At 28.8% G+C, this 103,038-nt stretch carries 90 protein-coding genes, 1 other RNA gene and 2 pseudogenes (1 of these 93 running past the window's edge); 41 read left to right on the forward strand and 52 right to left on the reverse strand.

Going from position 1 to position 103,038, the window contains the following annotated elements:
• Together JEY78_RS08515 and rlmH are read right to left on the reverse strand one after the other, a co-directional pair.
• Positions 1–200, reverse strand: partial view of a non-canonical purine NTP diphosphatase gene (locus tag JEY78_RS08515; RefSeq protein ID WP_291849544.1) — the start only. It extends 388 nt beyond the left edge of the window; the window shows 200 of its 588 coding nt (coding positions 1–200); its start codon is at positions 198–200; the stop codon falls past the left edge of the window.
• Complete coding sequence (gene rlmH / locus JEY78_RS08520) at positions 193–666, reverse strand: 23S rRNA (pseudouridine(1915)-N(3))-methyltransferase RlmH (protein WP_291849547.1); 474 nt, start codon at positions 664–666, stop codon at positions 193–195. Before rlmH ends, JEY78_RS08515 begins: the two co-directional genes overlap by 8 nt.
• Positions 667–741: 75 nt before the next feature.
• Here rlmH and nadC point away from each other — a divergent pair, with 75 nt between their 5' ends.
• Genes nadC through folE form a run of 7 tightly spaced genes read left to right on the forward strand, consistent with a single transcriptional unit; the run spans position 742 to position 6,758 of the window.
• Positions 742–1,602 carry a carboxylating nicotinate-nucleotide diphosphorylase gene (nadC, locus tag JEY78_RS08525; protein ID WP_291849549.1) on the forward strand — a complete coding sequence of 287 codons (861 nt, stop codon included), beginning with the start codon at positions 742–744 and terminating at the stop codon, positions 1,600–1,602.
• Complete coding sequence (locus JEY78_RS08530; RefSeq protein ID WP_291849552.1) at positions 1,599–2,558, forward strand: YihY/virulence factor BrkB family protein; 960 nt, start codon at positions 1,599–1,601, stop codon at positions 2,556–2,558. Before nadC ends, JEY78_RS08530 begins: the two co-directional genes overlap by 4 nt.
• Positions 2,530–3,264, forward strand: a complete 735-nt coding sequence (gene kdsB / locus JEY78_RS08535) for a 3-deoxy-manno-octulosonate cytidylyltransferase (protein WP_291849554.1) — start codon at positions 2,530–2,532, stop codon at positions 3,262–3,264. Before JEY78_RS08530 ends, kdsB begins: the two co-directional genes overlap by 29 nt.
• Positions 3,264–3,836: a DUF4126 domain-containing protein gene (locus JEY78_RS08540; RefSeq protein WP_291849557.1), complete on the forward strand. Its 573-nt coding sequence runs from the start codon at positions 3,264–3,266 to the stop codon at positions 3,834–3,836. The genes kdsB and JEY78_RS08540 overlap by 1 nt, the downstream gene beginning before the upstream one ends.
• A 2-nt stretch (positions 3,837–3,838) precedes the next feature.
• Entirely contained in the window at positions 3,839–4,315 is a 477-nt protein-coding gene (locus JEY78_RS08545) for a hypothetical protein (protein WP_291849559.1), read from the forward strand.
• 43 nt (positions 4,316–4,358) lie between these two features.
• Positions 4,359–6,020, forward strand: a complete 1,662-nt coding sequence (gene hisS / locus JEY78_RS08550; protein WP_291849562.1) for a histidine--tRNA ligase — start codon at positions 4,359–4,361, stop codon at positions 6,018–6,020.
• A gap of 42 nt (positions 6,021–6,062) precedes the next feature.
• Positions 6,063–6,758 carry a GTP cyclohydrolase I FolE gene (gene folE, locus JEY78_RS08555; RefSeq protein ID WP_291849565.1) on the forward strand — a complete coding sequence of 232 codons (696 nt, stop codon included), beginning with the start codon at positions 6,063–6,065 and terminating at the stop codon, positions 6,756–6,758.
• A 68-nt stretch (positions 6,759–6,826) separates the two neighbouring features.
• On the opposite strand, the gene JEY78_RS08560 is transcribed toward folE, so the two are convergent.
• From JEY78_RS08560 to JEY78_RS08570, 3 genes are read right to left on the reverse strand one after another with little or no spacing between them, the layout of a single operon-like run.
• Entirely contained in the window at positions 6,827–7,201 is a 375-nt protein-coding gene (locus JEY78_RS08560; RefSeq protein ID WP_291849570.1) for a DUF2752 domain-containing protein, read from the reverse strand.
• Between the two features lie 46 nt (positions 7,202–7,247).
• Complete coding sequence (locus tag JEY78_RS08565; RefSeq protein ID WP_291849573.1) at positions 7,248–7,511, reverse strand: CD225/dispanin family protein; 264 nt, start codon at positions 7,509–7,511, stop codon at positions 7,248–7,250.
• Positions 7,512–7,562: 51 nt separating this feature from the next.
• Positions 7,563–8,195, reverse strand: a complete 633-nt coding sequence (locus tag JEY78_RS08570) for a hypothetical protein (RefSeq protein ID WP_291849576.1) — start codon at positions 8,193–8,195, stop codon at positions 7,563–7,565.
• Between the two features lie 101 nt (positions 8,196–8,296).
• On the opposite strand from JEY78_RS08570, the gene JEY78_RS08575 reads away from it, so the two are divergent.
• On the forward strand, positions 8,297–8,863 hold the full coding sequence (locus tag JEY78_RS08575; RefSeq protein ID WP_291849579.1) for a DNA mismatch repair protein MutS: 567 nt from the start codon (positions 8,297–8,299) through the stop codon (positions 8,861–8,863).
• Here JEY78_RS08575 and JEY78_RS08580 read toward each other — a convergent pair whose 3' ends face one another.
• Positions 8,864–9,364, reverse strand: a complete 501-nt coding sequence (locus tag JEY78_RS08580; protein WP_291849582.1) for a hypothetical protein — start codon at positions 9,362–9,364, stop codon at positions 8,864–8,866.
• A gap of 82 nt (positions 9,365–9,446) precedes the next feature.
• Between JEY78_RS08580 and JEY78_RS08585 the strand changes: the two genes are divergently transcribed.
• Both JEY78_RS08585 and JEY78_RS08590 read left to right on the forward strand, forming a co-directional pair.
• Positions 9,447–10,583: a cysteine desulfurase family protein gene (locus JEY78_RS08585; protein WP_291849585.1), complete on the forward strand. Its 1,137-nt coding sequence runs from the start codon at positions 9,447–9,449 to the stop codon at positions 10,581–10,583.
• Positions 10,583–11,551 (forward strand): type I phosphomannose isomerase catalytic subunit, encoded by a 969-nt coding sequence (locus tag JEY78_RS08590; RefSeq protein ID WP_291849588.1) that lies wholly within the window; start codon positions 10,583–10,585, stop codon positions 11,549–11,551. Before JEY78_RS08585 ends, JEY78_RS08590 begins: the two co-directional genes overlap by 1 nt.
• Here the strand turns inward: JEY78_RS08590 and murB are convergent.
• The gene (gene murB, locus JEY78_RS08595; protein WP_291849591.1) at positions 11,548–12,549 is read right to left on the reverse strand and encodes a UDP-N-acetylmuramate dehydrogenase; all 1,002 of its coding nucleotides are present in this window, start codon (positions 12,547–12,549) and stop codon (positions 11,548–11,550) included. The genes JEY78_RS08590 and murB overlap by 4 nt on opposite strands.
• Positions 12,550–13,743 carry a pyridoxal phosphate-dependent aminotransferase gene (locus JEY78_RS08600; protein ID WP_291849593.1) on the reverse strand — a complete coding sequence of 398 codons (1,194 nt, stop codon included), beginning with the start codon at positions 13,741–13,743 and terminating at the stop codon, positions 12,550–12,552.
• Between the two features lie 304 nt (positions 13,744–14,047).
• On the opposite strand from JEY78_RS08600, the gene JEY78_RS08605 reads away from it, so the two are divergent.
• A complete protein-coding gene (locus JEY78_RS08605; RefSeq protein ID WP_291849596.1) occupies positions 14,048–15,244 on the forward strand; it encodes a PDZ domain-containing protein in 1,197 nt (398 codons plus the stop codon).
• 105 nt (positions 15,245–15,349) lie between these two features.
• Here the strand turns inward: JEY78_RS08605 and JEY78_RS08610 are convergent, their stop codons facing one another.
• Positions 15,350–15,793, reverse strand: a complete 444-nt coding sequence (locus tag JEY78_RS08610; RefSeq protein WP_291849600.1) for a DUF1573 domain-containing protein — start codon at positions 15,791–15,793, stop codon at positions 15,350–15,352.
• 114 nt (positions 15,794–15,907) lie between these two features.
• On the opposite strand from JEY78_RS08610, the gene JEY78_RS08615 reads away from it, so the two are divergent.
• From JEY78_RS08615 to JEY78_RS08635, 5 genes and pseudogenes are all read left to right on the forward strand, one after another.
• Positions 15,908–18,535, forward strand: coding sequence for a valine--tRNA ligase (locus tag JEY78_RS08615; RefSeq protein WP_291849603.1), 2,628 nt, complete (start codon positions 15,908–15,910; stop codon positions 18,533–18,535).
• Between the two features lie 449 nt (positions 18,536–18,984).
• Positions 18,985–22,644 carry a chemotaxis protein CheB gene (locus tag JEY78_RS08620; protein WP_291849606.1) on the forward strand — a complete coding sequence of 1,220 codons (3,660 nt, stop codon included), beginning with the start codon at positions 18,985–18,987 and terminating at the stop codon, positions 22,642–22,644.
• The gene (locus tag JEY78_RS08625; RefSeq protein ID WP_291849609.1) at positions 22,628–23,029 is read left to right on the forward strand and encodes a response regulator; all 402 of its coding nucleotides are present in this window, start codon (positions 22,628–22,630) and stop codon (positions 23,027–23,029) included. Before JEY78_RS08620 ends, JEY78_RS08625 begins: the two co-directional genes overlap by 17 nt.
• Before the next feature lie 1,066 nt (positions 23,030–24,095).
• Complete coding sequence (locus JEY78_RS08630; protein WP_291849611.1) at positions 24,096–25,283, forward strand: PAS domain-containing sensor histidine kinase; 1,188 nt, start codon at positions 24,096–24,098, stop codon at positions 25,281–25,283.
• A 262-nt stretch (positions 25,284–25,545) separates the two neighbouring features.
• A pseudogene (locus tag JEY78_RS08635) lies at positions 25,546–26,541 on the forward strand (DUF4861 family protein).
• Positions 26,542–26,652: 111 nt separating this feature from the next.
• Here the strand turns inward: JEY78_RS08635 and JEY78_RS08640 are convergent.
• A complete protein-coding gene (locus tag JEY78_RS08640; RefSeq protein WP_291849613.1) occupies positions 26,653–27,045 on the reverse strand; it encodes a hypothetical protein in 393 nt (130 codons plus the stop codon).
• A gap of 332 nt (positions 27,046–27,377) precedes the next feature.
• On the opposite strand from JEY78_RS08640, the gene JEY78_RS08645 reads away from it, so the two are divergent.
• Together JEY78_RS08645 and JEY78_RS08650 are read left to right on the forward strand one after the other, a co-directional pair.
• Positions 27,378–28,019, forward strand: coding sequence for a hypothetical protein (locus JEY78_RS08645; protein WP_291849615.1), 642 nt, complete (start codon positions 27,378–27,380; stop codon positions 28,017–28,019).
• Between the two features lie 127 nt (positions 28,020–28,146).
• A complete protein-coding gene (locus tag JEY78_RS08650) occupies positions 28,147–28,503 on the forward strand; it encodes a VOC family protein (protein ID WP_291849617.1) in 357 nt (118 codons plus the stop codon).
• Positions 28,504–28,510: 7 nt separating this feature from the next.
• Here the strand turns inward: JEY78_RS08650 and JEY78_RS08655 are convergent, their stop codons facing one another.
• A complete protein-coding gene (locus tag JEY78_RS08655; protein ID WP_291849620.1) occupies positions 28,511–31,408 on the reverse strand; it encodes an FAD-binding and (Fe-S)-binding domain-containing protein in 2,898 nt (965 codons plus the stop codon).
• Positions 31,409–31,512: 104 nt separating this feature from the next.
• Here JEY78_RS08655 and JEY78_RS08660 point away from each other — a divergent pair, with 104 nt between their 5' ends.
• Complete coding sequence (locus JEY78_RS08660; RefSeq protein WP_291849623.1) at positions 31,513–34,035, forward strand: M14 family metallopeptidase; 2,523 nt, start codon at positions 31,513–31,515, stop codon at positions 34,033–34,035.
• Here the strand turns inward: JEY78_RS08660 and JEY78_RS08665 are convergent, their stop codons facing one another.
• From JEY78_RS08665 to JEY78_RS08675, 3 genes are read right to left on the reverse strand one after another with little or no spacing between them, the layout of a single operon-like run.
• Positions 34,036–34,377, reverse strand: coding sequence for a tRNA-binding protein (locus JEY78_RS08665; protein WP_291849626.1), 342 nt, complete (start codon positions 34,375–34,377; stop codon positions 34,036–34,038).
• A gap of 6 nt (positions 34,378–34,383) precedes the next feature.
• A complete protein-coding gene (locus JEY78_RS08670; RefSeq protein WP_291849629.1) occupies positions 34,384–38,604 on the reverse strand; it encodes an OmpA family protein in 4,221 nt (1,406 codons plus the stop codon).
• A gap of 8 nt (positions 38,605–38,612) precedes the next feature.
• The gene (locus JEY78_RS08675; protein ID WP_291849632.1) at positions 38,613–39,080 is read right to left on the reverse strand and encodes a DUF962 domain-containing protein; all 468 of its coding nucleotides are present in this window, start codon (positions 39,078–39,080) and stop codon (positions 38,613–38,615) included.
• 62 nt (positions 39,081–39,142) lie between these two features.
• Here JEY78_RS08675 and JEY78_RS08680 point away from each other — a divergent pair, with 62 nt between their 5' ends.
• Entirely contained in the window at positions 39,143–41,905 is a 2,763-nt protein-coding gene (locus tag JEY78_RS08680; RefSeq protein WP_291849634.1) for a TonB-dependent receptor, read from the forward strand.
• A 7-nt stretch (positions 41,906–41,912) separates the two neighbouring features.
• On the opposite strand, the gene JEY78_RS08685 is transcribed toward JEY78_RS08680, so the two are convergent.
• From JEY78_RS08685 to JEY78_RS08745, 13 genes are all read right to left on the reverse strand, one after another.
• On the reverse strand, positions 41,913–42,443 hold the full coding sequence (locus tag JEY78_RS08685) for a YfiT family bacillithiol transferase (protein ID WP_291849637.1): 531 nt from the start codon (positions 42,441–42,443) through the stop codon (positions 41,913–41,915).
• Between the two features lies 1 nt (position 42,444).
• Entirely contained in the window at positions 42,445–43,140 is a 696-nt protein-coding gene (locus JEY78_RS08690) for a hypothetical protein (RefSeq protein WP_291849639.1), read from the reverse strand.
• Between the two features lie 92 nt (positions 43,141–43,232).
• Positions 43,233–44,165, reverse strand: coding sequence for a peptidylprolyl isomerase (locus JEY78_RS08695; protein WP_291849643.1), 933 nt, complete (start codon positions 44,163–44,165; stop codon positions 43,233–43,235).
• 61 nt (positions 44,166–44,226) lie between these two features.
• Positions 44,227–47,379, reverse strand: coding sequence for a S41 family peptidase (locus tag JEY78_RS08700; RefSeq protein ID WP_291849645.1), 3,153 nt, complete (start codon positions 47,377–47,379; stop codon positions 44,227–44,229).
• 125 nt (positions 47,380–47,504) lie between these two features.
• Positions 47,505–47,651: a hypothetical protein gene (locus JEY78_RS08705; RefSeq protein ID WP_291849648.1), complete on the reverse strand. Its 147-nt coding sequence runs from the start codon at positions 47,649–47,651 to the stop codon at positions 47,505–47,507.
• Positions 47,652–47,697: 46 nt separating this feature from the next.
• Complete coding sequence (locus JEY78_RS08710; RefSeq protein ID WP_291849651.1) at positions 47,698–48,570, reverse strand: nucleoside phosphorylase; 873 nt, start codon at positions 48,568–48,570, stop codon at positions 47,698–47,700.
• A gap of 4 nt (positions 48,571–48,574) precedes the next feature.
• Positions 48,575–48,925 carry a translation initiation factor gene (locus tag JEY78_RS08715; protein ID WP_291849655.1) on the reverse strand — a complete coding sequence of 117 codons (351 nt, stop codon included), beginning with the start codon at positions 48,923–48,925 and terminating at the stop codon, positions 48,575–48,577.
• 28 nt (positions 48,926–48,953) lie between these two features.
• Positions 48,954–49,127: a hypothetical protein gene (locus JEY78_RS08720; RefSeq protein ID WP_291849657.1), complete on the reverse strand. Its 174-nt coding sequence runs from the start codon at positions 49,125–49,127 to the stop codon at positions 48,954–48,956.
• Entirely contained in the window at positions 49,124–50,071 is a 948-nt protein-coding gene (locus JEY78_RS08725; RefSeq protein WP_291849660.1) for a 2-oxoglutarate and iron-dependent oxygenase domain-containing protein, read from the reverse strand. Before JEY78_RS08725 ends, JEY78_RS08720 begins: the two co-directional genes overlap by 4 nt.
• Before the next feature lie 35 nt (positions 50,072–50,106).
• Positions 50,107–50,790 (reverse strand): DUF6048 family protein, encoded by a 684-nt coding sequence (locus JEY78_RS08730; RefSeq protein ID WP_291849663.1) that lies wholly within the window; start codon positions 50,788–50,790, stop codon positions 50,107–50,109.
• A complete protein-coding gene (locus tag JEY78_RS08735; protein ID WP_291849665.1) occupies positions 50,765–51,214 on the reverse strand; it encodes a DUF6452 family protein in 450 nt (149 codons plus the stop codon). The genes JEY78_RS08730 and JEY78_RS08735 overlap by 26 nt, the downstream gene beginning before the upstream one ends.
• A gap of 7 nt (positions 51,215–51,221) precedes the next feature.
• A complete protein-coding gene (gene rlmD, locus JEY78_RS08740; RefSeq protein ID WP_291849668.1) occupies positions 51,222–52,631 on the reverse strand; it encodes a 23S rRNA (uracil(1939)-C(5))-methyltransferase RlmD in 1,410 nt (469 codons plus the stop codon).
• 70 nt (positions 52,632–52,701) lie between these two features.
• A complete protein-coding gene (locus JEY78_RS08745; RefSeq protein WP_291849671.1) occupies positions 52,702–53,130 on the reverse strand; it encodes a c-type cytochrome in 429 nt (142 codons plus the stop codon).
• Between the two features lie 235 nt (positions 53,131–53,365).
• Here JEY78_RS08745 and rocD point away from each other — a divergent pair, with 235 nt between their 5' ends.
• Positions 53,366–54,607 (forward strand): ornithine--oxo-acid transaminase, encoded by a 1,242-nt coding sequence (rocD, locus tag JEY78_RS08750; protein WP_291849674.1) that lies wholly within the window; start codon positions 53,366–53,368, stop codon positions 54,605–54,607.
• A 49-nt stretch (positions 54,608–54,656) separates the two neighbouring features.
• Here rocD and JEY78_RS08755 read toward each other — a convergent pair whose 3' ends face one another.
• Both JEY78_RS08755 and JEY78_RS08760 read right to left on the reverse strand, forming a co-directional pair.
• Positions 54,657–56,504, reverse strand: a complete 1,848-nt coding sequence (locus JEY78_RS08755) for a DEAD/DEAH box helicase (protein ID WP_291849677.1) — start codon at positions 56,502–56,504, stop codon at positions 54,657–54,659.
• 91 nt (positions 56,505–56,595) lie between these two features.
• Complete coding sequence (locus tag JEY78_RS08760; protein ID WP_291849682.1) at positions 56,596–57,987, reverse strand: hypothetical protein; 1,392 nt, start codon at positions 57,985–57,987, stop codon at positions 56,596–56,598.
• 157 nt (positions 57,988–58,144) lie between these two features.
• Between JEY78_RS08760 and JEY78_RS08765 the strand changes: the two genes are divergently transcribed.
• The gene (locus JEY78_RS08765) at positions 58,145–59,770 is read left to right on the forward strand and encodes an ABC-F family ATP-binding cassette domain-containing protein (RefSeq protein ID WP_291849684.1); all 1,626 of its coding nucleotides are present in this window, start codon (positions 58,145–58,147) and stop codon (positions 59,768–59,770) included.
• Between the two features lie 28 nt (positions 59,771–59,798).
• Here JEY78_RS08765 and JEY78_RS08770 read toward each other — a convergent pair whose 3' ends face one another.
• From JEY78_RS08770 to JEY78_RS08800, 7 genes are all read right to left on the reverse strand, one after another.
• Positions 59,799–60,251, reverse strand: a complete 453-nt coding sequence (locus JEY78_RS08770; protein ID WP_291849688.1) for a sensor of ECF-type sigma factor — start codon at positions 60,249–60,251, stop codon at positions 59,799–59,801.
• Between the two features lie 10 nt (positions 60,252–60,261).
• On the reverse strand, positions 60,262–60,882 hold the full coding sequence (locus tag JEY78_RS08775) for a hypothetical protein (protein WP_291849691.1): 621 nt from the start codon (positions 60,880–60,882) through the stop codon (positions 60,262–60,264).
• Between the two features lie 33 nt (positions 60,883–60,915).
• Positions 60,916–61,458, reverse strand: a complete 543-nt coding sequence (locus tag JEY78_RS08780) for an RNA polymerase sigma factor (RefSeq protein ID WP_291849693.1) — start codon at positions 61,456–61,458, stop codon at positions 60,916–60,918.
• Positions 61,459–61,516: 58 nt separating this feature from the next.
• A complete protein-coding gene (locus tag JEY78_RS08785; protein WP_291849696.1) occupies positions 61,517–62,971 on the reverse strand; it encodes a TonB-dependent receptor in 1,455 nt (484 codons plus the stop codon).
• Between the two features lie 122 nt (positions 62,972–63,093).
• The gene (locus JEY78_RS08790) at positions 63,094–64,500 is read right to left on the reverse strand and encodes an NAD(P)(+) transhydrogenase (Re/Si-specific) subunit beta (RefSeq protein ID WP_291849698.1); all 1,407 of its coding nucleotides are present in this window, start codon (positions 64,498–64,500) and stop codon (positions 63,094–63,096) included.
• Positions 64,500–64,802 carry an NAD(P) transhydrogenase subunit alpha gene (locus JEY78_RS08795; protein ID WP_291849701.1) on the reverse strand — a complete coding sequence of 101 codons (303 nt, stop codon included), beginning with the start codon at positions 64,800–64,802 and terminating at the stop codon, positions 64,500–64,502. Before JEY78_RS08795 ends, JEY78_RS08790 begins: the two co-directional genes overlap by 1 nt.
• 12 nt (positions 64,803–64,814) lie before the next feature.
• Entirely contained in the window at positions 64,815–65,918 is a 1,104-nt protein-coding gene (locus JEY78_RS08800) for a Re/Si-specific NAD(P)(+) transhydrogenase subunit alpha (protein ID WP_291849704.1), read from the reverse strand.
• A gap of 378 nt (positions 65,919–66,296) precedes the next feature.
• On the opposite strand from JEY78_RS08800, the gene JEY78_RS08805 reads away from it, so the two are divergent.
• Positions 66,297–67,061, forward strand: coding sequence for an MBL fold metallo-hydrolase (locus tag JEY78_RS08805; protein WP_291849707.1), 765 nt, complete (start codon positions 66,297–66,299; stop codon positions 67,059–67,061).
• Here JEY78_RS08805 and JEY78_RS08810 read toward each other — a convergent pair.
• The 3 genes from JEY78_RS08810 to JEY78_RS08820 are packed head-to-tail and all read right to left on the reverse strand — an operon-like array spanning position 67,058 to position 70,587.
• Positions 67,058–67,684 (reverse strand): class I SAM-dependent methyltransferase, encoded by a 627-nt coding sequence (locus tag JEY78_RS08810; RefSeq protein WP_291849710.1) that lies wholly within the window; start codon positions 67,682–67,684, stop codon positions 67,058–67,060. The genes JEY78_RS08805 and JEY78_RS08810 overlap by 4 nt on opposite strands.
• Before the next feature lie 4 nt (positions 67,685–67,688).
• Positions 67,689–70,013, reverse strand: a complete 2,325-nt coding sequence (locus tag JEY78_RS08815) for a GH92 family glycosyl hydrolase (protein ID WP_291849713.1) — start codon at positions 70,011–70,013, stop codon at positions 67,689–67,691.
• A gap of 1 nt (position 70,014) precedes the next feature.
• Positions 70,015–70,587 carry a pentapeptide repeat-containing protein gene (locus tag JEY78_RS08820; RefSeq protein ID WP_291849716.1) on the reverse strand — a complete coding sequence of 191 codons (573 nt, stop codon included), beginning with the start codon at positions 70,585–70,587 and terminating at the stop codon, positions 70,015–70,017.
• A 112-nt stretch (positions 70,588–70,699) separates the two neighbouring features.
• Here JEY78_RS08820 and JEY78_RS08825 point away from each other — a divergent pair, with 112 nt between their 5' ends.
• Genes JEY78_RS08825 through JEY78_RS08845 form a run of 5 tightly spaced genes read left to right on the forward strand, consistent with a single transcriptional unit; the run spans position 70,700 to position 76,069 of the window.
• Complete coding sequence (locus JEY78_RS08825; protein WP_291849719.1) at positions 70,700–71,284, forward strand: TetR/AcrR family transcriptional regulator; 585 nt, start codon at positions 70,700–70,702, stop codon at positions 71,282–71,284.
• A complete protein-coding gene (locus JEY78_RS08830) occupies positions 71,285–72,667 on the forward strand; it encodes a TolC family protein (protein ID WP_291849721.1) in 1,383 nt (460 codons plus the stop codon).
• Between the two features lie 7 nt (positions 72,668–72,674).
• Positions 72,675–73,667, forward strand: coding sequence for an efflux RND transporter periplasmic adaptor subunit (locus JEY78_RS08835; protein WP_291849723.1), 993 nt, complete (start codon positions 72,675–72,677; stop codon positions 73,665–73,667).
• The gene (locus JEY78_RS08840) at positions 73,660–74,838 is read left to right on the forward strand and encodes an ABC transporter permease (RefSeq protein WP_291849726.1); all 1,179 of its coding nucleotides are present in this window, start codon (positions 73,660–73,662) and stop codon (positions 74,836–74,838) included. Before JEY78_RS08835 ends, JEY78_RS08840 begins: the two co-directional genes overlap by 8 nt.
• Position 74,839: 1 nt before the next feature.
• Complete coding sequence (locus JEY78_RS08845) at positions 74,840–76,069, forward strand: ABC transporter permease (RefSeq protein WP_291849729.1); 1,230 nt, start codon at positions 74,840–74,842, stop codon at positions 76,067–76,069.
• A gap of 39 nt (positions 76,070–76,108) precedes the next feature.
• Here the strand turns inward: JEY78_RS08845 and JEY78_RS08850 are convergent, their stop codons facing one another.
• The 8 genes from JEY78_RS08850 to JEY78_RS08885 form a co-directional block, all read right to left on the reverse strand.
• On the reverse strand, positions 76,109–76,723 hold the full coding sequence (locus JEY78_RS08850; protein WP_291849733.1) for a fumarylacetoacetate hydrolase family protein: 615 nt from the start codon (positions 76,721–76,723) through the stop codon (positions 76,109–76,111).
• 64 nt (positions 76,724–76,787) lie between these two features.
• Positions 76,788–78,050, reverse strand: coding sequence for a DEAD/DEAH box helicase (locus JEY78_RS08855; RefSeq protein WP_291849735.1), 1,263 nt, complete (start codon positions 78,048–78,050; stop codon positions 76,788–76,790).
• Between the two features lie 104 nt (positions 78,051–78,154).
• Positions 78,155–79,711 (reverse strand): NAD(P)/FAD-dependent oxidoreductase, encoded by a 1,557-nt coding sequence (locus JEY78_RS08860; protein WP_291849738.1) that lies wholly within the window; start codon positions 79,709–79,711, stop codon positions 78,155–78,157.
• 75 nt (positions 79,712–79,786) lie between these two features.
• Complete coding sequence (gene corA / locus JEY78_RS08865; RefSeq protein WP_291849741.1) at positions 79,787–80,845, reverse strand: magnesium/cobalt transporter CorA; 1,059 nt, start codon at positions 80,843–80,845, stop codon at positions 79,787–79,789.
• Between the two features lie 8 nt (positions 80,846–80,853).
• Positions 80,854–82,374, reverse strand: a complete 1,521-nt coding sequence (locus JEY78_RS08870; RefSeq protein ID WP_291849744.1) for a carbon-nitrogen hydrolase family protein — start codon at positions 82,372–82,374, stop codon at positions 80,854–80,856.
• Positions 82,375–82,509: 135 nt separating this feature from the next.
• Positions 82,510–83,913: an exonuclease domain-containing protein gene (locus JEY78_RS08875; RefSeq protein ID WP_291849747.1), complete on the reverse strand. Its 1,404-nt coding sequence runs from the start codon at positions 83,911–83,913 to the stop codon at positions 82,510–82,512.
• Positions 83,913–84,686 (reverse strand): LexA family transcriptional regulator, encoded by a 774-nt coding sequence (locus JEY78_RS08880; RefSeq protein ID WP_291849750.1) that lies wholly within the window; start codon positions 84,684–84,686, stop codon positions 83,913–83,915. The genes JEY78_RS08875 and JEY78_RS08880 overlap by 1 nt, the downstream gene beginning before the upstream one ends.
• Positions 84,687–85,033: 347 nt before the next feature.
• Positions 85,034–86,077, reverse strand: a complete 1,044-nt coding sequence (locus JEY78_RS08885) for a HAMP domain-containing sensor histidine kinase (RefSeq protein ID WP_291849753.1) — start codon at positions 86,075–86,077, stop codon at positions 85,034–85,036.
• Positions 86,078–86,598: 521 nt separating this feature from the next.
• Here JEY78_RS08885 and JEY78_RS08890 point away from each other — a divergent pair.
• Complete coding sequence (locus JEY78_RS08890) at positions 86,599–88,506, forward strand: S9 family peptidase (RefSeq protein WP_291849756.1); 1,908 nt, start codon at positions 86,599–86,601, stop codon at positions 88,504–88,506.
• On the opposite strand, the gene JEY78_RS08895 is transcribed toward JEY78_RS08890, so the two are convergent.
• Together JEY78_RS08895 and nth are read right to left on the reverse strand one after the other, a co-directional pair.
• Positions 88,501–88,656, reverse strand: coding sequence for a hypothetical protein (locus tag JEY78_RS08895; RefSeq protein WP_291849759.1), 156 nt, complete (start codon positions 88,654–88,656; stop codon positions 88,501–88,503). The two genes, JEY78_RS08890 and JEY78_RS08895, sit on opposite strands and share 6 nt — an antisense overlap.
• Before the next feature lie 63 nt (positions 88,657–88,719).
• Complete coding sequence (gene nth, locus JEY78_RS08900; protein WP_291849761.1) at positions 88,720–89,367, reverse strand: endonuclease III; 648 nt, start codon at positions 89,365–89,367, stop codon at positions 88,720–88,722.
• Between the two features lie 217 nt (positions 89,368–89,584).
• Here nth and JEY78_RS15785 point away from each other — a divergent pair.
• From JEY78_RS15785 to bcp, 6 genes and pseudogenes are all read left to right on the forward strand, one after another.
• Positions 89,585–89,806, forward strand: a pseudogene (locus tag JEY78_RS15785) (DUF4369 domain-containing protein); the annotation flags it as partial.
• Between the two features lie 189 nt (positions 89,807–89,995).
• Complete coding sequence (locus JEY78_RS08905) at positions 89,996–90,622, forward strand: TlpA disulfide reductase family protein (protein WP_291849764.1); 627 nt, start codon at positions 89,996–89,998, stop codon at positions 90,620–90,622.
• A 41-nt stretch (positions 90,623–90,663) separates the two neighbouring features.
• Positions 90,664–92,037 (forward strand): TlpA disulfide reductase family protein, encoded by a 1,374-nt coding sequence (locus tag JEY78_RS08910; protein WP_291849768.1) that lies wholly within the window; start codon positions 90,664–90,666, stop codon positions 92,035–92,037.
• Positions 92,038–92,184: 147 nt separating this feature from the next.
• A complete protein-coding gene (locus JEY78_RS08915; RefSeq protein ID WP_291849771.1) occupies positions 92,185–93,279 on the forward strand; it encodes a DUF5700 domain-containing putative Zn-dependent protease in 1,095 nt (364 codons plus the stop codon).
• A 67-nt stretch (positions 93,280–93,346) separates the two neighbouring features.
• Positions 93,347–93,532 (forward strand): hypothetical protein, encoded by a 186-nt coding sequence (locus tag JEY78_RS08920; RefSeq protein ID WP_291849774.1) that lies wholly within the window; start codon positions 93,347–93,349, stop codon positions 93,530–93,532.
• A gap of 154 nt (positions 93,533–93,686) precedes the next feature.
• Complete coding sequence (bcp, locus tag JEY78_RS08925) at positions 93,687–94,139, forward strand: thioredoxin-dependent thiol peroxidase (RefSeq protein ID WP_291849777.1); 453 nt, start codon at positions 93,687–93,689, stop codon at positions 94,137–94,139.
• On the opposite strand, the gene JEY78_RS08930 is transcribed toward bcp, so the two are convergent.
• Positions 94,140–96,590, reverse strand: a complete 2,451-nt coding sequence (locus tag JEY78_RS08930) for a TonB-dependent receptor (RefSeq protein WP_291849779.1) — start codon at positions 96,588–96,590, stop codon at positions 94,140–94,142. It abuts the gene before it with no gap.
• A gap of 3 nt (positions 96,591–96,593) precedes the next feature.
• Positions 96,594–98,306 carry a M23 family metallopeptidase gene (locus JEY78_RS08935; protein ID WP_291849782.1) on the reverse strand — a complete coding sequence of 571 codons (1,713 nt, stop codon included), beginning with the start codon at positions 98,304–98,306 and terminating at the stop codon, positions 96,594–96,596.
• A 164-nt stretch (positions 98,307–98,470) separates the two neighbouring features.
• Between JEY78_RS08935 and JEY78_RS08940 the strand changes: the two genes are divergently transcribed.
• The 4 genes from JEY78_RS08940 (at position 98,471) to rny (ending at position 100,851) form a co-directional block, all read left to right on the forward strand.
• Complete coding sequence (locus JEY78_RS08940) at positions 98,471–98,761, forward strand: hypothetical protein (RefSeq protein WP_291849785.1); 291 nt, start codon at positions 98,471–98,473, stop codon at positions 98,759–98,761.
• Between the two features lie 13 nt (positions 98,762–98,774).
• Complete coding sequence (locus JEY78_RS08945; RefSeq protein WP_291849788.1) at positions 98,775–99,071, forward strand: cell division protein ZapA; 297 nt, start codon at positions 98,775–98,777, stop codon at positions 99,069–99,071.
• A 53-nt stretch (positions 99,072–99,124) separates the two neighbouring features.
• Positions 99,125–99,232: non-coding RNA, 6S RNA (ssrS, locus tag JEY78_RS08950), on the forward strand.
• Between the two features lie 50 nt (positions 99,233–99,282).
• Positions 99,283–100,851, forward strand: coding sequence for a ribonuclease Y (rny, locus tag JEY78_RS08955; protein ID WP_291849791.1), 1,569 nt, complete (start codon positions 99,283–99,285; stop codon positions 100,849–100,851).
• Positions 100,852–100,930: 79 nt separating this feature from the next.
• On the opposite strand, the gene xerD is transcribed toward rny, so the two are convergent.
• A complete protein-coding gene (xerD, locus tag JEY78_RS08960) occupies positions 100,931–101,827 on the reverse strand; it encodes a site-specific tyrosine recombinase XerD (RefSeq protein ID WP_291849794.1) in 897 nt (298 codons plus the stop codon).
• Between the two features lie 100 nt (positions 101,828–101,927).
• Between xerD and JEY78_RS08965 the strand changes: the two genes are divergently transcribed.
• Both JEY78_RS08965 and aroQ read left to right on the forward strand, forming a co-directional pair.
• Positions 101,928–102,485 (forward strand): porin family protein, encoded by a 558-nt coding sequence (locus tag JEY78_RS08965; RefSeq protein WP_291849797.1) that lies wholly within the window; start codon positions 101,928–101,930, stop codon positions 102,483–102,485.
• A 58-nt stretch (positions 102,486–102,543) separates the two neighbouring features.
• On the forward strand, positions 102,544–102,957 hold the full coding sequence (gene aroQ / locus JEY78_RS08970; protein WP_291849799.1) for a type II 3-dehydroquinate dehydratase: 414 nt from the start codon (positions 102,544–102,546) through the stop codon (positions 102,955–102,957).
• Positions 102,958–103,038 lie beyond the last annotated feature (81 nt).

Genomic DNA, 103,038 nt, shown 5'->3' on the forward strand with positions numbered 1-103,038 from the left:
AAGCAATCATAACCAAATTTTTCAGTAATGTAATTTGCTTTTAAAATGGCATTTCCTTCTAATGTATTTGCGGTTTCAGGAATATCATCAAAACAATGAATAGCAGCCAAACTAATAATTTCAAAATTGGTTAACATTGCCTGTACTTCTTTTAATTTATTGGCATTGTTGGTTGCAAAAACTAGTTTTAATTTATTCATGATGGTAAGGTTCGTTTTTTAAAATGGTAAAAGCTCTGTAAATTTGTTCCACTATAAATAAGCGAATCATTTGATGAGAAAATGTCATTTTTGATAAAGAAATTTTTCCTTTTGCTGTTTTGTAAACGGAATCTGAAAATCCGTAAGGTCCGCCAATAACTATTACCAATTGTTTAATTCCGGCATTCATTTTCTTTTGAAGATAGCTAGAAAAATCAACAGATCTAAATGCAGTTCCTTTTTCATCTAGTAAAATTAACACATCTGTTGGTGCTAATTTTTTTAAAATTAATTCACCTTCTTTTTCTTTTTGCTCCTGTTCGCTTAAGTTTTTAACTTTCTTTAAATCAGGAATAATATCAATTTCAAACTGAATATAATGCTTTAATCTGTTTTGATACGTTTCAATTAAAGTCTGTAAATTTTTATCGTCGGTTTTACCGATTGCCAGTAATTTAATTTTCATACGGCAAATATAAAAAGAATTAAAGATGAAACTTTTGAAAATAAAAAAGTTATTTTTGTTTGAAAATTACGCATAATGATTACAAAAGAACAATTTGAAAAAGAACTCGATTTAATAATTGCAAATGCTATAAGAGAAGATATTGGTGATGGCGATCATAGCTCGTTAGCTTGTATACCAGTGAATGCAACTGGAAAAGCAAAGCTTTTGGTAAAAGAAGACGGAATTATTGCTGGAGTTGAAATGGCAAAACGTATTTTTAAGTATGTAGATAAAGATTTAAAAGTGGAAACTTTAATAAATGATGGAGCTAAAGTTTCCTATGGCGACATTGTTTTTTATGTAGAAGGAAGTTCGCAATCTATTTTAAAATCGGAACGTTTGGTGTTAAATGTAATGCAACGAATGAGTGCAATTGCAAAAAAAACCAAAGAGTTTGCAAAACTTTTAGAAGGAACAAAAACCAAAGTTTTAGATACCAGAAAAACAACACCAGGTATTAGAGCACTTGAAAAATGGGCAGTTGTAATTGGTGGTGGTGAAAATCATAGGTTTGCATTGTATGATATGATTATGTTAAAAGACAATCATATAGATTTTTGCGGTGGCGTTTCAAAAGCAATTTTAAAAACTCAACAATACTTAAAAGATCATAATTTAGACTTAAAAATTATTGTGGAAGCAAGAAGTATTGAAGAAATTAAAGAAATTTTAGCAGTTGGAGGAGTTCACCGTATTTTAATTGATAATTTTGATTATGATGGTACACGAGAAGCTGTAAAAATAATTGGAGATAAATGTCAAACAGAATCATCAGGAGGTATTAATTTAGAAACTGCCAGAAAATATGCCGAGTGCGGTGTAGATTATATTTCATCAGGAGCATTAACACATTCTGTATACAATATGGATTTAAGTTTAAAAGCTGTTGAATGACAAAACCCATAGAAGATAATCTAGATAAAATTCCGATAGTAAAATGGATTGTTAAACTTGGAAAAAGTATTATTATTCCAGGGTTATCGGGTATGTCTTTATATGATGTTATTGAAATGTATGTTATTGGAATTTTAAAAGGCGCATTAACATCTAGAGCAGGAGGAATTTCCTTTAGCTTTTTTATGGCGCTATTTCCATTTTTACTTTTTATTCTAACATTAATTCCATACGTTCCTATTGAAAACTTTCAAAGTGATTTTCTATTCACACTTCAAAAAATATTACCACCAAATACTGCCGAATCTGTTGATGTTGTTATTAATGATATTATAAATAATAGGTATGGAGATCTATTGTCCTTTGGTTTTATTGCTTCTATATTTTTAATGGCAAACGGTGTAAATGCCATTTTAGGAGGTTTTGAATATTCTTATCATGTAACAGAAATGCGGAATATCATTCGTCAATATTTTGTTTCAATGGGAATGGCAATTTTATTATCCCTTACCTTAATATTTACAGTAGCAGTTATAGTGTATTTTGAAATTGGTATTGAAAGTTTAAAAAGCAAAGGTTGGCTAGATGATGATTTATTTTGGATAGAAAAAGGACAGTTTTTATTTTTTGTATTGTTAATTTTTGTGTCCGTTTCCTTTTTATATAAATATGGAACCAAAGAAGTAAAACATCTTTCGTTTTTTAATGCAGGCTCAATTTTAACAACATTATTAACTTTACTAATGTTTAAACTTTTTGGAATTTATGTATTAAAATTTGCAACATACAATCAGCTTTACGGCTCCATTGGAACCTTGTTGGTTTTAATGCTTTTTGTGTGGTTGAATTCTATAATTTTGTTATTAGGGTTTGAGTTAAATGCAAGTATTAATAGTTTAAGACGATTTCATATTAAAGAAGAAATAGATGAAAATAATAGCAATGATTCCTGCTAGGTATGAAGCGAGCAGATTTCCAGGAAAATTAATGAAAGATTTGGCTGGTAAAACAGTTATTTTAAGAACTTATGAAGCTACAAAACAATCCAATTTATTTGATGAAGTTTTTGTGGTTACAGATAGTGATATTATTTTTAATGAAATTATTTCAAACGGTGGAAAAGCAATAAAGAGCAAAAAAGAACACGAATCGGGTAGCGATAGAATTGCAGAAGCTATTGAAAACATTGATGTTGATATAATTGTAAATGTGCAAGGTGATGAGCCTTTTACTAAAACAGCACCACTTTCAAAATTGTTGCAAGTTTTTAAAAACGATGTTGAAAAAGAAATTGATATTGCTTCATTAAAATTTAAAATGGACGATTTGGAAGAAATCAACAATCCAAACAATGTAAAGGTGGTAACTAATGAAAATGATTTTGCCATGTATTTTTCACGTTCGCCAATTCCATATCCTAGAGATGCATCAAAAGCAGTTTATTTTAAACATATTGGTATTTATGCCTTTAGAAAAGAAGCGCTTTTAAGATTTACAAAATTACCAATCAATCTATTAGAAGCTGCTGAAAAATTAGAAAACCTTCGTTTTTTAACTCATGGTTTTAAAGTAAAAATGGTAGAAACCAATCAAATAGCAATTGGTATTGATACTCCTGAGGATTTAGAAAAAGCCAATGCTATTTTTAAAAATGAAAAATAATGAGTCTATCTCCAGAAACCATCTTTAGTATTTTAATAGGAATGGGCCTTGCAGCATCTGTAGGATTCAGAATTTTTGTACCATTATTTGCGTTAAGTTTAGCTTCTTATTACAATATAATTCCTTTAAATGAAAGTTGGCAATGGGTTGGTAGTTCAAATGCTTTGTTGTTATTAGGAATTGCAACCATTGTAGAAATTTTGGCATATTTTATTCCTTGGTTCGATAATCTACTTGATACTATTGCAATTCCCTTAGCTGCAGTTGCAGGAACAGCTGTAATGGTAGCAACGGTAAGTGATTTGAGTCCAGTAATAACTTGGGCATTGGCAATTATTGCGGGAGGCGGAACTGCTACAGCTATAAAAGGATCAACTAGTACATCTCGTTTAGCATCAACAGCAACAACTGGCGGAATTGCAAATCCGGTAATCTCAACAATTGAAACAGGCTCTTCTATTGCAATGTCAGTATTTTCAATTTTTTTACCAATTGTAGCCATCATATTTGTAGTCATTATTTTTTGGCTCATTTTCAAAGTATTTAAACTATTTAAACCTTCAAAAAAATAACAATGAGTTATATCAACAGAGAACCAAAAGATTTTATTAAATCGTTGCAAATTATTCATTTTGCATTATTAGCAGGAGTGTTAGTTTTTGCAGCATACGTTGCTTTTGCTGCAAAAGACAGACTCTTTTTTTCGTATCAAGAAGAGAAAGCATTTTTATATTTAGCTATAATTATTGCTTTTGCAGGTAATTTAACAAGTAAATTTTTATATGCTAAATTATTAAAGCAAATTTCTAAAGATGCCGATTTATCGCAAAAAGCAATTAAATTTAGTACAGCACATATTTTTAGAATGGCAATGTTAGAATTTCCAGCTTTTATGTGTGTATTTTTTGTGTGGCAATCTAACAATAGTTTTTATTTTATATTGGTTGGTATCTTGGTTTTAATGATGTTAGCTATATATCCAACTAAAAATAAGTTTGAAAATGATGTGCCTTTAACAAGTAAAGAAAAATCAATGCTTGAAAAGCTTTAATTAGTTTTTTAATTTTTAGATATTTGCAACCTAATTTTTTTAAATGGCACAAAAACCAAGTATTCCAAAAGGAACAAGAGATTTTTCACCTACAGAAGTAGCAAAACGTACTTATATTTTTTCAACTATTAGAAATGTATTTGAAACTTTTGGATTTCAACCTATTGAAACTCCAAGTTTTGAGAATTCAGATACGTTAATGGGGAAATATGGAGATGAAGGTGATCGGTTGATTTTTAAGATATTAAATTCTGGAGATTATTTTAAAGATATTCAGAAACAAGTAATTGAGAATTTGGATTTTGCCAATATTTTTTATCAAATTTTTGATGCAATTCAATATATTGAAGATAAAAGTTCTGAATTTAATTACGAAGAATATATTAATGAATATATTGAAACGTATAATGAACTTACAACTGATGAGAAGAAAATGCTACTTAATTATTTTACACTTAATAAGAAGGAATTTATTGCTTTTTATGAAAATGAAGAAGTGTTAGATAATGAAGAGGAATTAGAAGATAAATCATACTTCAAAGAAAATTTTATAGAAGAATTAGTTAAACCGAATATTGATAAATTATTAAATTCGAATAAATTAACTGCGTCTATTTCAGAAAAAGCGTTGCGTTATGATTTAACAGTGCCTTTTGCACGTTATGTGGTGCAACACCAAAACGAAATTGAATTTCCTTTTAAACGGTATCAAATGCAACCAGTTTGGCGAGCAGATAGACCACAAAAAGGACGCTTTAGAGAATTTTATCAGTGTGATGCCGATGTAGTGGGAAGTAAAGGTTTATGGCAAGAAGTTGAATTTGTTCAATTATATGATGCTGTTTTTAGTAAGTTAAGGTTGTTTGGTACGACTATCAAATTAAATAATAGAAAAATATTAGCTGGTATTGCTGAAATTATTGGTGAAGCTGATAAATTAATTGATTTTACAGTTGCTTTAGATAAGTTAGATAAGATTGGTGCTGAGGGAGTTACAAAGGAAATGTTAGAAAAAGGTATTTCTGAAACAGCGATTGAAAAAGTACAACCATTATTTAGTTTTAATGGAACTAATCAAGAAAAATTAAACCAGTTACAAGTGTTGTTGGCAGATTCTGTAGAAGGAACAAATGGTGTAAACGATTTACGTTTTGTAATTGATAACATTGAAATATTAGGATTGCAAAGTGCAAATTTAGAGATTGATGTAACTTTGGCAAGAGGTTTAAACTATTATACTGGAGCAATTTACGAAGTTTCTGCGCCAAATGGGGTTCAAATGGGCTCAATAGGTGGAGGTGGAAGATATGATGATTTAACGGGTATTTTTGGATTAAAAGATATGAGTGGCGTTGGAATTTCTTTTGGTTTAGACAGAATTTATTTGGTGTTAGAAGAATTAAATTTATTTGATGCTGTAGAGCTTCCAAAACCAAAAGTATTGTTTGTAAATTTTGGAGATAAAGAAGCCGCTTTTTGTATGAAAGCATTGGTAAAATTAAGAGAACACAATATTAAATCTGAATTATACCCAGATAGTTCAAAAATGAAGAAACAAATGAATTATGCAAACAGAAGAGAAATTCCGTTTGTGGTAATGGTGGGTTCTTCTGAAATTGAGAAGAATATATATACCGTAAAAATTATGCAAACGGGTGAACAGCAAGAATGTAGTTTAGAAGAATTACTTAAAATCACCCAATAACTTTAAAACAAAGTTGTAAATTTGCACACTAATAACTAAAAAATGTTTGAAAGTAAAAACATAATGACAAATAAAATTGATGAAATAGGAGATGATCACGTTGGATCTTCTGCAAAAACACCTTTAAGAGTAGATGCTTTTGATATTTCTGACGAAGAAAAAAGAAATCGCATAGAAGCAAGTGTACGTGATATTTTAGATACGTTAGGAATGGATTTAGAAGACGATAGCATAAAAGGAACGCCAAGAAGAGTTGCTAAAGCTTTTGTAAATGAACTGTTCTCAGGGTTAAACCCAGCTAATAAGCCAAAATTATCAACATTTGATAATAATTATAAATATGGTGAAATGTTGGTAGAAAAAAACATTACGGTGTATTCTACTTGCGAGCATCATTTATTGCCAATTGTTGGAAGGGCTCACGTAGCTTACATTTCTAACGGAAATGTTATTGGTTTATCTAAAATGAATAGAATTGTAGATTATTTTGCAAAACGTCCACAAGTGCAAGAACGTTTAACTATGCAAGTTGTGCAAGCGTTGCAAGCTGCTTTAGGAACCGATGATGTTGCTTGTGTAATTGATGCAAAACATTTATGTGTGAATTCACGTGGTGTTCGTGATATTGAGAGCAGCACCGTAACTTCTGAGTTTGGCGGAAAATTTAAAGATAAAGAGGTTCGTAGAGAATTTTTAGATTATATAAAAATGGATACTAATTTTAATGAAATTAAGTAAAAATTAAATTTCAATAGATATAAAGCAGCTTTTAAGCTGCTTTTTTTATGTCTAAAAGTTCAGGCTTTTTAATGAGGAATTAATAAATTAAAAGGATACCTAGGAATATTTCGTACTATCCAAAATAGGAGTACTATAATTAATACTATAATAGGTGTTTTTGGATGATAAATGTAATTGTAAATATTTTTCTTGAAAAGTGAATTAATTACTGTTATAAATAAATGATAAGCGATTAAAAGAATTCCTAAAATATATAATACATTCTGTTTTGCAACTTCAATAAAATTAAAATTTAATAAATGATGTGTAGCTCGCTGACTACCACAACCCGGACAATACAAACCCGTAGTTATATATAATGGACATTTAGGTAAATAGTTTACCGTACTCGGATTTATAGTATAATAAACAAAAACAAATACCATGGTTAAAATTGCCATCGCATAATATTTGACCTTAATATTTTTGAAGGATTTAAAATTCACCCTATTGTAGTTTAGTAATACCTCCTAAAACAAAAATAAAAAGAAGAACAGATAAAATAGCTAAAACGAACCCCGAAATTATGGCAGCAATCATCCAATTTTTAGCGCTTTTAGAAGCTTTTTTAGCGCCATCGTAATTTCCTTCTGCAAATCTCGAATTTACTTGAGCAGCATAAACAATACTGACAATACCGAATGGTTGACAGCAAAAAATGGTGACTAAAATTGCTTCAATTAAATAGTTTTTAGGTCGATTTTGTTCCATATAAAAATCATTTTATTTTTATTGAAAAATAAAAAACTAAGATACAATTATTTAGAACGAATTATTTATAGTTTTAAAAATAAAGTGTATTTCACCAGCAATTTGTTGATTGGTTTCTAAGTATTTTTCTGATTGATATAGCGTGTTATCAAATGCTTTTGGATCAATAAAAGGGAGGTGAAAGCGCTCAATAGCATTAGAAATAATAGGACAGTTTTCATCGGCATTTGAGCATGTTGTAATAGCTATAAAGGGCTTTTTATTATGGTTGTCATCATATAATTTAGAAAAACCTATAATTGGATTTATACCATTTTTATAATTAATAGCATATACCGGATTTTGGTGTGAAAACTCACTAATTTGAAACGTAAACCCAACTTCTTGTAAAGTTTTAACAGTATTTCTGTAAAATGCCGTGATAGCCGTTCCTCCAGAAAAACTCTTAACTTCAGAAAATTTAAAATAATTAGCAGCATAACTGCTCCAAACTTGCGCTAACTGACTTCTTCTGCTATTATGTGTACAAATATAATTTAGGTTTACTTTTTTATTTAACTCCATTTCTTTTGCAATAAAAATGGCAATTGATTTTAATAGCTGTTTTCTATTTTCATCAATTTTTAAATTTATAAGTGCATTTTTAAAAAATTGTTCTGTATTAATAGATTCAGTTCGCAACATCTTTATATTTTTGTGTAAAAATAAGTTTAATAGGAATAACTTTTATTTCTTCAAAATTACTAAAAAGTTAAGAAATTTGTTATTCATTTAAAAATTAAAAAATGGAAAGACAATTTAAAATTGGAGATACAGTTGCTGTATTAGATGATGTAATTAAAGGGAAGGTATTGGCTATTTCCAACGGAAAAATTAGTATTGAAAGTGCAGATGGTTTTGCTTTTGAATTTTACCCAAATGAATTAGTAATTATTAAGGAGAATCAAGCAGATTTATCTAAATATTCTGATATTTTTAATGAAGGCTTAACCGAAAAATTAAATCATCAAGAAAAAAAGAAAAGCGCTCCCAAATTTAAAAGTAATACTAAACCCGAAGATTTACCTCCAATGGAAGTAGATTTACATATTCATCAACTCACCAAATCAACTGCCGGAATGGATAATTATGATATGCTAAATCTTCAAATTGATACTGCAAAACATAAAATTGAGTTTGCTATTAAAAACAGATTACCTAAAATTGTTTTTATTCACGGTGTTGGTGAAGGTGTTCTAAAAAGTGAATTGGAATTTTTATTTAAAAATTATAATCTTACTTCATACGCTGCTTCCTATAAAAAATATGGACTTGGAGCAACGGAAGTGTATATTTATCAGAATCCTAAATAGTTATACTTTAATGGTGATAGAACCGTAAGGGAAAGTTTCAAAATACACTCTATCTGTACCATCAAAAAACAATAATTCACTTATAGAAATTTCATGTTTGTAACCAGTAATTGTGGTGCCTGTTAAAACTTGCGTAGTTTTAATTATAACTTTTCCACTGGTAGCAATTAACTCTTTTGTTACTTTGGGCTGTGTAGGAGGAATGTTTTGACAAAAATAATCGGTGCCAAATTCACTATCTAATATTCTATAAGTAGCTTTAATAGAGGTTGTTGCTACTGAAGCACCAAGTGCTATAGTTTTTTCACCAACAGTAGTTCCTAAATGCGTTTTTACTAAAGATAGTGCTAACAATTCCGTTTTACCACTATTTGTTACATATAAAACATATTCTCCGCAACTTGTAACGGTATCAGTAAACTCAAAAGAAGGAACATCAAAATCACCATCACTACAAGAATTTAGTGAGAAAATTAATAAAAGTGTTAGTATTTTTTTCATGTTAAATATTTATGAAGCAAAAATAAATGTTTTCAACTATTAAGCACTAAATGAAACCATTTATTTTAGTTATTTTTGTAAGGTGAAACAAGTATATTTAGATAACGCAGCAACTACACCAATGTTGCCCGAAGTAATTACGGTGGTAACCGAAGCAATGCATACTGTTTATGGAAATCCATCATCTATTCATCAGATAGGAAGAACCTCAAAATCTTTAGTTGAAACAGCACGGAAAAACATTGCAAAACATTTTAATGTAACAGCTTCTGAAATAGTTTTTACTGCTGGAGGAAGTGAAGCCGATAACTTAATTTTAAGAAATGCAGTTATTAATTTAGGCGTTAAAACAATTATCACGTCAAAAGTTGAACACCATGCGGTGTTGCATACTATTGAAAATTTAGCAAAAGAATTTCCAATAAAAGTTTTTTGGGTACAAGTAGATGAAACAGGATCTATTGATTTTGAACACTTAGAAACTTTATTAAAACAAACCAATGAAAAAAAATTGGTGAGTTTAATGTATGTAAATAACGAAATTGGAAATATTTTAAATGTTAAAAAAGTTACTGATTTATGCAGTGAATATAAAGCATTATTTCATTCGGATGCAGTACAAGCAGTTGGGCATTTTAAATTTGATATTCAAAAAACACCGATAGATTTTTTTGTAGCGAGTGCACACAAGTTCCACGGACCTAAAGGAGTTGGATTTGCATATATAAAAAAAGGCGTTGGCATTTATCCAATTTTGCACGGAGGAGAGCAAGAAAGAGGCGCAAGAGCTGGTACAGAAAATGTGCATAGTATTTTAGGAATGGAAAAAGCATTGCAAATTGCCTACTCAAATTTAGAAAAGGAATCAGTAGAAATACAAACGTTAAAAAGTTATTTTATACAACAACTAAAAAATAATTTTGAAGGAATTAAATTTAATGGAACTTCTCAAAGTGAGCAAGATAGTAGTTACATTATTTTAAATGTTCAGTTTCCAAAAGAATATGCCATGTTACTTTTTAATTTAGATTTAAAAGGGATTGCAGTTTCAGGAGGTAGTGCTTGCCAAAGTGGAAGTAACAAGGGCTCACACGTATTAAATACAATTTTATCAGAAAAAGACGCAAAAAATACTTCAGTTCGGTTTTCGTTTAGCAAATTAAATACAATTGAAGAATTAGATTTTGTTATTAATAATTTAAAAACACTTATACAATAATGTTAAATTATCCATTAAAATTTGTCCCAATTTTAAAAGATAAAATTTGGGGAGGAAGTAAACTTGTAAAAAACTTACATAAAAAATCTGATTTAGAAGATATTGGGGAAAGCTGGGAAATTTCAGATGTTGAAGGCAATGTTTCCGTAGTACAAAATGGAAGTTTAAAAGGAACCTCTCTAAGAGATTTACAAGCATCCTATAAAGCTGAATTCATTGGAAAAAACAATTATGCTAATTTTGGAAACAATTTTCCATTACTCATAAAGTTTATTGATGCAAAACAAGATTTATCGGTACAAGTACATCCAAATGATGCATTATCAAAACAACGTCATAATTCATTTGGAAAAACAGAAATGTGGTACATTCTGCAAGCTGATGCAGGGGCTAGGTTAATTTTAGGATTTAATGAAACAATCAATGCTGCTAAATATGTAAAGCTATTAGAAGATAAAAATATTATGTCAGTTTTAAATGGTGTACCTGTAAAAAAAGGGGATGCATTTTTTATTGAAACTGGAACTGTACACGCAATTGGTGCTGGTATTGTTTTGGCAGAAATCCAACAAACAAGCGATATTACCTATAGAATTTACGATTTTGATAGAGTTGATGATCAAGGAAATGAACGTGAATTACATACAGAATTGGCTGTTGATGCCTTAAATTTTAGTGATAAAATAGATACGGATAGAAACTATTCAAAAAGCAAAAACGTTTTAAATACGGTAGCTACGTGTCAATATTTCAAAACTAATTTTATTCCTATAAAAGGAACTGTAACATTAGATTATACAAAAACAGATTCTTTTGTAATATTTATGTGTGTGGAAGGAAGTGCTGAGATTTCAATTTTCGGGAATACTGAAACTATCAGTTTTGGTGAAACGGTATTAATTCCTGCAACTGCTGAAAATGTACTAATTTCATCTGTTGGATGTGAATTGTTGGAAGTAACTGTTTAAATAACGTTTACTTCAATTTCTAATTCAATAGCAAAATTTTGTAAAACTGTTTGCTGAATACGCTGGGCAAGATTATAAATTTCTTGTCCAGTTGCATTTTTATAGTTTACTAAAACAAGTGCTTGTTTTTCGTGTACCCCCGCATCTCCAAATCGTTTTCCTTTAAATCCACTTTGTTCAATTAACCAACCAGCCGGAATCTTAATTTCGTTTTCAGAAACTATATAATGTGGTATTTCTGGATATTTATTTTGAAGTTTTTTAAATGCATCAACAGTTATTACGGGATTTTTAAAAAAACTCCCACTATTTCCAATCTCTTTAGGGTCAGGTAGTTTACTTTGTCTAATGGCTATAATAGCATCAGCTATTTCTTTTAATGTAGGAGCTACTTTATTTTTTAATTCTGTTTGAATAGCTCCATAAGAAATATTAATTTTATGTGAGTGCTTGGTAAGCTTAAAAGTCACTTTTGTAATAATATAGTTCCCTTTTAATTCATGTTTAAAAACAGAATTTCTATATCCAAAATTGCAGTCATCAGCATTAAAAACATGTGTTTTTCCAGTCGCAATTTCAAGAGCTTCTAATTGGTGAAAAGTATCTTTAATTTCCACACCATAAGCCCCAATATTTTGAATAGGAGAACTACCCACATTTCCAGGAATAAGCGATAAATTTTCTAAACCGCCGTAGTTTTTTGAAATGCACCAAAGCACAAAATTGTGCCAGTTTTCTCCAGCTTCGGCAGTAACCAACACATAATTTTCATTTAAATCACTAGAAGTAATTCCTTTTAAATTAAGTTGAACAACAAGCTTTTCAACGTTTTTAGTTAACAACATATTACTTCCGCCACTCAATAAAAAAATGTCTTTTTCAGTAGATATAAGTTGTTTTAGTTCACTTAAAGAATTTACGGTTACAAATTGCTTTGCAATAGCATCAATTCCAAAGGTATTATAAGGTTTTAAAGATATATTTTCTAAAATATTCAATTATAGAGAGTTATATTTAATTAAGGCTGCTTTTAATATGGCAACCGATTGAATAAGATCTGCTGTTTTTAATACATACGCAATTCTCACTTGATTTGTTCCAATTCCTGGTGTTGAATAAAATCCTGCTGCAGGAGCCACCATAACAGTTTGGTTATTTAGGTTGAAATCTTCTAAAAGCCATTGCGCAAATTTATCCGCATTATCCACAGGTAATTCTGCAACACAATAAAAGGCACCTCTTGGGTTTGCAACTTTTACTCCTTCAATTTTAGACAATTCTTCAATAAGAAGATCTCTTCTTTTTTTGTATTCAACACTAACTTCATCAAAATAAGATTGTGGTGTTTCTAAAGCAGCTTCACTGGCAATTTGAGCATAGGTTGGAGGGCTTAATCGAGCTTGCGCAAATTTTAATGCAGTACTAATAACTTCTTTATTTTTAGATACAATACAACCAATTCTTGCACCACACATGCTATATCTTTTTGAAACAGAATCAATTACAATAGCGTAATTGTCTAAGCCAAAATTATTAAGTACAGATTGGTGTTGCACATTATCATATACAAACTCTCTATATACTTCATCTGCAATTAAAAATAAGTCGTGTTTTTTAACAATCTCCGCTAATTTTTCAATTTCTTCTCTAGAATATAAATAACCTGTTGGATTGTTTGGATTACAAATTAAAATTGCCTTAGTTTTTGGTGTAATCAATTTTTCAAATTCACTAATTGGAGGCAATGCAAAATTATTTTCAATTTTTGAAATTACTGGTACAATGGTAACACTTGATGCTGTTGAAAAACCATTATAATTAGCATAAAATGGTTCTGGAATTATAATTTCATCTCCTGGATCAGTAATACTTCCAATAGCAAAAAGCAACGCTTCAGATCCACCTGTTGTAACTATTATATCTGTTGCTTGTACCTTAATATTATAAGTTTCGTAGTAGTTGGCAATTTTTTGTCTGTAAGTTTCAGAACCTTCAGAACGACTATATTCTAAAACTTTTAAAGTATTATTTTTTACGGCATTTAAAGCAACTTCAGGTGTTTTAATGTCTGGTTGCCCAATATTTAAGTGAAAAACTTCAATTCCTCTCTTTTTAGCATTTTCAGCATATGGCACCAATTTTCTAATTGGTGATTCGGGCATATTTTTTCCTTTAATTGATATTGTTGGCATTATTCAATTTTTATTAAAAATGATATAACAAAATTGCGAAATTTAATTTAAAAAGTGTAACTTTTTATCGATTTTTTAAAGGTTAAAATTTTCACAAAAGTTGTGCTAAGGTTGTATGTTTTTGTACATTAACTAGTAATTAAATTTAAATAAATTGATTAAGAAGCATTTACATTTTTTTATACTGATTTTTATTATTTGTAATGTTGCAGCTGTTTTTTCTCAGGGAAGCTACCAGTTTATAAATAGTACAAAAAAACAAACCGTTAAATTTAAACTATTAAGTAATTTAATTGTTTTTCCTATGGAGGTAAATGGGAAAGATTTAAATTTTATATTAGATTCTGGTGTTGGAAGAACTATTTTGTTTAATATTAATTATAACGACTCTATTCCGCTTTTTAATACCCAAAAAATAAAATTGCAAGGGCTTGGGAAGGACGATGCAGTGGAAGCTATTTTGTCGGATGAAAATGTGTTTAAACTTAAAAATATTGTAGGGAAAAATCAAAGTTTATTTGTAATTTTTGATGATAGTTTTGATTTATCTTCTAAAATGGGACTTACTATTCACGGGATTATAGGGTACGATATTTTAAAAGATTTTGTGGTAACGGTAAATTATAGTTCAAAAATTTTAACTTTTTCTGACCCTAACAATTACGCTCAAAAAAAATGCAAAAAATGTGAAGTGTTACCAATTGAGTTTAATAGTTTAAAACCATATATAAATGTTGGAGTTAAGCTAGAGGCTAATCCTTCAAAAATAATTCCTGTTAAATTATTGGTAGATTCCGGAGGGAGTGATGCTATGTGGTTATTTGAAAATAGTGCAATTGATATTGTAGCGCCATCCAACTATTTTGAAGATTTTTTAGGAGAAGGGTTAAGTGGAGCTGTGCATGGTAAAAGGTCTATTATTGAAGCATTGGTAATTGGTAAATTTGAATTTGAAAAACCAACTGTTTCATTTCCGGATTCATTATCTGTTTTTCATGCGCGTAAATTTGAAGATAGAAACGGAAGTTTAGGAGCTTCTGTTTTAAAAAGGTTTGAGGTAACTTTTAATTATCCAAAAAATGAAATTTACTTAAAAAAAGGAAGTGGATTTAAAGATAAGTTCACTTATAATATGAGCGGTATTGAGCTTGCATATAATGGAAAAATATTAGTAAAAGAACAAGAATATAGTTCCATTGGATTTAAAGATAATTTAAACTCACCAGATAGAAACACTGTAACATTAGATTATAGGTATAAATACGATTTTAAGCCATCCTATAAAATTCATAAAATAACCATGGGTTCACCGGCCTATAAAGCTGGATTATTAAAAGATGATATAATTGTGAAAATTAATGGAAAATATACCTACGGAATGCAGTTAGAAGAAATAGTTGGGTATTTTTACGAAAAAGAAAATAAGAAAATTACGGTAGTGATTGAACGGAACAATCAAGATTATACCTACAGTTTTAGATTAGAAAATGCTTTAAAATAAAAAAAGCTGTCTAAAAAGTAACCTTTTCGTCAACCTGAACTTGATTCAGAATGACGGATTTTAATGCTTTTTAGACAGCCTTTTGTTAATATTAAAAGTCTACTGTTATTTTGAAGAAACAGAAGATTTTTGTTTTACCACTTCAGATTCTGCTTTTAAAACTATTCCTTTAATTCTAAGCATTTTAGTTGCTTCAGTTGCGTTAGAATATACAGTTATTGTTTTTGAAAAACCACCTGCAGTATGTGTGTTGTATTTTACTTCAATTTCACCTGATGCACCTGGCATAATTGGCCCTTCTGGTTTTTTAGGTACCGTACAACCGCAGCTAGATTGAATTCTATCAATTACTAAAGGTGATTTACCAACGTTTTTAAATTTAAAAACACGTAGGCCATCAGCATTTAATTCAATAGTTCCATAATCAATTACATCCGCTTCAAATTCAAATGCAGGAGCATTTGGATCTACAGTTGCTGTTGTTTTTTCTTGAGCATTTATTGAAAGTGATACAAGTCCAATAAATAGTAATAATGCTATTTTTTTCATTTTTATAATCGTTTTAATAATGTAAAGTTAGTTCTTTTTTTAAGTTTTCAAAATATTTTGTGTTATCTCTTATAATTGTACATTTGCAAAATCTATTACAAATATCAGACCAAAATGAGTTTAGCTACAAAATATAGCCCACAAGACATAGAAAGCAAATGGTATAACTATTGGATGGAAAATAATTATTTTCATTCTACACCTAATGAAAAAGAACCGTATACTATTGTAATTCCACCGCCAAATGTAACCGGAGTGTTGCATATGGGGCATATGTTAAATAACACCATACAAGATGTATTAATTAGACGTGCGCGTTTAAAAGGTTTTAACGCATGTTGGGTACCTGGTACAGATCACGCTTCTATTGCAACAGAAGCCAAAGTGGTAGATAAGTTAAAACAACAAGGAATTAATAAAGCAGACTTAACACGTGAGGAGTTTTTAAAACATGCGTGGGAGTGGACTGATAAGCATGGTGGAATTATTTTAGAACAGTTAAAAAAGTTAGGAGCTTCTTGTGATTGGGAACGAACTAAGTTTACGATGGATGCAGATTTAAGCGAAGCTGTTACCAAAGTTTTTATTGATTTATATAACAAAGGGTTAATTTACCGTGGTTACAGAATGGTAAACTGGGATCCTTCGGCTAAAACGACCTTGTCTGATGAAGAAGTTATTTATGAAGAACGTCAAGGAAATTTATACTATTTAAATTATAAAATTGAGGGAACTGATGATGTGCTAACCATTGCAACTACACGTCCTGAAACAATTTTAGGAGATTCAGCCATTTGTATCAATCCAAATGATGATCGTTTTACACATTTAAAAGGTAAAAAAGCCATTGTACCTATTTGCAATAGAGTAATTCCTATTATTGAAGATGAATATGTGGATATTGAGTTTGGAACAGGTTGTTTAAAAGTAACACCAGCGCACGATCAGAACGATAAAGTATTAGGTGAAAAACACAATTTAGAAGTCATTGATATTTTTAATGATGATGCTACCTTAAATTCTTTCGGAATGCATTATGAAGGAAAAGATCGTTTTGTGGTTCGTAAAGAAATTACCAAAGAATTAGAAGAATTAGGTTGTTTAGTTAAAATTGAACAACATTTACATAAAGTGGGTACTTCTGAAAGAACAAAAGAAGTTATTGAACCTAAAATTTCAGCACAATGGTTTTTAAAAATGGATACTATTGTAGAGCCAGCTTTAAAAGCAGTGTTGGAAGATGAAGAAATTAAATTCTTTCCAAAGCATTATAATAGTACCTATCGTCATTGGTTAGAAAACATTCGGGATTGGAACATTTCTCGTCAATTGTGGTGGGGACACCAAATACCTGCTTATTTTTATGGTGATGGTGAAAATGATTTTGTGGTAGCAACTAGTATTGAAGAAGCGGTAACAATTGCATCTGAAAAATTAGGTAAACAATTAACAGCGGAAGATTTAACACAAGATCCAGATGCCTTAGATACGTGGTTTTCATCTTGGTTATGGCCAATATCGGTTTTTGATGGGATTCGTTTTCCTAATAATGAGGAAATTAATTATTACTATCCAACCAACGATTTAGTAACAGGACCAGATATTATTTTCTTTTGGGTAGCTCGTATGATTTTTGCTGGATACGAATTTAGAAATGAAAAACCATTTTCAAATGTGTATTTTACAGGAATTGTACGTGATAAACAACGTAGAAAAATGTCGAAATCATTAGGAAACTCACCAGATCCTATTGAATTAATGGAACAATACGGTGCCGATGGTGTGCGTGTTGGAATGTTATTGTGTTCAGCCGCAGGAAACGATTTGTTATTTGATGAAGAATTATGCGCACAGGGACGTAACTTTTCTAACAAAATATGGAACGCTTACCGATTGGTAAAAGGTTGGGAAGTTTCAGAAACTATTGAGCAACCAAGTTCATCTGCAGTGGCTATTGAATGGTATAAAGCAAAGTTTCAACAAGTATTGGCAGATTTAGATAGTTCATTTGAGCTATACCGTTTAAGTGAAGCCTTAATGAATATTTATAAATTAATTTGGGATGATTTTTCTTCGTGGTTTTTAGAAATGGTAAAACCAGAATACCAAAAACCAATAGATGCTAAAACATACAAAGCGGTCATTGCCTTTTTAGAAGATAATTTAAAAATATTACATCCGTTTATGCCTTTCTTATCTGAAGAAATTTGGCAAGACATTACCACCAGAACTCCAGAAAAAGCGTTAATTATTGCGGAATACCCTAAGCTTGAAGTATATAATAACACGTTAATTAATGAGTTTAATGTGGCGGCTGATGTTATTTCAGGAATTAGAACCATTAGAAAAGACAAAAATATTTCATTTAAAGATACTATAGAGTTTTCTATTTTGAATAACGATAAAGTAAGTGCTAATTTTGATGCGGTGATTCAGAAAATGGGGAATATTAGCGAAATTAGTTATGTTACTTCAACGGTAGAAGGTGCTTTAAGTTTTAGAATAAAATCTAATGAGTATTTTATTCCAATGGTGGGCGCAATTGATGTGGAAGCTGAAAAAGCAAAATTAGAAGAAGAATTAAAATACACGCAAGGCTTCTTAAAATCGGTTCAAGGAAAATTAAGTAATGAACGTTTTGTGAACAATGCTCCTGAAAAAGTATTGGCTATTGAACGTCAGAAAGAAGCGGATGCATTGGCTAAAATTGATACAATAGAAGCAAGTTTAAAAAGTTTGTAATATTATATAATGCAATACAAATAAAAAGGGAACTCAGTTAATGAATTCCCTTTTTGTTTAATCGTCAGTCATTCCTTGCAAAAGGGAATCTTTCTTTTTGAACCAAAACCCAACGTCATTCCCTTATAAAAGGAAATCTCTTTATTTGGAACGTGTGACCCCCAGTCAACATTTCGGCGCTACTCAGAGCAGGTTTTATAATACATTTTTTTCACTTCTTTTAAAATACTAATAATTAACGTTTTTTTATGAATAATGCAGTGAACCTTATGAAATACAATTTTATTTCGCTAATAGTTGTTAAAAAAATATGGACTGTTTTTTTTTGATATAAAAGTTACATAAGTATAAAAAAAAATGTATATTGTAACACCAAATAGATGAATTTAAGTATAATAATAATGTATACCTAGTATGTTCTTGTTATACGTGTTATAATAGCATTTTTCATGAAAAAAAAAAAAAAAAATAATTATAATGACATTTTTGTAGTTGGAATTGGCGCTTCAGCCGGAGGCTTAGATGCCTTACAAGAGTTTTTTAAACATATTCCTGTAAATACAGGAATGGCATTTTGTATTATTCAACACTTGTCCCCAAATTTTAAGAGTTTAATGAGTGATTTATTGGGCAAATATTCTAAAATGCCCATATCAACAGTTAAAGATGGTGAAGAAGTTAAAGCAAATCATATTTATTTAAACCCTAATAATGCCAGTTTAAAAATTTCAAAAAAAACATTTAAATATGTTCCAAAAAACAATGGAACGGTATTAAACTTACCAATTGATATGTTTTTTCATTCGTTAGCTAAAGAATATAAAGACAAAGCTATTGGTATTATATTATCAGGCACAGGTACCGATGGATCTCGCGGTATTAAAACACTTAAAGAGGTAAGCGGTACTATTATGGTTCAAAACCCTAAATCTGCACAGTTTGATGGGATGCCTAATACCGCTATCGGCACAGGATTGTCCGAATATATAGGTACACCTAGCGAACTCGCCAAAGAAATTGTAAAATTTCCTAGCAAGCCCTCATTTATGCATGAAGTTAGCGGTGGCTCTGTAACTGAAGTTGAAAATTTATTTAATGAAATACTCGATGTTTTGTATAAATTTTCAGGTCAAAATTTTAAAGATTACAAACATAATACGCTGGTTAGAAGGTTAGAAAAAAGAATGGGTAGTTTAAATATTCATGAAATATCAGAGTATTTAAATTTAATAAAAATTGAAGATGATGAAAAACGATTGCTTATCAACGATTTTTATATTGGTGTAACAAGTTTTTTTAGAGATACCGAGGCTTGGAATGTATTAAAAACAGAAACCTTACCTTTAATTTTTGATACGAAAAAGCATTTTGAAACAGTACGCATTTGGTCGGCAGGTTGCTGTACTGGCGAAGAAGCTTACTCGTTAGCAATTTTAATGGATGAATATATACGCGAAAATAAATTAGCGACCGATTATAAAATTTTTGCAACTGATGCCGATTTAAGAGCGTTAGAAATTGCGAGTAATGGTGAATATATTTTGAATATGGCGAATGAAATTCCATCAAAATATATAGAAAAATATTTTACAAGAATTGGAAACTACTACCAAATTAACAAAAAAATTAGAGAAAAAATTGTGTTTTCAAGGCATGATGTTATCAATGATCCACCATTTATAAAAATGGATTTAATTTCTTGTAGAAACTTATTGATTTATCTCTCAATTAAATCACAATATATTGTATTAGAGAAGTTTAAATTTTCACTGAACCCTCAAGGCTTTTTATTTTTAGGAAGTAGTGAAACTTTAGGTGAATTGCAAAAAGAGTTTACTGTAGTAAATCCAAAACATAAAATTTATAATATTGCTGGAAAAATAAAATCCATCAATTACTTTTCTTTTGATAATAATTCCTATAAAAATGTGATTACCAACAAAAGAACTGAAAAACAACTCCATATTTCCAATCTTATAACACCTATAAAAAGAGATAGTGAAAGTTTATTTACCAATCATTTACTAAATACTTTTGCCCCTAAGTGTATCTTTATTGATAGAGATTATAATATTTTATTCGTTAAAGGTGACTTAAAATCGTTATTAACAATTTCAGAAGGCGTAGCACAATATAACTTGTTAAAAATGTTAGATGATAAGTTGGCAGTAATGGTTAGAAATGGCTTAAAAAGAGTAAAACAAGAAAATAAAAATATAATATTTAAAAATGTAAAAACTACCAATAAAGCGGTTTCAAAAGTATTGAATTTAACCTTTTCAAAGATTAAAACTGAAAATGATTCAGAAATATATTTAATAGTATTTGATGAAAATGTTGATACAGCTGAAGTTTCTGAAGCTATTGTGTACAATCAATACAAACTTGATGAATTTTCCAAACAACGAATTGATGATTTAGAGTTTGAAATAAAAGCCAAAAATGCCGAACTACAGTATGTAATAGAAGAACTTGAAACCAGTAATGAAGAGTTACAAGCTGCCAACGAAGAATTAATGGAGAGTAATGAAGAACTTCAAGGTACCAATGAAGAATTACAATCGGTAAATGAAGAGTTGTATACCGTTAATTCTGAATTTCAATTTAAAAATAAAGAGTTAGCTGTTGCTAATGACGATATTTTAAACTTTTTTAAAAGCACACAAATAGGCACCTTGTTTTTAGATAACAATTTAAAAATTAGAAGGCTGACACCAACTATTAAAAAACATTTTGATATTGAAGAAACCGATGTTGGAAGATATGTTGGCAGTTTTTCTCATAGGCTTAAGTCTGCAAATGAAAAAGAATTTATTAGAGATTTAAAAAAAGTACTTAAAAAAGGGACTAAAATTGAGAAAAAAATTTATGATAATGAAGGTATATCGTATTTAAAGCGAATGATCCCATATATAGATAGAAATAATACCATTGATGGCGTAGTGATCACCTATGTTGATATTTCTAATTTAATTGAAGCAGAAAATAATTTACTAAAAGCAAATCGAGATCGTGAAAATTTATTAAATCAGTTAGAGTTGATTATGAATAATATTCCGGCGATGGTTTTTTATAAAGACAGTAAAAATAATTTTTTAAAGGTTAATAATTTTTTGGCTGCTGCACTAGATAAAACCAAAGAAGAACTTGAAGGTAAAAATTTAATTGAATTAATGGATCCAATTATTGCTAAAAAACTATATGAAGATGATTTGGAAGTAATTAAAACAGGACAATCAAAGCTAAATTTAGTTGAAAGCTATGATACCAAAAATGGAAAAACATGGTTTACTACCAATAAAATATTAATTAAAAACAAAAACGAAAATCATATTTTAGGTGTTTCTATTGATATTACAGAATTAGAGCACGCCAAAGAAGAGTTAATAAATGTAATTGAAAAACTAAAATCAAGCAATGAAGAATTGGCACAGTTTGCTTATGTAACTTCGCACGATTTACAAGAACCCCTCAATACAATTATTGGGTTTATTGAACTGTTAAAAAGTGAATATGATACTGTTTATACCGATGATGCCAAAAATTATATTAAAATAGTTTTGGATGCCACGGTTAGAATGAAAAACCTTATACGAGGTATTTTAGAATATTCGAGAATTGGAAAAAATAAAGTGATCACAACGTTTTCTGCCAAAGATATATTAAATGAAGTAATCGCTGATTTAAATAGCGTTATCACAGAAAAAAATGCAAAAATTGAAATAAAAGATGTACCCTTACACATTACCGGTTATAAAAATGACATAAGAATGTTGTTTCAAAATTTAATAAGTAATGGCATCAGATTTTCAAAAGATAACGAAAGTCCTATCATTACAATTAGTGGAACTGAAAACGCTAAATCTCAAAAGTTTAGTATAAAGGATAATGGTATTGGAATTGATAAAAAACACCTTAAACAGATTTTTGAAATTTTTAAAAGACTACATACCAATAAAAAATATAAAGGCACTGGTATTGGTCTTTCAAAATGTAAAAAGACGGCCGAATTGCATTGTGGAAAAATTGCAGTAAAGTCGGAAGTAGGAAAAGGCTCCGAATTTATAATAACACTCTCAAAACAAATAAAAAATGACACCCCTAAATAACATACTATTAATTGATGATGACAGTACAACTAATTTGCTAAATGAAATTCATATACAAAATTTAGGAATTACTAACAAAATAACCATTTTAGATAGTGCTGTAAAAGCATTGGATTTAATTTTTGAACAAAACGTACATTCAGACTTAATTTTTTTAGATTTAAATATGCCCGTTATGAATGGATGGCAGTTTCTAGAAGAATATTGTGCTAGATGTAAAGGACAAAAAAGTAAAATAATTATTTTAACGGCTTCTATTAATCCATCAGATAAAGAAAAAGCAGTGAATGATTCTTGTGTATTAGACTTTGTGAGCAAACCGTTAAATAAAGATAAAATTATGAACTTAATGGCAACGTATGAAAATTCACTATTAAATAGCTAAAAATTTTTAGTTATTAATTAAGCTGTTTTTTTATTACAGGATAAGTGCCTCCCGTAAAATACTAACAGGGTGTTTACTTATACGTTTTGTTCCATCCATAATTTGATGTCGACAACTTGTACCTGCGGCTGCAATAATGGTGGTGCTTGCTGTGTTTCTAATTTTAGGAAACAAGATAGCTTCACCTACGTGCATAGAAATAGCATAATGCTCTTTTTCATAACCAAAAGAACCTGCAATTCCGCAACAAGCAGTATTTAAAATAGTTGGTTTGTAATTTATTAGTATCCCTTTTTGCTTTTCTAATCTGTCAACCTAAATTTATTTCAGGTGCTCATTCAATAGTTATTAAGATTATGAAAAGATGCTGATACAAGTAAAGCATGACGAATTTTTGGCTTATTTTGACTTTTGAACCGTCAACCTGAATTTATTTCAGGTTCTCACCATATAATAATCAATCACACTGCGAATATGAAATATGTTTAGGTTGACGAATACTTTACCATTATAACATCTTTTTAACGTTGTTATTTATGATTACTTTACAATTAATAAGAATAGAATTTCGAAAATACAGAGAAAAAAATTAGAGGTCTGCAAGACTTTATACACAAAACTGCCGCATTTCTTTAGCATAGTTGCTTTACTTGTGAAAAATAGTTGTACAATTAATATCAAAAAAAATGTACAAATACTTTAAAAGTATTGTACAATTAATTTATAGAAGTAGTAGAAAATTTATAAAGTATCTTTTTTATCAGTAGCATTTCAACATATACTTTACACGTATAAAATTACTAATTTTTATATGTATAAGGCTAATTTTTAGGTTTATTTTATGAACATTTATTAAAACAATCTAGTATCTACCATAATTAGCAAATAAACATTCTCTTTAGGTCAAAAAAGATAACAAATTACGTAATAAGTTACTTATTAATATAAAATAGCACGTTTTTAAGTATTATTTTCATTAAATTTATAGAAATTAAAACTTCTATAAGCAAAACATATCACTAATTATACCAGCCTTTTATAGGTGACATGTGTAAAGAAATTGGAAATGAATGCTAAAGCAACATACCAAGAATTAAAAAATGAGATTAAAGATCTTAAAAAGCAACAAAAAATTAGCTTAGAGAATTATGCTGTTAAATGTGATGAAAAATACCACTCGCTTTTTAATAATATGGTTGAAGGTTTTGCACAATGTAAAATGCTTTATGAACATAATAAACCCATAGATTTTAGATATATTGAAGTAAATAATGCTTTTGAAAAATTAACCGGATTAAAAAATGTAAAAGGTAAATTAGTATCTGAAATATTGGTGAATCATAAAATTGAAAATCCCTTATTATTCAATGTATATGATAGGGTTGCTAAAACGGGGATATCTGAACGAATTGAGACCTATGTAGCATCTTTAGACACTTGGTTTGCTATTTCAGTTTATAGTTCCGAAAAAGGCGAATTTCTTGTAATATTTGATGATATTACAGACCACAAAAAGACTGAAATTGCCATAACCAAAAGCGAGTCGTGTTTAAAAGAACTCAATGCCACGAAAGATAAATTTTTCTCAATTATTGCTCACGATTTAAGAAGCCCGTTTAGCGGTATTCTTGGCTTATCGGAATTATTAAAGGATAAATTAAGAGAAAATGACATTTCAAAATCTGAAAAGTATGCAACCTTAATAAATTCATCTGCCAAAAGCACCCTTATTTTACTTGATAATTTATTAAACTGGGCAAGAACTCAAACCAAACAAATTAATTTTACTCCAGAAAAAATAGTGTTGTCATCAGCTATTCAGAAAGTGATAGAAACTTCAAAATCATCAGCAATATTAAAAAATATCTCTTTAAATTATACTCCGTCGGATGAGATTGAAGTGTTTGCAGATGTGCATATGTTGACAATTATATTACAAAATCTTATTTCAAATGCCATTAAATTCACCAAAATTGGAGGGCAAATAATTATTAAAGAAAAATTAGTGCAAAATGAGGTTAAGATTACTATTTCAGATAACGGAATTGGAATGAAGAAGAAGCAACTTAAAAAACTATTTAGATTAACTAAAAGTAATACTACTCTTGGAACTGAAAATGAAAAAGGCTCTGGACTAGGATTGGTTTTATGTAAAGAATTTGTAGAAAAAAATGACGGGATTATTTGGGCTAAAAGCAGTATTGGAAAAGGAAGCGACTTTAATTTTACATTACCGATAGTTCAAGAAAGTTAGCCATTAAATTAAAACATTAGTTACTAATTAGTACTATTAAACTCTATAAAAAAGTACATTAGTGGTTTAAATTAAAAATGCATATTTTTTTTATGAAATCAATCACATTAGTTGTTTTATTATTACTCTCTTTAAAAATTAACAGTGCTACATACTTACAAAACAACTTACAATCTACTATATTAATTGAGGTAGAAAACCCAATTTCGTTGATTAGAAATAATGAGACAATTATACTTTTCACAGCGTTTATTAAAAAAATATTCCGAATGAGCAAGTACATTTTATTCAAGTAAAAGATTTAAAAAACAATACATTTCTGCTAACGCAATCCATAGATTATAATGAAGATGGAGTTTCCGATGAATTTTTATTTCAGAGTAATTTCAACCCAAATGAAAAAAAGGAATTTGAACTAAGGATTGCTAAAAAAGATCCTTTAGGTAAATCTACGGTGTATGCCGCTTATATGCCTAATGAAGAAGGAATGCAAGATTTTACTTGGGAAAATAATTTTATTGGTTATCGTTTTTTTGGACAAGAGCGAGCTAAATTACAAGGCACTTGAATTGCGATGGATATTTGGTGCAAGCGTATTCCAGATCTTATTACTGAAAAATGGTATGTTCCCTCACAAAATTATCATATAGATACGGGTTATGGAGCTGATCATTATAGTTCAGGAAAAAGTCAGGGCTGTGGCGGTACAGGTATTTTAAAAAATGACTCTATTTATTTTTCACATCCCTTCTATGATTGGAAAATTATTGCCAACGGGCCAATTCGTACCGTTTTTGAATTAAAATTTACGGGATGGGCGTTTCATAAAAGTATTGTTGAAACTAAACGAATGACATTAGATGCTGGCTACTATTTTAATAAAATTGAAAGTAGCTATAATTCTGATATGGTATCTTTAGGCTATAAACATGCAGAAGGGTTTGTACAACGTGATGATTCAGAGACACAAATTGAAAAAGATTTGGGATGGATAGCAAGTTGGGAATCGTTAGCGGAAGGAAAAGGAAACTTGGGTGTTGGATTTATTGCGTTGCCAAGCGATATCCTAGAAATTAAAAATATAAATAATCATGTAGTTAGCATTATGCAACCAAAATCAGCAATTGGAATTTCTTATTATACAGGTGCAGCTTGGGATAAATTTGGTTCAGTAACTTCAAAGAAAGACTGGATTTCATTTGTAGAGCATAGAACTACATTTATTAAAAATCCCTGTAAAATAACCTTTAAGGAGTAATATTGAAAGTTTTAGGGGCAATTAGTATGCGCTTGAACATTTAATAACTGAATAGGATGTTACAAAACAAAAAAACCAGCGCAAAGTAGGTTGAAAAAATATGGAACTATCTTAGTCTGTACTATTTTTAGGTGGTGTAACGTCATGAAATGTTGGTAAATGTTCGGTAATGCTACCCGCACCCTTTTTGTTAATTTTAAAAGTAATATCTTTTTTTGTGGTGAATAAAAGAACTGTATAAAAAGACTTTTTTAGATGTGATTTCAAAAACACAAAAGTCTCATCTAAGGTAAATTCTTCTTCCGTATCCTCGGTCTCAATAGATTTGTAGCGTAATTTTACTAAAACCTTAAAGCCATCTTCAGCATAAATTGGTCTGACAAATATATTTTTCAAGTTAGGCTTACCAACGGTCTTAGCCATGGTTAATTTGGCAAAGGTGCCTTCTTGAACACTTTCTTTTACATGTTCCCAGAAAAGAACAAACACATCTTGATATGGCATAAACGAACGTTTGAGAATGAAATATGTTGAAGTTTCAAAAGTAACATGAATAATTCAATTAATAAATCTGAATGTATATGAATCATTCATTTATTCAAAAAATAAGAAAAAAAAAGCAGGAGAATTTAATCATCCTAAATTAAAAGAATTCCCAGCATATGAAAAATGCATCTGTTACGAAATAAATAAAAATAAGTAGCAGTATTACCTATAATTTAGTGAAGTTCTTCGCTGATTAAAAAGTTTTTGTATATTTAACCGGCAATATATCAGTAGTTTGTAGAATTTAAACTTCTGAATTGCACCAATTAAAATCTAAACCTTTTATCCATATGAAACATCTAATTAAATTTATGATGATGAAAAAAATAGTAGTTTTAATTGGAATTTTGATTTCAATTATATCTTGTGGAGATAGTAATTCAAATAAGCAGCAAGAAGATACATCTGAAAACCATGTGTTTTCTAGTAAGGAAACAGGATGGACTATTTCAATTCCTACTAATTGGAAAATAATTTCTACAGAACAAAATGAAGAAAACGTAAAAAAAGAATCTGAGGCATTACAGAAAATGGTAGAAGGAGAAATTGACAGTTCTAAATTAAAAAGCTTGATAAGTTTTCAAAAAGATCAGTTTAATAATTTTCAATCAACTTCAGAACCGTTTGAACCGAAGTATTCAGAAGAATGGGAAGTTAGCAGTGCAGCATCAAAAGAACTCGTTTATAATTCTTACGAAAATCAAGGAATTAAAGTAGATTCCACAGCAACAAGCATCATTAATATAGATGGACTCGATTTTCACACCTATGAGTTTATAGTATATGACTCAGATGGCGCTATCATTTTAAATCAAATAATGTACAGTAGATTTATAAATGGTTTAGACTTTGGCGTGAACATAAATTATAACAATGAATCAGACAAGAAAGAATTGGTAGACGCTTGGATGAATTCAAAATTTACAAAATAAATACCAATACTTAATTGGTTATAAGCTACAAAAGAAATGAAAATGTTCCTTTTTATACAGTTAGAAAAAAGTAAGTGTAGAAAGTTTTATAAATTAGACATACATTTCTATACATAATATATAAAATATGCTTAAAGATATTCATCCAAAATTACCAATGCGATCTAAATCAGTGACTAAAAATTTTTATGTAAACATGTTAGGTTTTAAAGTATTTGGTAGTGCAGATTTTAATGGGTATTTAATGGTACAAAAAGACCATATTCAAATTCACTTTTTTGAATTTAAAGAACTAAATATAAATGAAAATTATGGTCAAGTTTATATAAGATCCAATGCAATTGAAAAGCTTTACGAAGAATTATTAAAAGCAAAAGTAGTTATTCATCCCAATGGAGATTTGCAAATGAAACCTTGGGGACAAAAGGAATTTTCAATCCTTGATCCGGATCATAATTTAATAACCTTTGGCGAAAGTTTATAACTCAAAACTAAATCAACGCTTCCTTCAAAATACTCACAGGATGCTTACTTGTGCGTTTTGTACCATCTTTAATTTGATGTCTACAACTTGTGCCAGAAGCTGAAATTTCAACGTCTATTAATGTCTTTCGCACTTTTGGAAACAATGTATCTTCACCAACTTGCATAGAAATGTTATAATGTTCTTTTTCATAACCAAAAGAACCTGCCATTCCGCAACAACCAGTATTTAAAATAGTTGGTTTGTAATTTATGGGGATATTTAGCATAGTAAAAGTGGCTTCGCTAGTACTTAACGACTTTTGGTGGCAATGCCCATGAATTTTAATTTCTTTTGTTGTTTTCTTAAAACTAGACGATTTTATATGGCCTTGTTCAAACTCCTTCTTTACAAATTCATCAATAGTAAAGGCGTTTTTTGAGATGTTTTCAGCAGAAATTTTATCATCTGCTAATCGAAGATATTCATCTCTAAATCCTAATATAGCTGAAGGTTCAATGCCAATTAAAGGAGTTTTTTCGGAAATAATATCCTTAAAGATTGAAATGTTTTTGTCAATAACTTGTTTTGCTTCTGCTAAATATCCTTTTGAAATAAAACTTCTACCACTTTCTTCGTGTTCAATTAAAAGTACTTTATAACCTAATTTTGTAAATAATTCAATGGTGTCAATTCCAATAGTTACATCGTAAAAATTAGTGAATTCATCACAAAATAAATAGAGTTCGCCGTTTTTAAAATCTTGGTTGTGAAATCTCTTTTTATTGTTTTTGTACCAGCTTTTAAGTGTTGTTCTATATAACTTAGGAATAGATCGTTGTGTTGCAATTCCTAACACTTTTTTAGTAACATAATTATCTAAAAGGAAATTAGTAGCAAAAGGTAAAATACTTCCTAATTTATTGTATTTGTTATTGTTAGCAAATAAATATGTGCGTAAAGAAGGTTTGTTTTCTTTCTGATATTGGTATAAAAATTCGGCTTTTAAAGCTGCAACATCTACATTACTAGGGCATTCACTAGCGCAGGCTTTGCAACTTAAGCATAAGTCAAATACATCTTTTAGTTCCTCATAATCAAACTTGTTAATTTTGTCGGAATTGGTTAAAAATTCGCGTAATGCATTTGCACGTGCTCTTGTAGTATCTTTTTCGTTTTTAGTTGCTCTGTAACTCGGACACATAGTTCCACCTACCGAAACTGGTTTTCTACAATCACCAGAACCGTTGCATTTTTCTGCAGCTCTTAAAACTCCTTGGCTATCTGAAAAATCTTGAATAGTTTCAATGGTTGGTTCAAGTCTGTCAATTTCGTAACGTAAATTCTCATCCATAGGAAAAGAATTTACAATTTTCCCTTTGTTAAAAATACTGTTTGGATCAAAAGCTATTTTAATGCGTTTTAATAAATCATAATTTTTTTCACCAATCATTAGCGGAATAAATTCAGCTCTAACAATTCCATCGCCGTGTTCACCACTTAAAGAACCGTTGTATTTTTTTACTAATTGAGCAACTTCAGAAGTTATGGTTCTAAAAAGAGCCACATCTGTTTGTTTTTTTAAATTTAAAATCGGACGTAAATGAATTTCACCAGCACCCGCGTGTGCGTAATACACAGCATCTTGCCCAAATTTTTCCATCATGGCAGAAAATTCACGAATATAATTTGGTAAATCGGCTACTTCAACAGCGGTATCTTCTATACAAGCAACTGCTTTTCTGTCGCCAACAATATTACCTAATAAACCTAAACCGGCTTTTCTTAAATTCAATGCTTTTTGAATATCGTTTCCTATAAGTTTTGGAAAAGCATAACCAAAATTATTTTGTTGTAACTCTTCAATAAGCTTATTTGTAAATTGTTGCGCTTTATTAATAGTATCGGATTTAACCTCTAACATTAAAATAGCTTTAGGATCTCCTTCAACAAAAAACCTATTTTTTAATTGTTCACGATTGTTTTTTGTACAATCTAAAATGGTTTTATCCATTAATTCACACAAAAATAAATTGTGTTTCATAGCAATTACAACAGCTTCCATACTTTCTTGAATGGTTTTAAAATGCGCTGCAACTAAAACACTTTCGGTTGGTGGTAAATGATCTAATTGCAAGGTAATTTCAGTGGTAAAAGCCAACGTTCCTTCACTTCCGCATAAAAGTTTTGAAATATTTATGTTTTCTTCTGAAGATGAAAAAATTGATGATTTCAGCAATTCATCAACGGCATATCCCGTATTTCTTCTATGAATAGCAACTTTAGGAAATTCTTTTTTAATTTCTTGTTGAATTTCAGGATTGGAAAGTTCGTTGTAAATTGTATTGTAAATGGTGCTTTCTAACGTATTTCCTCTTTTTTTAAATTGAAATTCTTCCTCAGTTAAGCTTTCAAAAATTACTTCAGAGCCATCACTTAAAACGGTTTTTAAAGCAAGTACTTTATCGCGCGTTACACCATATTTTATGGAAGTTGTTCCAGATGAATTGTTACCAACCATTCCGCCAATCATGCAACGGTTTGTGGTTGAAGTATCTGGACTAAAAAATAAGCCAAAAGGTTTTAAAAATAAATTCAGCTCGTCTCTAATAATTCCTGGTTGTACAGTAATTGTTTTAAGATGCTCATCAAAAGCTACAATTTTTGTAAAATATTTAGAAACATCTACTACAATTCCATCGCCCACACATTGTCCTGCTAATGATGTTCCTGCAGTTCTTGGAATTAAAGAGATATTATTTTTAGTAGCAAAATTGATTAAGATTTGTATGTCTTCCGTGTTTTTGGGATACGCAACAGCTAGCGGAATTTTTCTGTAAACAGAGGCATCAGTAGCGTAAATATTTTTAAGTAAATCATCAAAAAATAATTCACCAGCTAAAGAATTGGATAAATTTTGAAGCATTTTTTAAGTTGAAATTAGCTTATTTAAATCAATGGAAAGATACTAAAATAATAGTTACTTAAAAGTCAACTTGAAATTTCTATATTTGTTAAAACATCTTTTTTATGAAGCACTATTTTTTAATGCTATTTGCCTTAATAGCAATACAATTACAAGCTCAAAACCAATTTGATTTATCGTATTATTTAACGCAAAACAGTTCGTATAATACAAATATTCCAACACCAGAAAGCGTTTTGGGACATAAAATAGGCGAGTGGCACGTAACTCATGACAAGTTGGTGGAATATATGAAAGTTATTGCAAGTGCATCTGATAGAATTAGTATTGAAGATAGAGGTAAAACTTTTGAAGGTCGCCCAATTGTATTATTAACAATTACATCTCCTGAAAATCATAAAAAAATAGATGCTTTAAAAGAGGCACATTTTAATTTAACGGAAGTGAATAAAAGCAATTCATTAGCTGTTGAAGAAATGCCTTTGGTGGTGTATCAGGGATTTTCCATTCACGGAAATGAGCCAAGTGGAGCCAATGCAAGTTTAGTATTGGCGTATTATTTAGCTGCTGTCCAAGGAAATGAAATTGAAACATTGTTAAAAAACACCATTATTTTACTAGATCCATCTTTAAATCCAGATGGTTTACAACGTTTTGCATATTGGGCAAATACAAATAAAAGTGATTTTTTAAATGTGGATAGCAATGATAGAGAGTTTCACGAAGTTTGGCCAGGTGGAAGAACAAATCATTATTGGTTTGATTTAAATAGAGATTGGTTGCCAGTGCAATTGCCAGAATCTAAAGCGCGTATTGAAACGTTTAGAAGTTGGATGCCAAATATTTTAACAGATCATCATGAAATGGGAAGTAATTCAACCTTCTTTTTTCAACCAGGAGTGCAATCTAGAGTACATCCGTTAACGCCTATTGAAAATCAACAATTAACGAAAGAAATTGGGAACTATCACGCGAAAGCTTTTGATAAAATAGGTTCGTTATACTATACCGAAGAAAATTATGATGATTTTTATTATGGAAAAGGTTCTACGTATCCAGATGTAAATGGTGCAGTTGGAATTTTATTTGAACAAGGAAGTTCTAGAGGGCACGCACAGCAAACAGAAAACGGTGTTTTAACCTTTCCGTTTACCATTAAAAATCAGTTTACTGCGGCACTTTCTACATTAGAAGCCGCAGAGAATATGAGAGTTAGCCTATTAAATTATCAGCGAAATTTCTTTAAAAATGTTTCAAAAGAAAATTCTAAAAAACCAATAAAAGCCATTGTTTTTGGTGATGAAAAGGATGTTGCCAAAACAGTACATTTAGCTGAAATTTTAAAAAGACATAAAATTGAAATTTATAAGCCAAAAGCCGATTTCACTTCTAATGGAGTCAATTTTAAAAAGGAATCGAGTTTTATGGTTCCAACAAATCAAAAAAACAGCAGATTACTACAAGCCATGTTTGAAAAGCGAACTACGTTTCAAGATAGTTTGTTTTATGATATTTCAGCGTGGACTTTTCCGTTAGCATTTAACGTAAATTATGCTGAATTGAAAAACACTTCTGAAATAGGTGATTTGGTAACCAATTTAAAGTTAAAAGAAGGAAAGGTTTCAAACAAAAGTACCTATGCTTATGTAATGGAATGGCAAGAATATTATGCCCCAAAAGCATTAAATTTATTGCTACAAAAAGGAATTAGAGCAAAAGTTGGAATGAAACCATTTTTAGTTGATGGTAAAAGTTATGATTATGGAACTATTTTAATTCCTGTTCAAAATCAACAATTAAATATAAATGATTTATTTAGTTTTTTAAACGAAGTTGCCGAAAATTGCCATTTAAATATTGATGGAGTTACAACAGGATTAACGGAAGGAATTGATTTAGGAAGCAATCATTTTGAACTTATTAACAAGCAAAAAGTTGCATTGTTAGTTGGTAATGGAATTTCATCATATGATGCTGGTGAAATTTGGCATTTGTTTGATCAACGCTACAGAATGAACATTACAAAATTAGATGTAGATTATTTAAATAGAGTGGATTTGGCTGAATATACCACTATAATTGTGTCTAATATTTCAGGAAAAATAAATGAAAACTTCAATAAAAAACTACAAGATTGGGTTCAAAAAGGTGGTGTTTTAATAGGTTTTGAAAATGCAGTTAAATTGTTTGCAGATAGTAAACTAATAAATCTAGAATTTATAACGCCAAAAGTAACTGCTAAAAATATTAGTTTTGAAGAAAAGAATGACTTTTTTGGCGGACAAGTAATTGGTGGTGCTATTTTTGAAACCATTTTAGATAGATCGCATCCTATTAATTTTGGTTACTCAAATACTACGTTGGCAATGTTTAGAACCAACAAAATTTTTATAAAACCAGATGAAAGTAGTTTTAACAATCCCATAAAATATAGTAACAATCCTTTATTAAGTGGCTATATATCAAAAACAAATTTAGATGCACTTAAAAATACTGTTCCATTTCAAGTAAAAAGAAATGGTAATGGTCGTGTAGTAGTTTTTACGGACAATACTAATTTTAGAGGTTTTTGGTTTGGAACAAATAAGCTATTAATGAATGCCGTATTTTTCGCAAAAACTATGTAATTAACTTACTTGTTCTCCATTTTTTATGGATGGATTTGAGGGATGTAACAATACAATTTCCTGGTTATTATTTTTTATGCCTAAAACTAAACATTCGCTAAAAAAATTGGCAATTTGTTTTTTAGGAAAGTTAACAATAGCAGTTATTTGTTTATGAAGTAATTGATTTTTAGTGTACAAATCTGTTATTTGTGCGCTGGATTTTTTAATACCCAAAGTACCAAAATCTATAGTTAATTGGTACGCTGGTTTTCTGGCATTTGGAAAATCATTTACTTCAATAATAGTTCCTACGCGTATGTCTAACTTTGCAAAATCCTCAAAAGTAATTTCTGTTTTCATTTTTATTTATTCAATAATAACAAATTCGGTTCTTCTATTTAATTGATGTTCAGCTTCTGTACATTTTACACCATTAGCACAATTATTAATAAGTTGAGTTTCGCCATAACCTTTTCCTGTAACTCTAGATGCATCAATACCTTTTGAAATAATATAACTCATAACTGAAGCTGCTCTTCCTTCGGATAGTTTTAAGTTATAATTATCTGGAGCTCTACTATCTGTATGTGATTTTACTTCAATTTTTACTTCGGGATTATTTATTAGGTAACTGATTACTTTGTTTAATTCAATAGCTGCATCAGGTCTAATATTATCTTTATCTAAATCAAAATAAATATTATTTGTGTTAATTAATTTTTGGCCACCTAAAGTTACATATTCAATAGATGGAGTTAAATAAATATCCTTTACTAATTGACTGTTATAAATATTAGTGGTTTGAAATTCAAATTGTTGAGTATCAAATTTTTCTAATTCAATTTTTAAATTATAATTAGTGTCACACGATAATTCTAAATTAAAAGTAGCGTCATTTAATAAGGAGTGCGTTTTTAAAATTTCATTATTTTTATAGACAATTAATTTTGATCCGAATAAAGGTTCTTTGGTTTCTTTATTAAAAATTGAAATTAATAAATTTTGATTACAAGGTTTAGGGGTTAAAAACAGCTGTTTAGTTGAACTAGCATCATAGGTTAAATCGGTAGTAAATTCAATTTCATCAGACTCAAAATTTTCTGCTTCACTAATAATTTTATAATTGGTATTGCAATCTGCATTAAAAATTAAGGTATTAGTATTTACTATATATTTCTCATCCAATAAATTGTTATTACTATAAATGGATATTTTTGTGTTTTTTAACTGTTGATTTGTTTGTTTATTAAAAACAATAACTTCAAATTTCTGTTTGCATTTTTTTGGAGATAACGTAATTGTTTTTTCAATTATAACGTCATTATCTGCGTTAGTTTCAAACACCATTTCACCGTTTTCAAAATTATTTGCCGATGCTATAATTTTATAAGAAGTATTGCAATTTAAACTAAAACTGAATGTATTTAAGTTAGTGACCTCTTTTTGTTCTATTAAAATATTATTTGAAAATAACGAAACTGTTGCATTTTTAATTTCAAAATTGGTTGATTCACTAACTAAGTTTCCATTTAAATTTTGATTGCATATTATTGGAGTTAAAAACAGTTGTTTAGTTGCTGTGGAATTAAAAGTTGCATCTGTATTAAATTCAATTTCATCAGACTCAAAATTTTCCGCTTCACCAATAATTTTATAATTAGTATTGCATGCTGCATTAAAAATGAAGGCGTTATTAGTTATAATATATTTCTCATCTAATAAATTGTTATTGCTATAAATGGAGATTTTTGTGTTTTTTAATTGTTCATTCGTTTCTTTATTGAAAGTAATAATTTCAATTTTTTGAGTACAGTTTTTTGGAGTTAAGATAATAGTTTTTTCAATTGTAACTTTATTATCCTTAGTAGTTTCAAAAGCTATTTCACCGTTTTCAAAATTATTTGCCGATACTATAATTTTATAAGAAGTGTTGCAATTTAAACTAAAACTGAATGTATTTACATTAGTGACCTCTTTTTGTTCTATTAAAATATTATTGGAAAATAACGAAACGGTTGCATTTTTAATTTCAAAATTAGATGATTCACTAATTAAGTTTCCATTTAAACTTTGGTTGCATTCAATTGGATTTAAAAATAATTTTTGAGTTGTACTATTGCCAAAAGTAGCATCTGTTTTAAATTCAATTTGTGTAGCTTCAAAATTTTCCGCTTCACCAATAATTTTATAATTAGTATTGCATGCCACATTAAAAATTAATGGGTTATTAGTTACAATGTATTTCTCATCTAATAAATTGTTATTGCTATAAATGGAAATTTTTGTGTTTTTTAATTGTTGATTCGTTTCTTTATTGAAAGCAATAATTTTAATTTTTTGAGGACATAATTTTGGTTTTAATGAAATTGATTTTTCAATTGTAACTTTATTATCCTTAGTAGTTTGAAATGCTATTTCACCATTTTCAAAATTATTTGCCGATGCAATAATTTTATAAGAAGTATTGCAATTTAAATTGAAACTATATGTATTTAAGTCAGTTACATTTTTTTGTTCTATTAAAACACCATTTGAAAATAATGAAACGCTTGCATTTTTAAGTTCAAAATTAGATGATTCACTAATTAAGTTTCCATTTATAAATTGGTTGCATACCATTGGATTTAAAAATAATTTTTTAGTTGTACTAGAGCCAAAAGAGTCGTCTGTATTAAATTCAATTTCTGTAGTTTCAAAGTTTTCTGACGCTCCAATTATTTTATAATTAGTATTACAATCAGCATTAAAAATTAAGGTATTATTATTTACAATGTATTTCTCATCTAATAAATTGTTATTGCTATAAATGGAAATTTTTGAATTTTTTAATTGTTGATTTGTTTCTTTATTGAAAGCAATTATTTCAATATTTTGATTGCATAATTTTGGTTTTAATGAAATTGATATGTTATTTACAGTGTTTAATGCTTCGCCAGTTTTAACTAAAATTTCAGTACTATTATAGTTGTTGGCTTCTGCTAGTAGAATGTATGACGTATTACAGTTTACATTAAAACTAAAATTATCTGTAATTTGCTTTTCAATTAATTTTCCATCTACTATTAAAGAAACATTAGAAATAATTGGTAAATTTTGAATGCTTTTAACAGTACCTGCAATTTTTTGAAAGCATGGTGTTTTCGTAAGTGTAATTTCTTTTTTTAATTGTTTATTATAAGTTCCATCTGTTGTGAATTCAATGTCAGATTGAATATAATTTTTTGCATTGGCTACAATTTTATAGGAAGTATTGCAATTGGCTTTAAAAGAAATTGGATGATTATCATTGATGGGTTGTGTAATTACAGAACCCTTATTGTCAACTATTAAAACATTACCACTTTCAATAATTTCCTTTTTACCTTCAAAATTTATCTGCACTTCAACAACCTGATTGCAATCTAAAGGCGTTAATTTAAAAGTTTCTACTATTTTTTTATTTAAAATATCATTTGTAATAATAAAGGTTTCAAAGGGGAGATAATTTTCTTTTTCAGCCACTAATTTATATGTAGTGTTGCATTTTAGTGGTGTTTTATAGGTTGAATTATTGCTGTCTGATAAGACGTCAATATTTTCTATATCAGTTGTTAAAGAAATAGTTAAATTTGAAATTTCTTTTTTGGTTTTTTCATCAATAAAATTAAAAACAATTTCTTGTGCACATATGATTTCTTTGGGTACAAAAGCATAAATATCAACATCTCCAATCCCATCTTTTCTGTTAGAAGTAAAATAACCTGTATTTGTTGTATTATTATATATAAAACCAAAATCGTCAAATTTACTATTAATTGGTTCAGGTAAATTTTGTGCTTTTTGGTACTCTCCATTTTTAAATTCACTCTTAAAAATATCTAAACCACCCATTCCTAAATTTCCAATAGTTGAAAAATATAAGTTAGAATTAGCGTCTATAGTTGGATATTGCTCACTGTAAGCAGAATTAATATTAGGGCCTAAATTTACTGGAGTTCCGTATGTTCCATCATTTAAAATATCTACATAATAAATATCGCTTTCACCATAACCACCTGGCATATCAGAAACAAAAAATAGTTTTTTTCCATTATTACTTAAAATTGGACTTCTTACAGAATATTTATCACTGTTAAAAGGAAGAAATACAATATTGCTTGTTTCAAAGTTTTCGTTAATTGTGGCTTTTACAATTCTTAATGTTTTCCATTTTTCTACATCTTCTTTACTTTCAATACTATAAAAATTATTCCAAGTAAAATACACCGTTTTTAAATCTTGACTAAAGGTAATATCCGCTTCAAAAAATTTATTTTTTATTTCATTAGAAAATTTACCAGTTTCTAAAATATCTCCATTTTCGGTAATTGTACCTATATAAAATTCTAAAAATGATTGACTATTATTTTTTCTTCTATCTTTCATGAAATTTTTATCATCATCCACTTTTTTTGATGATGCAAATACTATTGTATTATTATTTAAAAAGGTAGCACCCAATTCCGCAAATTTTGAATTGACAGAAGTGTTAATTACTTCATAATCTTTTTGTTGAGAGAAACTTAAATTGTAAATAATAAGAAATAATAATAATGTAATTTTATTCATAAAATAATTTAGTGGTTGCTATTTGTTAATTTTTCAAAAACCCAAGCTGGACCAATGAGTAAAAATTGTAAATCTTTAAAAAATGATGGTTTTTTTCCTTCTATTTTATGGCCATAAAATTGACCAATCCATGCAACTACAAAAATAATCAGAGAAGTGTAAAATAAAGGAAAAACATCAGATAAATAACGGTTTCCAATTAAACATATTGCAGAAAAAACAAACATTTTTAAAAATGTAGAAAATGATAAACGAAGATAAAATAATAACAAAATACTAAGAATAACAGCAGCCCAATTTTCTAAAATGGGATTATTTATGTTTAAAACAGTTTCAATTGTTGTTGATGGGATACTCATTAACATACCTACAATGCTAAAAAAGATAGCAGGAACACATATATAATGGATTAATTGATTTGTTTTATTTTGATGACTTACGGCATATTCATCAAACCAAGTTTGCAAATTTTTCATTTTAAAATTATGTTAACACTTATTAACTATTTTTTTAATAAAAATGAGTCAACTTTGTGAAAATGGCTGACTATTTTCTCAAAGATATTAAAAAAGTAGAAACTACTATGATTTTTAAATTTTCAAACTTCAATTATACAATTATTAAAACGCTCCTTTTATTAATTACAATTTTAAGTATTGGTATAAATTCTCAAGCTCAAAGTATTAAGGGTTTGGTTGTTGATGAGGATAATAATCCACTAGAATTTGCGTCTATTGCATTATTACAACAAAAAGATTCATTATTAATTAAGTATACAACAACTGGTGCAGATGGAAGGTTTGAGCTGTCTGATTTTAAAGAAAACACGTATCTATTTCAGGTGTTTTTAATGACCTACCAAGCCAACCAAAGAGTTTTGAAAGTTACAAATACTCCTATAAATTTAGGCACCATTAAATTAGATAAGGAAGTAAATAACTTGAATGAAGTAGTTGTAAATGCTATTGTGCCAATTAAAATTAAACAAGATACGGTTGCATTTAATGCCAAAGCTTTTAAAGTTAGGCAGGATGATAATGTGGAAGATTTAATTAAGAAACTGCTTGGTGTTCAAATAGGTACAGATGGATCGGTTACTGCTCAAGGACAAGAAATTACTAAAATTTTGGTAGATGGAAAGGAATTTTTTAATAACGACCCAACTATTGCATTAAAAAATTTAACTGCAGATGCTATTAAAAGTGTTCAAATTATAGATGAAGAAAGTGATGATGCCAGAACTACAGGAATTAAAGATGGTGAAAAAACAAAAATTATAAATCTGGTTTTAGAAGACGGTAAAAAAACAGGTTATTTTGGTAAAATGGGAGTAGGAATAGGTACTAATGACAGATATACAACTAACTTTGATATTAATAGATTTACAAAAAATTCTCAATTAGCATTATTTGGAAATTTAAATAACATTAATAATACAGGAGCGGCAGTTTTTAGTAGAGATGGGAGCAGAGGCGATAATAGTGGTTTTTTAACAACAGGAACTGCTGGAGCTAACTATAATTATGAGTTTAAGAAGGATTTAAATTTTAATTTAGATTATCATTTTGGACATTCAGACAGAGAACAGGAAGAGAATTCTAATAGAACCGAGTTTACAAGTGAAACTTCGTTTACTACTGAAAATGAGAATACAAGCGAAAATATTTCCGACAACCATAATGTAAATTTTAGTGTACGCGACAGATCTAAAAAGGATGCTTATTTAGAATTTAGAGGGAATTTTAAAAACGATACTCGGAGTTCATCAAACACTAGTTCAACAGTGTTTTTTGATGAAACTAAAATTGAAGACACTAATAGTAATAGATCTACGAGTAGTGATGATATAAGGAATAGCGGAAAATTAAATTTTTCATATCGAAAAAAAATCAATGAAAAAGGACGTAATATTAGACTTAGAAGTGGTATTTCTTTTTCAGATAATGATGATGTAAATTATCAAAATTCAACCACAAAATATAATGTTTCAGATATAACTTCTTATTCTGAATCTGATGAAACAACAGAAAGAAAAGAGCGCAATAAAGGATTAAATTATGATGTTTCTTTTAGATATATGGAGCCAATTATTGAACATCATTTAATAAGTTTTTCAACTAGTTATGAAAATAATACAAGTGATGAAAGTTTAGATCAAACAAAAACTATAAATACAATTGCTCAAAATCCATTTATCTATCAATTAGATTATGCAAATCAAATATTTGAAAATCAGTTAGGTTATGTGTATAGTAAAGATAAAATTCAGGTGTATTTGTCTGGGAGTTTTGAAACTATGAAACAAAAGTTAGACATTGATTCTAATTCAAATATCAATAAAAAATATGATCATTTTTTACCAAGTACAACCGTAAATTATGAGTATAAAAAAGGGAAAAATCTAAGATTTAGGTATAATAAATCAACTTCTTTACCAAGTTCAAGTCAGATTTCTCCAATTTTAAACGATTTTAATCCATTATCAATTTCAGTAGGAAATCCAAACTTAACACCAGAAGAATCAGATAATTTAAATCTACGTTTGTACTCTCATAACTTTAAAAGTACTGCTAGTTTTTTTAGTTATTTAAATTATAGTAAAACCACCAATGCTATTGTAACTAATAGAAGTGTAGATGAAAATTATGTTTCAAGCAGATCTTATGAAAATTATGGAGATAAATCTAATTTTAGAGGAATGGTTCATTTTGGGAACAAAATTAAAGGGCTGCCTATTAGATATACGTTTAGAGTAAGTTCAAGTATAAACGATTATACTACAATTATTGATGGTGCATATAATAAAACCAACACAAATAGTAATAGTTTTGGGTTGAGTTTAAGTAATGATGTTAAAAATAATATTGACATTACCATTGGTGCTAATTATGATTTTGATAAAACAACCTATTCTTTGCAAGACAGAAATAGAGATTATTTTAAACAAAACTATTATTCAAAATTTGATTGGGATATTACAAACAGTATAAATTTTAATACACAATTTGATTATTCTTTATATACCGACAATAATTTTGATTCACAAACAGTTCCAATTTGGAATGTAGCTGTAGAATATGCTTTTTTGAAAGGGAAACGAGGGAATTTAAAGTTTCAAGTATTGGATATTTTAGATAAAAATATTGAAATTGATAGGGTGAGTTCTGATAATTATTTTGAAGAAACTTTTAAGAAAAGTCTTGGTACTTATGCAATGCTAAGTTTTACATATAGCATGAAACCACCAACAGGTAAAGAAAGCAAAAGAGATTCAGGAGAAAGTAGAAGACATCGTCATTAAAAAATAATTACCACTTTTTGGAAATAATTAAATTGTTGATATGTGCAAAATGATGGTTGCAATGCCAAGCATATATGCCAATATTTTCAGATAATTTAATATGTTTATTACTTTCTGGATGAATAAATGTTTTAGTTAAATCTTCGGTAGTTAAACCTTTTAAGAAGTACACCCATTTAGCATGTAAAGCTTTTAAAAAGTTTATAGACAATGCTATTGGAGCGGTTTTACTATCAAACAATTCAGCCCACTTATCTTCATAATAAGCTTTTATTATTGGTTGGTCTTCTGTTAAAGCCCATTTAAAACGAATATAACTATTTAAGTGACTATCAGCACAATGATGAACAACTTGCCTGATTGTCCATCCATTTTCTCTATAAGTCGTATTTAATTGAACTTCAGATAAATGAACTGTTATATTTTCTAGTTGTGTAGGAAAATTTTCAATTGTTTTAATCCAGTTAACAATGTCTTTTTCTAAAATATTTTTAGGAATTACTGGTTGCTCAATTGGATATTTTAATTTTTCTAACATTTTATTCCTTCTTTTCTAAGCGTTTAATTTGTCTTATAGCATTGCTGTTTCCAGAATCTAAAGTTAAAGACTTTTTGTAATATTCAATAGCCTCAATAGTGTCACCTTTTTTAAATAAAGCATCTGCATAGCTGTCATATGTATTTGAACTGTTTGGATACAAAGCCATGTTTATTTTAAAAACAGCCAAAGCTTTTGAAAAGTTTTTATTTTTTAGTTCATTATACCCCAATCGGTTTAAATAAGCTTCTTCAATTATTGGATCTAAAGAATCATGTTGTTTAATTGATTGATAAGCTTCTAGGGCTTTATCAAATTCATTATTTAATAAATATTCAGTGGGCGTTTTTTCATCATCATTTAATTTTCTAAAATTATATTGAAATTGGTCTTTTTCATTTTTTGGAACTAACACAATATAGCTAATATTATTTTCTGGATTTTTTTTGAATTGAATTTTCTCATTCATTTCCTTCACATAAAAAGTGTTTTCATCAACTTTTAAAGGTTGAATTTCAGCAGCACCATGCCATTTTAAAAATAATTCAGTATTGTTAAAATAAACTTCTATTATTTCATCAGAATTATATAAATAACGCCCAGTATTGTTTTTAATAAATTCTGGACTGTTTGTTTTAGAATTACAACTCATAAATAATATTGTAATTATAAATGCGTAAAATGATGTTTTTTTCATAATAGAAGAAATGAATGAGAATGATAAAATTAAAAAATCGCCTAGACCTTTGCAAGGTTAGACGATTTTAAATATTTTTAGTACTAAAAGTTTTATTTAACTTTCATTAACTCAACATCAAAAATTAAAGTTGCGTCAGGAGGAATAACTCCACCAGCACCGCGACTTCCATAAGCTAAATTTGAAGGTATCACAAAACGAGCTTTATCACCAACATTTAACAATAAAATTCCTTCATCCCAACCTGCAATTACTTGACCCACACCAATCTGAAATTCAATTGGCTCTTTACGTTGATACGATGAATCAAAAACTTGACCATCTAATAACTGACCTTTATAATGAACAGAAACAGTGTTTCCTTTTGTAGCTTTTTTACCAGTACCTTCTTGTAATATTTTATAACGTAATCCACTAGGAGTTTCTTCATATCCAGCAGCAATTTCATCCATTTGTTTTTTCATTGCAGCTTTTGCTTCCGCTTCTCTTTTTGCTCTTGAACCTTCAAAAGTTCTAAAAGCTTCCACAGCATTAAACTTTTCAGCAGCTTCACCAACTCTAATTATTTCAATAGATTCTAAAATGTCATTTTGAGCAACGGCATCTACAACATCTTGTCCTTCAATAACATTTCCAAAAACAGTATGTTTATTATCTAACCAAGGTGTAGCAACATGGGTAATAAAAAATTGACTTCCATTAGATGCAGGTCCAGAGTTTGCCATAGATAAAATACCTGGAGTGTTGTGTTTTAGTTCTGGATGAAATTCATCATCAAAACTATAACCAGGCGAACCAGTTCCAGTTCCAAGTGGACAACCTCCTTGAATCATAAAATCAGCAATAACTCTATGAAATTTTAAACCATTATAATAAGGTTTACCTTGTGGTTTTGAATTATTTTCTAAATTTCCTTCAGCCAAAGCAACAAAGTTACCAACTGTTCCAGGAGTTTTTTCAAATTCTAAATTTACTACTATAGCACCTTTTGAGGTGTTAAATTTTGCGTATAATCCGTTATTCATTTTCTTATTTTTTTAAACGATGCAAAGATACAATCTTTCAATTTAAATAAAAGTAATTGAGCTATTTATTCAATTCTTTTAATATTATTTCAATAGCTTTATCCAATTGTGGTTGCTTGCCATCTAAACGATCTTTAAAATTTTCTTTAACATAAACATCAGGGGAAACACCTTCAGACTCTAAATTTTTACCATCTAAAGTATAACAACCCCATGATGGTAAGCGGTAATAGGAACCATCAACCAAACTTTTTCCTGAAGTAAAAATAATCCATCGGTAAGTTTCTGTTCCTACAATAGTTCCTAATTTTAATTCTTTAAAACCTGCAGCTGTCATTTCAGCATCTGACAAAGATTGTTCGTTAATTAGTAATACAATTGGTTTGTGGCCATAATTAAAATTGGCTTGTCCGGTTAATTTCCCTTCACGGTATTTCCAATTTAAATAGGTTTTCTGACTTAAAAATTTCAAAACTTCATCGTGTACATTTCCACCTCTATTATAACGTAAATCTAAAATTAAACCATTTTTATAAGCTTCGTCGCTCACCAAATCTTCTTTAAATTTTTGTAATTCTTCACCACTCATATTTTTCATATGCACATAGGCAATTTTATTATCAGAATTTAAATTTACGTAATGTTGGTTGGCATCTTGCCATTCGTCATAAATTAAATCACGAACACTATTGTTAGAAGCAGGATGTAATTTTACATCGTAATTAGAATCATTTCTTTTAAAAGTAAGTGTTATTTCATCAGAAAAATCGGGTGAAGCAAATAATTTTTCTCTGTTTTCAGAGGTGTTGATAGTTAATCCATTTACGGCAATTAATTTATCTCCATTTCTAATATTTATATCTGAATAATCCGTAGGACCTTGTTTTATAATGCGTTCTACAACAAAAGGATTGTTATTTTCGAAAACAATACCCGTAGCTAATGTTTTGGTGCCGTGATATACTTTTTCTTCATCTCCGTTTGAATTAAATCCGAAATGCGAGGTGTTAAGTTCACCCAACATATCGTTAAAAATCAATCGTAAATTTGCTCTACTGCTTACATATGGTAGGTAAGTTGCGTATTGATCACGTAATTTTTCCCAATTTTGACCATGGAAATTTTCGTTGTAAAAATTTTCTTCCATTCCAGCCCAAGCTTCATAATACATTTGACTAAATTCGTTAGAAAGTGTTTTATTGAATTTATAAGAGATTTCAATTTCTTTCAACTTATTTTCAGTAATATCAATGGTGTTAATAGTTCCACCAATTAGAATATAATTTCCTTTTTTGGCATTAACTAATTGATAATTGCTAATTGTCTTATCACTAATTCTTTCAGATTTATCTTTTTCAAAAGGTTCTAAAGTTGTTTTCCAAAGTTGTGATTTTCCTTCACTGTGATTTGAAATATACATCACAATTGTTTTGTCATCTTTTTGAAAAATTGCGGGACTCTGTTGTTCTCCAAAACTAGGACTAACCAAAGTTAAACGCTCCATTAAATCGGTTGTATTAATTTTTACAACTGGTTTGTCTTTTTTTAAGGCATTGGCTGAATCTTTATCTTTTTTGGCGTCTTTTTTAGCTTCCTCTTTAAATAAATCGGTGTATTTATCTATTTTAAACGGAGTATTGTATTTATCTAAAGCCATTTGAAATATTTTACCATTACTTGTTCCAAACGGATAACCAGGTTGGGTTCTGTCCGAAGCAAAGTAAATAAACTTCCCGTCAGGAGACCAAATAGGTGAGGACTCAGAAACTTTTGTGTTTGTTAAATTTGAGATACTTTTTGAAGCCATATTATAAACAAAAACATCATTTTCAAAATCTCGTTTTGCATTGTAAAGTATGAACTTGTCATCTGGTGAAAAAAGTGGGTCAGAGTTGTAAAACCCCCAAAGTTCATCGGTTACAATAATGTCACTTTTTAAAGTTTTTAAATCAATTAAACAAATATTATTTCTTCCACTTAAATAAACTCCTTGAGAACGATCACTATTAAAAGTAAGCTGACGGTTGTTCATGGTATTTTTTGTTAATTGTTTTGCTTTTGATTGGTCATCAGCATTTATTGTAAACCAATTGTAATAGCCTTTATCTGATTGTGAAAATATTAAAGTCTTATTATTAGCTAGCCATTTTACTTCTTGTACAGCTTCATTAATGTTGGTGTTAATTTCCTTCATAAACTTGCCTTTTATATCTGAAACAAATAATTTTCCTCTAGATACAAATGCCATTTTTGTTTCATCGGGTGAAATATCAAAATAGGTGATTTCACCTTTTACATTGTATGATTGTTCTTTATTTAAAGTGTTATTTGAATAAATTTGAATAGTAGGAACTGTAGTTTTTGCGGTTTTTACATCATATACAAAAATTTGATAATCTTTTCTAAAAACAATTTTTTCACCATTAGCACTAACTTTTGGCCACATAATAGAAGTTGAAAAGTTGGTTAATTGTTTTTTATTTCCATTTTCCAACATATATAAATTGTATTCGCCATTAGCTTCATCCGATTTAAAATAGAGTTTTCCATTTTTATCAAAAGTAACACCAAAATCTTTTCCTCTATAATTTGTATATTCTTTGTATTCTTTGGTTTTTAAATTATACGATTTTATATCAGGATTGAAATCGCCTTTATATCGTTTTCTATGTGCAAACATGCTACTTTCCCATGATTCATTAAAAAATATTTCATCGGTTTTAGGATTTTCAACAACGTTGTGAACGGTGTTAAAAAAATGGTCAAACAATCTTTTAGGTGTTTCTCCAGCAATAGTTACGCTATATGTAGCAATGTTATTGTACCTGCCTGATGTGAAATAAATGGTTTTGTTATCCCAGCTCCATGAACTTACCATATCGTCGCTTTCATGAAAACTAAGTTGTTTTATAGCTCCACCATCTAAAGGCATTATATAAACATCATTATTTCCAAATTGGTTGCTTGAAAACGCTAACCATTTTCCATCTGGTGAAACGCTTGGTGCTGTTTCATCACCTTGCATAGCAGTAAGTCGGTAGGCATTCCCACCTTCTGTATTTACTTTCCAAAGATCTCCTTCGTAACTAAATATAATGGCGTCGGCATTAGGTGTTAAGGTTGGATTTAGAGTGAAATATGTGTTGTTTTGAGCATTAACAATAAAACTAGCTAATATTATAAAGACGTTTAATACTTTTTTTAGAGTTCTCATGAAAAGATTGGATTTTTAATTAAAAAATAAAAGCCTAAATTTAATTTTTTATTTTCTTATTAATAACAAAAAATCCGCTAAAAAGCGGATTTATATTTTTACTTTGAAATAAGTTGTTATTTTACTTACGATATTAAAGTATTTTCATTGGCAGAGGGTTGTTCTATTTTATTTGCATCACTAGTTAAACCACACCCTTTTTTTGAAGCATTACAAGAAATTAATATTAGAGTAAATGTAAACGCTACTAATTGAATTGCTATTTTTTTCATTGTTTGTTTAATTTAAGTATATAACGAATGAATATACGAATTTATTTTATGAAACCAATTTAGTTAAAGTGTATAATATTAACTCTTCAACTGGTTTATATGGGTTTTCGCTAAAAGTACCATTTGCTCTGTTGGCTATAATTGCATTCATAGAACACGCATTATGACCTAATAGTTTAGATAATCCATAAATTGCTGATGTTTCCATTTCTAAATTTGTAATTCTTACACCATTAAATTCAAAATTATCAATTTTATTATTTAAATCTGGATCTTGCAGTGCTAAACGTAAAACCCGACCTTGTGGACCGTAAAAACCTCCAGCAGTTGCAGTTACGCCAATAAAAACTTTATCACTAGTTAACTTTTGCTCCAATTCTTCACTGTTTTTTACTACGTACGGACGTGCTTTTCTTGGACACCAATCGGTATGTTTAATAAATAAATCTTCAAAATCTTTTTCAAGAATATGTTCACAATCATAGGAAAGTAGCATCCCGTCAAAACCTAAACCGTACTTTGCTAATACAAAACTATCAACAGGAATATCTTTTTGTAAAGAACCTGAAGTTCCAATTCTAACAATATTTAATTGTACATGTTCTTTTTTTAGTGTTCTGGTTTCTAAATCAATATTTACCAAAGCATCTAATTCATTCATTACAATATCAATATTATCAGGACCAATTCCTGTTGAAATTACCGATATTTTTGTTCCTTTATAGGTTCCTGTAATGGTTCTGAATTCTCTTTTTTGAGTTTCAAACTCAACACTATCAAAATGTGCAGTTATTTTTGGTACTCTATTTTGATCGCCAACAAAAATAATGTTTGTAGCAATATTTTCTGGTTTTAAGTTTAAATGATAAACACTACCATCTGGGTTTAAAATTAGCTCTGAAGCTGCTATTTTGTTCATAAATTTATCCGCCAACGCGTTTTATATTATATCCTTCTTTTTTAAGGATTTCCATTATTTTATCTCTATAATTCCCTTGAATTATAATTTCATTATCTTTAATACTTCCACCAACACCACATTTTGTTTTTAGTAGTTTTCCTAAAGATTTTAAATCATCTTCTGTTCCAACAAAACCTGAGATTATAGTAACTGTTTTACCACCTCTTCCTTTGTTAGAAAAATGTGCTTCTAAAAATTGCTTTTTTGGTGCTAAAGTTTCTTCTGGTATTTCGCTTTCAAATTCAAAATTGTTATTTGTAGAAAAAACAAATCCTCCTAAATCGTCTAAGCTATTTAATTTCTTTTTACTCATTATTTAATCATCTAAGGTAATGGAAATATTACTTTTTTTGAAGTTTATTCCAAATAAATATTAGGGCAGCCAATAATTCAAATACTAAACCCGTAGCTAAAATAAGGCTTGCCTGAGGGTTTTTTGCAACTTTTAAAATGGTTCCTGCAATAATTAGAAAAACACCAAATGTAAAAAATGAAATTACTTTTTTTGAAATCATTTTAATAAGCCTAATTCTCTTAAACGTTCATTTAAAAATTCACCTGCTGTTATATCATCATACACTTTTGGATGTGTTTCTGTAATACATTCTGGTAAACAATTTAATTTCATTTCACTTATTGGATGAGTAAAAAATGGAATAGAGTAGCGAGGTTTGTCCCAATCTTCTCTCGGTGGATTTACAACACGGTGTATGGTTGAACGCAATTTATTATTTGTTAAACGCTCTAGCATATCGCCCACATTAATTACTAATTGCTCAGGAAGTGCAGTTACAGGAATCCATTCGCCCTTTTTATTTAGAACTTCTAAACCTGAAGCTGATGCGCCCATTAATAATGTTATTAAATTAATATCTCCGTGAGCAGCAGCTCTAACAGCACCTTTTGGCTCACCAATAATAGGAGGGTAGTGAATTGGGCGTAAAATACTATTTCCATTTATTACGTATTGGTCAAAATATTTTTCATTCAAACCAATATATAAAGCTAAAGCTCTTAAAACATAAATGGCTGTTTTTTCTAACATTTTATAGGCTTCTATTCCAGTTTTATTAAAATTTGGAATTTCATTTACCATTACGTTTTTTGGATATTCTGCTTTCAGTTTTTCATTTCCAACAACTTCTTGTCCAAAATGCCAAAACTCTTTTAAGTCTCCTTCTTTTTTCCCTTTTGCACTTTCTTTTCCAAAAGAAGTGTAGCCACGTTGTCCGCCAATACCATCAATTTCATAGGATTCTTTTACTTCATTTGGTAAATCAAAAAAAGCAGTTACTTCTTTATATAAATTACTAGACAGTTCGTCAGATAAAAAGTGGCCTTTTAATGCTACAAAGCCAATTTCTTCATAGGCTTCGCCAATTTCTTTTATGAATTTTTCTTTTCTTTTAGGATCTTCAGATAGAAAATCAGCTAAATTTACACTTGGTATATTTTTCATTATATATTTAATTAACAAATTAAAAATACAAAATTTTATTTAGTCTTTTTTACAATTGGAATTAAGTAACTAATGCTGTAATTAAAACCAATACCCATGTCATTTAAAAATACACGATTAAATCCTGGAATATAAAGGTTTTTAAAATTATCAGGTTCTTTAGTACTCACTATTTTTTTAATACTAATTTTAGTTCCTAAATACAAATTTTTGAAGGTTTCAACTTTCATACCTATTACAAATTCTAACCAATGAGCCGATAAATCTTTAAATTCTGTATTTGGTTCTAAAAATTCACCTTCAAAATAAGTGCCTTTAGCATTTGGAGTATAGCTATTTAAAGTTTGGCTAAAGAAGCTAAATCCATAGCGTCCACCAAAATAAATTTCGTTAGTCATTCCTACCCAATTTTGGTAGGCATTGTAATTAACACCAATTTTTATAAATGAACCTTTTGTAGTAAATTTCATATAATCTTCAGTAGAAATTACATCTTCAAAACCTAATTCAACTGCAGCATAATAATTTCTTAAAAAACGAACATCTCCAGTTAATTCAAACCCTTTTTTGTCTGAATCTAAAAACGAAACAGCTGGTTTCATAATATCTACACCAACTCTTAAACCATAGCTTTGAGTTATTTTAATAGTATCAGTTTTTTGTTGGGAAAATCCAGCAATTGATATAAATAGACTAATGATAAATATTAATATGCGCATTTGTTTCATTTTCAATTGTTGAATTGTTAATTATGTAATTAGTAATCCATTCGTTTGTAGTTTGTACCGTTAAATTTTCAAAAATTGTTTTGTAACCACAAGAACGCGATACAAATACATCTTTTCTTTCATAATTAAAAATTATTTCATCGGTTTTTGTTCCAGACTTAAATTTATAAGTTGTACTATTTTCTGCTAAATTTAGTGGAATTATAATAGAATCTAAAGAAACATTGGTATAAATATCCTCTTTTTCGTTAGCAGCAACAGTAAGTGAACTCACAGCTTTTATAGTTTCTGGATTATTAGTATCATAAAACCTAATAATTAAATTTGGTGTTGTGGCCTCAATACAAATATCATCTTTTTCGCAGTTACTGAAAACTAATAATAAAATGACTAAAACTATACTATATTTTTTCATACTTATATTATTTTAGTTCCAAAAGCACAACATTTTCAACATGGTGTGTTTGTGGAAACATATCAACAGCTTGAGTTTTAATAATTTTATATTGCTCTTTCATTAATGATAAATCCCGCGCTTGTGTAGCAGAATTGCAACTAACATATACAATTTTTTTTGGTGAAATTTCTAAAATTTTAGCAACAACATTTTTATGCATCCCATCGCGAGGTGGGTCAGTTATTATAACATCTGGTTGTCCGTGTTTTTTTATGAAGTTGTCGTTAAAAACATCTTTCATATCTCCGGCATAAAATTCAACGTTATTAATGCTATTAAATTGTGCATTTAATTTAGCGTCTTCAATGGCTTCTGGTACTGACTCAACACCAATCACTTTTTTTGCATTTTTAGCTACAAATTGAGCAATAGTTCCTGTTCCTGTATAAAAATCGTACACAACTTCATTTCCAGTTAAACCTGCAAAATTTCTAGTTATTTTATACAATTCATATGCTTGTTTAGAATTGGTCTGATAAAATGATTTTGGTCCAATTTTAAACTTTAACCCTTCCATTTCTTCAAATATATGATCTCTACCTTTAAAAAGTATAATGTTTTGATCGTATAAAGTATCATTTCCTTTTCCATTTATAACATATTGAAGTGATGTTATTTGAGGAAACTCCGTAGAAAGTGCATTTAGTAACGCTTCTCTTTTTTTAATGTTTTCTTTAAAAAATTGAATAACAACCATAATTTCTCCCGTGGAAGAAATTCTTAACATAATAGTTCTTAATAAACCAGATTGTTCTCTCGGATTGTAAAATTCCAAGTCATTTTTAATTCCAAAATCTTTTATGAAATTTCGGATATCATTAGATGGGTCTTCTTGTAAATGACATTTTTCAATATCTAAAATTTTATCCCACATTCCAGAAATATGAAATCCACAAGCGTTTCTGTTATCAATTTCATCGGTTGAATTTATTTCTTCTTGAGTTAACCAACGACTATTTGAAAAAGAAAATTCCATTTTATTTCTGTAAAAAAAGATATTTTCACAACCAAGAATTGGTGTTATTTCTGGCAATTCTAAATGACCAATTCTTATTAAATTATTTTTAACTTCATTTTCTTTATAAGCAAGCTGATGCTCATATTTCATATTTTGCCATTTACAACCACCACAATGGTCAAAATGTTCACAAACAGGCTCAGTCCTTTTTTCTGAATATTTATGAAATTTAATTGCTGTTCCTTCAAAATATGCTTTTCGCTTTTTACCAGTTTTAACATCAACAATGTCACCTGGAACAGTGTTCGTTAAAAATATAACTCTTCCATCAGGTGCTTTGGCAACTGTTTTACCTCTTGCCCCAGCATCAACAACTTCAATATTCTCAAAAATTGTTTGTGTTTTCTTTCTTGTCATTTTGCAAATGTAGCATTTTAACATAAAAAAAGCACCCTAAAAGGGTGCTTTTAAAAATGTTTGAGTATTCTTATTTTTTACTAGCCATATAAACTGCTAAAGCAGCTTTTTCTTCACTCGTTAAATCTTTAACAAAACCATCTAAATTTGCTTTCATAATAGCAACTTGACCTGGATCTGTATCAACAATTGCAGGTGTTTCACCATTTAAAAACGCAACAATATTTGCATTTTTTTCAGTATAAACTTTACTAATTTCTTTTATTGAAGGGCCAATAACTTTTGTATCTGCTTGGTGACAAGTAGCACATGTTTTTTCTGTAAAAAGTTTTTCACCTAAAGCTAAATATTCAGCAGGACCTTTAGCTGTTTCAGTTGCAACATTTGTTACTTCTTCAACAGGAGTCTCAACTTCTTTTTTTAATTCATCTTTCTTTTTTTCACCGCAACTAGCAAAAAATAATGCAGCTAATGCTAAAACTAAAACTGATTTTTTCATTTTTTTAAATTATAAATTATGGAACAAATTTAAATATTTAATTTTAACATAATGTGATTTTTATGACAAAAAATAATTTATTAAACTAATTACCCAATTAAAATTGAGTTTTTAAAATTGATTTTTATTTGAAATTATTTAATTGATAAATTATTTGTAATTTGGCGTATTAAATAGGATGATTTCTCTCCTATAATGAGGAATTGTTAATTTTCAATTTAAAATTTTTATTAAGATGGTTTCAGAACAAATATCATCACAACAAGCAATTAATTTAGAGGACAAATACGGAGCTCATAACTATCACCCACTACCAGTAGTATTAAATAGAGGAGAAGGTGTGTATGTTTGGGATGTTGAAGGAAAACGTTATTACGATTTTCTTTCAGCGTATTCAGCTGTTAATCAAGGACATTGTCACCCAAAAATTATTGATGCTTTGCAAAAACAAGCAACAACATTAACGTTAACATCACGAGCATTTTATAATGATGTGTTGGGGAAATATGAAAAATATGTAACTGAATATTTTGGTTTCGATAAAGTTTTACCAATGAATACTGGTGCTGAAGCTGTTGAAACTGCTATAAAATTATGTAGAAAATATGCGTATGAACAAAAGAATATTCCAGAAAATGAAGCGCAAATAATAGTTTGTAAAAATAATTTTCACGGGAGAACCACTACAATTATTTCATTTTCTAACGATGAAGATGCACGAAAAAACTTTGGGCCATATACAGCTGGATTTATTAAAATAGAATATGATAATTTAGATGCGCTTGAAAAAACTTTAAAATCATCAAAAAATATTGCGGGTTTTTTAGTTGAACCTATTCAAGGTGAAGCTGGAGTTTATGTGCCTTCAGAAGGTTATTTGGCGAAGGCAAAAGCGTTGTGTGAAAAATATGACGTATTATTTATTGCAGATGAAGTTCAAACAGGAATTGCACGAACAGGTAAATTATTAGCTGTAAATCACGAAAATGTGGTTCCTGATATTTTAATTTTAGGAAAAGCATTGAGTGGTGGTGTTTATCCAGTTTCTGCTGTTTTGGCAAATAATAGCATTATGAATGTTATTAAGCCTGGACAACACGGTTCAACATTTGGAGGAAATCCGTTAGCTAGTGCTGTAGCAATTGCGGCTTTAGAAGTTGTTAAAGAAGAAAAACTTGCTGAAAATGCTGAAAAATTGGGAAAATTATTTAGAAGTGAAATTCAACAATTAGTAGATTCTTGTGATTTAGTTAAATTAGTTAGAGGAAAAGGGTTGTTAAATGCCATTATAATTAATGATGATGAAGATAGTTCTACAGCTTGGGATATTTGTATAAAATTGAGAGATAATGGTTTGTTGGCAAAACCTACTCACGGAAATATTATTCGTTTTGCGCCGCCTTTGGTTATGAATGAAGAGCAGTTATTAGATTGTGTGAGAATTATTAAAAAGACAATATTAGAGTTTAACTCATAATAAAAAAAGCGGCTTTTAGCCGCTTTTTTTATTCTATATAAGTGTAAGATTAATCTCTTCCTCTTCTTTTAGTACTTTTATTTCCTCCAAAAGGACTTTTACTATCAGAGCGTTTTCTTCCAAAACCACTAAAATCGCTTCCACCAGAAGTTTTTCTGTCTTTACTTCTTGCTCTTCCGCCACCACTTCTTGATCGGCTGCTTCCTTCAGAACTTCCTTTATCATCTCTATCTCTTCTTCTTCCTCCGGAACCTCCAGAACCACCTCTTCCTGAGCGTTTCTTTTCAGTTATTTCTACATTTACATTTCTTCCTTCAAAATCAACATCGTTATTTTGAAAAGATGAAAGTGTTTCTTCTTGATAATTTTTATCTAATTCAAAAAATGAAAAAGTATCTAAAATTTCAATCTGACCAATTTCAATATTTTTTGCAATGCTTTGGTCGTTAATTAAACCAATTAATCTTGCAGGATTTAATTTGTCTTTACGTCCAATATTAATAAAGAAACGCGTCATATTTTCATCATCTCTTCTTTTTCCTCTTGTATCTGCTGAACGTTTCATTTGCTCACTATCATTTAAGTCAGGAGCATTTTCATAATACGTTAAGAATGAATTAAACTCTAAAGAAACAAATCTCTTTATTAATTCTTCACGATCCATTCCTTCTAATTTCTCATAGATAGATGGTAAGAAATCTGAAATTTCAGTTTCATTAATTTTAATATCGTGTACTTTATCAATTAATTTCAATAATTGATTTTGACAAATTTCTTTTCCGGTTGGAATAGGAGTGCTGATGAATTTTTTACCAATATTTCTTTCAATTGGACTTAATTTTCCTTTTTCACGAGCAGTTACGATAGCAATTGAAATACCTTCTTTTCCAGCTCTACCAGTTCTACCACTTCTGTGATTGTAGGATTCTATTTGGTCTGGTAATTTATGGTTGATAACGTGCGTTAAATCGTTTACATCTAAACCTCTGGCAGCAACATCCGTTGCCACTAAAATTTGTAAATGTTTTTTTCTGAATTTTTCCATAACACTATCACGTTGGGCTTGAGATAAATCTCCGTGAAGTGAATCTGCATTATATCCGTCTCTAATTAAGTTGTCAGCAACTTCTTGTGTTTCTCTTCTTGTTCTACAAAAAATAATACTGTAAATATCAGGATTAACGTCAGCAATTCTTTTTAGAGCATTGTATCGGTTTCTTTCTGAAACTACATAGTATTGATGTGAAACTTGATCAGAACTTTTATTTTTTTCTCCTGAAGTAATTTCAACAGGTTTTGTCATATAATGACGTGCAATATCTTCAACTTCTCTTGGGAATGTTGCAGAAAATAATAAAGTTTGTTTTGTGGCAGGAGTAGATTCTAATATAGCATCCAATTCATCTTTGAATCCCATATTTAGCATTTCATCAGCTTCATCTAAAACAACCCATTGTATTGAGTTTAAATCTAAAACTCTTCGTTTAATTAAGTCAACTGTTCTTCCAGGAGTCCCAACAACAATTTGTACTCCTTTTTTAAGTTTTCTTATTTGATCTTCTATACTTGATCCTCCGTAAACTGCTATTACATTAACGCCATCACAATATTTAGTAAATTCTTCAATATTTTTAGCAATTTGCACTGCTAATTCACGTGTTGGTGATAAAATTATTGCTTGTGTGTTTTTGCTGTTAGAATCAATTTGCTCAATAATTGGCAAACTAAATGCAGCTGTTTTTCCCGTTCCTGTTTGTGCAAAAGCTTTTAAATCTACTTTTGAAGATAGTACTTGTGGAATTGATTGTAATTGAATTGGTGTAGGATTTTCGTATCCTAAATCGGTTAAGGCCTTTAGCACATTTTGGCTAAGCCCTAATTCTTTAAATGTCGACATTCTGTTAAATTTGTGATTTACAGATGCCCATCTATAAACCGGTTAAAAATCGTGCAAAGGTACGGCTAATTTTAACACAACCAACAAAATATTAATTTAATTCTAATTTTGTTAATTCTGAATTTAATTTCTTGGAATCCAAATAAGTAAAACCGTTTTTTACAATTCCATCATCACCAACAATAATAACTCTTGGGTAGTAACTGGTTAAAAAAGAGTAGGCAGCACTTGTTTTTGGTAACTTATATTGCTGTTGAATATCTAATTTTTTTAAATGAGGTTCGGTTTTAATCTCTCTAAATGTGGTTTGCATATTAATACCAATAAATAAAATATCAGGATATTTATTTTTTAGATATTTTATTCTATTAACTAAATATTCTGTAGACATAAATTCCGTAGTCCAAAAGTAAATTACAGCATTTTTACCTTTAATTACAGTGTTAATATCTACTAATTCTTTAGTGCTAGATTGAATGTTAAAACTAATTAATGGTTTGCTATTTTCAACCGCTTTACTGTCATTTACTAAGTTTTTAACTTGTGTTTTGTACTCTTCATTTGTGCATTTTTCTAAAAATAGTTTTAACGTTGGTTCGTGAATAGTGCAAGAAGATTCACTTTTTAAAAAATCATTTACAACCACACGTTTTAACAAGGTGTTTTTAAATTCATCTAGTTGAATATTTTCATCAATAGCATTTAAAATGTTCATTGTTAAGTTATTTTTTGTGCTGTCTTTTTCAATTAAATCATAACTTAAATTGTACAAATAACTAACCACATAATTCTGATAAGGGTAAAACGAAATTAAATCGGCTTGATTGAAGTCAATATCTTTTCTATAGTTGTAGAAATCCTCATTTAATACAGGGAATTTATCTAAATTAAGTGCTTTTTTGTGAAAATAAGGATAAATCTCTTTTAATCTATATAAAGGAAAATGAATGGCTGATTTTGTTAGTTTTTTAAATCCACTCGAAACGTTATCTTCAGCTTTTGAAAACTCCTCATATATAGCTTCTCGTTCTGTCATTAATGAATCAATTTTAGCAGTAAAATCAGTTTCGTTTAAGCTAAAATATTGATACATAGCTTTTTCTTCTTTTTCATTCTGTAAAAATAAATTGATTAGAAACTCATTCTTACTACCACCATTTCCACTAAAAACTATAGATTCATCAAAATCCCAAGAATTTAAACGTAATAAAATACTGTCTTTTGGTTCAATATAAACATATTGAAATTCTATACCATGTTTAAATGTATAAAGTCCTTCATCTAAGTTTTTGTAATTAGAAATAAATCTGTTTTGCTTGTCTAATTGAAGTGTGTCAATAATTTTGTCGTCTTTTAAAAGAACTACAAAACTATCTTTTGGGTTCACAATTTCACCACCAAAATAGGTTGATTTATCCTTTGTACTAGTTGTATTACAACTAATTAAAAACAAAGTTACTATAGTGTGAATTATATATTTCATTGAGATTGAATTGAAACAAAAATACATACATATTATTTTTTTGCTTGTTAACGTGATGTTAAATAACATAATAGTTCGTAAAATTAACTTTTGATTAAATAATTTTTAGTGAATCTAATTTACTACTTTTGCAAAAATTTAAAAATTAATAAACAACATGCTTTCAGTATCAAATTTATCTGTTCAGTTCGGTAAACGAATTTTGTTTGACGATGTTAATACAAAGTTTACTATTGGTAATTGCTACGGTATAATTGGAGCCAATGGTTCAGGAAAATCAACATTTTTAAAAATTATTTCAAGAGAAATAGATCCAACTTCAGGACACGTAACTCTTGATCCAGGAAAACGTATGTCTGTATTGTCTCAAAATCACTACGCTTTTGATGAGTATCCAGTGTTAGACACTGTGATGATGGGAAATAAGAAGTTATACGACCTTAAAAATGAAATGGATACTATTTACGCAAAACCAGATTTTACTGAAGAAGATGGAATTAAAGCCGGAGAGTTGGGCGTTGATTTTGAAGAAATGGGAGGTTGGAATGCAGAGAGTAACGCTGCAAGTTTATTGTCTTCTTTAGGAATAAAAGAAGAAATGCATTATACGCCAATGGCTGAGATTGAAGGGAAAGATAAAGTGCGTATTTTATTAGCGCAAGCTTTATTTGGTAATCCGGATGTGTTAATAATGGATGAGCCTACCAACGATTTAGATTTTGAAACAATTGGCTGGTTAGAAAACTTTTTAGCAAATTATGAAAATACAGTAATAGTTGTTTCGCATGACCGTCACTTTTTAGATGCAGTTTGTACACATATTTCTGATATTGATTTTGGAAAAATAAATCATTTTTCTGGAAACTATACATTCTGGTATGAGTCAAGTCAGTTAGCGGCAAGACAACGTGCACAACAAAGTAAAAAAGCTGATGATAAAAAGAAAGAATTAGAAGAGTTTATTCGTCGTTTTTCGGCAAACGTTGCTAAATCTAAGCAAGCAACAAGTCGTAAAAAAATGATTGAAAAATTGAATATAGATGATATTAAACCATCTAGCAGAAGATATCCAGCAATTATTTTTGAAAGAGAAAGAGAAGCAGGTGACCAAATTTTAAATGTGGAGCACTTATCAAAATCTACGGATGAAGAAGTGTTGTTTAATGACATAAGTTTTAATTTAAATAAAGGCGATAAAGTAGCCTTAATTTCAAGAAATTCTAGAGCTGTTACTGCTTTTTACGAAATTTTAAACGGACATGACAAAGCTGATGCTGGAAAATTTCAATGGGGCGTAACAACAACTCAATCGTATTTACCTTTGGATAACGCTGAGTTTTTCACAGATTCAAATTTAAATTTAGTAGACTGGTTGCGTCAATATGCTAAAACTGAAGAAGAACGCGAAGAAGTTTTCTTAAGAGGATTTTTAGGAAAAATGATTTTTAGTGGGGAAGAGGCATTGAAAAAATGTAACGTGCTTTCTGGGGGAGAAAAAGTGAGATGCATGTTGTCTAGAATGATGATGATTAGAGCAAATGTTTTAATGTTAGACGAGCCAACAAATCATTTAGATTTAGAGTCTATTCAGGCATTTAATAACTCATTAAGCAATTTTAAAGGCACTGTTATTTTCACAACACATGACCACGAATTTGCGCATACAGTTGCAAATAGAATTATTGAAATTACACCAAAAGGAGTTATTGATAGATATTCTACTTTTGATGAGTATTTAGATGATCCAAAAATTAAAGAATTGAGAAATCAATTATATTCATAAAAAAAGGGAGCAATTTTGCTCCCTTTTTTTATTGTTTCATCATTCCTTTTCGTCTACCATATTCTTGTAGCATTCTTCTGTTAAAATCTTTTTCAGCTTTTTGAAGAAGTATTATTTTTTTTGAAGAAATTATTTTAGATAACTCTTTTTGCATTTTTATTTTTTGAGTTACTATTTCTTGTTCCATTTGCAACGAATTATTGAGGTATTTTTCAGCATCACTATCAGAAATAGCTGCTAAATTTCCATTTTTTAGTAATTTCTTGTCTAAATTACCTTCTAATTCAAATTTTAATTCATGAATTTTATCGGAATATAAATTATAAACCGGCCAAAATTTTTCTGCTTCTTTAGATGTTAAATTTAAAGCATTTGTAATGTAAGACGATTTTAAAAGATGAATCTTTTGTCTGAATTGTTGTGCAAATAATGAGTTTGTTGTAATAACAAATACTATAATTATTAATATTTTTTTAATCATTTTTATATTTTTAATTTTCAAGAAGTAAATTTTCTAGATTTTCTGATCCTAAGTAATTCAACAAATCTTCATTTGAAATACTATTGTTATCTAAACTGTTTTCAACGTCGAAATCTGGAAATGCAGAAGACAATGTTACCGTATTTACTTCAATTATTCCATTTTGAATGAGTTGTTCAATCTCTGATGTTTCTAATGAATCAAAAGTTATTTCTGAACCATTTTTAGAAGGATTTAAAATAAAAACTAGTGCTAATGATGCCGCAATAGCAAAAGAAGCAGCATATTTTAAAGTGTTTTTTCTAAGAGAAATAACTTTTTGTTTTTTTTCTAGTTTAGATAAAACACGATCTTCAATAGTTTCAAAATAATTTTCAGGCGTTAAATTGTTTTTATTTTGAAGCAATTCTGACTTTAATTTGGTAATAACCAAATCTTCTATACTATCAAAATAGTTATCAGGAGTTTTAAAATTATTGGTGTTTTTAATTTTAGCTACTTTATTTTTTGAAATTTCAGCAAAAACTCCATCTTCAAAAGAGTCAAAATAGTTTTCAGGTACATTAAAACCTGTATCTTTTTTGATACTGCTTAATTTTGGTGCTATTTTATGTAGTTTTTTTGTTTTCATTTCAATAATAAGACAAACTTTTTATAAAATGGTTTAATGAGTTTTTAAATATTCTTCAATTTTATTTACTGCGTGAAAATAAGATGCTTTTAATGCACCAACTGAAGTTTCTAGTATTTCAGATATTTCGGTATATTTCATTTCATCAAAATATTTCATATTAAATACTAATTGTTGCTTATGAGGAAGTGTTACAATGGCTTTTTGTAAAAGTAACTGTATTTCATCACCAGTAAAATCATTTTCAAATTGTAAGTTTTCCGCCATTTCATATTGTAAATCACTTAGGCTAACTTGTTGTTTTTTAGCTTTTTGATTTATAAATGTTATGGCTTCATTTGATGCGATTCTATACATCCAAGAGTACAATTTGCTGTCTTCATTAAATGAATGAATATTTTTAAAAACTTTTATAAACGTATTTTGCAATACGTCATCAGCGTCATCATGTGATAGCACAATTTTACGAATATGCCAATACAAACGTTTTTTGTATAAGCCCATAAGTGCTCTAAAAGCTTCTTCTTGTCTTTTAGGGTTTTTTAGATTTTCTACTAATGCTTTTTCTTCTGTCACCTACTACTAGTTTATAGTTAGACTATTAAAATTGGCGAAGGTTTAATGAAGTAAGAAATTATTTAAGTTTTGCAAATTTTCTTCTAGAATATCCGAAAAGTCGTTCTTCTATTATTATTTCAGCAATTCCTTTTGGAAGCATTTCTTCCCAACCATGTTCACCATTGGCTATCATTTCTAACACAGTTTTAGAAAATACATCTAAAATTTCTGGATTGTAATCTTTAATGTCAACAACACGTCCATTATATTTAAAGAATTTATATAATTCTTTCATACGTGGATGTACTTTTAAATTTTCACTTGTTCTAATTTCACCAGTTCTTTGATCTTTAAGAGGATATAAGTAAACTTTTAAATCTTTAAAGAATAATTTTCCGAATGCTTCTAATATTCCACCACTTAAATTTCTATAATATTTTTCATCAAAAATTTGAACAAAACTTGAAACGCCCATTGCTAATCCAATACGAGCTTTGGTATATTCAGAGAAGTATTCAACTAATTTATAATATTCCTGAAAATTGGTAATCATTACATTTTGGTGTAATGAACACAATAATTCTGCACGTTCTAGAAAATCTCTTTCATCAATTTCACCTTCTGTGCTTAAGTTTGTTAAAGTAATTTCAAATATGATTTTGGTGTTTTCTGCTTCAACTCTTGTTTCATTCAAAAATAGATTTTTAGCTAAAGTAAACATATCCATATTTACTTTAGTAACCGGTCTAAAACTACCTCTTAATGCTAAAATGTTTGCTTTATAAAGTTGATGAGCAGGTAATAAATTGTTACCATCTGGACCAAACATAACGGCATTTGTCATACCATTTTTAACTAATAACAAACTCATTAATCGGTTATCAACATAGGAAAATCTTTGACCAGAGAAATTAATCATGTCAATTTCAATCTGTACTTTATGTAAATTATCATAAAGAGATTTTAAAAGTTCTTTAGGTTTATCATTTATATAATAGGCGCCATAAATTAAGTTAACTCCAAGTATACCAAGTGTTTCTTGTTGAAGTTTTGCATCAGTTTCTTTAAAACGAACGTGTAAAATAATTTCGTTGTATTCTTCTAAAGGATCCAGCTGAAATTTGATTCCAACCCAACCGTGACCTTTAAATTTTTTAGCAAAATCAATAGTGGTTACTGTGTTTGCATAGGAAAAAAATATTTTTCCTGGGTGGTTTTTTCTGTGAAGTCGATCTTCTGTTAATTCAATTTCATGAGCTAACATTTTTTTTAACCTTTCTTCAGTTACATAACGTCCATCTTCTTCAATACCATAAATAGAATCGGAGAAGTCTTTATCATAAGCGCTCATTGCTTTTGCAATAGTACCAGATGCGCCACCAGCTCTAAAAAAATGTCGAACAGTTTCCTGGCCAGCACCTATTTCAGAAAAGGTTCCATAAATATATTTATTTAAATTTATTTTTAAAGCTTTGTCTTTACTTGAAGGAATTTCATTATAAATAACATCACCTTTTAACTTTAGTGGCATAAAAATTTTTTTAGTTTGCCACAAAATTAATAAAAATTGAGAGTTACTAGCTTAAATATTTTAAAAAATAAAAAAGGGCTAACATAATGTTAACCCTTTTAAACTATTGATTTTAATGTATATTACATATTTTTTAATTCTGCCACTAGTTTTGTTAAAGCTTCTTTGGCATCACCAAATAGCATAGAGGTTTTTTGGTTGTAGAATAATTCATTTTCTATACCCGCATAACCAGCATTCATACTACGTTTGTTTACTATAATATGTTTTGCATTTTCAACATCTAAAATAGGCATTCCATAAATTGGACTTGAAGGATCATTATGAGCTGCTGGATTTACCACATCATTTGCTCCAACAACTAAAACTACATCGGTATTTGAAAATTGAGGATTTATATCATCCATTTCTATTAATTTACCGTAATCTACATTACTTTCTGCTAATAAAACATTCATATGGCCAGGCATACGACCAGCTACAGGATGAATAGCATAAGATACGTCTACACCTTTTTTTGTTAATATTTCCTCAAGTTCATGAATAACATGTTGGGCTTGAGCAACTGCTAATCCATAACCAGGTACAATGACTACTTTGTTCGCATAATTCATCATAACTGCAGAATCACTGGCCGTAGTTTTCTTTATAGTTCCCCCAACTTTTCCGCCAGAAGCTGCTGCTACATCTGAACCCCCTCCAAAAGCACCAAAAATTACGTTGGTTAATGAACGATTCATAGCATTACACATTACAAAGGTTAATATTAGTCCTGCTGAACCCACTAAAATACCACCAACAATCATTACCATATTTCCATATAAAACACCAGTTATAGCAGCTGCTATACCTGTTAATGAGTTTAACAATGAAATTACTACTGGCATATCCGCACCTCCAATTGGAGCTACAAATAGGTATCCATAAATTAATGAGGCTATTAATAACACATATATTAATAATAAACTATCTGTATTTAGAACTACTATATATGCGGAAAAAGCAACTAGCGCTAAAAATAGTATGTTATTAATTAGGTTATATTTAGGCAATCTAACATCTTTCATTGAACCGTTTAATTTTGCCCAAGCAACCAAACTCCCTGTGAATGTGATACTTCCAATTACAATGGCTGAAAGAATTGTTGACGCAATAGCTGAAGAAGCTTTTTCTGTACTTTCAGCGCCAACATTATTACTAAACTCTATTAAACCTATTAGCAAGGCACTACCACCACCAAAACCGTTAAATAGAGAAACTAATTCTGGCATTTTGGTCATTGCAACTTTCATAGCAATAATCCAACCTAAAATTGTTCCAACTAATAATGCAATTGCAATTAAAATATAGTTAATAGTAGGGACATCTTCAAATCCGTGTAAGAATAAGGTTCCAATAATAGCCAAAATCATCCCAGATGCAGAAATTAAATTTCCTTTTTTCGCAGTTTCAGGATGTCCTAATAATTTTAAACCAATAACAAAAGTTACGGTAGCAATTAAATAAATAATACTTAGTGTTATACTCATTATTTTTTCTTTTTAAACATTTGTAACATTCTGTCGGTAACTGCAAAACCACCAACAACATTAATAATTCCCAGTACTACAGCAATAAATCCTAAAGTTAAAGCTAAAGTAGTTTTTGCTTCAAGCATCACTAAAATTGCTCCAACAATTACCACACCACTTAAAGCGTTTGCTCCAGACATTAGTGGTGTATGTAGCACAGATGGTACATTTTTAATTAATTCAACACCAATAAATATCGCAAAAATTAGGATATATATGAGTTCAAGATTATTGCTTAAAAATTCTAATAATTCATTCATATGTATTCAGTTTTAGTTTTGTCTAATAGTTCCGTTTTGTACAATTAATGTATCGTTTGTAATTTCTTCTTCTAGCTCCCATTTAAATTCATTATTTTCTGTTAAATGGTTAATAAAGTTCAACATGTTTTTTGCATATAATTCACTTGCATTTGTTGAAACGCTTTCTGGAGCAATTGTTGTTCCTATAATTTTTACACCATTTTCAATAACAGTTTCATTCATTTTACTTAATTCACAATTACCTCCTTGAGCCGCAGCTAAATCAATAATTACAGCTCCATTTTTCATTTGATGAACTTGATCTGCAGTTATTAATACTGGTGATTTTCTTCCAGGAACCATTGCAGTAGTAATTACCAAATCTGCTTGAAATAACGATTTATTTACAGCTTCTTTTTGTCTTTTTACGTAATCTTCAGATGCTGTTTTTGCATAACCACCTTCAGCTTTTTCTTCTCCTGTATTGTCTACAGAAATAAATTTTGCTCCTAAAGATTCAGTTTGCTCTTTTGTTTCTAATCGGATATCAGTAGCTTCAACAACAGCTCCTAATCTTTTTGCAGTTGCAATAGCTTGTAAACCAGCAACACCAACACCATAAATTAAAACTCTTGAAGGAGTAATAGTTCCGGCAGCAGTCATCATTAATGGAAAAATTTTTGTCATTTCATAAGCTCCTAAAATAACCGCCTTATAACCGGCTAAATTACTTTGCGAACTTAAAACATCCATATCTTGTGCTCTTGAAATACGAGGCATTGCATCCATTGAAAATGCAGTAGCACCTTTAGCGGCAATAGCTTTTAATAATTCAGGGCTTGATTTATGAAATAATTGACTCATTAAAATATGTGAATTGTCAATTAGTTTTAAATCTTCTGTATCAAAAGGATTTATTTTTATTAAAATTTGAGATTCTTTAAAAACCACAGCTCTTTTTTCAAGAGAAGCTCCAACTTTTACATAATCGGAATTTTTAAATGAAGATTTAATCCCAGCATCTTCTTCAACTATAACTTCAAACCCTTTTTCTATAAGTTGTTTAGCAATTGTAGGTGAAATAGACACTCGTCGTTCTCCTTTTTGAGTTTCTTTTAATATTCCTATTTTCATTTAATTAAGTTTTTATTAAAATATTTTATTTTAAACATTCACTTTGGTTCATTTGATAAAAAAATAAAACCAGCGTAAAAGCTAGTTTCAAACCCTTATTATATATTATAATTATAGAAAAAGTTAATTGAGATTACAGTAAAAAACTTCATTATAAGTGTATAATTTAAGGGAAGTAAATATATAAATTTATAACTTTATAAAAGTTGATAAAAATCACATTTAAGGCTATTGTTAAAAAACGTAAAGGAAATTGCTTTATATGTAATAATTATTACAAAGAATTAAATATTTCTTTAAAAAAATACATTTAAAATGAACTTTAAATTGTTTTAGTTAGTTTTTAAATATTCATGTATTTTTATAAAAAATAATAATTTGAAAATAACTTTTTTAGGTACAGGAACTTCTCAAGGTATTCCTGTAATTGGAAGTTCGCATCCAGTTTGTCTATCCCAAGATAAACGTGATAAAAGATTGAGGGTTTCTATTTTAATTGAATGGGATGAAAATGTGTATGTTATTGATTGTGGTCCGGATTTTAGATGCCAGATGTTACGTGCAAATGTTTCAAAAATAAACGGTGTTTTGTTTACTCATGAACATTCAGATCATACTGCTGGTTTAGATGATATACGTCCTTTTAGTTTTCAGCTAGGAAATGTGCCTATTTATGCTAAAAAAAGAGTGATGGAAAATCTAGCGTATAGGTTTGACTATATTTTTAATGATGAAAATAAATACCCAGGTGCACCAAGTGTTCAACAAAATATTATTGAGAATAAAGAATTTAAATTAAATAATTTAGCTTTTTTGCCAATTGAAGTAAATCACGGTTTATTGAAGATTTTTGGATACAGATTTAATAATATAGCTTACCTTACCGACGTTAAAACCATTAATATTGAAGAAAAAGAAAAGCTTAAAAATTTAGATATTTTAATTATTAATGCAATTAGATACAAGCCTCATCATTCTCACTTAAATCTTGAAGAAGCTTTAGCTTTAATTGAAGAATTACAACCAAAACAAACATATTTAACTCATATTAGTCATCATTTAGGTTTTCATGAAGAAGTTCAAAAAATACTACCTAAAAATGTGTTTTTAGCGTATGATGAATTAGTTTTAGAAATAGATTAGTCCGTAATTTTTTTTGCAATCATTAAAAATATTGGATACTTTTTACCAGTATCTTCCTTTTTAATTACATAAGGAATTGAATAATGAACTATTTCAAATCCTTGTTGATTTAAAATGTTTTCAAGGCTATTTTTATTAAAACCAAAATGGCCATCAAAATTTTGCTCTTTTGGATGAAACGAGCCATCTTCTTCATCTAAATCAGCAATACATAAATAGCCGTTAGTATTTAATAATGAATGAAATATAGTTGAAATTTGCTCAATATTATTAATATGATGAAGTGTCATTAAGGTAAAAATAGCATCGGTTTTTTCAATTTTTGAAGGGTTTTTTATTAAATCAATTAATAAAGGTTTAAAGTTTTTAATTTGTTGATTTTTAATTTTTTCTTTCAAAACATTAATCATTCCTTCAGAAGAATCTACCAAAGTAATTTGGTTGAAATGATCTTTTAAAGCAAAACTTAATAAGCCAGTTCCACAACCAAATTCCAACGCATTCATTTGTTTTGTTGGTTTTATAAAAGCAACAATTTCATTAGCAATTAATTTAGCTCTGTTGCGTTTTTCAACATCTTTATCCCAATCTTTCGCTTTTTCATTAAAATGTGTGGTGCTCATTGTTTTAATTTATTTTTGGATTTGGTGAAAGGTAAAAAGTAATTTCACCTCCATTTTTTATAGCATCATATTGTAAAAAATGGTTTTTAATAGTAAATCCATTTACTTCAACTTTTTCAACATACACATTATCAGTACTTTGATTTATAGTATTTATAGTGATAGTTTTACCATTTTCTAAATTTATGATTGCTTTGTTTACCATTGGGCTTCCAATTGCATAATCATTTGAGGCTGGTGTAACGGGATAAAATCCTAAAGCACTAAAAACGTACCAAGCACTCATTTGTCCGGCATCATCATTACCACATAAACCATCTTCACCATTGCTATACATTGTATTCATAATCATTCTAATACGTTCTTGTGTTTTATACGGATGATTTGTCCAGTTATACAAATAGGGAATATGATGTCCAGGTTCGTTTCCTTGAACATAGTTTCCAATAATTCCATCTCGGGTTATATCTTCGTTTTTTTCAATGTATTTGTCTTCAATTTCAGTATTAAAAATATAATCTAAATGTTCAGAAAATTTATCTTTTCCGCCCATTAACTCAATCATATTATCAATTTCATGAGGAACATATAAACCATAATTCAGCGCATTACCTTCAATAAAACCTTGCCCGTGCGTATCAATAGGATCAAATTCTTTTCTCCAAGTTCCATCACTTAATTTTGGGCGCATATAACCAATACCGTCATCATATACATTTTTATAATTTTTTGAACGATTTAAATAGGTATTATAAACAGGTGTATTTTCAGCCTTTTTTGCAATTTGAGCAATACACCAATCATCAAAAGCATATTCTAAAGTTTTTGAAACTGAGGAAGAGCTTTTATCTTCTGGAACAAAACCAAGTTTAACATATTCTCCAATTCCATCAAAATAAGTAACATTTGTAGTATTTACTGAAGCTTTTAGCGCTAAATTAATATCTACATCAGTTGTGCCTTTTATAATTGCATCTGCAATAACCGTGGTAGAATGGTAACCAACCATGCACCAGTTTTCATTGGCATAATGACTCCAAATAGGCAACATTTTGTGTACACTTTGGTTATGATGTGCTATCATAGATTTTACCATGTCATTATTTCTTGAAGGTTGAATAATGTTAAATAATGGATGCAAGGCTCTATAAGTATCCCAAAGTGAAAAAATAGTAAAATTTGTAAAACCTTCAGATTGATGTATGTTTTGATCTAAACCTCTGTACGCACCATCAACATCTTCATAAATAATTGGACTTAACATGGTATGATACAAAGCTGTGTAAAAAGTTTCTTTTTGTGCTTTTGTTTCAGTATCAATAACAATTTTATTTAATTCTTTATTCCATTTATTTTGTGTTTCTTGCTTTGTTATATTGAAATCCCAATGTGGAATTTCAGCTTCCAAATTTTTTAGAGCTCCTGCAGTACTTGTGTTAGAAAGTGCAAATTTTATTTTTATTTTTTCGTTTTCTTCCGTCTTAAAATTAAAATAGGCTCTTATATTTTTTCCAGCCATTTCAGGAAAATTTTCTTCCTCATTAAAACGTCTGTAAAAGCCATTGTATTGAACATTGTCATATTTTTTGTGACCATAACTTTTGAAAGGCTTTGAAAATTGCATTGCAAAAAAAACTTTTTTGGTGCGTGCCCAACCATTAGTTTGCCTGTAACCAGTAATTAATGAATCGTTTTCAACGCGTACAAATGTCCACACATTTTTATCTTCATAATTATAGATGTTTGAAATTAAATCCAAAATAATATGAGAATCTTCAGATTTTGGAAAGGTATATTGATGAAATCCAACTCTTTCAGAAGCTGTTAACTCAGCTTTTATATTGTAATCATCTAAAAGAACTTTGTAATAACCAGGTTCGGCATCTTCATTTTTATGAGAAAATTGGGAGTGATAACCACTTTTAGGAATTGATAGATCTCCAGGCTCTAAATTTAAATTTCCGGTTGTTGGCATCACTAAAAAGTCACCTAAATCTGAATGACCTGTTCCGCTAAAATGTGTATGACTAAATCCAAAAATGGTTGAATCGTTGTACTGATAACCAGCACAATATTTGTAAGTTTCAGCATTATATTTTCCATCAATAAACATAGGTTGTTGATTGGTTTCTGGACTTAATTGAACCATCCCAAATGGAGCCGTTGCACCGGGAAATGTATGGCCCATATTTTTTGTTCCAATAAATGGATTTACAAATTGAAGTAAATCAATAGGTTGGGAGGTTACTTTTGAAGTCATAAAATTTTCTTTTTTACTGGCACATGAAAAAGTTATTAATAAAATAAGTAGTATGGAGTAATTTTTCATTTTATTCAATGATTAGTTGATATTTTTCTAATAAACCTGCTAAGCCATCTTTAGAAAATTTAGCTTTTTTAATAGTATTTTTTTCTATATCAATAGAGTAGTGGTAAGAAGAGCTGAAATCTGCTTTTCCCAAAAGAGTATTATCAAACACAGCCAATTTTAAGTCACAATTGTCAAATAAAGCATTTGTTAAGTCAGTTTCAACAAAATCAGTTTCATTTAACTGGCAGTTTTTGAAATTTGTGTTTTTTAACTTCAGTTTATAGAATGAAGCCAAATTTAACTGACATTCAGTGAATTTTAATTCTAATAAAAACGGATCACATTCTCCAAAATTAAGACCAATCATTTTGCATTTTTCAAAATGAACATTTTTTAGAGCAGTATTTTTAATTTTAGATAAGCTAAAGTTACAATCTATAAAAACACACTCAATAAATTGATTATTAGATAAATCAATTCCTGTAAAATTACAATTAATAAATGTGCAATTGTCATAATCTCCTTTTACAATTGGAGTTATTGTATAGTTTATTCCTTTAAATTCTTCGCTATCAATATATGGTTGGTTCATAAGGTAAATTTAAACATTTTAATTTTTGACCTAACATTTTTAATAAAAATTTTAGGTAAATAATAAATGAATGAATATTTATTCATAAATTTGCAGAACCAAAAAATGTAAAATGGCACGTAAAATTGATGAAGATAAAATAGTTAGAATTAAAGAAGCAACTATGCAAACAATCGTGGAGAATGGGATTGAAGACACAACAATTGCAATGATAGCTAAAAATGCCGGAGTAAGTGGAGGATATTTGTATAGGACCTACAAAGGAAAACAAGATTTAATTAATGAATTATATTACGATAAAGTAACCTCACTATATAAAGAATTGGAGTTTTTATTGGCCCTTAATCAAACTAGTGTGAGGCCTTTAATTGAATCGTTTATTCAGAATAGGGTAATTTATTTTTTAAATGAGCCAATTGCTTCTAAGTTTTTTTATCAATTACTTCATAATGAGAATTTTTCAGCTACAGAAGATATTAAGTATAAAAGTGCAGAATTAATGGAGCGTATTAAAAATATTGGGGTTAAATCAGGCGAAATTTCTGCAAATACAACCGTTTACCAATTGCATTATCACATCTTAATTTATGCTGTAGACTTTATAAACTTTACCCGTAAAAATATTTTTGGACAACAAGAAGTTACTATAAACGACGTAAAAAGTTTAACAGAAAATATTTTAAAAATTTTAAAATAAATGAAAACGATTATAAATTTTAAATTAATGAAATTGAGTAGAATAAAATCAAAATTACTCTTATTTTTTGTGCTTTCAGCAACATTTGCAAATGCACAAGAACTAACATTAAAACAAGCACACGATTTAATGTTATCTGAAAATGGAGAAGTAAAAGCTTCCAATTTTGAAGTAAAAGCAATGGAAGAAGAACATAAAGCAACTAAAGGCTTGCGATTGCCAACAGTTGGTGTTTCTGGCACTTATTTACATTTAGATGAAGATATTGCTGTAGACTTAAATACGCAGCGTAATATGGTTGGAGGTTTATTAAGTATTCCAGATCCAGCAGCAGTTTTAGGAGATTGGAATTTAACCTTACAAGAAAAAAACTTAGGATTTGCAACTGCAGATATTTCAATGCCAATATTTGCAGGTGGAAAAATAAACGCTGCTAATAAAGCTTCAGAAATTAAATTAGAGCTAACAGAAACAAAACATCAAATTAAACAAGACGAGCTAACCATAAATTTAATTAATTACTTTTTTAAGTTGAAATTAGCTAAAGAAGCCGTTCAATTAAGGCAAGAAGTTTACGATGTAATTTTATTACATAATAATCAGGCAAATAAGTTTTTTGAAAATGGTTTAATTCCAGAAGTAGAAACCTTAAATGCAAAAGTTGCCTTGTCAAATGCTAATAGAGAATTACTTGCCGCTAAAAAAGACGTGGCTTTAGCAACTACAGCTGTTCAAAATTTAATTGGAATAAATGCTATTGAAGGTTTTTCAAGCAAATTTAATGAGCCAACATTTGTAAAACCATTGAAAGAATTTCAAGACGATATGTTAACTGAAAATCAACAATTAAAAACTATTGAAAAAAATCATGAATTGGCAGAAGTTGGTGTAAAGGTTGAAAACAGTGACTATTTTCCTAAAGTTGGTGTTATGGGAAAGTATGTGCTTTGGAAAGATAATTTGCCATTGGTTGATACAAAATGGTTTGTTGGAGTAGGAGTTGAGTGGGAATTGTTTAATGGTTTTCAAAGAGAGCATAAAATAAAAGCTTCAAAATATAAAATTCAGCAAGTTGAAGAATTTGATAAACAAGCCCGGCTAAATTTAACAACGTATACAGAAAAATTATACAATACTATGCAAAAGGAATTGGAACAATACGAAAGTTTAAATGCCGATGAAATATTTGCCAAAAAATTAAAATTTATGCGCACTCGTGCTTTTGAAGAAGGCACAGGAACTTCTTTAGAAGTAGTAGACGCAACATTGAAATTATCTGAAATACAATTACATAAAATAAAAGCCTTATACGAGTATAACGTTGCTTATGGTGAGCTAATGGTACTTACCGGTAAAACAGCATCTTTCTTAAATCAAAATTAAAATTAAAATGAGAAATCCAAAATTTATAAAATCATTAATTAGCATTGTTATTATTGCAATCTTAGTATTATCGGGTGTTTGGTTAATATCAAAACCAAAAGCACTTGTTTTACAAGGTAGAATTGAGGCTAAAGAAATTTACTTATCTGCTAAAATTCCAACACGTATTAATTCTTTTGAAGTTAAAGAAGGTGAAAGTGTTAAAAAAGGACAATTATTAGCAACACTTACAAGTCCTGAAATTATGGCTAAAGAACAACAAGCTTTGGCTTTAAGAGAAGCAGCAAATGCTCAAAAAAATAAAGCAACTAACGGTGCGCGTGTAGAAGAAATAAGAGCTGCAAAAAGTGTGTATGAAAAAGCAACCGCAGCTGCTAATGTTATGAAAAAGACCTTTGCACGTATGGAGAATTTATTTAAAGATGGTGTAATATCTGAACAACAGCGTGATGAAGTTTTTGCTAAAAAAGAAGTAGCTTTAAAAGATCAGGAAGCTGCTTTAAGTATGTATCAAATAGCCATGAAAGGAGTAAGAAATGAAGATATAGAAGCAGCAACAGCTTTAGTTAAACGAGCTGATGGCGCTTTATCTGAATTAGAAGGTTATAAAAATGAACGAAATATTGTTTCGCCAATAGATGCTGACGTTCTTAATTTTTTACCTGAAGAAGGTGAATTAATTGGAGCCGGTTATCCTGTTGTTCATTTGGTAGATTTGGCAAATAGTTATGCCATTTTAAATATTAAGGAAACAAGTTTGTCCAACTTTAAAAAAGAACGAATTTTTGAAGCAACTATTCCAGCTTTGAATAATAAAAAAGTGAAATTTAAAATTTATTACGTTGCTGCTTTAGGTGATTATGCAACTTGGAACGCCACAAAAGCCACTGGAGATTTTGATGTTAGAACTTTTGAAATTAAAGCAGCTCCAGTTTCTAATGAAGTTGATTTAAGGCCAGGAATGAGTATTTTAATTGATTATTCTCAATTTAATGAGTAAAATGAAACCATCTTTACGAATTGCAAAACGGGAAATAGCATTGTTATTCAATAGCAAGTCTACTTTTGTTTTTGCAATTGTACTACCATTTGTTTCTATATTATTTTTTAATACGCTTTTAAGTGAAGGCGTGGCTCGTAATTTACCTATTGCTGTTGTAGATTTAGACCATTCTGCAATTTCAAGAAATGTAGTAGCTCAGTTAGATGCAGCTCCAGAAATTGAAGTTGGTTTTTTCCCTTTAAGTCAACAAAAAGGAGAGGAATTAGTGCGATTAGGAAAAGTGTATGGTGTAATTACCATTCCACAAAATTTTGAATCTGATTTAAAAAGTGGTAAACAAGTACATATTATAAATCAATACAATAGTAATTTATTGTTGCCAGGAGGTTTAGAATATAAAGCTTTTAGGAAAGTTATTGGAACTATTTCAGCAGGAGTTACTATTGAAAAACAGCGAAAACAAGGAGTTTCAATGCAACAAGCCATGGTTAATTATCAGCCAATAATTGCTAATAACCATGTGTTATCAAATCCGTATACAAATTATTCGTATTATTTAAATACCGGATTTTTAGCAATGTTTTTCCAAATATTTGTAATGTTAACAACCATTTATTGTTTTGGAGCCGATTTAAAATATAGTAAAGGAAGTAAATTGTTAAATATTACTGGTGGAAATCTTTCAGCAATAATTATAGGAAAAGTATTGCCTTATACAGTTTGGTTTTTACTAGTTGGAATAATCATGCTTTTTAGTATGTATGTTTGGCAAGATTTTCCTTTTTTCGGAAATAAATTAGCTGTTTTAGTTGGATTATTGTTGTTAATTATTGCAAATCAGTCGTATGCATTGTTTTTTATTGCTGTAAGTAATAGTTTTAGAGAAGCACTTACAATTGGATCAGGTTTTGCGGCTGTTAGTTTGTCATTTTCAGGAATCACATTCCCTATTTTTGGAATGCCTAAAATATTACAATGGTTAAGTCAAATTTTTCCATTCACACATTTTTTTGAGTTATTATTAGATCAATCTCAACGAGGTTTTCCAGTATTTTATTCGTTAAAAGCAATCATTATTTTAGTGGTTTTAAGTATTGTTCCTATTTCATTGGTTTGGTTTAAATTAAAAAGATTATTTACAAAAGGAGTGTTTAATCATAGTATTTAAAATGAAGAATTTATTTAAATTATATTATAAAGCAAAAATCTCTTTTTGGAATACATTTTCAACGGAATGGAAATCTATTAAATCGGATAAAGCTGTTATAAGCACATTTCTTTCAGTGGCCATTATTATTTTAGTTGTCTATACGTATATATATTCAAATCAAGTAGTTAAAGAGGTTCCTGTTGCAGTTGTAAATCAGGATGCTACAAAAATGAGTAGAGATTATATTGCAATGTTAGATGCTACTGAAGGGACAAAAGCAATTTCAACTTATACAGATTTGCAAGAAGCGAAAAGAGCGTATTATTCAAAAAAAATACAAGGAATTGTTATCATTCCAATGAATTTCGAAAAAAATATTAGAAGCGGAAAACAGGTTGCTATTACTACTTTTTCAGATGCTTCTAATATGGTTTTTTATAAAAGAGTTTTAGGTGATGTAACTACTATTAATGGCTATTTTAGTGCAGGTATTTTTATTAAAAAAGAAATGGCGAAAGGTGTTTCGGTAGCTAAAGCTCAACAAAACTATACATCAATACAAGCAATTTCAACTAGTTTATTCAATACTACAGCTGGTTATGCAACATATATGATACCGATGCTAACCGCTTTAATTGTTCAATTAGTATTGCTAATGGGAATTGGTATTTTAAGTGGGTCTAGAAGAGAAACAGTCACTACGCATACAAATTTTCCGAGGTTATTACATAAAGGAGGAACAATTCCAGTTTTGTTGGCTAAAGCGTGTTTATACACCGCAATTTTTATGGTAATTATTCCTATTCAAGTTGGAATAGTATATACGGTGTTTGCAATTCCAGTGAGATCTTCTTTATTTTTAATTTACGTATTTATAATTCCTTATATATTTTCAGTAGTATTTTTAGGAATCACCATTAGTTCATTATTTAAAAGAAGAGAAGATTCTATAGTTTTTTTAGTATTGCTTTCAATTCCTTCCTTAATGTTAAGTGGTTTATCGTTTCCTGTGGAAGGATTTTCAGTATTTTACCAATTAATTTCAAAGATAATTCCTTCTTCACCAGGAATTAATGGATTTGTAAGGTTAACACAAATGGAAGCTTCATTTTCAGAAGTAATCATTGAATGGACTCATTTGTGGTTGTTAACAGTTGTCTACTTTATTTCCGCAGCTATTTCATTGAAAATTAGAGCTTCTAGAGAATTTAATCACTTAAATTTAATTACAAAAAAAGAGATCGTTTAATTTTTAAACGATCTTTTTTAATTTTTTTTGAATATGAATTTAAACCATTTTAAAGTCTAAAAGTAACTCACCTTCAATAGATGCTTGTAATTGATCTCCTTTCAATATTTTACCAGTTCCGTGAGCAGGAGTTCCTGTAAAAATTAAATCTCCAGGTTCCAACGTCATAAATTTAGAAACGTATGCAATTATTTCACTAAAATTATAAATCATTAAACTTGTATTTCCTTGTTGCATTTCTTTTCCATTAATTTTTAATCCAAAATTAATGTTTGTTACATCTTTAAAATTTGAAATATTTTTAAATGATGAAATTGGTGCAGCACCATCAAAACCTTTCCCTAAATCCCAAGGTCCTTTTCCTTCTCTAGATGCATCAAAAATGTCTTTAGCAGTGTAATCTATTCCAATACCAATTTCTGAAATGTAGTTTAGAGCCTCATTTTCACTGATGTTTTTTCCTTTTTCACCAATTTTAAGCACTAATTCAGCTTCGTAAATTAAATTGCTTGTAAAGTCAGGATATTCAACATCTTTATTATCTGTGACAAGGCTAGATTCTGGCTTTGAAAAAATAATTTGTTGCCCATTTTTATTTGAAGAGATTTCGGTTACATCATTCACGTAATTCTTCCCAATTGCAAGTATTTTCATTCTAAAAATTTTATTTTAAGTATTGAATTTAAAGGCGTAAAATTAATTAAAATTGAACTATAAATTACTTTTGTTGATTGTTTTTTGGATTTCTTTTGAAATTATCATTTTTCCTTCTTGTAGATTTTTTTCTAGCATTTTTTGAAGGTTTATGTGCCGTATGTACTGGTTTTTCAGTTGGATTAGTTACACCATCTTCTTTAAATGGGTGATCCACAATTTCTACTGTTTGGCCAATTAATTTTTGAATATCTCTTAAAAATGGACGTTCTTCAGTTGCGCAAAAAGATAAAGCAATACCACTCGCTTTTGCTCTACCAGTTCTTCCAATTCTATGCACATAGGTCTCAGGAATATTAGGTAAATCGTAGTTTACAACCAATGCTAAATCATCAACATCAATTCCTCTTGCAGCAATATCAGTAGCTACAAGCACAAATGTATCACTATTTTTAAAGTTCCCTAAAGCTCTTTGTCTTGCTCCTTGCGATTTATTTCCGTGAATTGCTTCTGCTTTTATAGAAGATTTTGCTAAAAATTTAACAATTTTATCAGCTCCGTGCTTTGTTCTTGAAAACACCAACGTAGATTGAGGTTCGTTGCTTTCTAATAAATGCAATAACAACTTTGATTTATTCGCTTTTTCAACAAAAAATACTGCTTGTTCAACTTTTTCAGCAGTTGCTTGTTCCGGTTTAATGGTGATTTTTTGAGGATTCCCAACAATGGCTCTTGATAATTCTATAATTTCAGGTGGCATTGTTGCTGAGAAAAAAAGTGATTGTCTTTGAATAGGTAATCTATTTACAATTTTTTTAATATCGTGAATAAAACCCATATCTAACATATGATCGGCTTCATCCAACACAAAATATTCTATATCTTTTAATGAAATAAAACCCTGACTCATTAAATCTATTAAACGGCCTGGAGTTGCCACCAAAATATCAATACCGTTTTTTAATTGTTGAGTTTGAGCAAGTTGCTTAACGCCTCCAAAAATCACAGTATTTTTTAATCCTGTAAATTTTCCGTATTCAGTAAAACTATCACCTATTTGAATGGCTAATTCTCGCGTAGGAGTAATTATTAGGGCTTTTATTTTTCTGTATTTATTATGTTGCTGCTTATTTAAAAATAGTTGTTGTAAAATAGGTAATGCAAATGCTGCCGTTTTTCCTGTTCCAGTTTGGGCACAACCTAATAAATCTTGTTTATTTAATAATATTGGAATTGCTTGTTCTTGAATTGGTGATGGATGTGTATATCCTTTTAATTTTAAAGCCTTTTGAATTGGCTCTATTAATTCTAAATCTTGAAATGTCATGTAATAATTTTAATTGGCGGCAAAGGTATGCTAAATGTTTGAATATGTGTGTTTAATCCTAAATTATTAATAATCAGGGTATTTGGTGTTGTTTTAGGAGTGTATTATAAGTTCTTGGTGGCAGCTTCTGCACAACGTTCACCATCCATAGCTGCAGAAATAATTCCACCGGCATATCCGCCACCTTCACCGCAAGGATATAATCCTTCAATTTCTGGATGTTCTAATTGTTCTGTTCTCGGAATTTTAACAGGAGAAGATGTTCGTGATTCAACACCTATTATATTGGCTTCATTGGTATAAAAGCCATGCATTTTTTGTCCAAATGTTTTAAAACCAGTTCTTAATCTGCTGCCAATTAATTTTGGTAATAATGTATGAAGTGGTGCTGAATTTAAACCTGGTTGATAAGAGGTAGCGTTTAAATCTTTTGAAATTCTACCTTCCACAAAATCTGTTAATCGTTGTCCTGGAGCAGTTTGTGTTTTTCCACCAGCTTCAAAAGCCATTTTTTCCAAATCTTTTTGAAATTCTAACCCTTTTAAAACACCAAATTTTTCATAGTCTGCAATATCTTTATCAACATTAATTTCCACAACCATTCCTGAGTTTGCAAATAGGTTATTTCTTTTTGAAGGCGACATTCCGTTTACAACCACTTCGCCATTTGCTGTTGCCGCAGGAACAATAAAGCCACCAGGACACATACAAAATGAATATACACCGCGATCATTTACCTGTTGCACTAAACTATAAGATGCTGCTGGTAATAATTCATCTCTTTTTCCTTTACAGTGATATTGAATGGAGTCAATAATTTCTTGTGGATGTTCCACGCGAACGCCCATTGCAAAAGATTTAGCAACTAATGAAATTTCTTTTTTATGTAATAAATAATAAATATCTCGCGCAGAATGACCGGTTGCCAAAATAACTGCATTTACACTAAATTCTTTATCATTGAAAAGTTTTAGCCCAACTAACTTGTTTTGTTTAATTATAAAGTCAGTAACTCTGCTTTCAAAATGAATTTCTCCACCATATTTTAAAATAGTTTCACGAATATTTTTAACAACTTTTGGTAATTTATTTGTACCAATATGAGGATGCGCATCTACTAAAATTTGATCTGTTGCTCCATGATACACAAGGTTTTCAAATATTTTACGAACATCGCCACGTTTTAAACTACGTGTATATAATTTTCCATCAGAATAGGTTCCTGCGCCACCTTCGCCAAAGCAATAATTGGAATCTTCATCTACAATATGAAATTGGTTAATTGCACGTAAATCTCTTCTTCTATCTTGTACATTTTTACCTCGTTCTAAAACAATTGGCTTAAAACCTAACTCAATACAACGCAATGCAGCGTACATTCCTGCAGGACCAAAACCAATAATATGAACTTCCTTGGATTTGGAAACATCTTTATAATCAAAAACATAATCAGGAGTTTCAGAAGGTTTTTCTTGAATATAAACAGCTACTTTATAATTGAAAAATATCAATGATTTTCTGGCATCAATAGATTTTCTAAGTACTTTAATTGCTGTTATTTCATTTTTAGAAATACCCAATTGCTGAGCACTTTTTAGAACTAGAATACCTTCTAATTTTTCTTCTTTAATAGAAACTCTAAGCTGAATGTTTTGAATCATAGATGCAAAATTACTTATTTTTTTATGAAAATTGTAAGAAGTTGATAAGGTTAAAAAATAAAATAGTTATGGTTTTTAAAACCATTTTTTCTTTTTGAAGTAAAAAAGCATTAAAATAAAAATGACGATCATAACTCCCCATACTGCAAAATATCCCCAATGTAAGTTAAGTTCTGGAATATTTACGAAATTCATTCCGTAAACGCCAGCTATAAATGTAAGTGGAATAAATATAGATGAAATTACAGTTAATGTTTTCATAACCATATTCATACGGTGTCCTTGTACGGAGAAGAATAGGTTAATACTACTTTCTAATCGAGATAAAATGGAGTCAGAAATATCTAGTAAGGTTAAGCTTAAATCCTTTAACTCAAAATAGTATTTAATATGTTTTTTTTGAATTAAGTGAAATTGTTCTCTTTCTACTTTAGTTACAATTTCTTTAATTGGAATGATTGTTTTTTTGATAAAATTTATTTGTCTTTTATAAGCTTCAATGGTATTTAAAATTTCTGGTGAAGGATCACTATTGATATCAATAATTTCGAATTTTTCAACTTCATTATCAATTCTTTCAAGTGTCTTGAAATAACTATCTAAAAGTGCTTCTAATAATAAATACAATAAATAATCAGCTCCGCGTTCTCTTACAATTCCAACGTTTTCTCTTAATCTGTATCGTATATGCTCAAAATAATCGCCTTTTTTTTCTTGGAAGGTAATTAAAAAGTTATTTCCAATAATAAAACTTAATTGTTCGGCTTCAATATCGTGAGTTTTAGATGGTAAAATAGATTTTGTGGAAAAAAACCAGTAATCATCAAATTCCTGAAATTTTGGACGTTGGTTTACATCTAAAATATCTTGAATTACCAAATCGTGAATGTTTAGTTTTTTACAAAGTGCTGTAATTTTTTCAACATCATGTATACCATGTGTATTTAACCAATGCTGATAATTTACATCAGTAAATTTTTTAAAATCATTTTCAGAAAAATTTATTTCTTCTAAATATTCATCTTTATTGTATTTAAATAATTGAATATTAAGATTGTCTGAATGCTTAACTCCTGTAAAAACAGGAGTTGAAGGATTCAAATTTTTTCTATTTAATGATTTCTTTTTAGCCATTAATTAAATTATCTCATTTTTAAACTGTATAAATCAGTTCTTCTGTCGTGTAAATTACGAACACTTCCTTGTTTGTTTAGTTCGCGTAATAAATCAATATCAACATCCGCAATTAAAATCATTTCTGAGTTTGGAGTAGCTTCTGCTTTAATTCCGTTTGTAGGAAACGCAAAATCACACGGTGTAAACACCATAGATTGTGCATATTGAATGTCCATATTATGCACTTTCGGCAAGTTTCCAACACTACCGGCAATTGCTACATAACATTCGTTTTCAATGGCTCTTGCTTGCGCACAGTTTCTCACACGTGAATATCCATTTTGAGTATCTGTTAGGAAAGGTACAAATAAAATATCCATTCCTTCTTCAGCTAATAATCTTCCTAATTCTGGAAACTCCACATCGTAACAAATTAAAATACCAATTTTACCACAATCGGTGTCAAAAGTTCTAATTTCACTTCCACCTTCCATACCCCAAACTTTGGCTTCGTTAGGTGTGATATGTAATTTTATATATCGCTCAACAGTACCATCTCTTTTACATAAATATCCTGCATTGTATAATTTGCCGTCAATAAATTCTGGCATACTACCAGTAATGATATTTATATTATATGAAATTGCAAATTTTGAAAATGTTTGAACAATAGGTTCTGTATGTTTTGCTAATTCTCTAATAGCTTCAGGCTCAGTTAGATGGTTGTTTTCAGCCATTAAAGGCGCGTTGAAAAACTCTGGAAATAAAGCAAAATCTGATCTATAGCCAGAAACTGAATCTATAAAAAATTCTGCTTGATGTAATAATTCTTCTAAATTTTTATATGAACGCATCTGCCATTGAATAAGTCCAAGGCGTATAATTTTCTTTTGAGTTGTAGCAGCTTTTGATTCTTCTTCATAATAAATATTATCCCATTCTAATAATACAGCATAATCGTTAGAAGCTTCATCTCCTTCTAAATAACTTTTTAAGATACGAGCAGGATGGAAGTCGTTAGAAATTTGAAAATTAAACACTGGATCGTGTATTTCTTTTTTTCTTACTTTATCAATATACTCTTTAGGTGATAATGTATCTGAATATTTATGATAATTTGGAATTCTTCCTCCAAAGGCAACTCCTTTTAAATTTAATTTTTCACATAGGTCTTTTCTATAATCATATAATCTTCTACCAAGTCTAAGACCTCTAAATTCTGGCTTAATAAACACATCAATTCCATATAACATATCACCTTCATCTGTATGTGTGTTAAATGTATAATCTCCCGTAATTTGTTGGTAGGTATGATGTTTAGAAATTTTACTATAATCTACAATTATAGATAATGCACAACCAGCAATTTGATTGTTTACTTTTATAACAACCTGACCTTCAGGAAAGCGGCTAATTAAAGCGTCAATTTGGTGCTCTCTCCAATAGGAGTTGGGCATGGTTGTATATGATTCAATCATTGCTTTTTTAAGCTCTTGATAGTCATCTTGAGTTAAAAAAGTAAGTTCAATATTTTCAATTTTTTTCATGTGTACTTTTAATATTTAAAATAAAATAGTTATTGTTTTATTATAATATGAATTTTAATTTAATTTTTATCAAAATTATGTAAAAAATTGATGTATTTATTTTATTTGATGAATTTTTAATAAATTCAAAATTAATTAAAATAATGTTGGAAAAAGTTGAAAGGAGTCAATATTAATTTCATTTTCTAAGTATTCAATAGAATTTCCCTCATTATTTATATACGGTTTTAAAATTCTATGAATATCACTATTATCTTTTTGTGGAGAAATAATAGTTAAATAATCGTTGGCAGAAGTTAATTTATCAGCATCCTTAGTAAAACCAAATCCTTTATAAATACCGTTTAAAACTAGTACGTAAGCAGTTTCCTTTTTAGTTCTTCCGCTTTCTTTAATTACAAAATTTTTATTTTTGAATTGAATGGAATTTAAGGCTTTGTTCACTCTTTTATTATATGATGAAATTTCTTCTTCATCTCTGCAAACTCCTTTGCATTGCTTAATTTGGTAATGAAAACAAGTGCTTACATTGGTTTGTAAATGGCAATATTTTGGGCAAAGTTCAAAAGTTTCGCATAATTTTTCTAAAAAAATTCTGCATTCTGTTTCTGAATAAAATTTTTGAATTGGATTTGAAATTAATTTCAGTTTATTGGAAGCAATATGCATTATTCCATTTCTATCTTCATAACTAAAAATACCAACACTTTCGTTAGTTCTTCGTTGTGCTCGGTTAAATTTAGGGTATCTTTTTTTTATTTCAGAAGATTCTAATAATAAGGCAATTAATTCACTGCCAGTTTCTTCAAAAGTTATATTTGAAGTTTCTAAGCACATGGTGACTTCTTTTTTTGATTTATCGTAAAAATGGCTTGCTACTCGTTGTTTTATATTATTTGCTTTTCCAACATAAATAATTTCATCTTTATTATTTTTAAAATAGTAAATACCAGTTGAAGTTGGCAAGGCATCAAATACTTTTTTAGATAACATTGGAGGGAGCGTTGCTTGTTTGGAGCGCGGATTTAAAAATGAATTAAAAACTGTTTCATTTTCATCTAAATCAAGGAGTTTTTTAAATAAAATAGCAGTGGCTTCGGCATCTCCTTTTGCCCTATGTCGGTCTTTTATTTCAATATGTTGTGAAGTGCATAAAGCACCTAAACTGTATGATTTTAAACCCGGAATTAATTTTCTGGACAAACGTATGGTACACAGTTTTTTACGTTTAAAACTGAAACTTAAATCTTTAAATTCCTGTTGAATAATATTGTAATCAAAATTTACATTGTGCGCTACAAAAATGGTGTCTTTAGTAAATTCTTCAATTTTTTTTGCTATTTCAAAAAATTTTGGAGCATTGGCAACCATTTGATTGTTTATTCCAGTTAAATTGGTAATAAACGGAGGAATACTACATTGCGGATTTACAAGCGTTGTATATTCATCAATCACTTTTTTACCATTATGAATAAAAATAGAGATTTCTGTAATTTTTGAACTATGTCCTGTGGTTTCTATATCTATTATTGAGTACATTATTTTAAAGATTTCTCTAAGGCTTTTAGTTCAACGCCTAATTGATTAAGCATAGTGGCAATACTACTAATTTTTAATTCGTGCTCGTCATATTCCTGTGTATTAATGCTGCAGGTAAATTCCCATAATTCAAGAACTTCATTTGCAGGTACATAATAAGGATCGTACTTGCTGTTATCCGAAACTAAAAGGAGCATATTATGTTCTTCAATTTTATCAAAAACACGTTTGTAAACTATGCCGTCATTTAATGTGAGAATAATGTATGTTTTTCCATTTTTAAGTTGGCTAATACTTTCAATAAACCGAGCAACAATATAAGAACCACTTTTTACGGGTAGCATAGAATCTCCTTTTATTGGAAATGCTCTATGTGTTCCTGTAGGTAAAAATGGTAGTTTTATTTTAGCTAAGTGCTCTATATATTCGGGATCTGAATAGCCACGTAAATAACCAGCAGAAGCTTCTATTGGAACAATTTCAATCATTTCTTCATCTTGATCATTAATAGTAATTGGAAACAAAAGACGATCAGTACCAATTTTTAATAAGGTTACGTCTTTAACTTTGGTTAAATCATTTTTCACTAACATATCAATGCTAATTCCAAAATAATTAGAGAGTTCACTTAAAAAATCAATAGGGGGAACGGCTCTATTTTCTTCGTAAGAACTAATTCTTGAGCGAGAAACATTTAGATTATGAGCAAATTGCTCTTGGGTTTGTTCTTTTAAAGTACGTAAGTGCTTAATGTTGTTTGATAAATAATTCATACAGCTAAATTTGTAAACTTGTTTTGCTAAAATAATGAGCAATATAGAATTATTTTATGAAATATTAAAATATATTTAAAAATAAATCCCTGCTTTTTGAACAGGGATTTTGAAATTAATCGTATTTAGATTTTTTATCTCTTTTGGCTGCCTTTTTTTCTTTAGCAGTTTTAAGAGGCTCTTTTTTTACATTTTTTTTAGCATCTTGACTTTTTGCCATTGTTTAAAATTTTAAATGTTAACATTAAACTTATAAAGTAAAATTACTTATAATTTTTTTAATATAAAAAAATTATAGCAAACCAATGAAAATTAATGCGCTATTAGCATTTTAATTTTATAAGAGACTATAGTTTATGCTTTGGAAGTTGTATAAAAACTTTAGTTCCAGTAGTTTCTGTACTTTCTATTTTTATACTTCCATTATTTTTCTCTAAAAATTCTTTAGCTAATTTTAGACCAAGACCTGTTCCAGATTCATTATTTGTGCCTTTTGTACTTGTTTCAGTGTCAATATCAAAAATAGCCTTTAAATTTTTAGAAGCAATTCCAACACCAGTATCTTCAATACAAATTTCAATATTATTTTCTTTAATATTTTTTGATGTAATAGTTATTTGTCCATTATTGGGCGTAAATTTTATTGCATTAGATATTAAATTTCTAAAGACAGTCATAATCATATTATGATCGCAATAAACCGTTTCATCTTCTCCAATTTTTACAGAAACATTTAAATTTTTAATTTCAACACTATGTTTCATTAATAATTGAACGGAATTAATAATTTCATTTAATTTAAGTTGTTTAGGTTTAATTTTAATTGTTCCAGATTCGGAACGAGACCATTGTAATAAGTTTTCTAGTAAATTAAATGTTTGTTTAGAACTGTTTTGTAATTTCTTTAAAAATTCTTCCATTTTATCCGAAGGCATTTCTTTATGCCGATCTATAAGCATCTCAATCATTTGGTTGTAAGTGCCCAATGGACCTTTTAAATCGTGTGCTATAATTGAAAAAAATTTCGTTTTATTTCTGTTTAAAAGTTTTAATGTTTTGTTGTTAATTTTAATTTCTTTTTCTTCAACTTCTTTTAAAATTAATAATAAAATCATAGGAAACGAGAATGAACCAACCACAAGAAATAAATAAGATATTATTTGAACGTGATTATCAAAATTTAACGCTTCAAGAGCTTCTTTCAAATAAGCCCAAATACTTCTGTAAACAAATGTTGCACCAATGAATACACATAAGAAACTTACCAACTCTTGAATTTTTGTTTTATTCTTTTTGAAAAACAACATTAAACCTCCAGATATATAAAGAAAAGAAATAAAAACAGATATTATTACTATTCTATTTACTTCAGAAGATTTACTAAAAAGCATAAAAATGAGTGAAAATACAATAGGTATTATACTGTAATATTTAAATAGATTATTATTAAATTTTTGGTTGGCCTTAAGGATACAATAAAGATCCAAAAATACAGCAAAAATTAAAAAAACATTAGCTATTAATATGCTATAAAACCACGAAATATTGCCTCTTAATGCAAATAAAATCCACAATATTGCATACAATAATTTTGATATAATGAAAATGGTTAAAATTGGATTTTTTACTTTGTAAAAAATAACATATACGGATAAGAAAAAAATAATCAAATAATTTCCGAGGGAGAAAATGTAAAATAAAGTTTTAACATCTATATTCATGATGCAATAAATCTAATGATAGCAATTTAGTAAAATTAAAAATTAAAAAATACTAATTAGTACTTAAATTTATGTTTTTTTGGATTTAGTTTGTAACAATTGTTTCAGTTGACCAATGAAAAGGACTATTTAAATATTAATTAAAATAAAATACTAAATTTGTTAATTGTTAAAAAAAACAACTAATTAATATGTATAAGTTTATTATAAGTGTTCTGTTTATATCTTCATGTTTTTATGTAACTGCTCAAAATGTAATGACGCCAGAAATTTTATTACAATTAAATAAAGTTTCAGCAAAAGGTATTTCAAAAGATGGGAAAAGTATTGTTTACTCAGTATCTAAATACAATAATGATTTAAGTGGTTCCAACACAGTTTTTTATTCAATACCCATTGAAGGAGGAAAAGCAACAATTTTAAAAGACTACAAATCATTAATTTCAGATAAAAATGTATCTCCAAATGGAGCACATATCATTTCAACTTCTGAAGTAAAACTTCAAAATATTGCAGGATTAGATTTTTATAATGATGTACCAAAATCTAATGTTCAAATTTATGATGCACTAAACTACAGGCATTGGGATACATGGGAAAATGGAACTTTTAGTCATATTATGTTTAAATCAACCGGAAATGAAAACGCGGAACTTATTGATATTATGCCAAATGAACCTTATGATAGTCCAACAAAACCATTTGGAGGATCAGAAGATTATATTTGGAGTCCTGATAGTAAAAACATTTTATATGTTGCAAAAAAGCTTAAAGGAACTGAATATGCAATAAGTACAAATACAGATATTTACGAATATAATTTAGAATCAAAAATAACCAAAAACTTAACTGAAGAAAACAAAGGGTATGATATGCAACCTTCTTTTTCTTCAAAAGGACAATTGGCTTGGTTACAAATGAAAAGAGATGGTTACGAAGCGGATAAAAATGATATTATTGTAAAAATTAATAATGAATCGGTTAATTTAACAGCCAATTGGGATGAAACTGTTGATAGTTTTATTTGGCAAGACAAAGGTGAAAAAATTTACTTTATTGCTCCAACTTTTGGAACTATGCAGTTATTTGAAATTACCATTCCTACTTCAACAAAAAAAATAAGCAAACCAAAACAACTCACTGAAGGTCAGTTTGATGTAAGTGGAATTGTAGGGCAAGTTAATAATACAATGGTGGTGAGTAGAAGAGATATGAATCACGCAATTGAGTTATATTCTGTAGATTTAAAAACTGGTAAAATGAACCAGCTTACTCATGAAAATGATGAAATTTATAAGGGTCTTGATTTAAGTACTGTTGAAAAAAGAATGGTAAAAACTACGGATGGAAAAGATATGTTAACTTGGGTAATTTATCCTCCAAATTTTGATCCTTCAAAAAAATATCCAACAATTTTATATTGTAAAGGTGGTCCGCAAGGTCCGTTAAGTCAATCATATTCTTTTAGATGGAATTATCAATTAATGGCTGCAAACGGATATATTATTGTTGCTCCTAGCAGAAGAGGAATGAGTGGTTTTGGAGTGGAATGGAATGAACAAATTAGTAAAGATTATGGCGGACAAAATATGCAAGATTATTTGTCTGCAATTGATGATATTTCAAAAGAATCGTATGTAGATACTGATAGACTAGGAGCTGTAGGAGCGAGTTATGGAGGTTATTCGGTATTTTATTTGGCAGGAATGCACGAAGGAAGATTTAAAAGTTTTATAGCACACGATGGCATGTTTAATTTACGCAGTATGTACGGAACAACAGAAGAATTGTTTTTTGTAAATTGGGATTTAGGTGGTAATTATTGGGATACATCAAATGCTGCAGCTCAACAATCTTTTGAGAAATTTAATCCGGTTAATTATGTGGATAAATGGACAACGCCAATTTTAATTATTCAAGGAGGAAAAGATTATAGAGTGCCAGTTGGGCAAGGTTTAGAAGCTTTTCAGGCAGCGCAGTTAAAAGGAATTAAAAGCAAGTTATTGTATTTTCCAGAAGAAAATCATTGGGTTTTAGATCCTCAAAACAGTTTAGTTTGGCAACGCGAATTTTTTAAATGGTTAAAGGAAACCTTATAAATTAGTACTTTCCTTAGATTTTTTAATAATAGCTTTTAAACGCGCTTTGTGAGCAAGTTTAGCTTCTCGTAACTTATCTTTTTTTCGATTTATAAGTTTTGAGTGTAATGCTTTGTTTTCAGTATTTTTTGCGCGTCCTTTTTTAGCCATCTATATTTTTTTTGAATACATTTTAAGTTGCAAAGTTACACTATTCAAGTTTAGGAAACGTAATTAGCTTTTAAGGTCGTTTAAAACCGATTTTCTACCAATAGTTTTGGTAATAATATCGTTTTCAATATTCCAACTTCTGGCGGGAGAATATTCACGTCCGTAAAAAATGATTTGCAAATGCAATTTATTCCATAATTCTTTGGGAAATAAACGCTTCGCATCTTTTTCCGTTTGTACAACATTTTTACCATTGCTTAAATTCCATCGATACATTAAACGTTGAATGTGTGTATCCACAGGAAATGCAGGAACACCAAAAGCTTGGCTCATAACAACGCTAGCAGTTTTATGTCCAACTGCTGGTAATTCTTCTAAATCTTTAAAGTTTTGAGGAACTTTTCCGTGGTGTTTTTCAATTAAAATTTTTGACAACCCATAAATTCCTTTTGCTTTCATAGGTGATAAACCAACAGGTTTTATTATTTCTCTAATTTCTTCAACAGAAAGATGTATCATATCATACGGATTGTCCGCCTTTGCAAATAAAATGGGCGTAATTTTATTCACACCTTTATCGGTGCTTTGAGCAGACAATAAAACCGCAATTAACAAAGTGTACGGATCTTTATGATCTAACGGAATTGGAACTTCAGGATATAAATTTTCAAGTGTATCAATTACAAATTGAACTTTTTCTTTTTTTGTCATATTAATTTTAAGGTATAATGTTGTAAATATACAAAGTTTAAAAAGGTTTTAAAATATATAAAAAATGTAATTAGTTTTATTGTTTTACACTTAGTATATTTGATATAATATGCTATTTGATTAAAAATCTATGAATAAGATAATATATGCAATTGTATTAATTATAATAATTAATGGTTGCAAAGAAGTTAAATAGAACAACTACTACTCTGTAAAAGGAAAAATAGAAAATTTTAAAGGAACTATTTATTTAAAAAAGGCAATTGATAGTGAATATTATCTAAATAATGTAATTAAAGATATTGCTGTTGTAAAAGACGGGGAATTTGAATTTAAAATAAGTAAAAAAAACGCAATTCCATTACCATTTTATATTGAAACTGATAAAACAAGAACTTTTCGTTTTTTATTAGAACCCGAAAATCAACAAATAATAATTGATAGTTTATATTACAATGTTTCTCCGAAAATAATCTATAAAAATTCAACAATTCTAAATGAAGAATTAATTTTAAAAGAAAGAAGAGCATTAGCCTTAAACGAATTTAAAGCTGAATTCGAGAAAATTCAAAGCCCTAATTTTTCGAAAGATTCCATTGAAAAATTTGCATTTAATGCTAGAAAAAAATTGAATGAGCAATCATATTTAACAATTACAAATTTTATTAAAGACTACCCAAATTCATATGTAGGTTTTTGGGAAATCGCCATAAGTATTAGTTATAATGGATATAATGAGGAGCTTGAAAATGCATACAATAATCTTTCCGTTAAAATAAAACAATCAGAAGTTGCTAAAGTCTTTGAAAATAATATTACTAATGCGAAAACATTGAAAATAGGCAGTTATTTTCCCAAAATAAAATTGAAAAATAAAGGGTTAAAGGAAGTTGAATTTATTACTAAGAAAAATTCAAGTCCGAACTATACTCTCATTGATTTTTGGTTTAGCTATTGTGGCCCTTGTATTGCGCAATTTCCAAAATTGAAGAAGTTACATGCAGAGTATAATTCAAATCAATTAAAAATTATTAGTATTTCAACGGATAAAACTAAAAATATTGATAATTGGTATAAAGTAATGGAAAAACATACTATACCTTGGTTAAATTTATTAGATGAAAATGGAGTAAAAACTACAGGATTAGGAGTAAATTCTTTTCCAACAAACTACCTTTTAAATAAAGAAGGTATTATTCTAAAAAAGAATATTTCATTAGTTGAATTAGAAGAACTTTTAAAAGAAGTTGAATAGAAATTTAAAAAAAAATATTTCTGCAATAAAAAATAAATTCCATGAAATTAAAAAGCTTATTACTAATATTTCTAGCTATATTATTAGTTAATTTTTCAAAAAATGTCAAAAAAGGAATAGACTATGTTATTATTTCTGGCAAAATTGAAGATGTAAATATTGATAGTCTAATGATATATGATAAAGATTTTAAGCCTATCCAAACAATTCATCTTTCAAACGACTTAACTTTCATTGATACATTGTTTATTGCAAAAGGTTATTACTATTTGGGAGATTTTAAAACGTCGCCAAAATTATTATTTTTAAAACCATCATATAATTTAAAGACTAACATATTTTCAAATGATGATGGATTCTCAATATCATTTGAAGGAAATGGAAGTGAAGAAAACAATTATTTGCAAGAGAAAGAAAAGAATAATATAAAATTAAAGCCAGTAATAAATTATAAATATTACATGAGTCTTAATGAAAAGGATTTTTTAAAATTATCTGACTCCATTAATAGTGAAAAAACAAATTTTTTAAATAGCTATATTAAGCTAGATAGTGATTTCAAATATTTTGAATCCTTTTCTTTAAAATTTGAAAACAGTCAGTTTATTGATAGCTATTCTAAATGGAAAGGAGAATTTATTGGGGATAAAAGTTTAAGTGTTTCAAAAGATTTTCCAAATCCATTTTTAAATTATGATATTTCAAATGAAAAAATGTTACCACACCCAAAATATTTAGTTTCAATTCTTTTAACTTTATCTAACAAACATCATTTAAATATTGGATTCCAAAATATTAATTTAGAATATTTACAAATTATAGATGATGAAATTAAAAGTCAGATTATAAAAGATAAATTGATTTATGAGCATGTAAATCAAGGGATTAGCCAAACTAAAGAATTAGATAGTGTGTATACTAAATTCATGTTAATAGTAAAAAATCAAGAATTTCGAGATGATATAAATACCAATTATTTAAACCTTAAAAAAATATCTAAAGGAATTGTATCTCCAACTTTTGAGTTATATGATATTAATAACCATTTAGTTACTCTTGAAAGTTTGAGAGGTAAATTAGTTTATGTTGATATTTGGGGAACTTGGTGTTTTCCTTGCATACAAGAAATTCCTTCTTTAAAAATAATTGAAAAAGAATTTAGAGATGAGGATATCTATTTTGTAAGTATTTGTGTAAGAGACAAAAAAGAAAGATTTGAAAAATTTGTACAAGAAAAAGAACTTTTTGGAATTCAGCTTTTTGCACCAGATGCTGATATTTCTTTTTTTAAAGAATATCAATTGAAAACTGTTCCAAGATATATACTAATTGATAAAACAGGAAGAATAATTGATGCAAATGCTTATAAACCCTCAGATCCGAAACTGAAAGAAAAAATATTGGAAAATTTATAATATGGATTACAGCAATTCATATAAAAAATTGCTTAAATCAATAAAAGAGAAATTTATAACAAAAATAAATTAATTTTAAACAAGGAAAATTGCGTTTTCAAACTTGCAATTTTTCATATACTATTACCAATGAAAAGCATTAAATTTATGAAAATAATATTTACTCTATTTTGTATTTTTCTTTTAGGTTTAAAAGCCTCTTTTGGTCAAAAGGTATCAGATGAAGGATTGCAAATTTATTGGAAAAAAATGCAAAATATTGAAGGGGGAAAAGAGTTGTCATATTCAGAATTAATGGAAATATGGAATTCCCCAGGTTATAATTATTATAGTAACCAAAATGCTTATCAAGACACCTATAATAAATATTATAATTTAGTTTATCTCCCAAACCTGCAAGATTCTCTTCAAAATAGATTAAAAAATAATGAGAATGCTAGTTTTAGTTTTTATATCATTAGGTATTTAAATGAAGCAAAGCAAAAAAAAATAGAATTAGAAAGATTTATTCAAAATTTAAAAGCATCCAATATTATTAATAAAGGAAATATTCAAGCATTTAAATATCTGCCTAAAATATCTAAATCACAAAATGATAACATACTAATTGCTTTTACTTTAATTAAGCCCGATTCACAAACTATTGCAGAAGAAAATCTTATTCTTATCGACCTTCTAAGTGCTTATAAACTTGGAAATGACTTTGATAAACTTTTAGGACATGAATTACATCATCTTTATGTAATAAAATATTTTTCTAAATTAAAAAAGGTGGATAAATATCCAGATTTAATATACAGTATTCACAAATTAAGCCTTGAAGGAATTGCAGATTTAATAGATAAAAATGATATTCTAATAAAAGAAGGTAAAAGTGATGATGAAAAAGAATATTGTAAATATTATAATGAATCAAAAAATCGTTTTCAAAAAATGGATTCTTTAATCCTAGAGATTGTTGATGATGAATCAATATTTAATTTTAATGGGAGAAAAATTATTAATTTATTTCCTTTTGGAGGACATCCCAATGGATTATATATGGCACATCTTATTGAGAGTGAATATGGTAAAAAGGGAATCTTAAAATGTTTGAGTAATCCTTTTATTTTTATTCAGATGTACAATGAAGCTTCAAAACAAAATCCAAAAAAATATTATGTTTTTTCTGATGTAACAATGAATTATCTTAAGAAACTTGAATTAGAATGGATAGAGAATAAAAAAATGTTACTACATTAAAAATTGCGATTTCAAATTCGTAACTTTTTATGAACTATACCATTACTTGCAATTAAAAAACAATTCTATGAAAAATATATTATTTCTGATTTTAACAATTACATTATTTAGCTGTAAATCTGATAAGCAAAATAAAGAGAAAGAGTTTATTGATAGTCCAATCCAAAATGATTCCATAGTCGTTATAGATCCTGAAGAATTAAATGAAGATTTAAAAAAGACTACAATAGATACAATTGAAGTTAGCAATTAAAATGTTATCTTCTTTAAACCTGATGAAACTAAATATGATACACTATTAAAAAACTGGTGGGAACTAAGGATTAAAAGGAATTAAAAAATATAGAGAATGCGTTATAAAATTCACAATTTTCGTTATATTAAAACATAAATTTAAAAAATTAATCATGAATACATTAAAAGTAGGAGATAAGGCACCAAATTTTGAAGCATTAGACCAAGATGGAAACACAATAAAACTTTCAGATTATAAAGGAAAAAAACTAGTGTTGTTTTTTTACCCAAAAGCTAGTACGCCAGGTTGTACCATGGAAGCTTGTAATTTAAGAGATAATTATCATACTTTTTTAGCTAAAGGTTATGACGTTTTAGGAGTAAGTGCTGATTCTGCTAAACGACAACAAAATTTTATTGCAAAAAATGAATTGCCATTTCCTTTATTGGCTGATGAAGATAAAATTGTAATTAATGCTTTTGGTGTTTGGGGACTAAAAAAGTTTATGGGACGAGAATTTGACGGAATTCATAGATTTACGTTTATTATTAATGAACAAGGAATTATTGAAGAAGTAATTTCAAAAGTGAAAACAAAAGAGCATACCGCTCAAATTTTAGGTTAATTAAAACTTAGCATCAAATTTTATATTAAAAACACGTTGAGTCATATAATTTGGAATGCCGTAAAAGCGTTTTGAATAGACATCGCGCACCCAAGTATTTGTAATAGAGTTTTGCACATCAAACATATTAAAAATCTCAATTCCGGCAGAAAATTCTTTGAAATTTTTAAACAAACCGGAGTTGTTAGTATGTTGTGCGTCTTTAAATACATATGAAATTCCAATATCGGCTCTTTTATAAGAATTTAATCGGTTTTGGTAATCGTATGAATTTGTGTACGATGGAGATCCGCCAGGTAAACCAGAATTGAAAACCAAATTTAAATACATTTTAATATTTGGAATATTTGGTACATAATCTTGAAATAACATTGCAAACTTAAAACGCTGGTCGGTTGGACGCGCAATATATCCTTGATTATTGTAATTTTCTTCGGTTTTTAAAAATCCCAAACTAATCCAGCTTTCTGTTCCAGGAACAAATTCACCATTTAAACGAAGATCTAAGCCTGTAGCGTACCCTTTTGCATTGTTGTCCGCTACATATCTAACTTTAACATTATCAACTGTGTATGAGTTGATATTTGTTAGGTTTTTGTAATATATTTCTGAAACCAATTTAAAAGGACGTTCCCATAATTTAAAGCTATAATCATTACCAAAAACTACTTGTAACGATTTTTGAGTTTTAACATCCGAAACAATTTCACCTTTAAAATTTCTCAATTCTTTATAAAAAGGAGGTTGGTTGTACATTCCACCAGAAATTCTAAACAACATATCTTTTTTCCAAGCTGGTTTTATTGAAAATTGCCCCCGTAAACTGTAAATTATCTGATTGGAAGTTTCAATATCAGTACCATTTACGTTCCAATTATGTGCGCGGCCACCAAAGTTGTACCATATTTTATGGTTATTCCAATTGGTTTTTTTACTGTATTGAGCGTAATAAACCAATCTGTCTATAGTTATGTGATTTTGTGTATTTGTTGTTTGATAGGGCGTTAATTCTCCAGTAAAAGGCTCGTAAGGTTGATTGTTAGAAACCGTTAACGGAGGTCTAACGCTAAAACCTAAAGAATCTATAACTTCCCATTCTTTAATTCTATCTTTTATATCTTCGTTTTGAAATTTTATACCAAAATCTATTTGATAATCATTTTTTTTGAAGGAACCGCTAAATTCAGAATTTACAATTAACGCATCTAAATCATTTCTGGAGTGATTTAATTGTGAGCCAATTCCTTCAGAAAATTCTACATCACCAAAATTATCAGAACCAAAATCGTTATTTACTTCACCAATATTATAGCTTGCCAAAATATCGTAATATTCTTCTTCAATAGTGTGATATGTAGATGTTACTAAATTTAAATTTAAGTTAGAATTTACTTTATAACTTCCTTTTAGAGCGCCAAAAACCGTTTTAAATTTATCTTTTTCTTGTCCATTATAAAATACAATAAGTTCTAAAGGATCCGAAATTGTTCCAAATTTTGTTCTTCTGGTTGTTGGTGTATAGTTGTAATTATTTAACGAAAAATTACCTAAAAAATCAATATTTAATTTAGAATTTACTTCATAGGACAAATATGTTTGAGCATCGGTAAAATTAGGATTTGAGTTTGTTTTAATGTCTTTACTGTTAATAAACAAGCTATTATCTCTATATCTAACACCTAACAACGCTTTTAATTTATTGTTTAACATGGTGCCTTCTAATGAGATATTTCCGCCTAACAAACTGGCATTTACAGACGCAGCAAATTCTGTTGGAGTTTTGTAGGTAATATCTAAAACAGAAGAAAGTTTATCGCCATATTTTGCTTGAAATCCACCAGCAGAAAATTTAATATCATGCACTAAATTTGGATTTACAAAACTTAATCCTTCTTGTTGCCCAGATCTTATTAAAAATGGTCTATATACTTCAATTCCATTTACATACACTAGGTTTTCATCAAAATTACCACCTCTCACATTGTATTGAGTACTTAATTCATTATTGTTATTTACGCCGGGAAGCGTCATTAAAATATTTTCAATTCCTTGGTTTGCTCCCGGAATTTTAATTACATCAGCAGGATTTATTTTTATGGTTCCCTGAGCATTTCTTTTATAATCTTTTACAATAACTTCATCAATTTCTTCTACCTTAATTTCTAAAATGGGGTAATATCTAAAAGTTTTGTTTTTTGGAATTTTAATATTTTTTTGAAGAGTTTTATAAGAAACGTGACTAAAAATTACAGCTATTTCTATTTCAGTAGGAACCTTTAGGCTATATTCACCATTCATATCGGAGATGGTTCCATTATTTAGGTAAGAAACGGCAACACCTTCTATTGGTTCTTTATTGGTGTTTTTTATAACACCTTTTATAACACCATTTTGGGCATTTAAAATAAATGTGAAAAGGAATACTAAAATAGGGGTGATCTTTTTAAACATGTTTTATTTTTTTCTGTAGAATGTAGCTTCTAAAGTGCTTAAATTTCCAACATTATCTATCACAACAATTTTAAGATTATGTTTTGCTTCGGTGTAGGTTATATCTTTAAAATCATACGTTAAAAGTCCGGTGGTAACATCATATTCCATTAAAATCCATTTACCATCAATTTCACATCTAAAAGATTTTACCCCTGTTTCTCTATCTAATATTTTAACCTTTATATTGTTATGGTTAGATAACCATTGATCATTTTTAAAATTATACAATGATATTATAGGCTTTTCATAATCAGTAAGTAATGTAAATTCACCTAACTTTTTAATTGAAGTATAAAAAGTGTTACTTTTTTTAATGGTTGTTTCATAACTTTTCCTTCCTTTTTCTGAAATGGAAGCAATATATAATTGATTTTTTTCTGCTTCGCTATATTTTGAAACATCAAAAGTAAGGGTATAATTATTTGCTAATGGAACAATAGGAGTATGCACTTTTACGATATTATTTTTTACTTCAAAATTCAAATAAAAGTCATTAAAAAAAGTATTTTTAGGAAAAGCTACTTTGGCAAATTCATTTGTAAACTCATTAAACTCTTCACTTTTAATTTTATATGGAGTAGCAGTTTCTTGTTTTTTTGCAATAATATTTTCTTTTTTACCCGTAATAGGAATGGTTATTTTTTGTTCATTCCCTTTAAAATCTTTTGCAACTATTTCAATAGTATAATTTAAACCATCTTCTATAGTTACTATTCCATTATTTAAAGAGTTTTTGGTTAAGCTCAAATTATTTTTATGTTGATTAAAACATTTTTGAATTCGTTGGTTTAACAGTTGATATCGTTTGTAATCAATTAAAATGTTAATAAGATTTGATTCGTAAAAAGCAAATTCATCCGCTTTAAATTCATGAACTTTTTGTCCGTTTACAAATAGCTCTAAGCTATATATTCCATTTTTATTTGTAGCATCATCTAACTGATCATAAGCATTTATACCAAAACCAATTTTACCGTAAGCATAAATTTTATTGGCAATTAAATTACCGTTGGCATCTTTCACTAAGGTTAGTTGAGTTGGTTCATTAATTTGGTTTATTTGTGAAACACTATCTAAAGAATACCCAATTACGGTATTTAAAGTTGGTTTTTTTGAGTCGCTAATGCTTATTCCAAAAAAGAAAGGGTTAATGGTTCTTTCTGTTTTTGAATCTCTTATTTCAAAGTGTAAGTGCGGTCCCATAAATCCACCTGTTCGCCCACTATACGCAATAAGTTCTTTTTTAGAAACTGGTAATTCATCTTTTGAAGGATACACTTCTACTTCAAAATTTTCTATTTTATACTGCTCTTTTTTAATATAGTTTTCAATTCTATCACTAAATTTTTGCAAGTGTGCATACACCGTTGTATAACCATTTGGGTGCGTAATATAAATTGCTTTTCCAAATCCCCAAAGAGATACTTTTATTCTTGAAATATAACCTTCAGCACTCGAAAAAACTTCTATTCCTTCACGTTGTTTTGTCTTTATATCAATACCTGAATGAAAATGGTTAGACCTTAATTCTCCAAATGTACCCGATAAAACTAATGGGATATCCATTGGATTTGAAAAGTAATTGGTTGGATACGAATTGTTTATTGAAATATCCCCTTGCGAAAAGCAAAAAGAAGCGTAAATTAAAAATGATATAAAGATTATTTTTTTCACAAAAATTGTTTTGGCTAAAATAATAAAATTAATAGTTGTTAATTATGAAATATTCAAGCATTTATAAAATAAATCATTACTTTTTTATAAAATGAATAAAAACAGTTGTAATATTAATATACTAATGCTAACTTTGTATTTAATAGTTTAGTTACTTTAGCCAAATGAGTAGTATAACACAAGTTGTTAATTTAGTTGAAGATAAACTCAAAATTCTTTTAGAAAATTACACTTTTTTAAAAGAAGAAAATGAGTTATTGTACAAGAAAATAGCAGGATTAGAAACTCAAATTGTTAAAGAAAAGCAAAATTTTAATGAAATTGAAAAACAATATCAATTATTAAAGATTGCTAAAACTATTGAGGGCAGTAAAGAAGATTCAAGAGAAACAAAACTCAAAATAAACGCTTTAATTCGTGAAATTGATGCTTGTATAGTTCAATTAAGTGAATAAGATCTTTTAAGAAATGACAGAAGCTTTAAAAATAAAAGTAACCATTGCTGGTAGAGTGTATCCTATTAAAGTGAATAGTGCACATGAAGAAGAAGGTATGAGAAAAGCAGCAAAAAAAATTAATGACTTGGTTACCAAATTTGAAAAGAATTACTCAGTAAGTGATAAACAGGATGTTTTAGCCATGTGTGCATTACAATTTGCATCACTTTTAGAAATAAATGCCATTACAAAAGAGGTTGATTTAAATGAAGCAACAGAAAAATTAAATAAATTAAATGCTGTAATTGATGAGCATTTAGCAAAATAAGTTCTTTAAAATATTAATTAATAATACTGCCTACATTAGTAATTGTTTGTTAAACTCAACATTAGATCTTTATAAAGGATGAGTCTAAATTGTAAGAGCATGCCGTCTTAGAGCGGATCCTCAACCAGTTTGTTAGTCCTAAACTTGTATATAAGGAGTTTACAATACCTCACTGATGTAGGTTTTTTTATATATATACATTTCAAAAATTATGGATAATTACATAGTACCGATTATTATAGGTATCGCAATAGGGTTAACAATAGGTTATATAGTAGCTAAAGTTTTAGAAAAAACCAAAGCCACCCAAATTATAAAAAATACTAAAAAGGAAGCTTTAACCATTATAAAAGAGGCTAAAATTGAAGCTGAGGCCATTAAAAAAGATAAAATATTACAAGCCAAAGAAAAATTTATTGAGCTAAAATCTGAACATGAGAAAGTAATTATTGGCCGTGATAAAAAAATGGCTGATACTGAAAAACGCATTAGAGATAAAGAATCTATAGTATCTCAAGAGTTAGATAAAAACAAAAAGCTGAATAATGAAATTGAAGCTAAAATTTTAGATTATGATGCTAAAATTGAATATTTAGAGCGCAGAACAGATGAAATAGATAAATTGCATAGAAAACAAGTAGAAAATTTAGAAGTAATTTCTGGTTTGTCTGCTGATGATGCTAAAAAAGAGTTAGTAACTTCATTAAAAGAAGAAGCTAAATCTGATGCTATGGCTTTTATTCAAGAAACAATAGAAGAATCTAAATTAACAGCACAACAAGAAGCTCGTAAGGTTATTTTAAATACTATTCAACGTGTTGGAGTAGAGCAAACTGTAGAAAATTGTGTTTCAGTATTTAATATTGAATCTGATGATGTGAAGGGTAGAATTATTGGTAGAGAAGGACGTAATATTCGTGCTTTAGAAGCCGAAACAGGTGTTGAAATTATTGTAGACGACACTCCAGAAGCAATTATTTTATCTTGTTTTGATCCTGTTAGAAGAGAAATTGCACGTTTATCATTACATAATTTAGTGACTGACGGGCGTATTCACCCAGCTAGAATTGAAGAAGTTGTAAAAAAGACAGAAAAACAAATTCAACAAGAAATTATTGAAATTGGTAAACGTACCGTAATAGATTTAGGAATTCACGGATTACATCCTGAATTAATTAAAACTATTGGACGTATGAAATACCGTTCATCTTATGGACAGAACTTATTACAACACTCACGTGAAGTGGCAAACCTTTGTGGAATTATGGCTGCTGAGTTAGGTTTAAATGCGAAACTTGCTAAACGTGCTGGTTTATTGCACGATATAGGTAAAGTTCCTGAAACAGAAAGTGAATTACCTCACGCATTATTAGGAATGCAATGGGCTGAAAAATATAATGAGAATGCAGAAGTTTGTAATGCCATTGGAGCTCACCATGATGAAATTGAAATGAAATATTTAATTGCACCAATTGTGCAAGTATGTGATGCTATTTCTGGAGCTAGACCAGGTGCGCGTCGTCAAATATTAGATTCTTACATTCAACGTTTAAAAGATTTAGAAGATATTGCTTTTGGATTTACAGGAGTTCAAAAAGCATACGCAATACAAGCAGGTAGAGAACTACGTGTTATTGTAGAAAGCGAAAAAGTAAGCGATTCTAAAGCAGGAGAACTTTCTTTTAGCATCTCTCAAAAAATTCAAAATGATATGACGTATCCAGGTCAGGTTCGTGTAACGGTAATTAGAGAAACACGAGCGGTAAATATTGCTAAATAGCAATTTATTGTTAAAATAAATTAAATTGAAAAATCTCACTTTAGTGAGATTTTTTTTGTTTAAAACTTCTTGTTTAGATTTATTTTCTCGGGTGAAAAGTATTTAATACATCTTTTAAAAAGCTTTTATCTAAATGCATATAAATTTCGGTAGTGGTAATGCTTTCGTGTCCTAACATTTGTTGTATAGCTCTTAAATCAGCGCCACGCTCTAATAAATGAGTTGCAAAAGAATGTCTAAAAGTATGTGGACTAATTTTCTTTTTTATTCCTACTTTTATGGCTAAATTTTTTATAATTGTAAAAATCATAACTCTTGTTAAATTTTTTCCTCTTCGGTTTAAAAAAATAGTGTCTTCATATTTTTTTTGAATATTTAAATGAACACGAATAGCATTGATGTAAAATAGAATGTATTTTTGGGTTTGTGTATTTATAGGAACAAATCGTTCTTTGTTTCCTTTTCCTAAAACACGAATAAAACCTTCTTCAAAAAATAAATCAGACAGCTTTAAATTTATAAGTTCAGAAACTCGCAAACCACAACTATAAAGTGTTTCTAAAATAGTTCTGTTTCTTTCGCCTTGCGGTTCACTTAAATCAATGGCATGTATTAAAATATCAATTTCTTCTAAAGAAAGGGTGTCAGGTAATTTTCTTCCAATTTTTGGCGACTCAATTAAATCCATCGGATTTTCTTTTCTATAATCTTCAAAAACTAAATAATCAAAAAAGTTTCGTAATCCTGAAATTAATCGCGACTGTGAACGCGCATTAATTGATTTTGAAGCGGTATAAATAAATTCCTGAATATCATCATTATTTATTAAAATAGGGGAAACGGATAGGTTATTTTCTTCTAAATATAAGATTAACTTTTTTACATCTCGGGCATAACTTTCTATGGAGTTTTTAGCTAACCCTTTTTCAATTTTTAAGTAAAACTGGTAATCGTTTAAAATATCTAACCATTTCATAATGTAAATATATGGTTAAAATTGTTTTTTGTTTAAAATAATTTAGTGGGATACTTTTATTGATTTTAAGTATATTAGTTGAACAAAATTTTAAAAAATTATGAAAAAATATATTTTAAGTTTACTGATAATGGGTTTAGCATTAAATGCTGAATTTTTAAATGCACAAAGTTTAAACCAATTTGGAATTAAAGCGGGTGTAAATATGATGGGAATCCATTCAAAGTTAGATGAAACATCGTCTACAGCCAATAAAACTGGCTTTTTTTTAGGTGTATTTATGGAGTTTATTAAAACTGTAGATTTTTCTATTCAACCAGAAATTAATTATTCTTCTACCGATAATTTGGTAAATGACAATATTAGTTTATTGCATATTCCAATTTTACTAAAATATAAATTGGGTAATAAGTTTGAAATTTATGGAGGGCCAGAATCACAGTTTTTATTAAAAGTAAGTAATACAAATATTAAAAATGATAACTATAAAAAGTTTATTTTAGCAGCTGATTTGGGGGCGAGTTTTCTAATTTCTGAAAATTTATCACTTGATGCACGGTATAATTTGGCACTTTCTAAATATATAGACTATGGCTATAATTCCTATAAAAAATTAAATTTTATTCAAATAGGATTGGCTTATAAATTTGATAATTAAAGAAACATATCAGAAAGAATTGTTTTACTTTTGAAAAAAGACATTTAGAAATTATTTTATGAAAATTTGTATATTAAACGGACCAAATTTAAACCTTTTAGGAAAAAGAGAACCAGCAATATATGGTAGTTTAACTTTTGAAGAATTTTTTAATACTTTAAAAGAGAAATATTCAACTATTGAGTTACATTATTTTCAAAGTAATGTTGAAGGAGAATTGATAAATAAACTACATGAAGTTGGTTTTAGTTTTGATGGAATTATTTTAAATGCGGGAGCTTATACGCATACGTCGGTAGCAATTGGCGATGCTATTAAAGGAATTGAAACTCCAGTTATTGAAGTTCATATATCTAATGTGCATTCAAGAGAAGATTTTAGACATATTTCATTTATTGCACCAAATGCAAAAGGTGTAATAGCGGGATTTGGATTGCAAAGTTATGAGCTAGCTTTAAAGAGTTTTTTATAAGTGCAAAACTGTCCCGTCCTAAAATAAGTTGACACAAAATCAACTTATTATGTATTATTCAGAGAAACCGCTTAAGAAGCG

It is taken from the genome of Lutibacter sp. (genome assembly GCF_016342705.1).
In the GTDB taxonomy this organism is placed as follows: domain Bacteria; phylum Bacteroidota; class Bacteroidia; order Flavobacteriales; family Flavobacteriaceae; genus Lutibacter.

Coding starts and splice junctions, on each gene's coding strand:
- rlmH (WP_291849547.1), bottom strand. CDS start 666: ATGAAAATTAAATTACTGGCAATCGGTAAAACCGACGATAAAAATTTA.
- nadC (WP_291849549.1), top strand. CDS start 742: ATGATTACAAAAGAACAATTTGAAAAAGAACTCGATTTAATAATTGCA.
- JEY78_RS08530 (WP_291849552.1), top strand. CDS start 1,599: ATGACAAAACCCATAGAAGATAATCTAGATAAAATTCCGATAGTAAAA.
- kdsB (WP_291849554.1), top strand. CDS start 2,530: ATGAAAATAATAGCAATGATTCCTGCTAGGTATGAAGCGAGCAGATTT.
- JEY78_RS08540 (WP_291849557.1), top strand. CDS start 3,264: ATGAGTCTATCTCCAGAAACCATCTTTAGTATTTTAATAGGAATGGGC.
- JEY78_RS08545 (WP_291849559.1), top strand. CDS start 3,839: ATGAGTTATATCAACAGAGAACCAAAAGATTTTATTAAATCGTTGCAA.
- hisS (WP_291849562.1), top strand. CDS start 4,359: ATGGCACAAAAACCAAGTATTCCAAAAGGAACAAGAGATTTTTCACCT.
- folE (WP_291849565.1), top strand. CDS start 6,063: ATGTTTGAAAGTAAAAACATAATGACAAATAAAATTGATGAAATAGGA.
- JEY78_RS08560 (WP_291849570.1), bottom strand. CDS start 7,201: ATGGCAATTTTAACCATGGTATTTGTTTTTGTTTATTATACTATAAAT.
- JEY78_RS08565 (WP_291849573.1), bottom strand. CDS start 7,511: ATGGAACAAAATCGACCTAAAAACTATTTAATTGAAGCAATTTTAGTC.
- JEY78_RS08570 (WP_291849576.1), bottom strand. CDS start 8,195: ATGTTGCGAACTGAATCTATTAATACAGAACAATTTTTTAAAAATGCA.
- JEY78_RS08575 (WP_291849579.1), top strand. CDS start 8,297: ATGGAAAGACAATTTAAAATTGGAGATACAGTTGCTGTATTAGATGAT.
- JEY78_RS08580 (WP_291849582.1), bottom strand. CDS start 9,364: ATGAAAAAAATACTAACACTTTTATTAATTTTCTCACTAAATTCTTGT.
- JEY78_RS08590 (WP_291849588.1), top strand. CDS start 10,583: ATGTTAAATTATCCATTAAAATTTGTCCCAATTTTAAAAGATAAAATT.
- JEY78_RS08600 (WP_291849593.1), bottom strand. CDS start 13,743: ATGCCAACAATATCAATTAAAGGAAAAAATATGCCCGAATCACCAATT.
- JEY78_RS08605 (WP_291849596.1), top strand. CDS start 14,048: ATGGAGGTAAATGGGAAAGATTTAAATTTTATATTAGATTCTGGTGTT.
- JEY78_RS08610 (WP_291849600.1), bottom strand. CDS start 15,793: ATGAAAAAAATAGCATTATTACTATTTATTGGACTTGTATCACTTTCA.
- JEY78_RS08615 (WP_291849603.1), top strand. CDS start 15,908: ATGAGTTTAGCTACAAAATATAGCCCACAAGACATAGAAAGCAAATGG.
- JEY78_RS08620 (WP_291849606.1), top strand. CDS start 18,985: ATGAAAAAAAAAAAAAAAAATAATTATAATGACATTTTTGTAGTTGGA.
- JEY78_RS08625 (WP_291849609.1), top strand. CDS start 22,628: ATGACACCCCTAAATAACATACTATTAATTGATGATGACAGTACAACT.
- JEY78_RS08630 (WP_291849611.1), top strand. CDS start 24,096: ATGAATGCTAAAGCAACATACCAAGAATTAAAAAATGAGATTAAAGAT.
- JEY78_RS08640 (WP_291849613.1), bottom strand. CDS start 27,045: ATGCCATATCAAGATGTGTTTGTTCTTTTCTGGGAACATGTAAAAGAA.
- JEY78_RS08645 (WP_291849615.1), top strand. CDS start 27,378: ATGAAACATCTAATTAAATTTATGATGATGAAAAAAATAGTAGTTTTA.
- JEY78_RS08650 (WP_291849617.1), top strand. CDS start 28,147: ATGCTTAAAGATATTCATCCAAAATTACCAATGCGATCTAAATCAGTG.
- JEY78_RS08655 (WP_291849620.1), bottom strand. CDS start 31,408: ATGCTTCAAAATTTATCCAATTCTTTAGCTGGTGAATTATTTTTTGAT.
- JEY78_RS08660 (WP_291849623.1), top strand. CDS start 31,513: ATGAAGCACTATTTTTTAATGCTATTTGCCTTAATAGCAATACAATTA.
- JEY78_RS08665 (WP_291849626.1), bottom strand. CDS start 34,377: ATGAAAACAGAAATTACTTTTGAGGATTTTGCAAAGTTAGACATACGC.
- JEY78_RS08670 (WP_291849629.1), bottom strand. CDS start 38,604: ATGAATAAAATTACATTATTATTATTTCTTATTATTTACAATTTAAGT.
- JEY78_RS08675 (WP_291849632.1), bottom strand. CDS start 39,080: ATGAAAAATTTGCAAACTTGGTTTGATGAATATGCCGTAAGTCATCAA.
- JEY78_RS08680 (WP_291849634.1), top strand. CDS start 39,143: ATGGCTGACTATTTTCTCAAAGATATTAAAAAAGTAGAAACTACTATG.
- JEY78_RS08685 (WP_291849637.1), bottom strand. CDS start 42,443: ATGTTAGAAAAATTAAAATATCCAATTGAGCAACCAGTAATTCCTAAA.
- JEY78_RS08690 (WP_291849639.1), bottom strand. CDS start 43,140: ATGAAAAAAACATCATTTTACGCATTTATAATTACAATATTATTTATG.
- JEY78_RS08695 (WP_291849643.1), bottom strand. CDS start 44,165: ATGAATAACGGATTATACGCAAAATTTAACACCTCAAAAGGTGCTATA.
- JEY78_RS08700 (WP_291849645.1), bottom strand. CDS start 47,379: ATGAGAACTCTAAAAAAAGTATTAAACGTCTTTATAATATTAGCTAGT.
- JEY78_RS08705 (WP_291849648.1), bottom strand. CDS start 47,651: ATGAAAAAAATAGCAATTCAATTAGTAGCGTTTACATTTACTCTAATA.
- JEY78_RS08710 (WP_291849651.1), bottom strand. CDS start 48,570: ATGAACAAAATAGCAGCTTCAGAGCTAATTTTAAACCCAGATGGTAGT.
- JEY78_RS08715 (WP_291849655.1), bottom strand. CDS start 48,925: ATGAGTAAAAAGAAATTAAATAGCTTAGACGATTTAGGAGGATTTGTT.
- JEY78_RS08720 (WP_291849657.1), bottom strand. CDS start 49,127: ATGATTTCAAAAAAAGTAATTTCATTTTTTACATTTGGTGTTTTTCTA.
- JEY78_RS08725 (WP_291849660.1), bottom strand. CDS start 50,071: ATGAAAAATATACCAAGTGTAAATTTAGCTGATTTTCTATCTGAAGAT.
- JEY78_RS08730 (WP_291849663.1), bottom strand. CDS start 50,790: ATGCGCATATTAATATTTATCATTAGTCTATTTATATCAATTGCTGGA.
- JEY78_RS08735 (WP_291849665.1), bottom strand. CDS start 51,214: ATGAAAAAATATAGTATAGTTTTAGTCATTTTATTATTAGTTTTCAGT.
- rlmD (WP_291849668.1), bottom strand. CDS start 52,631: ATGACAAGAAAGAAAACACAAACAATTTTTGAGAATATTGAAGTTGTT.
- JEY78_RS08745 (WP_291849671.1), bottom strand. CDS start 53,130: ATGAAAAAATCAGTTTTAGTTTTAGCATTAGCTGCATTATTTTTTGCT.
- rocD (WP_291849674.1), top strand. CDS start 53,366: ATGGTTTCAGAACAAATATCATCACAACAAGCAATTAATTTAGAGGAC.
- JEY78_RS08755 (WP_291849677.1), bottom strand. CDS start 56,504: ATGTCGACATTTAAAGAATTAGGGCTTAGCCAAAATGTGCTAAAGGCC.
- JEY78_RS08760 (WP_291849682.1), bottom strand. CDS start 57,987: ATGAAATATATAATTCACACTATAGTAACTTTGTTTTTAATTAGTTGT.
- JEY78_RS08765 (WP_291849684.1), top strand. CDS start 58,145: ATGCTTTCAGTATCAAATTTATCTGTTCAGTTCGGTAAACGAATTTTG.
- JEY78_RS08770 (WP_291849688.1), bottom strand. CDS start 60,251: ATGATTAAAAAAATATTAATAATTATAGTATTTGTTATTACAACAAAC.
- JEY78_RS08775 (WP_291849691.1), bottom strand. CDS start 60,882: ATGAAAACAAAAAAACTACATAAAATAGCACCAAAATTAAGCAGTATC.
- JEY78_RS08785 (WP_291849696.1), bottom strand. CDS start 62,971: ATGCCACTAAAGTTAAAAGGTGATGTTATTTATAATGAAATTCCTTCA.
- JEY78_RS08790 (WP_291849698.1), bottom strand. CDS start 64,500: ATGAGTATAACACTAAGTATTATTTATTTAATTGCTACCGTAACTTTT.
- JEY78_RS08795 (WP_291849701.1), bottom strand. CDS start 64,802: ATGAATGAATTATTAGAATTTTTAAGCAATAATCTTGAACTCATATAT.
- JEY78_RS08800 (WP_291849704.1), bottom strand. CDS start 65,918: ATGAAAATAGGAATATTAAAAGAAACTCAAAAAGGAGAACGACGAGTG.
- JEY78_RS08810 (WP_291849710.1), bottom strand. CDS start 67,684: ATGAGCACCACACATTTTAATGAAAAAGCGAAAGATTGGGATAAAGAT.
- JEY78_RS08815 (WP_291849713.1), bottom strand. CDS start 70,013: ATGAAAAATTACTCCATACTACTTATTTTATTAATAACTTTTTCATGT.
- JEY78_RS08820 (WP_291849716.1), bottom strand. CDS start 70,587: ATGAACCAACCATATATTGATAGCGAAGAATTTAAAGGAATAAACTAT.
- JEY78_RS08825 (WP_291849719.1), top strand. CDS start 70,700: ATGGCACGTAAAATTGATGAAGATAAAATAGTTAGAATTAAAGAAGCA.
- JEY78_RS08830 (WP_291849721.1), top strand. CDS start 71,285: ATGAAAACGATTATAAATTTTAAATTAATGAAATTGAGTAGAATAAAA.
- JEY78_RS08835 (WP_291849723.1), top strand. CDS start 72,675: ATGAGAAATCCAAAATTTATAAAATCATTAATTAGCATTGTTATTATT.
- JEY78_RS08840 (WP_291849726.1), top strand. CDS start 73,660: ATGAGTAAAATGAAACCATCTTTACGAATTGCAAAACGGGAAATAGCA.
- JEY78_RS08845 (WP_291849729.1), top strand. CDS start 74,840: ATGAAGAATTTATTTAAATTATATTATAAAGCAAAAATCTCTTTTTGG.
- JEY78_RS08850 (WP_291849733.1), bottom strand. CDS start 76,723: ATGAAAATACTTGCAATTGGGAAGAATTACGTGAATGATGTAACCGAA.
- JEY78_RS08855 (WP_291849735.1), bottom strand. CDS start 78,050: ATGACATTTCAAGATTTAGAATTAATAGAGCCAATTCAAAAGGCTTTA.
- JEY78_RS08860 (WP_291849738.1), bottom strand. CDS start 79,711: ATGATTCAAAACATTCAGCTTAGAGTTTCTATTAAAGAAGAAAAATTA.
- corA (WP_291849741.1), bottom strand. CDS start 80,845: ATGGCTAAAAAGAAATCATTAAATAGAAAAAATTTGAATCCTTCAACT.
- JEY78_RS08870 (WP_291849744.1), bottom strand. CDS start 82,374: ATGAAAAAAATTGAAAATATTGAACTTACTTTTTTAACTCAAGATGAC.
- JEY78_RS08875 (WP_291849747.1), bottom strand. CDS start 83,913: ATGTACTCAATAATAGATATAGAAACCACAGGACATAGTTCAAAAATT.
- JEY78_RS08880 (WP_291849750.1), bottom strand. CDS start 84,686: ATGAATTATTTATCAAACAACATTAAGCACTTACGTACTTTAAAAGAA.
- JEY78_RS08885 (WP_291849753.1), bottom strand. CDS start 86,077: ATGCTTTTTAGTAAATCTTCTGAAGTAAATAGAATAGTAATAATATCT.
- JEY78_RS08890 (WP_291849756.1), top strand. CDS start 86,599: ATGTATAAGTTTATTATAAGTGTTCTGTTTATATCTTCATGTTTTTAT.
- JEY78_RS08895 (WP_291849759.1), bottom strand. CDS start 88,656: ATGGCTAAAAAAGGACGCGCAAAAAATACTGAAAACAAAGCATTACAC.
- nth (WP_291849761.1), bottom strand. CDS start 89,367: ATGACAAAAAAAGAAAAAGTTCAATTTGTAATTGATACACTTGAAAAT.
- JEY78_RS08910 (WP_291849768.1), top strand. CDS start 90,664: ATGAAATTAAAAAGCTTATTACTAATATTTCTAGCTATATTATTAGTT.
- JEY78_RS08915 (WP_291849771.1), top strand. CDS start 92,185: ATGAAAATAATATTTACTCTATTTTGTATTTTTCTTTTAGGTTTAAAA.
- JEY78_RS08920 (WP_291849774.1), top strand. CDS start 93,347: ATGAAAAATATATTATTTCTGATTTTAACAATTACATTATTTAGCTGT.
- bcp (WP_291849777.1), top strand. CDS start 93,687: ATGAATACATTAAAAGTAGGAGATAAGGCACCAAATTTTGAAGCATTA.
- JEY78_RS08930 (WP_291849779.1), bottom strand. CDS start 96,590: ATGTTTAAAAAGATCACCCCTATTTTAGTATTCCTTTTCACATTTATT.
- JEY78_RS08940 (WP_291849785.1), top strand. CDS start 98,471: ATGAGTAGTATAACACAAGTTGTTAATTTAGTTGAAGATAAACTCAAA.
- JEY78_RS08945 (WP_291849788.1), top strand. CDS start 98,775: ATGACAGAAGCTTTAAAAATAAAAGTAACCATTGCTGGTAGAGTGTAT.
- rny (WP_291849791.1), top strand. CDS start 99,283: ATGGATAATTACATAGTACCGATTATTATAGGTATCGCAATAGGGTTA.
- xerD (WP_291849794.1), bottom strand. CDS start 101,827: ATGAAATGGTTAGATATTTTAAACGATTACCAGTTTTACTTAAAAATT.
- JEY78_RS08965 (WP_291849797.1), top strand. CDS start 101,928: ATGAAAAAATATATTTTAAGTTTACTGATAATGGGTTTAGCATTAAAT.
- aroQ (WP_291849799.1), top strand. CDS start 102,544: ATGAAAATTTGTATATTAAACGGACCAAATTTAAACCTTTTAGGAAAA.